Source organism: Dechloromonas sp. ARDL1 (assembly GCF_051122455.1).
Lineage (GTDB): Bacteria > Pseudomonadota > Gammaproteobacteria > Burkholderiales > Rhodocyclaceae > Azonexus.
This window is the reverse complement of sequence record NZ_CP168939.1, coordinates 4,050,221-4,163,309: the sequence shown is the minus strand read 5'-3', so window position 1 is coordinate 4,163,309 and position 113,089 is coordinate 4,050,221. Positions and strand designations below refer to the sequence as shown.

General features: G+C 62.2%; 107 protein-coding genes, 1 pseudogene and 1 riboswitch (2 of these 109 cut by a window edge). Of the genes and pseudogenes, 34 read left to right on the top strand and 74 right to left on the bottom strand.

The features are described from left to right. The 3 genes in view from pyrR to AB6Q56_RS20575 are tightly spaced (at most 4 nt apart) and all read right to left on the bottom strand, a layout consistent with a single transcriptional unit that may run on beyond the window. Window positions 1-85 carry the beginning of a bifunctional pyr operon transcriptional regulator/uracil phosphoribosyltransferase PyrR gene (pyrR, locus tag AB6Q56_RS20585; RefSeq protein ID WP_434514888.1) on the bottom strand. 425 nt of this gene lie to the left of the window's left edge, so only the first 85 of its 510 coding nucleotides appear in the window; it begins with the start codon at window positions 83-85; its stop codon lies off the left edge, out of view. Beyond that, entirely contained in the window at window positions 57-497 is a 441-nt protein-coding gene (gene ruvX / locus AB6Q56_RS20580; RefSeq protein WP_434514887.1) for a Holliday junction resolvase RuvX, read from the bottom strand. The genes pyrR and ruvX overlap by 29 nt, the downstream gene beginning before the upstream one ends. Window positions 498-501: 4 nt before the next feature. Beyond that, window positions 502-1,062 carry a YqgE/AlgH family protein gene (locus AB6Q56_RS20575; protein ID WP_434514886.1) on the bottom strand — a complete coding sequence of 187 codons (561 nt, stop codon included), beginning with the start codon at window positions 1,060-1,062 and terminating at the stop codon, window positions 502-504. A 38-nt stretch (window positions 1,063-1,100) separates the two neighbouring features. Here AB6Q56_RS20575 and AB6Q56_RS20570 point away from each other — a divergent pair, with 38 nt between their 5' ends. Beyond that, window positions 1,101-2,513: a cryptochrome/photolyase family protein gene (locus tag AB6Q56_RS20570; RefSeq protein WP_434514885.1), complete on the top strand. Its 1,413-nt coding sequence runs from the start codon at window positions 1,101-1,103 to the stop codon at window positions 2,511-2,513. Here AB6Q56_RS20570 and AB6Q56_RS20565 read toward each other — a convergent pair. Genes AB6Q56_RS20565 through AB6Q56_RS20545 form a run of 5 tightly spaced genes read right to left on the bottom strand, consistent with a single transcriptional unit; the run spans window position 2,510 to window position 11,504 of the window. Further along, the gene (locus tag AB6Q56_RS20565) at window positions 2,510-8,056 is read right to left on the bottom strand and encodes an Hpt domain-containing protein (RefSeq protein ID WP_434514884.1); all 5,547 of its coding nucleotides are present in this window, start codon (window positions 8,054-8,056) and stop codon (window positions 2,510-2,512) included. The two genes, AB6Q56_RS20570 and AB6Q56_RS20565, sit on opposite strands and share 4 nt — an antisense overlap. 22 nt (window positions 8,057-8,078) lie before the next feature. Next, entirely contained in the window at window positions 8,079-10,196 is a 2,118-nt protein-coding gene (locus tag AB6Q56_RS20560) for a methyl-accepting chemotaxis protein (protein ID WP_434514883.1), read from the bottom strand. Between the two features lie 37 nt (window positions 10,197-10,233). After that, the gene (locus AB6Q56_RS20555; protein WP_434514882.1) at window positions 10,234-10,707 is read right to left on the bottom strand and encodes a chemotaxis protein CheW; all 474 of its coding nucleotides are present in this window, start codon (window positions 10,705-10,707) and stop codon (window positions 10,234-10,236) included. Window positions 10,708-10,749: 42 nt separating this feature from the next. Next, a complete protein-coding gene (locus AB6Q56_RS20550; RefSeq protein ID WP_434514881.1) occupies window positions 10,750-11,115 on the bottom strand; it encodes a response regulator transcription factor in 366 nt (121 codons plus the stop codon). A gap of 14 nt (window positions 11,116-11,129) precedes the next feature. Next, entirely contained in the window at window positions 11,130-11,504 is a 375-nt protein-coding gene (locus tag AB6Q56_RS20545) for a response regulator (RefSeq protein ID WP_434517187.1), read from the bottom strand. A gap of 229 nt (window positions 11,505-11,733) precedes the next feature. Between AB6Q56_RS20545 and thiD the strand changes: the two genes are divergently transcribed. From thiD to sugE, 4 genes are read left to right on the top strand one after another with little or no spacing between them, the layout of a single operon-like run. Then, window positions 11,734-12,591 (top strand): bifunctional hydroxymethylpyrimidine kinase/phosphomethylpyrimidine kinase, encoded by an 858-nt coding sequence (gene thiD / locus AB6Q56_RS20540; protein WP_434514880.1) that lies wholly within the window; start codon window positions 11,734-11,736, stop codon window positions 12,589-12,591. Then, window positions 12,578-13,213, top strand: a complete 636-nt coding sequence (thiE, locus tag AB6Q56_RS20535; protein WP_434514879.1) for a thiamine phosphate synthase — start codon at window positions 12,578-12,580, stop codon at window positions 13,211-13,213. The genes thiD and thiE overlap by 14 nt, the downstream gene beginning before the upstream one ends. After that, a complete protein-coding gene (gene hemL / locus AB6Q56_RS20530) occupies window positions 13,210-14,505 on the top strand; it encodes a glutamate-1-semialdehyde 2,1-aminomutase (RefSeq protein ID WP_434514878.1) in 1,296 nt (431 codons plus the stop codon). Before thiE ends, hemL begins: the two co-directional genes overlap by 4 nt. Further along, window positions 14,502-14,840: a quaternary ammonium compound efflux SMR transporter SugE gene (sugE, locus tag AB6Q56_RS20525; protein WP_434514877.1), complete on the top strand. Its 339-nt coding sequence runs from the start codon at window positions 14,502-14,504 to the stop codon at window positions 14,838-14,840. The genes hemL and sugE overlap by 4 nt, the downstream gene beginning before the upstream one ends. Window positions 14,841-14,859: 19 nt before the next feature. Here the strand turns inward: sugE and mgtE are convergent, their stop codons facing one another. From mgtE to thiC, 10 genes are all read right to left on the bottom strand, one after another. Then, entirely contained in the window at window positions 14,860-16,302 is a 1,443-nt protein-coding gene (gene mgtE, locus AB6Q56_RS20520; RefSeq protein WP_434517186.1) for a magnesium transporter, read from the bottom strand. 94 nt (window positions 16,303-16,396) lie between these two features. Then, window positions 16,397-17,092 carry a monofunctional biosynthetic peptidoglycan transglycosylase gene (gene mtgA / locus AB6Q56_RS20515; protein ID WP_434514876.1) on the bottom strand — a complete coding sequence of 232 codons (696 nt, stop codon included), beginning with the start codon at window positions 17,090-17,092 and terminating at the stop codon, window positions 16,397-16,399. Further along, entirely contained in the window at window positions 17,089-17,913 is an 825-nt protein-coding gene (gene aroE / locus AB6Q56_RS20510) for a shikimate dehydrogenase (RefSeq protein WP_434514875.1), read from the bottom strand. Before aroE ends, mtgA begins: the two co-directional genes overlap by 4 nt. Window positions 17,914-17,985: 72 nt before the next feature. Then, window positions 17,986-18,876, bottom strand: coding sequence for an energy transducer TonB (locus AB6Q56_RS20505; RefSeq protein ID WP_434514874.1), 891 nt, complete (start codon window positions 18,874-18,876; stop codon window positions 17,986-17,988). Beyond that, window positions 18,873-20,774 carry a ribonuclease catalytic domain-containing protein gene (locus tag AB6Q56_RS20500; RefSeq protein WP_434514873.1) on the bottom strand — a complete coding sequence of 634 codons (1,902 nt, stop codon included), beginning with the start codon at window positions 20,772-20,774 and terminating at the stop codon, window positions 18,873-18,875. Before AB6Q56_RS20500 ends, AB6Q56_RS20505 begins: the two co-directional genes overlap by 4 nt. A 7-nt stretch (window positions 20,775-20,781) precedes the next feature. Continuing rightward, on the bottom strand, window positions 20,782-21,351 hold the full coding sequence (locus tag AB6Q56_RS20495) for a YqiA/YcfP family alpha/beta fold hydrolase (protein WP_434514872.1): 570 nt from the start codon (window positions 21,349-21,351) through the stop codon (window positions 20,782-20,784). Beyond that, window positions 21,336-22,160, bottom strand: a complete 825-nt coding sequence (locus tag AB6Q56_RS20490) for an undecaprenyl-diphosphate phosphatase (protein WP_434514871.1) — start codon at window positions 22,158-22,160, stop codon at window positions 21,336-21,338. The genes AB6Q56_RS20495 and AB6Q56_RS20490 overlap by 16 nt, the downstream gene beginning before the upstream one ends. A 33-nt stretch (window positions 22,161-22,193) precedes the next feature. Beyond that, window positions 22,194-22,433, bottom strand: a complete 240-nt coding sequence (locus AB6Q56_RS20485) for a YkgJ family cysteine cluster protein (protein WP_434514870.1) — start codon at window positions 22,431-22,433, stop codon at window positions 22,194-22,196. Window positions 22,434-22,438: 5 nt separating this feature from the next. Next, the gene (locus tag AB6Q56_RS20480) at window positions 22,439-23,074 is read right to left on the bottom strand and encodes a LysE family translocator (protein WP_434514869.1); all 636 of its coding nucleotides are present in this window, start codon (window positions 23,072-23,074) and stop codon (window positions 22,439-22,441) included. A 78-nt stretch (window positions 23,075-23,152) separates the two neighbouring features. Next, entirely contained in the window at window positions 23,153-25,069 is a 1,917-nt protein-coding gene (thiC, locus tag AB6Q56_RS20475; RefSeq protein WP_434514868.1) for a phosphomethylpyrimidine synthase ThiC, read from the bottom strand. Between the two features lie 55 nt (window positions 25,070-25,124). Then, window positions 25,125-25,220, bottom strand: a riboswitch (TPP riboswitch). 123 nt (window positions 25,221-25,343) lie between these two features. On the opposite strand from thiC, the gene AB6Q56_RS20470 reads away from it, so the two are divergent. The 5 genes from AB6Q56_RS20470 to AB6Q56_RS20450 are packed head-to-tail and all read left to right on the top strand — an operon-like array spanning window position 25,344 to window position 29,892. Continuing rightward, complete coding sequence (locus AB6Q56_RS20470; protein ID WP_434514867.1) at window positions 25,344-26,825, top strand: surface-adhesin E family protein; 1,482 nt, start codon at window positions 25,344-25,346, stop codon at window positions 26,823-26,825. Window positions 26,826-26,877: 52 nt separating this feature from the next. Then, window positions 26,878-27,522 (top strand): TetR/AcrR family transcriptional regulator, encoded by a 645-nt coding sequence (locus tag AB6Q56_RS20465; protein ID WP_434514866.1) that lies wholly within the window; start codon window positions 26,878-26,880, stop codon window positions 27,520-27,522. 60 nt (window positions 27,523-27,582) lie between these two features. Further along, entirely contained in the window at window positions 27,583-28,236 is a 654-nt protein-coding gene (locus tag AB6Q56_RS20460; protein ID WP_434514865.1) for a protein-L-isoaspartate O-methyltransferase family protein, read from the top strand. Further along, on the top strand, window positions 28,236-28,559 hold the full coding sequence (locus tag AB6Q56_RS20455) for a rhodanese-like domain-containing protein (protein WP_434514864.1): 324 nt from the start codon (window positions 28,236-28,238) through the stop codon (window positions 28,557-28,559). The genes AB6Q56_RS20460 and AB6Q56_RS20455 overlap by 1 nt, the downstream gene beginning before the upstream one ends. A 7-nt stretch (window positions 28,560-28,566) precedes the next feature. Next, on the top strand, window positions 28,567-29,892 hold the full coding sequence (locus tag AB6Q56_RS20450; RefSeq protein ID WP_434514863.1) for a TolC family outer membrane protein: 1,326 nt from the start codon (window positions 28,567-28,569) through the stop codon (window positions 29,890-29,892). Here the strand turns inward: AB6Q56_RS20450 and waaA are convergent. Both waaA and waaC read right to left on the bottom strand, forming a co-directional pair. Then, complete coding sequence (gene waaA / locus AB6Q56_RS20445; RefSeq protein ID WP_434517185.1) at window positions 29,858-31,120, bottom strand: lipid IV(A) 3-deoxy-D-manno-octulosonic acid transferase; 1,263 nt, start codon at window positions 31,118-31,120, stop codon at window positions 29,858-29,860. The two genes, AB6Q56_RS20450 and waaA, sit on opposite strands and share 35 nt — an antisense overlap. After that, window positions 31,117-32,055 (bottom strand): lipopolysaccharide heptosyltransferase I, encoded by a 939-nt coding sequence (gene waaC / locus AB6Q56_RS20440; RefSeq protein WP_434514862.1) that lies wholly within the window; start codon window positions 32,053-32,055, stop codon window positions 31,117-31,119. Before waaC ends, waaA begins: the two co-directional genes overlap by 4 nt. Before the next feature lie 54 nt (window positions 32,056-32,109). Between waaC and AB6Q56_RS20435 the strand changes: the two genes are divergently transcribed. From AB6Q56_RS20435 to AB6Q56_RS20420, 4 genes are read left to right on the top strand one after another with little or no spacing between them, the layout of a single operon-like run. Further along, window positions 32,110-32,880, top strand: coding sequence for a glycosyltransferase family 2 protein (locus AB6Q56_RS20435; protein WP_434514861.1), 771 nt, complete (start codon window positions 32,110-32,112; stop codon window positions 32,878-32,880). Window positions 32,881-32,911: 31 nt separating this feature from the next. Further along, window positions 32,912-33,919 (top strand): NAD-dependent epimerase, encoded by a 1,008-nt coding sequence (locus AB6Q56_RS20430; protein WP_434514860.1) that lies wholly within the window; start codon window positions 32,912-32,914, stop codon window positions 33,917-33,919. A 9-nt stretch (window positions 33,920-33,928) separates the two neighbouring features. Then, window positions 33,929-35,752 (top strand): glutamine--fructose-6-phosphate transaminase (isomerizing), encoded by a 1,824-nt coding sequence (glmS, locus tag AB6Q56_RS20425; RefSeq protein WP_434514859.1) that lies wholly within the window; start codon window positions 33,929-33,931, stop codon window positions 35,750-35,752. 32 nt (window positions 35,753-35,784) lie between these two features. After that, window positions 35,785-36,615, top strand: a complete 831-nt coding sequence (locus tag AB6Q56_RS20420; protein ID WP_434514858.1) for a symmetrical bis(5'-nucleosyl)-tetraphosphatase — start codon at window positions 35,785-35,787, stop codon at window positions 36,613-36,615. A 238-nt stretch (window positions 36,616-36,853) separates the two neighbouring features. On the opposite strand, the pseudogene AB6Q56_RS20415 reads toward AB6Q56_RS20420, so the two are convergent. From AB6Q56_RS20415 to AB6Q56_RS20375, 9 genes and pseudogenes are all read right to left on the bottom strand, one after another. Then, window positions 36,854-37,084: pseudogene (locus AB6Q56_RS20415) on the bottom strand (lysophospholipid acyltransferase family protein); the annotation flags it as partial. Between the two features lie 242 nt (window positions 37,085-37,326). After that, window positions 37,327-38,088 carry a GNAT family N-acetyltransferase gene (locus tag AB6Q56_RS20410; protein WP_434514857.1) on the bottom strand — a complete coding sequence of 254 codons (762 nt, stop codon included), beginning with the start codon at window positions 38,086-38,088 and terminating at the stop codon, window positions 37,327-37,329. Between the two features lie 93 nt (window positions 38,089-38,181). Then, entirely contained in the window at window positions 38,182-39,114 is a 933-nt protein-coding gene (locus AB6Q56_RS20405) for a carbohydrate kinase family protein (RefSeq protein WP_434514856.1), read from the bottom strand. A gap of 6 nt (window positions 39,115-39,120) precedes the next feature. Further along, window positions 39,121-40,305, bottom strand: coding sequence for a DUF3426 domain-containing protein (locus AB6Q56_RS20400; RefSeq protein ID WP_434514855.1), 1,185 nt, complete (start codon window positions 40,303-40,305; stop codon window positions 39,121-39,123). Further along, entirely contained in the window at window positions 40,281-41,171 is an 891-nt protein-coding gene (gene prmA / locus AB6Q56_RS20395; protein WP_434514854.1) for a 50S ribosomal protein L11 methyltransferase, read from the bottom strand. Before prmA ends, AB6Q56_RS20400 begins: the two co-directional genes overlap by 25 nt. 3 nt (window positions 41,172-41,174) lie before the next feature. Further along, a complete protein-coding gene (gene accC, locus AB6Q56_RS20390; protein WP_434514853.1) occupies window positions 41,175-42,533 on the bottom strand; it encodes an acetyl-CoA carboxylase biotin carboxylase subunit in 1,359 nt (452 codons plus the stop codon). A gap of 10 nt (window positions 42,534-42,543) precedes the next feature. Next, the gene (gene accB / locus AB6Q56_RS20385) at window positions 42,544-43,002 is read right to left on the bottom strand and encodes an acetyl-CoA carboxylase biotin carboxyl carrier protein (RefSeq protein ID WP_434514852.1); all 459 of its coding nucleotides are present in this window, start codon (window positions 43,000-43,002) and stop codon (window positions 42,544-42,546) included. A gap of 57 nt (window positions 43,003-43,059) precedes the next feature. After that, window positions 43,060-43,539: a type II 3-dehydroquinate dehydratase gene (aroQ, locus tag AB6Q56_RS20380; RefSeq protein WP_434514851.1), complete on the bottom strand. Its 480-nt coding sequence runs from the start codon at window positions 43,537-43,539 to the stop codon at window positions 43,060-43,062. A 39-nt stretch (window positions 43,540-43,578) separates the two neighbouring features. Continuing rightward, window positions 43,579-44,169: a hypothetical protein gene (locus tag AB6Q56_RS20375; RefSeq protein WP_434514850.1), complete on the bottom strand. Its 591-nt coding sequence runs from the start codon at window positions 44,167-44,169 to the stop codon at window positions 43,579-43,581. Between the two features lie 50 nt (window positions 44,170-44,219). On the opposite strand from AB6Q56_RS20375, the gene mpl reads away from it, so the two are divergent. Next, window positions 44,220-45,566, top strand: coding sequence for a UDP-N-acetylmuramate:L-alanyl-gamma-D-glutamyl-meso-diaminopimelate ligase (mpl, locus tag AB6Q56_RS20370; RefSeq protein ID WP_434514849.1), 1,347 nt, complete (start codon window positions 44,220-44,222; stop codon window positions 45,564-45,566). A gap of 72 nt (window positions 45,567-45,638) precedes the next feature. Here mpl and AB6Q56_RS20365 read toward each other — a convergent pair whose 3' ends face one another. The 5 genes from AB6Q56_RS20365 to nikR all read right to left on the bottom strand — a co-directional run bounded on the left by AB6Q56_RS20365 (window position 45,639) and on the right by nikR (window position 52,900). Further along, a complete protein-coding gene (locus tag AB6Q56_RS20365; protein ID WP_434514848.1) occupies window positions 45,639-47,915 on the bottom strand; it encodes an NADP-dependent malic enzyme in 2,277 nt (758 codons plus the stop codon). Between the two features lie 161 nt (window positions 47,916-48,076). Next, a complete protein-coding gene (locus AB6Q56_RS20360; RefSeq protein WP_434514847.1) occupies window positions 48,077-50,146 on the bottom strand; it encodes a TonB-dependent receptor in 2,070 nt (689 codons plus the stop codon). 43 nt (window positions 50,147-50,189) lie between these two features. Next, window positions 50,190-50,999 carry a nickel transporter gene (locus tag AB6Q56_RS20355; protein WP_434514846.1) on the bottom strand — a complete coding sequence of 270 codons (810 nt, stop codon included), beginning with the start codon at window positions 50,997-50,999 and terminating at the stop codon, window positions 50,190-50,192. A gap of 115 nt (window positions 51,000-51,114) precedes the next feature. After that, a complete protein-coding gene (locus AB6Q56_RS20350) occupies window positions 51,115-52,461 on the bottom strand; it encodes a PAS domain-containing sensor histidine kinase (protein ID WP_434514845.1) in 1,347 nt (448 codons plus the stop codon). Continuing rightward, window positions 52,436-52,900, bottom strand: a complete 465-nt coding sequence (nikR, locus tag AB6Q56_RS20345) for a nickel-responsive transcriptional regulator NikR (protein ID WP_434514844.1) — start codon at window positions 52,898-52,900, stop codon at window positions 52,436-52,438. Before nikR ends, AB6Q56_RS20350 begins: the two co-directional genes overlap by 26 nt. Window positions 52,901-52,981: 81 nt before the next feature. Here nikR and AB6Q56_RS20340 point away from each other — a divergent pair, with 81 nt between their 5' ends. From AB6Q56_RS20340 to AB6Q56_RS20330, 3 genes are read left to right on the top strand one after another with little or no spacing between them, the layout of a single operon-like run. Beyond that, a complete protein-coding gene (locus AB6Q56_RS20340; protein ID WP_434514843.1) occupies window positions 52,982-53,308 on the top strand; it encodes a metal-sulfur cluster assembly factor in 327 nt (108 codons plus the stop codon). After that, window positions 53,266-54,378 (top strand): hypothetical protein, encoded by a 1,113-nt coding sequence (locus AB6Q56_RS20335; RefSeq protein WP_434514842.1) that lies wholly within the window; start codon window positions 53,266-53,268, stop codon window positions 54,376-54,378. The genes AB6Q56_RS20340 and AB6Q56_RS20335 overlap by 43 nt, the downstream gene beginning before the upstream one ends. Beyond that, a complete protein-coding gene (locus tag AB6Q56_RS20330) occupies window positions 54,375-54,773 on the top strand; it encodes a hemerythrin domain-containing protein (protein ID WP_434514841.1) in 399 nt (132 codons plus the stop codon). The genes AB6Q56_RS20335 and AB6Q56_RS20330 overlap by 4 nt, the downstream gene beginning before the upstream one ends. A 17-nt stretch (window positions 54,774-54,790) precedes the next feature. Here the strand turns inward: AB6Q56_RS20330 and AB6Q56_RS20325 are convergent, their stop codons facing one another. Both AB6Q56_RS20325 and AB6Q56_RS20320 read right to left on the bottom strand, forming a co-directional pair. After that, complete coding sequence (locus AB6Q56_RS20325) at window positions 54,791-55,144, bottom strand: hypothetical protein (protein ID WP_434514840.1); 354 nt, start codon at window positions 55,142-55,144, stop codon at window positions 54,791-54,793. Window positions 55,145-55,155: 11 nt separating this feature from the next. Next, the gene (locus AB6Q56_RS20320; RefSeq protein WP_434514839.1) at window positions 55,156-55,932 is read right to left on the bottom strand and encodes a J domain-containing protein; all 777 of its coding nucleotides are present in this window, start codon (window positions 55,930-55,932) and stop codon (window positions 55,156-55,158) included. Between the two features lie 328 nt (window positions 55,933-56,260). Here AB6Q56_RS20320 and yjjJ point away from each other — a divergent pair, with 328 nt between their 5' ends. Beyond that, the gene (yjjJ, locus tag AB6Q56_RS20315) at window positions 56,261-57,601 is read left to right on the top strand and encodes a type II toxin-antitoxin system HipA family toxin YjjJ (RefSeq protein WP_434514838.1); all 1,341 of its coding nucleotides are present in this window, start codon (window positions 56,261-56,263) and stop codon (window positions 57,599-57,601) included. Window positions 57,602-57,828: 227 nt separating this feature from the next. On the opposite strand, the gene AB6Q56_RS20310 is transcribed toward yjjJ, so the two are convergent. Genes AB6Q56_RS20310 through AB6Q56_RS20295 form a run of 4 tightly spaced genes read right to left on the bottom strand, consistent with a single transcriptional unit; the run spans window position 57,829 to window position 63,414 of the window. Continuing rightward, a complete protein-coding gene (locus tag AB6Q56_RS20310; RefSeq protein ID WP_434514837.1) occupies window positions 57,829-59,247 on the bottom strand; it encodes a nickel-dependent hydrogenase large subunit in 1,419 nt (472 codons plus the stop codon). Further along, window positions 59,244-60,245: a HupU protein gene (locus AB6Q56_RS20305; protein ID WP_434514836.1), complete on the bottom strand. Its 1,002-nt coding sequence runs from the start codon at window positions 60,243-60,245 to the stop codon at window positions 59,244-59,246. The genes AB6Q56_RS20310 and AB6Q56_RS20305 overlap by 4 nt, the downstream gene beginning before the upstream one ends. Further along, window positions 60,242-61,741, bottom strand: coding sequence for a sigma-54-dependent transcriptional regulator (locus AB6Q56_RS20300; RefSeq protein ID WP_434514835.1), 1,500 nt, complete (start codon window positions 61,739-61,741; stop codon window positions 60,242-60,244). The genes AB6Q56_RS20305 and AB6Q56_RS20300 overlap by 4 nt, the downstream gene beginning before the upstream one ends. Continuing rightward, window positions 61,738-63,414 carry a hydrogenase maturation protein gene (locus tag AB6Q56_RS20295; protein WP_434514834.1) on the bottom strand — a complete coding sequence of 559 codons (1,677 nt, stop codon included), beginning with the start codon at window positions 63,412-63,414 and terminating at the stop codon, window positions 61,738-61,740. Before AB6Q56_RS20295 ends, AB6Q56_RS20300 begins: the two co-directional genes overlap by 4 nt. Between AB6Q56_RS20295 and AB6Q56_RS20290 the strand changes: the two genes are divergently transcribed. Then, a complete protein-coding gene (locus AB6Q56_RS20290; RefSeq protein WP_434514833.1) occupies window positions 63,395-63,784 on the top strand; it encodes a hypothetical protein in 390 nt (129 codons plus the stop codon). The genes AB6Q56_RS20295 and AB6Q56_RS20290 overlap by 20 nt on opposite strands. A gap of 4 nt (window positions 63,785-63,788) precedes the next feature. Here AB6Q56_RS20290 and hypE read toward each other — a convergent pair whose 3' ends face one another. The 27 genes from hypE to AB6Q56_RS20155 all read right to left on the bottom strand — a co-directional run bounded on the left by hypE (window position 63,789) and on the right by AB6Q56_RS20155 (window position 88,558). Next, the gene (gene hypE / locus AB6Q56_RS20285) at window positions 63,789-64,841 is read right to left on the bottom strand and encodes a hydrogenase expression/formation protein HypE (protein ID WP_434514832.1); all 1,053 of its coding nucleotides are present in this window, start codon (window positions 64,839-64,841) and stop codon (window positions 63,789-63,791) included. Window positions 64,842-65,477: 636 nt separating this feature from the next. Beyond that, on the bottom strand, window positions 65,478-66,605 hold the full coding sequence (gene hypD, locus AB6Q56_RS20280; RefSeq protein WP_434514831.1) for a hydrogenase formation protein HypD: 1,128 nt from the start codon (window positions 66,603-66,605) through the stop codon (window positions 65,478-65,480). A 3-nt stretch (window positions 66,606-66,608) separates the two neighbouring features. Continuing rightward, the gene (locus tag AB6Q56_RS20275) at window positions 66,609-66,857 is read right to left on the bottom strand and encodes a HypC/HybG/HupF family hydrogenase formation chaperone (RefSeq protein ID WP_434514830.1); all 249 of its coding nucleotides are present in this window, start codon (window positions 66,855-66,857) and stop codon (window positions 66,609-66,611) included. Window positions 66,858-66,910: 53 nt separating this feature from the next. Next, window positions 66,911-67,462, bottom strand: a complete 552-nt coding sequence (hybE, locus tag AB6Q56_RS20270; protein ID WP_434514829.1) for a [NiFe]-hydrogenase assembly chaperone HybE — start codon at window positions 67,460-67,462, stop codon at window positions 66,911-66,913. After that, the gene (locus AB6Q56_RS20265; protein WP_434514828.1) at window positions 67,455-67,745 is read right to left on the bottom strand and encodes a HypC/HybG/HupF family hydrogenase formation chaperone; all 291 of its coding nucleotides are present in this window, start codon (window positions 67,743-67,745) and stop codon (window positions 67,455-67,457) included. Before AB6Q56_RS20265 ends, hybE (AB6Q56_RS20270) begins: the two co-directional genes overlap by 8 nt. Next, window positions 67,745-68,224: a HyaD/HybD family hydrogenase maturation endopeptidase gene (locus AB6Q56_RS20260; RefSeq protein ID WP_434514827.1), complete on the bottom strand. Its 480-nt coding sequence runs from the start codon at window positions 68,222-68,224 to the stop codon at window positions 67,745-67,747. The genes AB6Q56_RS20265 and AB6Q56_RS20260 overlap by 1 nt, the downstream gene beginning before the upstream one ends. A 333-nt stretch (window positions 68,225-68,557) precedes the next feature. Then, a complete protein-coding gene (locus AB6Q56_RS20255; protein ID WP_434514826.1) occupies window positions 68,558-70,270 on the bottom strand; it encodes a nickel-dependent hydrogenase large subunit in 1,713 nt (570 codons plus the stop codon). Window positions 70,271-70,291: 21 nt separating this feature from the next. Continuing rightward, the gene (gene hybB / locus AB6Q56_RS20250) at window positions 70,292-71,452 is read right to left on the bottom strand and encodes a Ni/Fe-hydrogenase cytochrome b subunit (RefSeq protein ID WP_434514825.1); all 1,161 of its coding nucleotides are present in this window, start codon (window positions 71,450-71,452) and stop codon (window positions 70,292-70,294) included. Next, a complete protein-coding gene (hybA, locus tag AB6Q56_RS20245) occupies window positions 71,449-72,516 on the bottom strand; it encodes a hydrogenase 2 operon protein HybA (protein ID WP_434514824.1) in 1,068 nt (355 codons plus the stop codon). Before hybA ends, hybB begins: the two co-directional genes overlap by 4 nt. A gap of 1 nt (window position 72,517) precedes the next feature. Beyond that, a complete protein-coding gene (locus AB6Q56_RS20240; RefSeq protein WP_434514823.1) occupies window positions 72,518-73,741 on the bottom strand; it encodes a hydrogenase small subunit in 1,224 nt (407 codons plus the stop codon). A 301-nt stretch (window positions 73,742-74,042) separates the two neighbouring features. Further along, the gene (locus AB6Q56_RS20235) at window positions 74,043-75,569 is read right to left on the bottom strand and encodes a CHASE domain-containing protein (protein ID WP_434514822.1); all 1,527 of its coding nucleotides are present in this window, start codon (window positions 75,567-75,569) and stop codon (window positions 74,043-74,045) included. 29 nt (window positions 75,570-75,598) lie between these two features. Beyond that, window positions 75,599-75,988 (bottom strand): hypothetical protein, encoded by a 390-nt coding sequence (locus tag AB6Q56_RS20230; RefSeq protein ID WP_434514821.1) that lies wholly within the window; start codon window positions 75,986-75,988, stop codon window positions 75,599-75,601. 72 nt (window positions 75,989-76,060) lie between these two features. Beyond that, window positions 76,061-76,393, bottom strand: a complete 333-nt coding sequence (locus AB6Q56_RS20225; protein ID WP_434514820.1) for a hypothetical protein — start codon at window positions 76,391-76,393, stop codon at window positions 76,061-76,063. Between the two features lie 158 nt (window positions 76,394-76,551). Then, window positions 76,552-78,873 carry a carbamoyltransferase HypF gene (hypF, locus tag AB6Q56_RS20220; protein WP_434514819.1) on the bottom strand — a complete coding sequence of 774 codons (2,322 nt, stop codon included), beginning with the start codon at window positions 78,871-78,873 and terminating at the stop codon, window positions 76,552-76,554. Next, entirely contained in the window at window positions 78,870-79,073 is a 204-nt protein-coding gene (locus AB6Q56_RS20215) for a hypothetical protein (protein WP_434514818.1), read from the bottom strand. Before AB6Q56_RS20215 ends, hypF begins: the two co-directional genes overlap by 4 nt. 4 nt (window positions 79,074-79,077) lie before the next feature. Next, window positions 79,078-80,229, bottom strand: a complete 1,152-nt coding sequence (gene hypB / locus AB6Q56_RS20210; RefSeq protein WP_434514817.1) for a hydrogenase nickel incorporation protein HypB — start codon at window positions 80,227-80,229, stop codon at window positions 79,078-79,080. A 24-nt stretch (window positions 80,230-80,253) separates the two neighbouring features. Beyond that, window positions 80,254-80,595 (bottom strand): hydrogenase maturation nickel metallochaperone HypA, encoded by a 342-nt coding sequence (gene hypA, locus AB6Q56_RS20205; RefSeq protein WP_434514816.1) that lies wholly within the window; start codon window positions 80,593-80,595, stop codon window positions 80,254-80,256. After that, window positions 80,588-81,496: a hypothetical protein gene (locus AB6Q56_RS20200; protein ID WP_434514815.1), complete on the bottom strand. Its 909-nt coding sequence runs from the start codon at window positions 81,494-81,496 to the stop codon at window positions 80,588-80,590. Before AB6Q56_RS20200 ends, hypA begins: the two co-directional genes overlap by 8 nt. Next, a complete protein-coding gene (hybE, locus tag AB6Q56_RS20195; protein WP_434514814.1) occupies window positions 81,493-81,969 on the bottom strand; it encodes a [NiFe]-hydrogenase assembly chaperone HybE in 477 nt (158 codons plus the stop codon). Before hybE (AB6Q56_RS20195) ends, AB6Q56_RS20200 begins: the two co-directional genes overlap by 4 nt. 153 nt (window positions 81,970-82,122) lie before the next feature. Beyond that, a complete protein-coding gene (locus AB6Q56_RS20190) occupies window positions 82,123-82,320 on the bottom strand; it encodes a rubredoxin (protein ID WP_434514813.1) in 198 nt (65 codons plus the stop codon). Between the two features lie 166 nt (window positions 82,321-82,486). Continuing rightward, complete coding sequence (locus AB6Q56_RS20185; protein ID WP_434514812.1) at window positions 82,487-83,350, bottom strand: hydrogenase expression/formation protein; 864 nt, start codon at window positions 83,348-83,350, stop codon at window positions 82,487-82,489. Then, on the bottom strand, window positions 83,347-83,802 hold the full coding sequence (locus AB6Q56_RS20180) for a hypothetical protein (protein WP_434514811.1): 456 nt from the start codon (window positions 83,800-83,802) through the stop codon (window positions 83,347-83,349). The genes AB6Q56_RS20185 and AB6Q56_RS20180 overlap by 4 nt, the downstream gene beginning before the upstream one ends. Then, entirely contained in the window at window positions 83,799-84,101 is a 303-nt protein-coding gene (locus AB6Q56_RS20175) for a HypC/HybG/HupF family hydrogenase formation chaperone (protein WP_434514810.1), read from the bottom strand. The genes AB6Q56_RS20180 and AB6Q56_RS20175 overlap by 4 nt, the downstream gene beginning before the upstream one ends. Window positions 84,102-84,164: 63 nt before the next feature. After that, window positions 84,165-84,779: a HyaD/HybD family hydrogenase maturation endopeptidase gene (locus AB6Q56_RS20170; protein ID WP_434514809.1), complete on the bottom strand. Its 615-nt coding sequence runs from the start codon at window positions 84,777-84,779 to the stop codon at window positions 84,165-84,167. Window positions 84,780-84,929: 150 nt separating this feature from the next. Beyond that, window positions 84,930-85,634: a Ni/Fe-hydrogenase, b-type cytochrome subunit gene (gene cybH / locus AB6Q56_RS20165; protein WP_434514808.1), complete on the bottom strand. Its 705-nt coding sequence runs from the start codon at window positions 85,632-85,634 to the stop codon at window positions 84,930-84,932. Between the two features lie 22 nt (window positions 85,635-85,656). Continuing rightward, window positions 85,657-87,453, bottom strand: coding sequence for a nickel-dependent hydrogenase large subunit (locus AB6Q56_RS20160; RefSeq protein WP_434514807.1), 1,797 nt, complete (start codon window positions 87,451-87,453; stop codon window positions 85,657-85,659). Window positions 87,454-87,457: 4 nt separating this feature from the next. Beyond that, window positions 87,458-88,558, bottom strand: coding sequence for a hydrogenase small subunit (locus AB6Q56_RS20155; RefSeq protein WP_434514806.1), 1,101 nt, complete (start codon window positions 88,556-88,558; stop codon window positions 87,458-87,460). Window positions 88,559-88,828: 270 nt separating this feature from the next. Between AB6Q56_RS20155 and AB6Q56_RS20150 the strand changes: the two genes are divergently transcribed. Continuing rightward, window positions 88,829-93,838, top strand: coding sequence for an EAL domain-containing protein (locus tag AB6Q56_RS20150; RefSeq protein WP_434514805.1), 5,010 nt, complete (start codon window positions 88,829-88,831; stop codon window positions 93,836-93,838). Here the strand turns inward: AB6Q56_RS20150 and AB6Q56_RS20145 are convergent. Then, window positions 93,820-94,725 (bottom strand): LysR substrate-binding domain-containing protein, encoded by a 906-nt coding sequence (locus AB6Q56_RS20145; protein WP_434514804.1) that lies wholly within the window; start codon window positions 94,723-94,725, stop codon window positions 93,820-93,822. The two genes, AB6Q56_RS20150 and AB6Q56_RS20145, sit on opposite strands and share 19 nt — an antisense overlap. A 165-nt stretch (window positions 94,726-94,890) precedes the next feature. Between AB6Q56_RS20145 and AB6Q56_RS20140 the strand changes: the two genes are divergently transcribed. The 11 genes from AB6Q56_RS20140 (at window position 94,891) to napF (ending at window position 103,122) form a co-directional block, all read left to right on the top strand. After that, window positions 94,891-95,898 carry a cytochrome-c peroxidase gene (locus AB6Q56_RS20140; RefSeq protein ID WP_434514803.1) on the top strand — a complete coding sequence of 336 codons (1,008 nt, stop codon included), beginning with the start codon at window positions 94,891-94,893 and terminating at the stop codon, window positions 95,896-95,898. A 130-nt stretch (window positions 95,899-96,028) separates the two neighbouring features. Further along, window positions 96,029-96,643 (top strand): cytochrome c biogenesis heme-transporting ATPase CcmA, encoded by a 615-nt coding sequence (gene ccmA, locus AB6Q56_RS20135; RefSeq protein ID WP_434514802.1) that lies wholly within the window; start codon window positions 96,029-96,031, stop codon window positions 96,641-96,643. A 7-nt stretch (window positions 96,644-96,650) separates the two neighbouring features. Then, complete coding sequence (gene ccmB, locus AB6Q56_RS20130; RefSeq protein WP_434514801.1) at window positions 96,651-97,319, top strand: heme exporter protein CcmB; 669 nt, start codon at window positions 96,651-96,653, stop codon at window positions 97,317-97,319. Further along, entirely contained in the window at window positions 97,316-98,062 is a 747-nt protein-coding gene (ccmC, locus tag AB6Q56_RS20125) for a heme ABC transporter permease CcmC (RefSeq protein WP_434514800.1), read from the top strand. The genes ccmB and ccmC overlap by 4 nt, the downstream gene beginning before the upstream one ends. Continuing rightward, window positions 98,059-98,244 carry a heme exporter protein CcmD gene (gene ccmD / locus AB6Q56_RS20120; protein ID WP_434514799.1) on the top strand — a complete coding sequence of 62 codons (186 nt, stop codon included), beginning with the start codon at window positions 98,059-98,061 and terminating at the stop codon, window positions 98,242-98,244. The genes ccmC and ccmD overlap by 4 nt, the downstream gene beginning before the upstream one ends. After that, the gene (gene ccmE / locus AB6Q56_RS20115; RefSeq protein ID WP_434514798.1) at window positions 98,241-98,720 is read left to right on the top strand and encodes a cytochrome c maturation protein CcmE; all 480 of its coding nucleotides are present in this window, start codon (window positions 98,241-98,243) and stop codon (window positions 98,718-98,720) included. Before ccmD ends, ccmE begins: the two co-directional genes overlap by 4 nt. Further along, the gene (locus AB6Q56_RS20110; RefSeq protein ID WP_434514797.1) at window positions 98,721-100,709 is read left to right on the top strand and encodes a heme lyase CcmF/NrfE family subunit; all 1,989 of its coding nucleotides are present in this window, start codon (window positions 98,721-98,723) and stop codon (window positions 100,707-100,709) included. Further along, complete coding sequence (locus AB6Q56_RS20105) at window positions 100,706-101,290, top strand: DsbE family thiol:disulfide interchange protein (RefSeq protein WP_434514796.1); 585 nt, start codon at window positions 100,706-100,708, stop codon at window positions 101,288-101,290. The genes AB6Q56_RS20110 and AB6Q56_RS20105 overlap by 4 nt, the downstream gene beginning before the upstream one ends. Beyond that, a complete protein-coding gene (locus AB6Q56_RS20100; protein ID WP_434514795.1) occupies window positions 101,287-101,781 on the top strand; it encodes a cytochrome c-type biogenesis protein in 495 nt (164 codons plus the stop codon). The genes AB6Q56_RS20105 and AB6Q56_RS20100 overlap by 4 nt, the downstream gene beginning before the upstream one ends. Further along, window positions 101,778-102,617, top strand: coding sequence for a c-type cytochrome biogenesis protein CcmI (ccmI, locus tag AB6Q56_RS20095; protein WP_434514794.1), 840 nt, complete (start codon window positions 101,778-101,780; stop codon window positions 102,615-102,617). The genes AB6Q56_RS20100 and ccmI overlap by 4 nt, the downstream gene beginning before the upstream one ends. A 13-nt stretch (window positions 102,618-102,630) precedes the next feature. Then, window positions 102,631-103,122, top strand: a complete 492-nt coding sequence (gene napF / locus AB6Q56_RS20090) for a ferredoxin-type protein NapF (RefSeq protein WP_434514793.1) — start codon at window positions 102,631-102,633, stop codon at window positions 103,120-103,122. Here napF and AB6Q56_RS20085 read toward each other — a convergent pair. Further along, on the bottom strand, window positions 103,100-103,453 hold the full coding sequence (locus tag AB6Q56_RS20085) for a hypothetical protein (RefSeq protein ID WP_434514792.1): 354 nt from the start codon (window positions 103,451-103,453) through the stop codon (window positions 103,100-103,102). The two genes, napF and AB6Q56_RS20085, sit on opposite strands and share 23 nt — an antisense overlap. Between AB6Q56_RS20085 and AB6Q56_RS20080 the strand changes: the two genes are divergently transcribed. Beyond that, on the top strand, window positions 103,400-104,944 hold the full coding sequence (locus AB6Q56_RS20080; RefSeq protein ID WP_434514791.1) for a hypothetical protein: 1,545 nt from the start codon (window positions 103,400-103,402) through the stop codon (window positions 104,942-104,944). The genes AB6Q56_RS20085 and AB6Q56_RS20080 overlap by 54 nt on opposite strands. A gap of 67 nt (window positions 104,945-105,011) precedes the next feature. On the opposite strand, the gene AB6Q56_RS20075 is transcribed toward AB6Q56_RS20080, so the two are convergent. The 4 genes from AB6Q56_RS20075 to scpA are packed head-to-tail and all read right to left on the bottom strand — an operon-like array spanning window position 105,012 to window position 111,776. Further along, on the bottom strand, window positions 105,012-107,024 hold the full coding sequence (locus AB6Q56_RS20075; protein ID WP_434514790.1) for an acetyl-CoA carboxylase biotin carboxylase subunit: 2,013 nt from the start codon (window positions 107,022-107,024) through the stop codon (window positions 105,012-105,014). A gap of 21 nt (window positions 107,025-107,045) precedes the next feature. Further along, entirely contained in the window at window positions 107,046-108,581 is a 1,536-nt protein-coding gene (locus tag AB6Q56_RS20070; protein WP_434514789.1) for an acyl-CoA carboxylase subunit beta, read from the bottom strand. Between the two features lie 27 nt (window positions 108,582-108,608). Continuing rightward, window positions 108,609-109,619 (bottom strand): methylmalonyl Co-A mutase-associated GTPase MeaB, encoded by a 1,011-nt coding sequence (gene meaB / locus AB6Q56_RS20065; RefSeq protein WP_434514788.1) that lies wholly within the window; start codon window positions 109,617-109,619, stop codon window positions 108,609-108,611. A 6-nt stretch (window positions 109,620-109,625) separates the two neighbouring features. Beyond that, window positions 109,626-111,776: a methylmalonyl-CoA mutase gene (gene scpA / locus AB6Q56_RS20060; RefSeq protein ID WP_434514787.1), complete on the bottom strand. Its 2,151-nt coding sequence runs from the start codon at window positions 111,774-111,776 to the stop codon at window positions 109,626-109,628. A 157-nt stretch (window positions 111,777-111,933) separates the two neighbouring features. Here scpA and AB6Q56_RS20055 point away from each other — a divergent pair, with 157 nt between their 5' ends. Continuing rightward, complete coding sequence (locus tag AB6Q56_RS20055; RefSeq protein ID WP_434517184.1) at window positions 111,934-112,605, top strand: GntR family transcriptional regulator; 672 nt, start codon at window positions 111,934-111,936, stop codon at window positions 112,603-112,605. A 14-nt stretch (window positions 112,606-112,619) separates the two neighbouring features. Here the strand turns inward: AB6Q56_RS20055 and AB6Q56_RS20050 are convergent, their stop codons facing one another. Further along, window positions 112,620-113,089, bottom strand: the end of a protein-coding gene (locus AB6Q56_RS20050) for a methyl-accepting chemotaxis protein (RefSeq protein ID WP_434514786.1). The gene runs 817 nt beyond the window's last position; only the last 470 of its 1,287 coding nucleotides appear in the window; its start codon lies off the right edge, out of view; it ends in the stop codon at window positions 112,620-112,622.

The following is a 113,089-nucleotide window of genomic DNA, read 5'->3' as shown; positions in this document are numbered from 1 at the left end:
TCTTGGACAGTTGCGGACGAATCAGGTCGGCCAGCTGGCGACACTGGGCCTCGGCATCAGGCAGGGGGTTGGGTAGGGATGACATGCTGCGGGCTTTCGAACCAGGTTTGGAGAATGAGTTGCGCCGCCACGGCATCAAGCAGCGGCTTGGCGGTCTTGCTGTTGCGGCCGGTTTCGCGCAGGCGCGCCTCGGCATCGAGCGAGGTCAAGCGCTCGTCGGCATAGGAAACCGGCAAATTGAAGCGCCTGACCAAACGTTCGCCGAACTTGCCGGCGAGACGGGTCATTTCGTGCGGCGTGCCATCGGCGTGGGTAGGCAGGCCGACGACCAGGCACTCCGGCTGCCACTCGGCGATCAGTTTGCCGATGGCGGCAAAACGGTCATCGTTCGATTCGGCGTGGATCACGGTCAACGGGTGGGCGCTGCCCAGCAATGTTTCGCCCGTGGCGACGCCGATACGCTTTTCGCCGAAGTCGAAGGCGAGAACGGTGCCCACGGGGTCAGGCGTGTCCGGCCACGTCGGAAAGCTGGGTAAAGCTGATACCCAGTTTCTGCATGGCGGCCGGCAGGCGCTCCTCCGGCGGCAGATCGAACAGGATGCTGGCTTTGGCCGGCACCGTCAGCCAGGAGTTCTGCGCCAGTTCGTCTTCAAGTTGTCCGGCATCCCAACCCGCATAACCGAGCGAGATCAGGATTTCGCAAGGCAGGCCATCCTTGCCGACTGAACTAAGCACATCACGCGAACTGGTCAGCCCGACATCTCCGTTGACCGCCAGTGTCGATTGCCAATGCCCGACCGGGCGATGCAGCACGAAGCCGCGATCCAGCTGCACCGGCCCGCCAAAATAGACCGGCAGGTTGGCCAGGCTTTCAGCCTCCAGCTTGATGTCGATTTTTTCGAACAAGCCGGCCACGTTCATGTCGATCGGCCGATTGACGATGATGCCCAACGCTCCGTTCTCGTTATGTTCGCAAACATAGACCAGCGCGTTGGAAAAATAAGGATCCTCCAGCGCCGGCATGGCGATCAGGAAGTGGTCTGTCAGGTTGACGTTGTCCATAAGTGGAATTTTAATCGCCGGGGAGGTACAAACCAACCATGAACCACGAAAAAGCCCTGGTCTGGTTCCGCCGCGACCTGCGCGATCACGACCACGCCGCCCTCAGTGCAGCCTTGAGCAATGCCCGCCACATCTACTGCACCTTCGTCTTCGATACCGACATTCTTGATGCGCTACCATCCCGCCGGGACCGGCGCGTCCATTTCATCCACGCCTCGCTGATCGAACTCGACGCTGCACTGCGTTCCCGAGGCGGTGGATTAATCGTCCGCCATGGCCGGGCGGTCGAGGAAATCCCTGCTCTAGCTGCCCAGCTTGGCGTGGCGGCCGTTTTTGCCAATTGCGACTACGAGCCAGAGGCCAAGGCACGTGATGCGGCGGTCGCCGCATCGCTGCGACAACAGGGCATCGCCTTCCACACCAGCAAGGATCAGGCGATTTTCGACGGAGACGAGGTGCTGACCCAAGCCGGTAAGCCTTTTTCGGTTTTCACGCCCTACAAAAACGCCTGGCTGAAGCGGCTCACCCCTGCCGACCATGCCGAATGGCGCTGTACCGGCCAATACGCGGCAAGCGAAAAGATCGGCGTACCGGCACTGGAGCACATCGGTTTCGGCACAACTGATCTCGACACAATCGGCGTCCGGCCCGGCATGTCCGGCGCCCGTGCCTTGTGGGACGATTTCCGCAACGGGCGCCTCACGCGTTATGGGGCGCTGCGCGACTTCCCGGCAATCAAGGGTGTCTCCTATCTGTCCGTCCATCTGCGCTTCGGTACCGTGTCGATCCGCGAACTGGTCCGCACGACACTGGCCGAAGGGGCCGACACCTGGCTCAACGAACTGATCTGGCGGGACTTTTACTTCATGATCCTCGACCGTTTTCCGCATGTTGTCGGCCAGGCTTTCAAGCCGGAATACGGGGCAATTCGCTGGAAAGAGTGGCCCACCGGGCTGTCTGCCTGGCAGGAGGGGCGCACCGGCTATCCACTCGTCGATGCCGCCATGCGCCAGCTCAAGCACAGTGGATGGATGCACAACCGGCTGCGCATGATCGTCGCCTCCTTCCTGACCAAGGATCTCGGCATCGACTGGCGCTTGGGCGAACGCCATTTTGCCGAGCAACTCAACGACTTTGACCTGTCGGCGAACAACGGTGGGTGGCAATGGGCCGCCTCGACCGGCTGCGACGCCCAACCCTACTTCCGCATTTTCAACCCGGTCACGCAATCGGAAAATTTTGACCCGGAAGGAAAATTCATTCGCCGCTATGTTCCGGAACTGGCGGCCGTTCCCGACAAGTTCATTCACGCGCCGTGGCGGATGGGGCGACTCGAACAGGAGGCGATCGGGGTGATCATCGGCCGGGACTACCCGGCACCGATCGTCGATCACGCCCAGGCCAGGGAAGAAACCCTGGCCCGTTACGTGATAGTCAAAAAGCCGATTTAGTGTGGACGGCGCGCCTGGGTGTAGCCGGCGACCAGCTTGAGCAACTCGTCTTCGTCGTAGGGCTTGCCCAGATAATGGTTGGCGCCGATCTCCAATGCATAGTTGCGGTGCTTATCGGCCGTCCGTGAGGTGATCATGATGATCGGCAGCTTGCGCAAGCGTTCGTCGGCACGAACATTCCGCACCAGGTCGAAACCGTCCATACGCGGCATTTCGATATCGGACAGGATGACATCCGGCATCACATCGATCAATTGCTCCAGCGCGTCGACACCATCCTTGGCCAGGATGACCTGATAGCCTTCGCGCATCAGCAAGCGGCTGGTGATCTTGCGCACGGTCAGCGAGTCGTCGACCACCATCACCGTCGGCAGGTTTTCCAGCTCCGCCGCGGCCGGCTCCGGCGCGACGGGAATCGCCGCCTGCACGCTGACCACCGGCGTCCGGCTCGACAGCGCCACCGGATTCAGGATCAGCACGACCCGACCGTCGCCGAGCACGGTGGCTCCGGCAATACCCACCACGCGAGCCAGCTGGGCGCCGATATTCTTGACCACGACTTCCTGGTTGCCCTTGAGCTCATCGACCAGAACCGAGACCCGCTGCGTACCGGAACGTAACAGCAGCACCCAGTATTGCCGGTGAGCTTCGGGCATCGCCTCGGCGTTGCCCAACAGATGCGGCAAATAATGGAAGGGATAGCGATGCCCCTGCCAGTTGACCTCGCCCTGCTCGCGAATGCTGGTCAGGCCTTTTTCCTTCATTTCCATGACCTGCTCGATCATGGTCGACGGCACGGCATAGAGATGGCTGCCGGCGCGGATCAACAGGGTCTGCGTAACCGCCAGGGTGAGCGGCAGATAGAGGCGGAAGGTCGTTCCCTTGCCGGCCTCGGAAACGATTTCGATACGGCCACCAAGTTCCGACACTTCGGTCTTCACGACGTCCATACCGACGCCGCGACCGGCGAGCTGGGTCAGTTCGGCCGCCGTCGAAAACCCGGGCTGGAAGATGAAGTCGTACAAGACAGCCTCGTCGGCCACCTGTCCCGGCTGCAGCAGGCCCATGGCTTCGGCCCGGGCGCGGATACGTTCCGCATCCAGCCCCTTGCCATCGTCGGACATGGCGAGAATGATTTCATTGCCTTCCTGTGCCAGTTTGACAGTGATTTCACCCACTTCCGGCTTGCCGGCGGCGATACGCTGCTCCCTGTCCTCGATACCGTGCGCAACTGCGTTGCGCAGCATATGCTCAAGCGGTGCCAGCATCTTGTCGAGCACCGAACGGTCGATATCGACCTGCCCGCCCACAATATCGAGGTTGGCACGCTTGCCCATTTCCTTCGCAGTTTGGCGAACGATGCGGTAGAGACGCTCGGTCTGGCTGGCGAACGGCAACATGCGCACACCCATCAGCTCCTGCTGCAGACTGCGGTTCAGGCGCGACTGCGCAAGAATGGCAGCGTTGGCATCGTCGAGGTTCTTCAGCAGACTTTGCTGGACGGTTGCCACGTCGTTAACCGATTCGGCCATGAAGCGGGTCAGTTCCTGGAAACGGGTAAAGCGGTCCAGCTCCAGCGGATCGAACTCGAGCTCGCCACCTGGTGTATGCGCCACCTTGGCCTGAATTTGCGTTTCGGCCTGAATTTCGATTTCGCGCAACTGGCGGCGCAGACGAATCACGTTTTCCGTCAGTTCAAGCAGCGAGCCTTTCAGGCTACGCATCTCGCCTTCGATCCGCGCGCGGGCGATGGACAACTCGCCAGCTTCGTTAACCAGGCGATCGATCAGTTCCGGACGTACCCGCAGGCTGGCCCGCTGGCCGGTAGCGTCGGATTCAGCCTCGTGGTCACTCGGAGCGGCCTGTTTCGCCTCCGGCACAAGCACCTCGTCTTGCCCGGGGTCGCCGAGAACAGAGCTTTCGGCGACAGGTGCCGGTTCCTGCGGCCCTTCGCGCAAACGCTCGACGGCCTGTGCCAGCATGTCGCAGCCGGATTCGATATCCTCGATGAATGCGGGTGACGCCGGACCGGCACGCATGGCCTCCTCGACGCGCGTCTCCAGCATGTGCGTCGCTTCGCCCAGATTCATCGCACCGGCCATGCGTGCACTACCCTTGAAGGTGTGCAAGAGACGGGAAATACCATGGGCGGCGACGCCACTGGACGGGTCATTGCGCCAGGCGCGCAGTTGCGTGGTCAAGTCGCGCGTCAGGTCCACCGCTTCCTCGAGGAAGATCGGTAGCAATTGTTCGTCGAGTTCGTCGGTGAGCTGCGGTAGTGCAGCAACGGGAGCCGCAGAAATCTCCGGCTCACCCCCAGATTCCGGTTCGCTGGCCGGCATCGTGCTGAGCGTACCCGGCAGTTGAATGATTTCCGCGCTGACCGGTTCAGCAAGCTCTTCGGCAACCGGCGCGGGATGGAAAATGTCATTCAGCGCATCGATCAATTGCAATTGTTCGGCAGGCGACTCCTGGCGAGCAAGCCCGACAAACATTTCCTCAAGCGTGATGATGCTTTGCCGCACTGTTTCCAGGCCTTCGATACTGGCTGGCTGAGCCGAGCCGTCGCGACGCAGCAAGGCGTGCTCCAGCGCGATGGCCAGATGGTGAATCGGCATCAGACCAACCGTTGCCGCTATCCCGCCCAACGTATGGGCCGCCCTTGTCATCTCGAAGGTTGTGGGTGCGCCGGGGTTGCTCTCCAGTGCAGCATAGCTGTCGACCAGCATCTGCAAATGCCCTCGCGCCTCTTCGCGAAAAATGTCGTAAAGCGTCGGCGACGCCGTGACAACAGGCGGCAGTTCCTCGACGATTTCGTCGACGCCTGGCTCGCCCCCATCCATGACAGCATCAACCAAGGGAAGCGACTCTTCGGCAGGCGCCGACGGCAGCGGCGCCTCCTCTTCAAGCAATACCGGTTCATCGAAGAATGCCGGCAGCGAAAAGTCAATGTCCTCGATTTCTGGTGCTGGTGAAACGATTTCAATGACGTCGGCTAGCGCCTCCGGCTCGGTATCCACGACCTTAGCAGGTTCGGAAACAGCTTCCTCCGGTAATGTCGGCAAAGGCTCCAGGGCGGGCGCAACCACCGGCTCGACAACGGCCAGCGGCGCAAGCGGTTCAACACCCCGCAGTCGACCGGCGAGGGCAACCAGCACCGAGGGATTCGGTGCCTGCCCTTGCCCACTCGCCAAGTGCTCGACCCAGGCCGAGAACAAGGCGTGCTCTCCGCCGATCATCTCCATCAACTCGGGCGTAGCCCACTGGTCCTGGCGCAACCACAAATTGAGCGTCTGCTCGAGTTCCCAGGCGGTTTCGCCCAGATCGTTGAGACCGACCATGCGGCCGCTCCCCTTAAGCGTATGGGTATTGCGGCGGATTGTCGTCAGCGCCTCGACATTGTGCGGATCGGCCTGCAACAGTGCCAGCTGTTCGTCCATCGTCTGCAGGACTTCCTGCGCCTCTTCGAGGAAGATAGAGAGCAGTTCGGCGTCGATTTCCTCATGAGAGGAATCAGCCAATTGCTGCGTTTCCGCCGACGGTTCGAGCAGCTCCGGCTCCTGGGACTTGAGCGCTGCCAGCGCCGCATCGACGTCACTGCGCTCGAGATCGCCGGATTTCAGGGCCTCGAGCGCCGCCTTTGCGCTTTCGCCTAGTTCGTGATTGGCGACCAGATCGGCATCCTGCTGGATGGCCTTGAGATTCTGTTTGAGTTCGGCCTGCAGGCGCTCGTCCTGAGGCGCCTCCTTGAGCGCCTCAACCAGGGCATGGGTCTCGCGGGTCTGTTGCGCCAGTTCGGACTCGACGCTCACCGTCGGCTCCGGTACTGCGGATTCCTCGTCGTCGACCGATGCTTCCGTTTCTCCTCGCATGCGGGCCTCGAAGGCATCGAAATCGGTCTCACCGCTAGGCAGCGCATCGACAAAGAAGCCAAGGGTCGACAGCTGATGGGCGATATTTTCAAAATCTTCCGCAGCATGTGCGGCACCGGGCTGCGCCAGCGCATGAATCTGCTGGACGCACGCAGTCACATTTGAAGCGGCACTCAAATGCCCCAACATCGCCAATGCACCGGCGGTTTGTTTGAGCGGCCCATCAAGGAGAGCCAGATCATGCTCGCCCGTCGGGTCGCGGAAGAAGGCGTCGAGAGATTGTTCGACCTGGGCCAGGTTGTTCTGGATTTCCCGGGCAACTTGACTGATCAGAAGTTTTTCCTGCGCCCGCCGGGTCATTTCGTCGAGCAGCGGCAATGCGGAATCGGCCGCCGGCCTTCCGGCGATGCAGGCATACAAACGAGCGACCATGAGGTCGACCTGCTGGGCAAAGTCGGTCCCCAGACGCTTGAAGCTCTCCTGCGCGTTCTGCAGCAGCAAAATGGCGGTTGCCACTTCCATGGCGACTGTTTCGCCGAAGCGCGAGGCATCCTCGATCAACCAGTTGGCGATGGCACCCAACCCCTGTCCCAGACGCTTGAGATCGGTTTGCGCGATCTCTTCGGTTATCGTCGCGACCGAGCGGGCCTGATCGACAAATGCCGACAGGCCGGCCGTACTACCGGACGAACAGACCCGGTTCCAATGCTCTTCGGTACTGGAGAGGATTTCGCGCAAGCGGCGCAGGACGGCATCCTGTGGCTGGCTGCCGGCCGCTGCTCCAGGATCAGGCAATTGCGCGGGCAAATCGAACGCGGACTGGACCTGGGAGACGACGCCGCCGACGTCGCTGCCGGCCTGCGCAACGTGATAGAGGGCTTCGCGCATCAGGCGCTCGGCCAAGCTATTCGATCCTTCGAGCAGGCGACGGATCTGCTGATCGATCCGGGCACTGACCTGACGCACGGCGCCATCGGCGTTGACCGCCGGATCCTTCAGGGATTCGACAAAAGCCAGCGCGGTCCACCAGAAGGAGCGCGCCGACTGGGTTTCCTGAGTGGCTTCGATGTTGGCCAGCGCCGAAAGCATCAATTGACGCCCCGCCTCGGCCTGCTCCGGCTTGGTAAGCCAAGCGAGCAAGCCTTTCTGATAACGTGCCCGTTCGACCTTGAGCAATTGCCGCAGCGCATCCGGCGTCAATTTCTCTACGGCACCCACCCGCTTGGGAGGGCGCAACGAGAGGTCGGGGAAAAAAAGATCGCTGGCCCGCGCCGTCTTTATTCCTCGAACAGCCGCCAGTTCCAGATAAACGGGCAGTAAGCGAAGCGGCTGATTGGGCTCGCCGGCCATCAGTTCATCAAGGTAAGCGCGGATGCCTGCCATTGCCGAACGCGTAGCCTCAAAAACGGGCTCGCCGGCAGCAATGCGACCATCCTCGACAGCTTCGAGGAGGCTTTCCAGGGACTCGGTCACCTGCGTGACGCCATCCAGGCCAACCATGGACAAAGCCCCGTGCACCTGGTGCACATGAGTGCGGCAGAACTTGAGCTGGGTAACGTCCGCATTGGCAACGTAATGACCCAACGCCTCTTCCGCACGCTCGATAGCCAGGTCAATTTCACCCTTGACCCAGGTCAGGGGGCCCAAATCGAATTCAGTTGCCGCGTTCATAGTCTCTCGCGATCGATTTTCGTCAATCCACCTTGAAGCCGGCTACGGAACCCTTGAGTTCGGATGCCAGTGCGGTCAGTTCGTCAACGGCTTCGGCAGTACGCTGCGTACCGGCCGTGGTTTGCTCCGTAACGTTCAGGATATCCTGCATCAGGCGCGCCACCTGGCTGGCGGAGTCGGCCTGGCTCTGCGTCGAACTGGAAATGTCCTGAATCAGTTCGGCCAGATCGCGCGACACTTGGCCGATTTCGGACAGCGCCTGACCTGCCGCGTCGGAGAGCTTCGCCCCCTCGACCACACCGCGGGTCGATTGTTCCATGGCGGACACAGCATCCTGCGTGTCGGTCTGAATGGTTTTCACAATCGCCGCAATCTGTTTCGTTGCTTCGGCCGAACGTTCGGCCAGTCGCTGCACTTCCTCGGCAACCACCGTGAAGCCGCGCCCCGCGTCGCCGGCGGAAGCTGCCTGGATGGCAGCGTTCAGGGCCAGAACGTTGGTCTGTTCGGTAATATCGGAAATCAGTTCCACGATTTCACCGATCTCCTGCGAGCTTTCACCGAGGCGCTTGATTCGTTTCGAGGTTTCCTGGATCTGGTTGCGAATTTCGTTCATGCCCTTGATCGAGTCTTCCACGGCCTGCGTACCTTTTTCGGCGGCCATCAGCGACTGGCGGGCAACCTGAGCGGACTGCGTGGCGTTGCTCGACACTTCCGTCATCGAGCGGGCCATTTCCAGAGCCGACTGACCGGCTTCCTTGATCTCGATGGATTGGCGTTCGGCGGCGTCGAGCAGTTGTGCGGAGTTCAAGCGGGCGATTTCAGTGGCGGCTGTCACGCGGTTCGCCGCGTCATTGATACGGCCGACCAGCACGCGCAGTTCTTCAATCGTGTAGTTGATCGAGTCGGCGATAGCGCCGGTAATGTTCTCGCTCACGGTTGCGGTCACGGTCAGGTCGCCGTCGGCCAGATCGCCCAGTTCGTTCATCAGACGCAGAATGGCGTCCTGGTTGTCGCGGTTGGTCTGGTCCGAGGCCTGGCGCTGCTGTTCGGCCGCTGCCGCACGGCGCTCGGTATCGTCGAGGTAGACCTTGGCCAGCAGGGCCAGCGTGGCGACTGCGGCAACGATAAGCACGATCAGGAAGACGATGTACATGCCTCGGCCAGCCGAGCCTTCCTGATAGCCGAGCGCCAGATCGTCGGTGGCTTTGAGCAGCTCTTCACTCCCCCGGAAAATCTTCGAACCGGCCTGCTTGGACAACACCAACGGCTGCATATTGCCGAGAATGCTGGCAATCGCGCCCTGATAATCCTTGAACGCCGCATTCAGCTCATCCAGCTTGGCACGGGTATCGGCATCACTCCCCGTCTTGCCGAGGCCGGCTAGGATGTCACGGAAGGCGTTGGTATCCTTGCCAAGCAGGAAGGCCACCTCGGGGTTGATTTCGTCACCGACGAGCAGGGCCGAGGCATTCTTGGCGATCCGCTGGGTCAGCATCACCAACTGGTTGGCGTTGGCGATCTCACGGGCACTGGCGCCGGACTGGAGCTTGAGCGTCGCGACCTGTTCGGTCAGTTCCAACATCGCTGCGTTGTTGTTGTCGATGGTCGCCACGTTCTTGCCCAACTCAACCAGGTTTTTCTCCTGGCCGATCACGGTTTCGGCATTCTTGTCGTTCGGCATCCACAGGTTGGTCAGCGCCTCAAGTTGCGGCCGTACGGAGTCCGGAGAAGCCGGAACACTCACGGCACCGATTTCGCCGCCGCTGGTCAACTGAGTCAGCAGCTTGCCAAAAGTCTCCCGGGAATCCTTCAATTGGGCGAATGCGACAGCATTGCCCTGCAGGGCAAGCGAGGAGGCCTTCGCCAGACGCTGGGAGAGCATCCGCATTTCACCGGCCGCCGCGACATAAGCCGTGTTGTAAGCCGATTCGCGGTTATCGCGAAATACCAGAACGGCAATCAGCAACAGCAGCAGCACGAAAATACCGCCCAGCGTCTTCATCTGCTGGATAACCGGCTGGCCCGCCAGGAAGGACGGCAGAGGTATCTTGCTCGCCGGCGTCATGTCGGCGGAAACGGTCATCGGCGCGCCGGTATTGCCGGATGCACCAATCTTCGGAAATTTGAAGCCAAAAGCCATGGAACGCCTCCAATGGGGATGAGGCTACTACCCTCTATCAGACCCCGATATTCATGAAATCCTGATCGGCCAGCAGTTCGCGTACCGACAATTTGTGCCAGATTTTTCCGTGCGAATCGGCAAAACGCTGTCGCCCCCAGGCGGGCATCGAAGCGTCAGGCGCCTCGGGCGTAAAGTCTTCCGGTTTTTTCAGCCCCAGCATGCGCGACACCAGCAAGGCCGCATTGGTGCCATAGCGCGAACCGATCAACAACAAGCGGGCATTGGCGTTCTGGACAATCGGAGGACCGCCACGGAATACCGAAAAATCACTGACCGCATGGAGATTGCCGCGAATATTGGAAATCCCGACAAACCACGGACGGGTCAGCGGAACCGGTGTAACCTGTGACGCCTGAACGATTTCGCCGCCGTCGGACAAATCGACGAGCCAAGCCTCGCCGCCCGACTCCACGCCCAACCAGGAAGCAGCCCCCCTACCTTGGGCCGCCTGACTCAGGCGGGTCGCCAAGTACGCCTGAAAGTCCCGAAGACTTGTCTTCCGCGCCATCGCTTATGGCAAGGCCGCGATGCGTTGCAACAACTCTTCCGGATTCAGCGGTTTGACCAGATAGTCGATCGCCCCTTGCCGCAAGCCCCAGATTTTGTCGGTTTCCTGCCCCTTCGAGGTGCAGACGATGATGGGGATCGACTTGGTGTCTTCGTCACGAGTCAGAGTACGCGTGGCCTGGTAGCCGTTCAGTCCGGGCATCACGACATCCATGAGGATGAGGTCCGGCTTGTTGGCCTTGGCCTTGGCGATTCCCTCCTCGCCATTCTCCGCAGTACTGACCTGATAACCGGCCTTGGTCAGCACATCGACCGTAAAAAAGCGCTCGGTGGGCGAATCATCGACAACGAGAATATTCTTGACGGGCATTTCTTCTTCCTGAGCTACGAATTGGATGCAGTTTCGGCCGACAGCGCAAATGACGCCACTGTCTGCAACAGACTGTCTTTGGTAAATGGTTTGGTGAGGTATTGATCGGAGCCGACCATACGCCCCCGCGCCCGATCAAACAAACCATCCTTGGAGGAGAGCATGATGACTGGCGTTGCCTTGAAGCGTGCATTCTTCTTGATCAAGGAGCAGGTCTGGTAGCCATCGAGGCGCGGCATCATGATGTCGCAGAAGATCACACTGGGCTGGTGGTCGGCAATCTTGGCCAGCGCATCGAACCCATCCTCGGCGAGGACAACCTGACACCCGGCCTGGACGAGAAATATCTCGGCGCTGCGCCGTATTGTGTTGCTGTCGTCTATAACCATGACCTTGACGCCACGCAGTCTCGACAAATCAGTCAATTTACCTGTCCCCTCGGCCTCTTGATGAGGCACTTTCACTATCGCTGCATCATACTACGGAAGTAATGCCCGGGATCAAACGCGGCAACACTGTCACATCGGTCAGCTGGCGACTTCGGCAACGCCAAGATTCGGATAAAATCCGGACCATCTTACCCAATTCCCGTCGCACCCGCCAAGGGCGCGCGCTTCAATGACTCATACCCAAGCCCCCTGTCCGCCACTGGTCCTCGTCTTTGCGGCCAGCGACCCGTCATCCGGCGCCGGCATCCAGGCCGATCTCCTGACGCTGGCCAGCCTGGGCTGTCACCCGCTGACCGCCCTGACGGCCATCACCGTCCAGGATACCGTCGGCGTTCAGAGTGTTCAGGCGCTTTCCGCCGAAACGGTCGAACAACAGGCCCGAACCATTCTTGAGGACATGCCGGTCGCCGCTTTCAAGGTTGGTGTTCTCGGCAGCGTCGAGAACGTGCTGGCTGTCGCCGAAATCGTTTCCGACTATCCGGACATTCCGCTGATCCTTGATCCGGTACTTGCTTCCGGGCGCGGAGACGACTTGTCCGGCGAGGAAATCATCTCTGCCATGCGCGAGATGCTCCTGCCGCAAACGACCCTGATCACGCCCAACGCCCCTGAAGCGCGCCGCCTCGCGGAAAGCGACGAAGACGACAGCGAACCGTCGATTGATATCTGCGCCCAGCGCCTGATCGAGATGGGTGCCCAGTACGTGCTCATCACCGGGACGCACGAAAATACGCCACAGGTCGTCAACACGCTGTACGGCCCCGATGGTGTCATCCGCCGTGACCATTGGGAGCGCCTACCGGGCAGCTACCACGGCTCGGGCTGTACGCTCGCCTCGGCGATCACCGGCTGCATCGCCGGTGGTGCCAGCATCGAAGACGCCGTACGCGACGCTCAGGACTATACGTGGCAAACCCTGAAAAACGGCTTTCGCGCCGGCATGGGCCAATTCATTCCGGATCGATTCTTCTGGGCCCGGAATGACGACAATGACACCCCGGATGACAAGGCCGATGAGCCCAAGTAAGCTGCGCGGCCTGTATGCCGTCACGCCGGACATGGCCGACGGCGCCCTGCTACTTGCCCGGACCGAGGCGGTACTGAGCGGAGGGTGCCGCATCCTTCAATATCGCGACAAGATCAGCGACAAGCCGGAACAGCTTGCGCGCGCCAAGGCCTTGCGCGCGCTGACCCGGCGCTTCGGCGCCACGCTGCTGGTCAATGACGACATTGCCCTGGCCTCCCTGATTGACGCCGATGGCCTCCACCTGGGCAGGGACGACGGCAACCTGCGCGCCGCACGCGCCATTCTCGGCCCCGACAAAATTCTGGGTGCCTCGTGTTACGCCGATTTTCAGGCCGCTGCCGCAGCCAGTGCCGCCGGCGTCGACTACATTGCCTTTGGCGCCGCCTACCCATCCCCGACCAAGCCGGATGCGCCGCGCGCCGAGCCGGCACTGTTTAGCCGGGCCGCCGGTGAACTGCCCGTAGCGGTTTGCGCCATCGGTGGCATTACGCTCGACAACGCGCCGCCGCTGATCGAGGCCGGAACCGACCTGATCGCGGTCATCACCGACCTTTTCTCGGCGCCGGACATCGCCGCCCGCGCTGCCCAATTCCAGAAACTTTTCGAGAGAATCCGACCATGACCCTGCATGCAAACTCGCGCAACGAAACCCTCTTTGCCCGCGCCCAGAAACACATTCCCGGCGGCGTCAATTCGCCGGTGCGCGCCTTCCGCTCGGTCGGCGGCACGCCGCTGTTCTTCCAGAAGGGTGCCGGGGCCAAGGTGCAGGACGCCGATGGCAAGTGGTACACCGACTACGTCGGCTCCTGGGGTCCGATGATCCTCGGTCACGCTCACCCCGAGGTGATCGCCGCCGTGCAGGCCGCTGTCGTCGACGGCCTGTCCTTCGGCGCGCCGACCGAGAAGGAGGTCGAGATCGCCGACCTGCTCTGCGAGATGGTGCCGTCGATGGACATGGTCCGCCTCGTTTCTTCCGGCACCGAGGCGACGATGAGCGCCATCCGCCTGGCGCGCGGTTTCACCGGCCGCGACATTCTGGTCAAGTTCGAGGGCTGCTACCACGGCCACGCCGACCACTTGCTGGTCAAGGCCGGTTCCGGCCTGCTCACCTTCGGCAATCCGTCGTCGGGCGGCGTCCCGGCCGGCACCGCCGAAACGACCATGGTGCTCACCTACAACGATCCGCAGGGTCTGGCCGAAGCCTTCAAGGCGCATGGCGACAAGATCGCCGCCGTGATCGTCGAACCGGTGGTCGGCAACATGAATCTGATCGCGCCGACCGCCGAGTTCCTCAAGGCGATGCGCGACCTGACCGCACAGTACGGCGCCGTGCTGATTTTCGACGAAGTGATGACCGGCTTCCGCGTCGGCCTGAAGAGCGCGCAAGGCCTGTTCGGCATCACCCCGGACCTGTCCACCTTCGGCAAGGTCGTCGGTGGCGGCATGCCGATGGGTGCCTTTGGCGGCAAGCGCGAGATTATGGAAAAGATCGCCCCGCTCGGGCCGGTCTATCAGGCCGGCACCTTGTCGGGCAATCCGATCGCCACCGCAGCCGGTCTCGCCACCCTGAAGCTGATTCAGGCACCCGGCTTCTACGAATCGCTGACCGCGAAGACGAAGTCGCTGTGCGACGGGCTGGTTGCCGCAGCGAAGAAACATGGCGTCGCCTTCTCGGCACAGAACATCGGCGGCATGTTCGGGCTCTATTTCGCCGACACCTGCCCGGCCACCTACGATGCCGTACTGGCCTGCGACAAGGAAGCCTTCAATAGCTTCTTCCACGCCATGATAGCCGCCGGCCATTACTTCGCGCCGTCGGCCTTCGAAGCCGGTTTCGTCTCGGCCGCCCATACCGACGCCGACATTGCCGGCACGGTCGCCGCCGCCGACGCCTGGTTCGCGAGCCTGACATGAGTTCGCTGCAAGCCTGGCTGGTACTGCTGGTCGCCGGGCTCTGCGAGATCGGCTGGGCGGTCGGGCTCAAATACACCGAAGGATTCAGCCGTCTGTTGCCTTCGGTTGCAACGCTGGCAGCAATGGTGTTGAGCGTCGTGCTGCTTGGCTGGTCGTTGAAGGTACTGCCGCTGGGTACCGCCTATGCGGTATGGACCGGTGTTGGCGCGGTCGGCACGGCCATCCTCGGCATGATCCTGTTCGGCGAATCGCGCGAAGCCCTGCGCTTTGTCTGCATCGGCCTGATCGTGGCCGGCATTGTCGGGCTCAAGCTGGTCACCCCCGACAGTCATTGATCGGCAAGCCGCCGGCGGCTTACATCAGGAACAACGTCGCCAGGCCGAGAAAGATGAAGAAGCCCCCCGAGTCGGTCAGCGCGGTAATCATCACCGAGCCGCCGACCGCCGGGTCGGCGCCGAATTTCTGGCGCAGCAAGGGGATACCGACGCCGGCTGACGCGGCGAGCAGCAGATTGAGTGTCATCGCGGCCGTCATGACGACACCGAGCTTGACGCTACCGTAGAGCCACCACGCCGCGATACCCAGCAGCCCGCCCCAGATCAGACCATTGATGGTTGCCACGCCGAGTTCCTTGCGCAACAGGCGGCGCATGGCATCCGGTTGAACCTGGCCCATGGCGATGGCACGAACAATCATGGTGATCGTCTGGTTGCCCGAGTTGCCGCCGATTCCGGCGACGATGGGCATTAGCGCCGCCAGTGCCACCAGTTTCTCGATGGAATCCTCGAAGGCACCGATCACGCGCGACGCGACGAAGGCGGTCACCAGATTGATGGCCAGCCACGCCCAACGGTTTTTCACCGAGTCCCAGACCGAGGCGAAGATGTCTTCCTCTTCCTTCAGACCGGCAGCGGCCAGCTGCTCGTGTTCGGCTTCTTCGCGGATGTAGTCGACGACCTCGTTAACCGTTACCCGCCCAACCAACTTGCCTTCAGGGTCCACCACCGGGGCCGACACCAGATCGTAGCGCTCGAAGGCCTTGGCGGCCTCCTCGGCGAAATCGTCGGGCTCCAGCTCGACGAAGTCGGTCTGCATCAGCGTGCCGACCTCGACATCGACCTCATTGACCAGCAGGATATTGAGCGGCAGAACCCCCTTCAGGCGTTCATCGCGATCGACCACGAACAATTGGTCGGTGTGGTCAGGCAGTTCATCGAAGCGGCGCAGGTAACGCAATACCACTTCGAGGGTGACGTCCTCGCGCACGGTCACCATGTCGAAGTCCATGATCGAGCCGACCGAATCCTCGGGATAGGACATCGCGGCGCGCAATTGCTCGCGCTCCTCGACCGAGAGGCCGAGGAAAACGTCATCGATGACCCCCTGCGGCAGGTCGGGGGCAAGATCGGCCAGTTCGTCGGCATCGAGCGTTTCGGCGGCGGCGACCAGTTCGGTACGCTCCATCGACTCGATGAGGCTTTCTCGGACGGCGTCCGAGACTTCGAGCAGCACCTCGCCCTCGAGTTCCGGATTGACCAGCCCCCAGACGATCAGTCGTTCGTCGGTCGGCAATGCCTCGAGCACATAGGCGATATCCGCCGGATGCATCGGCTCCAGCCTGGCCTGTAATTCATGCAGATGCTGCTTGTGCACGACCTCCTCAACGAGGTCGTGGCGCGGCCCTTCCTGACGATGCACCAGCTCTTCGACCAGCTTGTGCCGGGCGAGCAGGGTCTGCACCTCGGCGAGGCGCTCCTGCAAGTCTTCGGTGTCGGTCAGCTGGGCTTCTTCGCTCATGGTGCGGTGCGGCAAAAGGTCTGCCATTTTAGCACCGGGCAGATGACCGGGTTCCTACAAAATCACGCTGGAAACCCCTTATCCGGGGAATATTTCACGGCACATCGGCACTTGCCATGCGCCCGAGGATGATCGTCATCTTGCGCCCCAATCCCGGTGCCGCCCGATTACGGTCGTAATAGCGGGGGTTGGGTACCATGCCGGCCAGCCGCGCCGCCTGTTCCGGCCCAAGCTGGGCTGCCCCGACGTTATAGTAGTGACGCGCCGCGGCCTCGGCGCCAAAGACGCCGTTACCCCACTCGATCACGTTCAGGTAGACCTCGAAGATGCGTCGCTTGCTCCACAGATTCTCGAGCATCAGCGTGATGATCGCCTCCTCGGCCTTACGGAAATACGACTTGTTCGGCGTCAGGAAGAGGTTCTTGGCCAATTGCTGGCTGATGGTCGAACCGCCAGCCACGAAGCGCCCCTTCTTCTGGTTCTTTTCCAGGGCTTTTTGCATCCCTTCCCAGTCGAAGCCCTCGTGATCGACGAACTTGGCATCCTCCGCCGCGATGATCGCCCGCTTCAGATGGATCGAAATCCGGTCATAGGGCACCCATTGCTGCTTCAACTGCGCCTGCGGATTCTTCACCCGCAATTCGGCCAGGCGAATTTCCATGAATTTGGTTTCGCCCGGATTGATCCAGCCCCACAGCAAAACCCAGCCAAGCAGCCATAACTGCCATAACAGGAAAATAACAACCAAGCCGAGCAGGCACCATTTAAGCCAACGGCCCAGGGTTTTCATCCGGCCAGCCCGCTGCGCAGGTCGGCCAGCACGGCAGCTGTCTGGGGACGGACACCGCGCCAGACAAAAAAGGCCTCGGCCGCCTGTTCAACCAGCATGCCCAGACCATCGGCACAGCGCCCGGCGCCCTGCTCGCGCGCCAGGCGCAGAAAGGGCGTTTCGCCCTTGCCGTACATCATGTCGTAAGCCAGGCTACCCGGCGCGAAAACGCCGGTCGGCAGGGGCAGGCCTTCACCCGACAGGCTGGCGGAGGTGGCATTGATCACCACGTCGAAACGGCGCCCGGCATAGCGACCGAAATCCCCGCCCTCGACCGGGGCGAGATCGGCGAATCCGGCAGCCAGTGTTGCTGCCTTGGTGGCAGTGCGATTGGCAATGGCCAGCGCAGCCGGCCCTTCGGCGAGCAGCGGGGCGATCACGCCACGCGAAGCGCCTCCGGCACCGAGCAACAGGATGCGCTTGCCAGCCAGCGCACAACCGACGTTATGGGTTATATCGCGAACCAGCCCGGCACCATCGGTGTTATCGCCGAACACCTCGTTGCCGGCGAAGCCCAGCGTATTCACCGCGCCGGCCCGCGCCGCCCGTTCGGAGAGGCGAGTAGCCAGCCGGAAGGCATCCTCCTTGAAGGGCACAGTCACATTGGCTCCCTTGCCACCGGCAGCGACGAATTCGGCGACCGCTGACGCAAAGCCGTCAACCGGCGCCAGCCTTGCCTCGTAACGCATATCCTGCCCGAGGGCCGCGGCGAAAGCGGCGTGGATGAGCGGCGACTTGGAGTGGGCAATCGGATTGCCAAAAACGGCGTAGAGGTCAGACATGGTTCAGCAGGAAGAGAGGGAACGGAAAAGTGGCTGAAGGCTACCACGGCCCCCGGTATTCGCCACAGCAGCCTATTTGCTGGCCGTATTCAGGGAATCACCCTGCGTGAAATACCAGGTCCGCGCGAAAGACAAGATGGTCGCACCGCCCAAGCCCTGAGCTGGGATGGCACCAAAAGGCGCCGACATGCGCAGGATGCGCAAGGCAGCCTGATCGAGCACCTTATGGCCGGAAGATCTGGAAATTTCCGCGTTGTACAGGCTGCCGTCCTCAGCGCGCAGTTCGACGAAGATCACCACCGCACCGTACAGCTTGCCACGCGCCTCGGGCGGATAGTTCAGGGTGCCGATACGCTCGATCTTCTGTTTCCACGCATCGAGGTAGGCGGCCAGTGCATATTCCTCAGTACGCGCTCCGACGAATTTCTTGCGCGGCTTCTTGCTGTACTCGTCCGCCGTCTTGGCTATTTCCCCCTCCAGGCGAGCCATCGCCCGCGCCGACTCGGCCAGGTCGAGTCCGCTGACACTGGGAACCGGAGCCGGCTGCTCGCTGACCATCTTCTCGGTGGCCACCGTGCGCAGGCTCTTCGCCTGGGTCAGCAGCTTCTGCTGCGCCGTTTCCAGCTCCTGCACGCGCCGCTGCATCTGCTGGAGGTCGTTGCCCTCGGTTTGCTTCTGGGTCGACGGCAAGGGCGTCTTGGCCCGGCGATTCTCGTCGGTGTTGCCGCCGCCGTCGAGATTCGCCTGCGCCAGTGCCTGGGCATCGGAGGGCTTGCGTGCCGACCTGGCATTGACCAGGATGATGTCCATGGCCTTTTCCTGCATGGCCTTCGACGCTTCGGGAAACTTGAAATGCAGAGTCAGCAGCAGGCCATGCACGACCAGCGAGATGGCGAGCGCGATCCACAGCCGCCGATCCTGTTCGGCAACGCGCGCGCGGCGAGGGCTGACTGCCGGCTTCACGCCTCTTCTTCCTCCACGGCTTCTGCGGCATCGCTGTCGCCCAGGAGATTCAGGAAGCGGCAAGTCAGCTCCGGAGCCAGCAGGTCTATGCTCTCGACCGCCAGATGTACGCGCTGGCCGGGCAGAAGGTCAGCCGGCAGGGACGGCACACGCAACATCAAGGGCAGGTGATCGAGCTTGACCAGTTGCTCGCGGCGCACGGTGGCGTCAATCTCGGCCACCCCATGCTGCTGCAACCAGCGCAAGCACCAGTAACGTTCCATCTGGCGCTGGAAATCGGCATACGCACCGTAAGTCACCTCGAAATCGCGCATCGCACCGAACAACTCCGCCGATTTCTGCGCAAATGCCGGTGTTTCGCCCTTGATGCAGGCGATCAGCTGCCATTGGTTAACCAGATCGCAATAACGACGCAGCGGCGAGGTCATCCACGCGTATTGCGGCACGCCGAGGCCTTCGTGCGGCAGCGGCGAGGTGGTCATGCGCACCTTGCCCTGCGTCTGCGCCCGGTACATGCAGGCCACGTTCTTGTCGGCCAGCAGCCCACCCCAAGTCGAATTGGCGACGATCATCAACTCGGCAACCAGCTTGTCGAGCGGACTGCCACGCTTGCGCTCGGAAATTTCGACAGTGCACGCATCCGGATCGGCCAGATCGCCGACGATGGCGAAGTTGTAGTCGTTGATGCCCTGCACGGCGGACGGCTTGCCGCGCCGGCCTTCGCAGGCATTGGCGAAGTGCCACAGATGGAGCAGTTCCTGAGCGAAAGGCTCGTCCGCCAACGGGCCGCCGACCGTCTCGGCATTGAACCAGGGCTCGACTTCGTGGTGACGCAGGTTGGCCGCGATGTGGACCATCTCCAGCCGCGATTCGTGGCTGAGGATTTCCAGCGATTCATTGACCGTCAGGTAGAGCGATACCGCCGGGCAGTCGACACCGCCGGCCAGCGTGTAGTTCTGGACCACGGCATCGGGCAGCATGGTGATCTTGTTGCCCGGCATGTAGACCGTCGACAGACGGGCACGCGCCACGCCGTCGAGCGGCGAGCCATGGGCGATGGCCAGCCCTGGCGCAGCGATATGAATACCGATGCGCGAACCGATGCCGGGCAATTTGACGACGGAGAGCGCATCGTCGATCTCGGTGGTATTGGCATCGTCGATCGAGAAGGCCCGCACATCGGCCTTCGGCAGGTCGGCCGGCAGACCGGGCGCCTCCAGTGCCGGAAAGGCGATGCCTTTCGGGAACTGCTCATGCAGGAAACGCTTGTAGTGCAGATGGTAGGCCGACTTGATCGCACCGCACTTGAACAGCAGTTGCGCCGCTGTCAGGCCGGTTTCGGCACAAGCCGTCTCGAAAGCCTTGGTTTCCGGCTTGTTGCGATCCGGCGCGTAAAGCAGCGTATCGGTCAGCGCGCCGATTTCCGGCGGCAGGCGGAATGCCTTGAGTTCGTTTATCCAGCCTTCGATGGCGAGCGCTTGCTGACGCTTTTTTTCAAGACTGGCCAGAGCAGCTGCGAGAATGTCGGGAGGCGCCTTGCGGAAGCGGCCCTTGCCTTTGCGGTGGAAATAGACGGGCGCGGCGTGCAGGGCAAGCAGCACCGCCGTCGCTTCGACCGGGGCGGGGTCGTGCCCGTAGTAATCACGGGCAAAATCCAGAAACGAAAATTCGCCATCGCTGACGCACTCCCACAGGAAATCTGCTTCGACCGCTTCGGCCAACGGCGTCGCCTGCTCCAGCAGGGCGCCCGCCGAGGGCTTATCGAAACGCAGCAGCACGGTTGCTGCCTTGATCTTGCTCCGCTTGCCGGTAGGCATTTCGACCTGCAACGAGCTGTCGTTGTCGGCCATGATACCGCCGGCCTTGAAGCCGCCATCTTCTTCAAACAATACGTTCATCGGCGGATTATAGCCCAGCGAATTCAATGATTTGCGATACGAAATCGGGAAACTTGGTGAAGCTGTGATCGCCCCCCGGCAGGATGGTTTGCCGACAGCCGGCGTAGAAGGCTTCCGCCAGCCTCACGTCGAGCACCTCGTCGTCCGTTTCGGCCAGCAACCAATAGCGGCCCGGACTGGGAACACGAACCTGCGACCGCAGTTGCGCAGCATGCGCCGCGGTGAAGGCAAAGGCCTCGCCAGAATGGAAATTGGTGTGATCGCCAACGAAAAGACCGAGATCAAGCCGATCGATCACCGCCGGATTGATCAACACGGCCCGGAGATCGTGCTTTTCAGCCAGATGGTTGGCGTAGTGGCCGCCCAGCGACGATCCCACCAGCACGACCTCGCCGCCCGACTGCTCGATCAATGTTTCAGCGCAGACAACCGCCTCGTCCGGCACCGGCGACAGTTGCGGACAGGCAAAATGCTCCGCCAGCCCGCGGCGCGCCATCTCCTCGCCGAGCAGCCGCGATTTCCACGAAGCCGGCGACGAGCAGAAGCCGTGTAAATAGAGGATCAGTGGGCGGTCCATTGCACCCAGCCGAAATGGGCCGTGGTCAGCACGACGATGCCGAAGACGATGCGATACCAGGCAAAGGGCACGAAATCATGGCTGGAAATGAAGCGCAGCAGCCAGCGAACGCACAGGAAGGCCGAAATGAAGGCGGAAATGAAGCCCACCACCCACATGCCGATATCGTCGGCGCTGAGCAGGGCCCGCTCCTTGTACAACTGGTAGACCGTCGCCACGCCCAGCGTAGGAATGGCGAGAAAGAATGAAAATTCGGTCGCCGCCTTGCGCGAAAGGCCGAACAGCAGACCGCCGATGATCGTCGCCCCGGAACGCGAGGTGCCGGGAATCAGCGCAAAGGCCTGAGCGATGCCAAGCTTCAACGCATCGACCAGCGTCATATCCTCGACTCTTTCGACACGGATCTTGTGCTCTCGCTTTTCAGCCCACAGGATAACGAAGGCGCCCAGGATGAAGGTCGTCGCCACGGCAATCGGGTTGAACAGATTGGCCTTGATCGCCTTGCCGAAAGCCAGCCCGAGGATGGCCAGCGGCAGGAAGGCGACGAACAGGTTGAGGATGAATTTCTGCGCTGCCTTGTCGCTGAACGCACCGCGCGCCACCACCAGCAGGCGCTCGCGATATTCCCAGACGACGGCAAGAATCGCCCCGGACTGAATCACAATTTCGAACAATTTGCCGCGATCGTCGTTGAAATTCAACAAATCGCCAGCCAGAATCAGATGCCCGGTCGACGAAATGGGGAGAAATTCGGTCAGCCCCTCGACAATGCCGAGAATGAGCGCCTTGAGCAGGAGGATCGGGTCCATGGAATACAGCCTGATAGAGGAGGCCGCATTCTACTATCCCGGCCGGGTAGCCGCTTCCAGATTCGCCAGCCAGATCAGCGCCTGCTCGCGTGTCGCGCCGCACATTTCCGGCGACGGCTGCAGGCCGCCGCAGCAATCCGGCCGTTCGGGACGACCGAAAATGGTGCACCGATACTGATCATCGAGATGCGCGCAAGGCTGCCCCGCCGGTTTGTCCAGCGAAGAAATCGACGGCGCAACGCAGCAGGCGCCACAGCCAGGACGACACTCCATCGCGATCAACGCCCGCTCAGGAGACGCAGGCCCAGCAACAGGAACAGCCCGCCGGCGAGACGATCCAGCCATGCCGTGACGGCGGGATGCCGTGCCAGCCGCTCGCCCAAGGCGCCGGCAAAGAAACCGATCAGCGCGAACACCACGGCCGCCTGCACCGTAAAGATCACACCCAACTGCACGATCTGCCACGCCGCGGCACCCAGTTCCGCTTGCACGAATTGAGGAAGGAAGGCGAGAAAGAACAGCACCACCTTGGGATTGATGGCATTGGCCAGCAACCCGCGCCGAAACAAGCTTGCACAACTGTCGGTGGGAATGACCAGGCGTCGCGCGTCGGTCGGTGCCGCATGACGTAGCGCCTGAATGCCGAGCCAGATCAGGTACACGCCCCCCGCCACGCGCAAGGCGCCGAATGCCAGTTCGGAAGCGACGATCAGCGCCCCAACCCCGAGCGCGGCCAGCGCGGTGTGATTCAGGCACCCCGCCGCACACCCCAGGCCAAACGCCACGCCTTGCCGGCGACCGCGCGCCATGCCCAAGGCCAGCACGAGCAGATTGTCAGGCCCCGGTGCCAGCGTCAGCAATACCGACGCGGCAACAAAGGGAAGCAGCTGGGAAGAAGAGAGAAAGACATCCATGGCGCAAGGTTAAATGAAAAACGGCGGGAACCCTCCCGCCGTTTTTCGTTACGGATTAGCCGAAATCAATCGCCGGCTTTACACCTTGCGGTAGACCTCGGCGCCACTCTTCACGAACTCGACCGCCTTGGCCGCCATTCCCTTCTCCAGCGCCTCACCTTCGTTCAAGCCCTGCGCTGCCGCGAAGTCGCGTACGTCCTGGGTGATCTTCATCGAGCAGAAGTGCGGGCCGCACATCGAGCAGAAATGAGCGACCTTGGCCGATTCCTTGGGCAGGGTCTCGTCGTGGAATTCGCGCGCCTTGTCCGGGTCGAGGCCGAGGTTGAACTGGTCTTCCCAGCGGAACTCGTAGCGCGCCTTGGACAACGCGTTGTCGCGGATCTGCGCGCCGGGATGGCCCTTAGCGAGGTCGGCGGCGTGCGCGGCGAGCTTGTAGGTGATGATGCCTTCCTTGACGTCATCCTTGTCCGGCAGGCCCAGGTGCTCCTTGGGCGTGACGTAGCAGAGCATGGCCGTGCCGTACCAGCCGATCATCGCGGCGCCGATGCCGCTGGTGATGTGGTCGTAGCCCGGGGCGATGTCGGTGGTCAGCGGACCAAGGGTGTAGAACGGGGCTTCCTTGCAGTATTCGAGCTGCAGATCCATGTTCTCCTTGATCAGGTGCATCGGCACATGGCCCGGGCCTTCGATGATGGTCTGCACGTCGTGCTTCCAGGCGATCTCGGTCAGCTCGCCCAGCGTCTTCAGTTCGCCGAGCTGCGCTTCGTCGTTGGCGTCGTAGATCGAGCCTGGACGCAGGCCGTCGCCGAGGCTGAAGGCGACGTCGTAGGCCTTCATGATTTCGCAGATTTCCTCGAAATGCGTGTAGAGGAAGCTCTCCTTGTGGTGCGCCAGGCACCACTTGGCCATGATCGAGCCGCCGCGCGAAACGATGCCGGTCATCCGGTTGGCGGTCATCGGGATGTAGCGCAGCAGCACGCCGGCGTGGATGGTGAAGTAGTCGACGCCCTGCTCGGCCTGTTCGATCAGCGTGTCGCGGAAGATTTCCCAGGTCAGGTCTTCGGCCTTGCCATTGACCTTTTCCAGCGCCTGGTAGATCGGCACGGTGCCGATCGGCACCGGGCTGTTGCGGATGATCCACTCGCGGGTTTCGTGGATGTTCTTGCCGGTGGACAGATCCATCACCGTGTCGCCGCCCCAGCGGATCGACCAGGTCATTTTCTCGACTTCTTCCTGAATGGATGAGCCGAGCGCCGAGTTGCCGATGTTGGCGTTGATCTTGGTGAGGAAGTTGCGGCCGATGATCATCGGCTCGCTTTCCGGGTGGTTGATGTTGTTCGGGATGATGGCGCGGCCACGGGCGACTTCGCTGCGCACGAACTCCGGAGTGATTTCTTCCGGAATGCTGGCGCCGAAATTCTGGCCGGGATGCTGGCGACCGAGCAGCTTGGCCATCTTGTCGCCCATCGGGCCGGTGGCCTTTAGCGAGTCGATGTAGGCACGGCGGTTCAGGTTCTCGCGAATCGCGACGTATTCCATTTCCGGCGTGACGATGCCCTTACGCGCATAGTGCATCTGCGACACGTTGGCGCCGGCCTTGGCACGGCGCGGCTTGCGATGCAGGCCGGGAAAACGCAGTTCTTCGAGCGCCTTGTCGGCGGCCCGCTGGCGACCGTAGTCGGAGGTCAGGTCCGGCAGTTCCTCGGTGTCGCCACGTTCGGCAATCCACTGGGCGCGCAGCGCCGGCAGGCCGGAACGGATATCGATCTTGGCGGCCGGATCGGAATAGCCGCCGGAGCAGTCGTAGACAAAAATCGGCGGATTTTTTTCCCCGCCCATGCCGGTCGGCGTGTCAGCCTGCGAAATTTCCCGCATCGGCACCTGGATATCCGGGCGCGAACCCTCGACGTAGATCTTGCGCGAGTTCGGCAGCGGCTGGATGGCGGCCTCGTCGACATGGGCATTGGCGGCGAGGAAGGTGTCTTTGGCGTTCATGGAAGCTCCGTGCGTGAATACAGCCTGGTAAGACGCGCAAGGAGCGGGCTGGGTTCCACCACAGCGTTCGTTTCCCTACGACGGCATGACCCGGTCAGGTTCGAAGGGTATTTCTCAGCCTGCTTATCCGCCGGCACCCCTAACGAGTGGGCTGCAAGTTACTGGAAATACAGGCAAAATGCAAGGAACGACAAATTCCGCTCAAGATTTTCAGAAATCAGCCGAAATATCTTCGACAAGATGCGGAATTCAAAGAAAAACCAAGGGAAACAAGATGCGCTACCTGATCATTGCCAGCCTACTGGCCCCCCTGCCCTGGAGCGTGTCGGCTGCGCCGACATGGCAAGTGATTTCGTCCGAACCCGGGAAGCGCATCGAACTTGACCGGACCAGCCTGAAGCGCGACGGCAACACGGTACAAGCCCAGGGCCGCGTTGTTCTCGAAAAGGAACTCACTGACTCAAAATCCGGCGCCGGCTACCGCGTCATCGAAGCCGTCACCCGCTACGATTGCAGCACGCGCAATGCCAACACCATCAAGCGCATCTTCAAGAAAAACGAATCCGAGGTCATCCGCGAGGAGGACATCAAGGGCGCAGAGCTCCCCGTCCGCTCCGGTACGCTGGATGACAAGGTACTGCGCGAAGTATGCCGCCCGCCGAAAGACACGCCCGCCGAACTCGCCAAGAAGGCAAATGAGGCTGGCACCGAACTAAAAGCAGCCAACGAGGCCGTACTCAAGACGGAAATGGCCAAGGCCGAAAAGCCCGCCCCCATCAAGGCGGCCGACACCACCGCCAAGGAAGCCGAGCATTCGGCCATTCCATCGATTCGCCCAAATCTGAAAGCGGCGCTAGAAGCCTCTCGCGAGCCTACGAAGGAGGCCGCCAAGGAACCCGTGCCAACAGCCAGCGCACCGGTCGCCAAGCCCTCCCCCAAGCCCCCGGCCGTCGCGGCGCCCAAGGCGCAAACCGTTATCGTCCACACCTCACCGACGCCTGCGGCCAGGCCTAAGAAAACAATCAAACCCGAAGGCTACATGCTGGAACTCGCCCACACCGAAGCGGTTGTCCAACATGCCAATATCCACTGGGACTACGAAGGTCCGGGCGGCCCGGACAACTGGAGCAGGCTGGACCCACGCAACAAACTGTGCGCCACCGGCGAACGCCAGTCGCCTATCGACATCAAGGATGGCATCAAGGTCGACGTCGAGCCGATTGCGTTCAAGTACCAATCCTCCACCTTCCGCATCGTCGACAACGGCCACACCGTACAGGTGCAGGTTGGCGAGGGCTCGATCTCGCTGACCGGCAAGACCTACGAGCTGGTCCAGTTCCACTTCCATCGTCCGTCGGAAGAAAAGATCAATGGCCAGCGCTTCGACATGGTCGCCCACCTGGTGCACAGGGCCGACGATGGTCAACTGGCTGTAGTTGCGGTACTCCTCGAACGCGGCACCGAAAACCCGTTCATCCAGACCCTGTGGAACCATATGCCGCTCGAGCGGAACATGCCGGTCGCCCCGCCGAGCGCCAGCGTTGACTTGAACGCCCTCCTCCCGACCTCGCGCAACTACTACACCTACATGGGGTCACTGACCACACCTCCTTGTTCCGAAGGCGTGCTTTGGCTGGTCATGAAGCAACCGGTGCAAGTCTCCCAGGAGCAGATCAATATCTTCAGCCGCCTGTATCGCAACAACGCCCGCCCCATTCAATCCACCAGCGGCCGTCTGATCAAGGAAGGCCGTTGACCTGAGGTAAAACGCGATGGTAATTTAATGACCAAAGAGTCATTAAATTACCATGTCGTTGCCCCCTCCTCCCCGCAAACGCCGCAAGGAAGCCCGCCCATCAGAGTTGCTTGCGGCCGCTCTCGACCTCTTCGTGGAGAAAGGTTACGCCGCCACGCGCCTGGAAGACGTCGCCTCCCGTGCCGGTGTTTCGAAGGGTACGCTCTACCTGTACTACGAAAACAAGGAAGCGCTGTTCAAGGCCGTCATTCAAGAAGGCATCATTCCGGTGATTGCCGAAAACGAGGCCATCGCGGCCCAGCACACGGGCAGCAGCTTCGACCTGATGGAAAAGCTGCTCGCCAACTGGTGGGTCAAAATCGGTCTGACAGCCTTCGCCGGGATACCAAAACTGATGGTAGCCGAAGCCCGGAACTTCCCGGAACTTGGATGTTATTACGTCGAGAATGTCATCAACCGTGGCCGCGCTCTGGTTGGTAGCGCGCTGAAACGCGGCATGGCGAGCGGTGAATTCCGGGAGATGGATGTCGAAACGACCATTGATGTGGTGATCGCGCCCATCCTGATGCTGCTGATATGGCACCATTCGATGAGTTGCTGCGTCGAAAGCGAAGGTAATCCGCAGCAATATCTGCAGATTCACATGGATCTCTTGCGCCACGGTTTGTGCCGGATGGAAAAGGAGAGTCGGGTATAATTTCGATTTGTCGGAATCAATATATTAGCCTGTGCTAATATTATGCCTGCGGAGACCCCAATGAACATCGAGCAAGCGCGCTTCAACATGATCGAACAGCAGATCCGTCCCTGGGATGTTCTGGATCCGCAAGTTCTCGACCTTCTTTTCGTCGTCAAGCGCGAGGACTTCGCGCCGGCCGCCTATCGCAACCTGGCATTCGCCGATATGGAAATCCCGATCGGTGATGGCCAGACCATGCTGGCTCCGAAGATCGAAGCCAAGATGCTGCAGGAACTCGGCATCAAGAAAACCGACAAGGTACTCGAAATCGGCACCGGCAGCGGCTACATGGCTGCCTTACTCGCTGCGCGCGCCGAACACGTGGTAACGGTTGAGATCCGCCCGGAAATCGCTGCCGCCGCCAAGGAAAACCTGGCGCGCGCCGGCGTCGGCAACGTTTCGATCGAAGTAGGCAACGGTGTTGACGGCTGGTCGCAGCGCGGCCCCTACGATGCCATCGTCGTTTCCGGCTCGGTTCCCAGCGTCTCTCCCTCCCTGCTCAAGCAACTGCGCGTCGGTGGCCGTCTCGCCGTCATCACCGGCGAAGCGCCGGTGATGGAAGCTCAGCTGATCACCTGCACGGCCGAGGGAACCTATAACACCGTCAATCTCTTCGAAACCGTCGTTCCGGTGCTCGATGGAACTGGCGCCAAGGATCAATTCTCCTTCTGATGCAACAACTACGCGTACAACAACTGGCCGAATGGCTGGCCGACGCAAATCGGCCCGACCCTGTCCTGCTTGATGTACGCGAGCCGTGGGAAACTGAACTCTGCCGGTTGGCGGGCTCTTTGCACATCCCGATGCATCTTGTTCCGATTCGTTGCGGGGAAATCGATACCGGCCGCGATGTCGTGGTGATCTGCCACCACGGCAGTCGCAGCTTGCAGGTTGCCATGTTCCTCGAACGGAAGGGCTTCGGCTCGGTGCTCAACCTGATGGGCGGCGTCGATGCATGGGCTGGAGAGATTGATCCGAATATGCGTCGCTACTGAGGATGTCATGAAAAAACTAGTCTGGCTTTTCCTCTCTCCTCTGATCGCCACACCGCTCTGCGCCGCTGACCTGATGCAGGTCTATCGCCAGGCAAAAACCAACGACCCGACTTTCGCAGCAGCCCGCGCCACGCTCGACGCCGGGCAGGAAAAACAGCCGCAAGCGCGCGCCGGCCTGCTGCCGAGCCTCTCGCTTTCAGGCAATACGACGTGGAATGAAAACGAGCTGTCGACCCACAACGGCCCGACGATCGCCAAGCCGAAATACAACGCCAACGGTTACCAACTCACCCTCTCGCAGCCCTTGTTCCGCTGGCAGAACTGGATTGCCTACGACCAGTCCAAGATGCAGGTTGCGCAGGCCGAAGCCAATTTCGGTCTGGCCCGCCAGGACCTGATCCTGCGCGTGGCCCAGGCTTACTTCGACGTGCTTTACGCCCAGGAAAGCCTGGCAGCCGTCAAAGCCAACAAGCAGGCCATTGCCCAACAACTGGAACTCGCCAAGAAGAGCTTTGAGGTCGGCACGGCGACAATCACCGACACACACGAGGCACAAGCCCGTTACGACTTGGCCAGCGCCCAGGAAATCGCTGCCGACAGCGACCTCGAAGTCAAGCTGCGCGCCCTGCAGGCCATCATCGGCCAGGAACCTGGACCCCTCGCCCAACTGCGCAAGGCGGCGGAACTGACGGCTCCGCAACCGGGCAACATGGCGGAATGGGTCAATGCCGCCGAAAGCGGCAGCCTGAACGTACAGGTCCAGCAGTACAACGCGAACATTGCCGCCCGCGAGGTCGACAAGCAGCGCGCAGGACATTATCCAACCCTCGACGCGGTCGCCAACGTCGGCCATTCCAAAAGCTATACGCCTGCCTTCGGCACTTACGACACGGATTACCAGAACGTTGGCATTCAGCTCACGATCCCACTCTTCCAGGGCGGTTTTGTCTCGTCCCGCCAGCGCGAAGCCAGCGCCAACCGTGCCGCATCCGAATCGGCGCTGGAAGCGGCCAAGCGCGGCGCGGCACTGGGTGCCAGACAATCCTATCTCGGCGTCGTCAATGGCCTGGCCCAGGTCAAGGCCTTGAAGGCAGCACTCGTCTCGTCGCAGTCGGCGCTGGAATCGAACAAGCTGGGCTACGAAGTCGGCGTACGCATCAACATCGATGTCCTGAATGCCGAGAATCAGGTCTACGTCACCCGCCGCGACTTGGCCAAGGCCACGCTCGACACGCTGATGGCGCAACTGCGCCTTAAATCGACCACTGGTGCGCTAGGCGATGACGACATCGCCCAGATCAACGCACTGCTCGACCCGTCCACCGCGCAATAAACCCCAGCATGCGCTCCGCCGCGCCCTGATGGGCGCGGGCGAAATCGCTCGAAGCCAGACGCATCGCCGCAAGGCGTTCAGCATCGCACAACAGGCCGACAACACACGCCCCCAATCCATCGGCATCGGCGACGCGCTGCGCCGCACCAGCGGCGATGGCATCCTCGGTCGCTTGCAGAAAATTGAAGGTATGCGGACCAACCAACACCGGACACCCGCAAGCGGCTGCCTCGATCAGGTTCTGCCCACCCAGAGGCAAAAGACTGCCACCCACGAAAGCCAGGTCGGCGAGGCTGAAATAGGCGGCCATTTCACCCATGCTGTCGCCCAGCCAAACCTCGGTGTTGCCGTTCGGCAACGCCTCGCTGCGGCGCACCGCATGCCAGCCCTGTTGCCGTAGGAGCGCGGCCACCTCGTCGAAACGCTGCGGATGTCGTGGCACCAGGACCAGCAAGGCACCAGCCAGCGCCACCCGACGCCATGCCTCAAGCACCAGAGCTTCCTCACCTTCACGGGTGCTCGCCGCCAACCACACTGGGCGCGAACCAATCGCCTGTCGCCACTGTCTCCCCAATGCGATCTTGTCTGCCGGCGGGAGGACATCGAACTTAAGGTTGCCGGAAACCTTGATCGTCCTTGCGCCCAAAGCATGCAGGCGCTCCGCATCCCCCTGGGTCTGGGCCGCCACCCCGGCAAGCGTCGCAAAGGCGGGCTCCACCAAGCGCCGGAAACGGCCGTAGCCGCGTGCCGAACGCGCCGACAGGCGGGCATTGGCGAGCACCACCGGCACCCCGGCACCCCGGGCGGCACGCAGCAGGTTCGGCCAGATCTCGGTTTCCATCAAAATGCCGAAAGCTGGCGAAAAATGGCGGAAGAAGCGCGCAACTGCACCAGGATAGTCATAGGGCAGGTAAGCCTGAATGACACGGTCGCCATAGAGCTCGCGGCCGGCAGCCCGCCCGGTCGGTGTCATGCCAGTAAGCAGGATGCGGTGATCGGGCCAGCGCGCCAGTAGCCCCTCGATGAGCGGCTGCGCGGCACGCGTCTCGCCGACCGAAACGGCATGCACCCAGATCAGCTTCGTCGGCGCCGAACCCGGATAAAAGCCATAGCGCTCGCCGAGATGGCTCAGGTATTCCGGCTGTTTGCGGCTGCGCCACGCCAAGCGCAGCCAGATCAATGGCGCGCCAACATACAACAGCAACGAATAGGCCAGACGCGCCATCAGGCGAGTACCGCCTGCAGCTCGCCAAGCACAGCGTCGGGAGAAGGCGTTTGCGCCTTGCCCCCAAGATTGCGGTGGAATCCCGTCCCCAGAACGCCGGTCAGGCCAGGATCGGTGGCAGTGTATATCGCCACGGTCGGCGTTTTCAGGGCAACGGCCAAGTGCGTCAGGCCGGTATCGACGCCAATCGCCGCGCGAGCGCCGGACAGTAGCGATGCCAGCGCCGGAATGTCCATTGGAGGCGCCGCCAGCGCACCCGGAATGCCGGCTGCCAGACGTGCTGCCCTCCCACGCTCGATAGCGCTGCCGCCGGGAAGGATGGCGCTGATCCCTTGGCTGTTGAGCGTGCGTCCGAGGGTCAGCCAGTTGGCCTCCGGCCACAGCTTGTCGTCACGGCTGGTCGCCGTCAGAAAAACGACGTAGGGACGATGCGGCAACCATGAAAAACCGGCGGGGGGTGCTTCGATGCCGTAATCCGGCCCGCACTCGGCCTGATAGCCGAGTGCTGCAGCCGCCAGACGGCGATTGCGGACGACCGCATGCAAATCGCGCGACACATGAAAATGCCGGTCGTACCAGCGGGCCGCCGTCGGCTCGCGTGCCGAATCGGCTGCGTAGCCGAAACACGGACCCTGTGCCCGGCTTGCGATCAGTGCACTTTTCAGCAGGCCCTGCGTATCGATGATCGCATCGTAGGTCTCGCTTGAAATCTGCCGGCGGAATGCGGCCATTTCCTTCCAGGTCGCAGACTGCAGCAGCTTCTTGCGCCAGCGGCGAACGGCTACGGGAATCACCTTGCCGACCCCGGGATGCAAGCGCGGAATAGCCGAGAAGCTTTCCTCCACACACCAATCGATCAGCGCCTGCGGAAAATGCCGACGGATGTCGCCGATCACCGGGAGGTTGTGGATGACATCGCCGAGCGAGGAAGTTTTCACGATCAAGATGCGCATCGGCGGATAAAATCACGGCTTTCGAAGCCGCAATTATAAATGCCAGCCACGCGTCAGCCGCTCTCCGTTGCGATCATCACACTCAATGCCGCCTCCCAATTGGAAGACTGCCTGAAAAGCGCCTGCTTTGCCGACGACATCGTGGTTGTCGACTCCGGCAGCACCGACGGCACGCAGGCGCTGGCCATGCGCTACGGCGCCCGGCTCATCGACCAGACCTGGCTTGGCTTCGGCCCCCAGAAACAGTTTGCGGTCGACGCCGCCCGCCACGACTGGGTGCTCTGTCTGGATGCCGACGAACGTGTTTCACCGGAGTTGCGGAAAGCAATCGAACAGACCCTGCAAGAGCCCGCTGACGGTGCCTATCGCTTTGCCCGCTGCAACCGCTTTCTCGGCCGCTACCTGAAGCATGGCGAAGGCTATCCCGACTGGTCCCTGCGCCTGTTCGACCGCCGCCGAGCGCACTGGTCCGACGACGCCGTGCACGAAAAGGTTGTCACCGATACCGCCATCGGCACCCTGAAGGGCGACCTGCTGCACGACTCGGCAGAGTCGCTGGCCGCCTACCTGACCAAGCAGAATCGCTACACCTCACTGGCCGCCGACATGGCGCTGCAGGCAGGCAAGCGGGCGACTTTCGGGCGAATCGCCTTCAGCCCCATCGTCCGCTTCATCAAGTTCTACCTGATCCGCCAGGGCTTCCGCGACGGCCTGCCCGGACTGGTTCATATTGCCATTGGTTGTTCGAACAGCTTCTTCAAATATGCCAAGATGCTCGAGCGACAGAAATCCGATGCTGCGCTACGGTAAAATCGCATGATCATTTCCTCGAGGTAATTTCGTGAAAGTTCTCGTTACCGGCGCCGCCGGATTCATCGGCATGACTACCTCCCTGCGCCTGCTGGCGCGCGGCGACGAAGTCGTCGGCCTCGACAATCTCAACGACTATTACGAGGTCTCGCTCAAGGAAAATCGCCTGAAGCGCCTGACCGCGCTACCCGGCTTCCGCTTCGTCAAGCTCGACGTCGGCGACCGCGCCGGTATGGAAAAGCTGTTCGCCGAGGAAAAATTCGACAAGGTCATCCACCTGGCCGCCCAGGCCGGGGTGCGCTACTCGATACAGAACCCACACGCCTATGTCGACAGCAATCTGGTCGGCTTCATCAACGTCCTTGAGGGCTGCCGCCACCACCAGGTCCAGCACCTGGTCTACGCCTCCAGTTCCAGTGTCTACGGCGGCAACACCAAGATGCCCTTCTCGGAACACGACAGCGTCGACCACCCGGTCAGCCTGTACGCCGCGACCAAGAAGGCCAACGAGCTGATGGCGCACACCTACAGTCACCTGTATGGCCTGCCGACCACCGGCCTGCGCTTCTTCACGGTGTATGGCCCGTGGGGCCGCCCGGACATGGCGCTCTTCCTGTTCACCAAGGCCATCCTCGAAGGCCGGCCGATCGACGTATTCAACCACGGCAACATGAAGCGCGACTTCACCTACGTGGACGATATCGTCGAAGGCGTAATTCGCGTGCTCGACCGCAACGCTGCCGCCAACCCGGACTACGATCCGATTGCCGCCGACCCGGCAACCAGCAACGTGCCCTATCGCGTGTTCAACATCGGCAACAACAACCCGGTGCAACTGCTCGATTTCATCGGTGCCATCGAAGAAGCCCTCGGCCAGAAGGCCGAGAAACGCCTGCTCCCCCTGCAGGATGGCGACGTACCGGCCACCTACGCCAACACCGATCAACTCAACGACTGGGTCGGCTTCGTGCCGGACACCACCGTCCAGGAAGGCGTCGGCCGCTTCGTCGCCTGGTATCGCGATTACTACAAGGTTTAAGGAACAATCATGTGTGGCATCGTTGCGGCAGCAGCCGGCAAGAACATCGTCCCCGTCCTGATCGAGGGCCTGAAGAAACTCGAATACCGTGGTTATGACTCCGCCGGCATCGCGGTGATCGGCGATAGCGCCATCGAGCGCGTCCGTGCCGTCGGTCGTGTTGCCGAACTCGAAGCCGCGTCGGCCAGCACCGCTTCGGTGACCGGTATCGCCCACACACGCTGGGCCACGCACGGCGTTCCGGCCGAGCGCAATGCGCACCCGCACGTCTCCGGCGATATCGCCGTGGTGCATAACGGCATCATCGAGAACTACGAAAGCCTGCGCGGCGAACTCAGCGCCAAGGGCTATGTATTTACATCGGACACCGATACCGAGAGCATTGCCCACCTGATCCAGGACACCCTGAAGTCCGAATCCGACCTGTTCACCGCCGTCCGCCTCGCCTGCCAACGCCTCGTCGGTGCTTACGCCATTGCCGTCATCGACCGCAAGCAGGCAGGCAGGATCATCGTCTCCCGCGAAGGCTCACCGCTGCTGCTCGGCCTGTCGGATACCGGCAACTACGCCGCCTCCGACGCGTCGGCACTGCTGCAGGTAACGCGCAACATGGTCTATCTTGAAAACGGCGACATCGCCGAGCTGACCGCGGATACCGTCCGTATCGCCCGCCTTGACGGCACGCCGGTCGACCGCCCGGTCAACGTCTCGCAGCTTTCCGCCGCCGCCGTCGAACTCGGCCATTTCAAGCACTACATGCAGAAGGAAATCTTCGAGCAACCGGATGCCCTCGCCAACACCCTGGAGATCGTCGGCGGCAGCAAGACCATCCAGCCAGGCATTTTTGGCGCCGAAGCCGCCCAGCTACTGGAAGACGTCGACACCATCCTCATCCTCGCCTGTGGCACCAGCGCCCACTCAGGCTATACGGCCCGTTACTGGCTGGAGGCCATTGCCGGGGTTCCATGCACGGTCGAAATCGCCAGCGAATACCGCTATCGCGCCTCGGTCGCCAACCCGCGCCAATTGATCGTCGCCATTTCGCAGTCCGGCGAAACGGCGGATACGCTCGCCGCCCTGCGTCACGCCAAAAGCCTCGGCCAGAACAAAACCCTGGCCATCTGCAACGTGCCCGAGTCGGCCATTGTCCGCGAATCCGCGCTGCGCTTCATCACCCGGGCCGGCCCGGAAATCGGTGTCGCCTCGACCAAGGCCTTCACCACCCAGTTGGCGGCCCTCTTCCTGCTCACGCTGGTCATGGCCAAGGTTCGCCATCGCCTGAGTGCCGATCAGGAAACTGCCTACATCGACCAACTCCGCCACCTGCCGGTCGCCGTACACAAGGTTCTGGAACTGGAAAGCGACATCGAAACCTGGGCCAAGCGCTTTGCCGACAAGCACCATGCCCTTTTCCTCGGACGTGGCCGCCACTATCCGATTGCCCTCGAAGGTGCACTCAAGCTCAAGGAAATCTCCTACATTCACGCTGAGGCATACCCGGCTGGCGAATTGAAGCATGGCCCGCTGGCGCTCGTTGATGCCAACATGCCGGTGATCTCCGTCGCACCCAACGACCAGTTGCTTGACAAGCTGAAGTCCAACCTCAAGGAAGTCCAGGCCCGGGGCGGCGAGCTGTACGTATTCGCCGATGCCGACTCGGAGATCCCGGAATCGGAGGGCGTGCATATCCTGCGCCTGCCGGAACATTACGGTGAGTTGTCGCCCATCCTGCACGTCATTCCGTTGCAACTACTGTCGTATCACGCCGCCCTGGTCAAGGGTACCGACGTCGACAAGCCGCGCAATCTGGCCAAGTCGGTCACGGTCGAATGACGCAAGCACCGCGCTAACCGTCTGCTACCGCGATGTCCACCTACGCGATCGGCGACATTCAGGGTTGTTACGACTCGCTGCAGCGCCTGCTGGCGCTGTGCGACTTCGACCCGGCCCACGATCGCCTATGGCTGGTTGGGGACCTGGTCAACCGCGGCCCGAAGTCGCTGGAAACGCTACGCCTGATCAAATCGCTCGGCAATTCAGCCACGACGGTGCTGGGCAACCACGACCTCTACCTGCTGATGGTTGCCGAAGGGGGGGCCAAGTTCCGCGGCAAGGACGATACGCTGCAGGAAATTTTCGACGCGCCGGATTGCGCCGAACTGCTCAACTGGCTGCGCCATCAACCGCTGTGCCATACCGAGGGCACCTACTGCCTGGTGCATGCCGGGCTGCTGCCGCAGTGGACTGCTGCCCGTGCCCGCGAACTTTCGAAAGAAGTCGAGGCCGCGCTGCAAGGCCCGGACTTCCGCGAATTCATCCTGAACTTGTGGGGCAGCGAACCGGCTGCTTGGTCGGATGACCTGAGCGGCTGGGCTCGCTTGCGGGTGATCGTCAACGCCATGACCCGCATGCGTTTCTGTACCCCCGAGGGGGTCATGGAATTCAAGGCCAAGGGCAAGCTGAGCAATGCGCCGGCCAACCACATCCCCTGGTTCGACCTGCCCAATCGCCAGCACGCCGATACGGTACTGGTAACCGGCCACTGGTCGGCACTCGGTCTGAAGGTTACGCCAAACCTGCTGGCGCTCGACTCGGGCTGCCTGTGGGGCGGTCATCTGACCGCGGTTCGCCTGGAAGATCGCCGGGTGTTTCAGGTGGATTGTTCACCATCGGAAGCCCTGCCCCTAAAGCAATAGCGTCGCGGGCTTGAGCGGCCACCAGCTTCCTGTCTTCGCCATTCAGCCCACGCAAAGGTGTCGTCACGAGCCGGGCGATCAGGCGCTTGCGGCCCAGAATGCTCCGCGTGCATTGTCCCAGGGAAATATCACCATCGTAGCGGGGAGCCAGACTGCGCTGGCCATCCAGTTCCCAGTAGGAAATGGCCAGCGGCAGAACCGGGTGTCCGGCGCTCAGCGCCGGCTGCAACAAGGCGGCGTGGAAGTGCAACAGACTCCGCCCATCGGTCGTCGTGCCTTCGGGGAAAACGGCCACGTGACGCCCCTTGTCAAGCAGTCCGGCAATCTCCTGATTGACGATCTTGGCGTGCCCGCGGCTGCCACGCCGCAAAAAAACGGTATCGTTCCTCGCAGCCAGCCAACCGATCAGCGGCCAGTTCCGAACCTCCGCCTTGGAGACGAAGGCGGACGGCAAGGCGGAATTGATCACATAAATGTCGATCCACGAAATGTGGTTGGCCACGATCAGTGCGCCCGGAACCGCATGCGTCAGATCAGCCTCGACCTCGACGCCGAGCGCATCAAGCAGCGCGCCAGCCCAACTTGCTTTCAGTCGCAGCCGAGCAGCATCGCCGCAGACAGGAAAAACCAGCCACGTGACGATCACACCGCTGAAAACCAGCAGGATCAGGCGAATAATCCGGAAGGCGCGAAGCGCAAAATTGGTTTCGTTCAGTCTGCTTGTCCGAGATAGTGCTTGGCGTAACGTCCGGCCACCTTGGCCATCGGCATCAGGATAGGGAGGTCGGCTGTGTTGAAATCGGGGTCCCAGGCCGGTTCACCACAAATCCAGGCACCGGCACGCAAGTAGCCCTTGATCAGTGGCGGCACTTCGGCCGGACGATCCTGCTGCAAGGCGGCCAAGGGCAGCGGGCAGCGCGGGAAAACGCGATACTCCTGCGGCCCCAAGTGATCCGCAGCCAGCCGATTATACAAGCTGGCTGCGGCATGACCGCCATCGGCCATGCTGATCGAAGCACACCCCATCAGGTAGTCGTGGCCGCGCTCGACCATGTACTGGGCCAAACCGGACCACAGCAAGGTAATGGTGGCACCGGTCCGGTAATCCGGATGGACGCAGGAGCGGCCGATTTCGACCAGGCGCGAACGCAGGTGTTGCAGACGGGTCAGGTCGAATTCGTTCTCGGAGTAATAACCGACCTGGCGCGCGTTGTCCGGCGACAGGATGCGATAAGTACCGACGATCTCGCCGGATTGCGTGTCGCGCACGACGAGATGCTCGCAATACGGATCGTAGATGTCGTGATCGACACCCGGCGTCCGGCTAGGCAGGTTGGCGCCCATTTCACCAGCAAACACACGATGGCGCAGGCGCTGTGCATCGAGGATGTCACTCGCGCTGCGCGCGAATCCGACCGCCAGGCTTCTTTTTCCGGGGCGAGAACGCCCGGCATGCTTCTGGATATTTTCCATTTTGTTCTCCTTTATTCCTGGAGAACAAGTCTGGATGACGCTTGTTACACGCGCGTTGCCCGAAAATGACGCCCCTGTTTCACCCTTTGGGGATTACCAGGGCAGCGCACCGAAAGCTTTGCGATAGCGTTCGCCGATCTCCTCGCGGCTGGGTTGGTGGTTCTGACCACCACGATGGGCGATCTTGATCGCGCCCATGACCGCTGCCAGGCGGCCGGTGGTCGGCCAATCAAAACCGTTGGCGATGCCGTAGAGCAGACCGGAACGATAGGCGTCACCACAACCGGTCGGATCAACGATCTGATCAGCTGCAACACACGGAATGTCGTGGCGCTGACCATCGGCATAAATTTCCGATCCCTCTCCGCCACGCGTCACGATCAATGCCCTGACCTCGCCGGCCAATTGCTCTAGGCTGCGTCCGGTACGGTCGCACAGCAGCTTGGCTTCGTAGTCGTTGAAACAGGCGTAGTCGGCCAGGCGCATGAAATCGAGCAGTTCGTCGCCATTAAACATCGGCATGCCCTGGCCCGGATCAAAAATGAACGGCACACCGGCGGCCGAGAAATCGCGGGCATGCTGCATCATGCCTTCGCGACCGTCGGGAGCCACAATGCCAAGCTGGGCATTGGCTTTCTCAACCTTGTTCAGGTGCGAAAAGCTCATCGCTCCGGGGTGGAATGCCGTGATCTGGTTGTCGTCGAGATCGGTGGTAATGAAGGCCTGGGCCGTGAAGCTGCCGGGAATCTGGCGCACGTGCGCACGCGGCAAGCCGAGTTTGTCCAGACGGTCGAGATAGGGCACGGCATCATCGCCGACGGTCGCCATGATGGTCGGATCACCGCCCAGCAACATCAGGTTGTAGGCGATATTGCCGGCGCAGCCCCCGAATTCGCGGCGCATTTCCGGCACCAGGAAAGCGACGTTGAGAATGTGGATCTGCTCGGGCAGGATGTGATTCTTGAAACGGTCCGGGAAGACCATGATGTTGTCGAAAGCCAGCGAACCGCAAATCAGTGTCGTCATGATGTATCAGGGATAGAAGATGTAAAGGCGGTAGCCGGAGGCACCCACGTCCTTCGCTTCGATCCACAGCCGGACGGCAACATCGCCATTGGCCGGGAAAGCATCGGAAGTCGTACCCGGCGGAAGGTATTCGGCGGCGTACATGACGCGCCGGGCAACGACAGCGTCGTTGGTATCGGTCAGACTCAATTCGAGGGCAGGCCATGCTTGCGGATGAGTTGCACGGTTCTTCAGTGTGGCCTGCAGCACGAATAGTCCGCGCGCGTTGTCCGACTGCAGGTCGGAGGTTTCAATCGAAACCAGGCCCGGATTCCTGGGCAGCGGAATATCGACTCCCAGCGATGCATAAAGTGGCTGAAGCGACGGCAGGCGCAGCACAACGTCGGTGCGGTAGTGATACGCCAACTGGCCGAGCAAGGCGACCAGCAGCAGTAAAAAACCCACGACGAACGGCCAGTTGGCCCTGGCCGGTGGCTCGCTATCGAAGGCACCTCGACCATCGCTGGTCAAGGTCCCAGCCGACCAGCGATTGTAGGAACCGGTTTCGACCAGCTCACGCGCCGCAACAAGCCCCGCTTCACGGGCCGCCAGTGTCGACTGCTCGGGCGTTTCTTCACGATCTGCGGGCGTGGCAACCAGGGTTTCGGCTGCATCGAAGCGAACCGCCTCCAGCACGTCCACCTCCGTCGCAAGCTCAGGCGCCGCTGGCGCTTCGCGGTCATCGGGCCGCGGAGGGATGGCAACTGCGAGCGGCTTAAGCTGAGGAAGCGGTTCGTCAGGCATGACCAGAGGCTCAATGGACTCGTTCTCCATCCACTCGGGTCCTGCCACGATCGTTGCTGCCGGATCGAATACCGCCGGCTCTGGCTCGGCTGCGGGAGGGGACTGCGGTTGCACTTCTGCTGACAGGTCCGGCGCGGATTCGTCAGCCATTTCGACCACAGTGTCTGCCGTTATTGTCAATTCGGCGGGCGCTTCATCGGTCGAATGCGGTAGCGATGCATCAACCGGCGAGCCGATCTTGAGCTCATCGGTGTCAGACTGCCATTGATCGAAGGCGTTGAATACCACTTGGCAATGCCCGCAACGTACCTTGCCGGCCTTGCGCCGCAACTGCTCGGAGGTGACACGGAAGACCGTGCCACACTCCGGACAGCGGGTGCGCATCAGGGTTTGGTTCCCGCCAGACATACCCAATCCTCGCGTACATCGGCCACCTGCATCGGAATCCACTGCGCATAGATGGCCACGATTTCGTCCGCCTGCTCACGAAGAATGCCCGACAACGCCAGCCGCCCGCCAGAGCGGACATGGGCGCAGATCGCCGGCGCCAGCACGCGCAAGGGATTGGAGAGGATGTTGGCAACGACCACATCGTACTCGCCAGCCACCGGGGCGGCCGAATCAACGAAAAGGGCAGTGACGCCATTGCGTTCGGCATTGGCCTTGGCCGCATCGACAGCCTGCGGGTCGATATCGACGCCAGCGACATGCCCGGCACCGAGGCGCGCTGCCGCAATGGCCAGAATTCCGGAGCCGCAGCCGTAGTCGAGCACGGTATTGCCCGCCGATACATTGCGCTCAAGCCACTCGAGGCAGAGTCGCGTCGTCGGATGCGAGCCGGTCCCGAACGCCATCCCCGGATCGAGAATCAGGTTGATCGCCGCCGGATCGGGCGACTCATGCCAGGAGGGAACGATCCACAAGCGTTCCGAGACCCGGATCGGATCAAACTGCGACTGGGTCAGCTGCACCCAGTTCTGCTCGGCCACCGGTTCGACGGAAAAAGCCGGAACTTCCGCCAGACCAATCGCCCTGGCTGCCTCGCCAAGTATGGTCGCCGCATCGGCATCCGGCTCGAGCAACACGACGACCTTGGAATGATTCCAGCCCGGCGTATTGACCGACCCGGGCTCGCCGAACTGCGGCTGTTCGTCCGGTGTGCCGGCATCCGCATCCTCGATGCTGGCTGACAAGGCGCCCGCCTCGAGCAGGGCGTCGCACATCGGCTCGGCGTGCGACGCGTCGGTCAGGAAGCTGACATTTTGCCAGGACATCGCTTACGCCTTAACCTCGCTCTTATCCGCCAGCTTGTGCTCCAGATAGTGGATGCTGGTGCCGCCCTCGACGAAGCGGGCATCGAGCATCAGCTCTTGGTGCAGCGGAATGTTGGTCTTGATGCCCTGAATGCTCATTTCCGATAGCGCGATACGCATGCGGCGGATGGCCTGTTCGCGAGTGTCGCCGTAGGAAATCACCTTGGCGACCATCGAATCATAGTGCGGCGGGACGCGGTAGCCCTGATAGATGTGCGAATCGACGCGGATACCCGGACCGCCCGGCGGATGATAGAACTCGATATTGCCGGGAGACGGCACGAACGTGAAGGGATCTTCGGCGTTGATGCGGCATTCGATGGCGTGACCACGGAACGCGATGTCCTTCTGCTTGTAGCGCAGCTTTTCGCCGGCCGCGACGCGAATCTGCTCCTGCACGATATCAACACCGGTGATCATTTCGGTCACCGGGTGCTCAACCTGGACGCGGGTGTTCATTTCAATGAAGTAGAACTCACCGTTCTCGTACAGGAACTCGAAAGTACCGGCACCGCGGTAGCCGATCTTGCGGCAGGCCTCGGCACAACGCTCGCCGATGCGGGTGATCAGGCGGGCCGGGATGTGCGGCGCCGGCGCTTCCTCGATCACCTTCTGGTGGCGGCGCTGCATGGAGCAATCGCGCTCGCCAAGGTAGATGGCGTTCTTGAATTCGTCGGCCAGCACCTGGATTTCCACGTGACGCGGATTTTCCAGATACTTTTCCATGTACACCGCCGGGTTACCGAAGAAGCTGTTGGCTTCCTGACGGGTCAGCTGAACGGCATTGACCAGCGCCGCTTCGGTATGCACGACGCGCATGCCGCGACCGCCGCCACCACCGGCGGCCTTGATGATCACCGGGTAGCCGACGGCACGGGCGATCTTGACGATCTCCTTGGGATCTTCCGGCAAGGCACCGTCGGAGCCTGGCACGCAGGGCACGCCGGCCGCCTTCATGGCATCCTTGGCCGACACCTTGTCGCCCATCAGGCGGATGGTTTCCGCTTTCGGTCCGATGAAGACGAAGCCGGAGGTTTCGACACGCTCGGCAAAATCGGCGTTTTCGGACAGGAATCCGTAGCCCGGGTGAATAGCCTGGGCGTCAGTCACTTCGGCCGCCGAAATGATCGCCGGCACGTTCAGGTAGCTCAGCGACGAGGCGGCCGGGCCGATACAGACCGATTCGTCGGCCAGCTTGACGTACTTGGCTTCGCGGTCAGCCTCGGAATGCACGACGACGGTCTTGATACCCAGCTCGCGGCAAGCGCGCTGGATGCGGAGGGCAATCTCCCCCCGGTTGGCGATAAGAACTTTCTCGAACATGATGGCTATCTCAGCCGATCACGAACAGCGGTTCGCCGAACTCGACCGGTTCGCCATTATCGACGAGGATGGCCTTGATGACGCCGGAAGCATCGGCTTCGATTTCGTTGAGCAGCTTCATGGCCTCGATGATGCACAGGGTTTCGCCCTGCTTGACGGTCTGGCCGACCTGCACGAACGCATCGGCGCCCGGCGACGGGGAACGGTAGAAGGTGCCGACCATCGGCGACTTGACGACGTGGCCTTCCGGCAGTTCGTCTTCATCGTCCAGATTGACTGCCGAGGCGGCAGGCGCCGAACCGGCAACCGGCATGGCGGCCGGCATCATGTATTGCTGTACCGGGGCGGCGGAAACAGCACCGTAGTGCTTGGCGATACGCACTTTCTCTTCGCCTTCGGTGACTTCCAGTTCCGAGATGCCGGATTCCTGAACGAGGTCGATGAGTTTTTTGAGTTTGCGCAGATCCATGAAGTACTCCTTTTGTTGCGTTCACAGAACGCAAAAATGCAGCCGGCCGAAGCCAGGCTATTCGATATGAAGCTTGTTGAGCAGGTATTCGAGGGCGAGCAGGTAGCCCTCATGACCCAGGCCGCAGATGACGCCGATGGCCAGGTCGGAAAAATACGAGTGATGCCGGAAAGGCTCGCGGGCATGCACGTTGGACAAATGCACTTCGACAAAGGGAATGGCAACGGCGGAAAGTGCGTCGCGCAGCGCCACGCTGGTGTGCGTGTAGGCCGCCGGATTGATGATGATCGCCCGCACGCCCTGTTCACGGGCGGCATGAATGCGTTCGATCAACGCACCTTCATGGTTGCTTTGAAATGTTTCCAGATCGACACTTGCCCCCTCGGCCATCCGGGCAAGCGCCATGTTGATGTCGGAGAGGGTGACACGACCGTAATGCTCCGGCTCGCGGGTACCCAGCAGGTTCAGATTGGGTCCGTGAATGACCAGGATGCGAATCTTGTCAGCTGACTTGGAAGATGCTTTTCGCTTCGTCATGGCAGCAAGTTTGCCGCAAATCGCAGCATTTTGTCCAGTTTACTCGGAAATCAAGACCCTGAGGGCATCGGCGCGAATACGCTCGCGCGACCTTCCATCGCGATACTTCAAGCTCACCCGCTCAAGATGCGGCGGCATAATAACAAGATTGGCGTCGACTGTGTCCGTTTCCATCACCAGAACGGCTTCGACACGCTCATTTCGCGGCTCGACATGATCGACATCGATACCACGATTGAGCAGGAAGATTTCGACTTCTTTTGCGCTGTCGGCAAACAACAGGATATCGATGCGCGAATGTTCGCCGGCCGTCCCTTCGAGAACGGAGCCGGCCAGATAGGGATTGAACGGGGCCAGCAGTTCGAGCAACTCGAGCGCCGATTGGCGCATCGCCTTTAGCATCGCGGCATGCCCGTCACCCTGATAAAGACTGCGATAGGCGCGTAGCTCGGCCTCGACTTCGGCGTTATCGGGGAACCGCGTATGCTCGGGCAGCCCTAGCTGGCGGGCAGCCTTCTTCTTGGCGAGATGAAAGTCGGTAATGCCATCCTCAGCCATCAGGCGGGCTGCGGCACTGGCGATACTGGCCCGGGTGGCGTGACTCGGGCGTTGCCGTTCATGACGGGTCATGGGGACTCGATCAAGGTAAAATCGCCCCCATTCTAACGGGTCTCTGTGACATGCACATTCATATTCTGGGTATCTGCGGCACTTTCATGGGCGGCATCGCACAACTGGCCGTCGACGCGGGACACAAGGTCACCGGCTGCGACGCCAACGTCTATCCGCCGATGAGCGACCTGCTGCGGGACGCAGGCATTGAGCTGATCGAGGGGTTCGCTGCGGACCAACTGGCTCTCAAGCCGGACATTTTCGTCATCGGCAACGCCGTATCGCGCGGCAACCCACTGCTCGAGGCCATTCTCGACAAGGGCTTGCCCTATGTTTCCGGTCCGCAATGGCTGGCCGAGAACGTGCTGCAGGGCCGCTGGGTGCTCGGCGTCGCCGGCACGCACGGCAAGACGACCACCAGCTCGATGCTGGCCTGGATACTCGAAGACGCCAACATGGCACCGGGTTTCCTGATCGGTGGCGTACCGCTCAATTTCGGTGTCTCGGCCCGCCTCGGCAGCACGCCGTTCTTTGTCATTGAGGCCGACGAATACGACACGGCTTTCTGCGACAAGCGATCGAAATTCGTTCATTACCGCCCGCGGACGGCCATCCTGAACAACCTGGAATTCGATCATGCCGACATTTTCAGCGATCTTGCGGCTATCGAAACGCAGTTCCACCACCTTGTCCGCACCCTTCCCCAGTCCGGGTTGATCGTCTCGAACGCTGCCGAAGCCAGCCTGGAGCGCGTACTGCAACGCGGCTGCTGGACGCCGGTCGAACGCTTCAACGATCCGAACGGCTACCGTGTGAGCGGCGACGATGCGCGCGGCGAGCTGGTCTTGCATGGCCCGGACGGCCTGATCGGCCGCTCGCGCTGGGAGCTATCGGGCGACCACAATCGCGCCAATGCCTGTGCCGCCCTGCTGGCTGCCCGCCACGTCGGCGTGACGCCGGCACAAGGCCTGGATGCCTTGTCGCGCTTCGAGAACGTCAAACGACGCATGGAGGTCAGGGGCGTCGTACGGGGCATCACGGTTTACGACGATTTCGCCCACCATCCGACCGCCATTGCCACCACCGTTGCCGGCCTGCGCCGCAAGATCGGGCGCGGCCGCATTCTTGCCGTGCTCGAGCCGCGTTCGAACACGATGAAGCTGGGCACGATGAAATCGCAGCTCCCGGATAGCCTGAGCGAAGCCGACGCCACCTTCTGCTACGGCGCCAACCTGGGCTGGAATGCCCGTGAAGCGCTGGCCCCAATGGGAGCGCAGGCCGTTGTCGAGGACGATATCGACCGCTTGGTCGACCAGGTCTGCCTGGCCGCACAACCCGGCGACCACATCCTGGTCATGAGCAACGGGGGATTTGGCGGCATACACGGCAAGCTGCTGAACGCCCTGGCCGACTGAGTAGCGCCACCACACAATGAAAAAAGCCGCCGGACAGCTGCCCGGCGGCTTTTTTGTGTACCGACAGCGAAATCAGCGCTCGGTCGATTCGACGACCGCCAAGGCAGTCATGTTGACCAGGCGACGCACCGTCGTCGTCGAGGTCAGGACATGTACCGGTTTTTCAACGCCTAGCAGGATGGGACCGATGGTCACACCTTCGCCGCCGGTCATCTTGATCAGGTTGTAGGAGATGTTGGCCGCGTCGATGTTCGGCATGATCAGCAGATTGGCTTCGCCCTTGAGCGGAGAATCCGGATTGGCCTCGCGACGAATGGCTTCGCTCAAAGCGGAGTCGCCATGCATTTCGCCGTCGACTTCCAGCTCGCCCGCCGACATGGCACTGATCAGGCCGGCCGCAACGCCCATCTTGCGGGCCGACTCCGAGGTCGACGAACCGAAGTTGGAGTGGGAAAGCAGGGCCACCTTCGGCTGGCTGCCGAAGCGCTTGACCTGTTCCGCCGCCAGCAGGGTCATTTCGGCGATTTCCTGTGCGTTCGGGTTTTCGTTGACGTGGGTATCGCAAATGAACAGCGAACGCCCCGGCAGCATCAGGTAGTTCATGGCTGCCATGGTATTGACGCCGTTGCGCTTGCCGATGATCTGGCTGATCACGCCGAGGTGATGACTGTACTGGCCGGTCGTGCCGCAGATCATACCGTCGGCGTAGCCGAGCTTGAGCAGCATGGCACCGATGACCGTCGGTTTGCGACGCATCGCTTCCTTGGCGATGGCCGGCGTCACGCCACGGCGCGACATCAGCTTGTGATAGGCCTGCCAGCACTCGCGATAGCGCTCGTCGGACTCCGGATTGACGACATCGAAATCGACACCCGGCTTGATCCGCAGGTTGGCCTTTTGCAGACGATGAGCAATCACCTCCGGGCGTCCGATCAGGATCGGACGGGCGAAACGTTCTTCAATGACGACCTGCGCGGCACGCAGGACGCGCTCTTCCTCGCCCTCGGCGTAGATGATGCGCTTGCCCTTGGCCTGGCGGGCGGCCTGGAAGATGGCGCGCATGCCAACGCCGGTGTGATAGACGAACTCGGACAGTTTGTTCCGGTAGGCCGCCCAGTCGGTGATCGGGCGCGTCGCGACACCGGAGTCGATGGCGGCTTGGGCCACGGCCGGCGCAATCTTGACGATCAGGCGCGGGTCGAACGGCTTGGGAATCAGGTATTCCGGGCCAAAGTTCAGGTCATGGCCGGGATAGGCCATGGCCACTTCGTCGGTGACTTCGGCTTCGGCCAGTTCGGCGATGGCGCGCACCGAGGCCATCTTCATTTCTTCGGTGATGCGGGTGGCGCCGACGTCGAGCGCACCGCGGAAGATGAAGGGGAAGCACAGCACGTTGTTGACCTGGTTCACGTAGTCGGAACGGCCGGTCGCGATGATGGCGTCCGGACAGACTTCCTTGACCAGTTCCGGCATGATTTCCGGGGTCGGGTTGGCCAGCGCGAAGACCATCGGACGCTTGGCCATCGACTTAATCATGTCCTGGCTGACGACGCCGGCGGTGGACAGACCGAGGAAGATGTCGGCGCCGACCATGGCATCGGCCAGGGTACGCTGCTCGGTATTCTGAGCGTAGCGCGCCTTGGTTTCGTCCATGCCGCCCGGACGGCCGACATAGATGACGCCCTTGGAGTCGCAGACGGTGATGTTCTGGCGCTGGACGCCGAGATCGCACCACAGGTTCAGGCAGGAAATGGCGGCGGCGCCGGCGCCGGAGCAAACGACCTTGATTTCATCGATTTTCTTGCCGACGATCTTCAGGCCATTGAGCATGGCGGCGGCGGAAATGATCGCGGTGCCGTGCTGGTCGTCGTGGAAGACCGGAATATTCATCCGCTCCTTCAGCTTCTGCTCGATGTAGAAGCACTCCGGCGCCTTGATGTCTTCCAGGTTGATACCGCCGAGCGTTGGCTCCATGGCGGCGATCATGTCGATCAGCTTGTCCGGATCGTTCTCAGCCAGTTCGATATCGAAAACGTCGATGCCGGCGAATTTCTTGAACAGGCAGCCCTTGCCTTCCATAACCGGCTTGGCGGCGAGCGGGCCGATGTTGCCGAGGCCGAGGACGGCAGTACCGTTGGTGATGACGCCAACAAGGTTGGCGCGCGAAGTCATCTCGGCAGCCGTGGCCGGATCTTCGACGATCAGGTCACAGGCGGCGGCAACACCCGGAGAGTAGGCCAGCGCCAGGTCGCGCTGGTTGGTCAGGCCCTTGGTCGGGCGGACAGAAATCTTGCCGGGCGTGGGCCAGCGATGGTATTCGAGTGCTGCTTCGCGCAAATCCTTTTCCACGAAATCTCCTTGGCGTTCGAGTATAGGGAAAACCCTAAAGATTACTCCAAAGGGAAACGATTCGGAAGCGTAATTATGAATTACAGAAAACTCTACGTGTAATCCGCAAGCACCCCAAGCAACAAGACGCCCTGGTGGCGCCTTGTCACAGATACGGCCATTCAGAAGCGATGGGAAATGCTAAGACGCAGGCTACGCGGCTCGGTCGGGTGGATATGGCGGTCGCCGGTCGATGTCGCCTCGCCTCGCAACTGCGAGTCGTACCAGTATTCAATATCATTCACCTTGCGATCAAGCAGGTTGTAGACGTCTAGCGCCAACTGCGTGCGCTTGTCGAATTTATAGCCGACACGAAGATTGGTCAGGGCCGAAGCGCTGGAACGGACCGAGTTGTCTTCGATCAACGGACGCGGCCCAAAATAGCGCAGCCGCAGGGCACCAAACCAGGGGCCGAGGTGATCGAGCGTCAGGCCGATATTGGCGGTCGTCGCCACCGCCCCGGGAATGTAGTCGCCCGCGCCCGGATCGCGATCGCGGAAGCGGGCATGCGACCAGGCGAGATCGGCATCGAAGGCCAGCCAGTCGGACAGCACGTAGAGGTTGTTCCATTCGACACCGTAGCGGCGCGACGGGCGTGACGCTTCGGTGGTGCCGGCATCGCCGACGAAGAGCAATTCCGACGCGATATCAAGATTCCACAAGGAGAGTGTCGATTGCCAGCCGGGCAGCACCTCGGAACGCACGCCGAACTCGTAGCCCTTGGTGCGCACCAAGGGCTTGACACGCTGGACCGGCGTGACGCCGTCGTTCGGATCGACCGTGATGGTGGTGCCGCGCGCGTCGTTGGAATGAAAACCGTGGCCGTAGTTCAGGTACAGCTCGGTTTTCTTCCACGGCCCGAAAATCAGGGCCAGCTTGGGCGTTACCATCTGGTCGCCGGCCTTGCCGGAATTGGCCATCAGGCAGGCATCGACGTTGAAATCGTATGCATCGGCACGCAGGCCTTGCACCGAGCGGAACCAGTCGGTCCACCGCGTTTCGTTCTGCGCCCACAGCGACAGGCTGCGCTGGGTAACCTTGTCCTGGCGCACTGTCGATTGCGTTTGGCGTGCCTTGGACGTGTACAAGCCGACGGGATTCAATTGATCGATTCGGCCCTGCACGCCAATGCTGTTCTCGACTTCGAAGCCGCCCCAGCGGTCAAAGACCGCATGCGATGCCGCGAAACCGCCTGCCTGCCGGCGCTCGTCCTGTTTGAACTGGTCTCCGTTGGCGCATGTTCCGCTGTTGGCGTAATCGTTGAGGCAATACTGGAAATTCGACCACAGGTCGAGACTCGACTGGAGCCACCAGATATTGGCCCTGCTTTGCGCGTTGTCCCAGCGCCTGGCCCATTCGCCAGACAGGCTGTAACGACTGGTTTCGCCACCGGTGGTCGGGTCCAGCGTACCGAAGCGACCAACCAGGCCGCTGTCGATTGCGCGTTGGGCAACCTGGTCAGTGGAGGTCCACTTTCCGCGGTAGGCCATGCCGGTCAGCGAAAAGCCGTCGTTTCGGCTGCCCTGGCTGTAACGCAACACCCCGTTGAACTTGCGGTAGTTTTCCGCGACTTCCCACGGACCGTCGTTATGAAACAACTCCAGGCCGTAGAGCAGATTGCCTCCCCCCAGTTGAGGCGACCCGACCAACAAGCTGCGTGCATAGCCGTTTCGCCCCAGGGTCAATTGCGCCAACGACTGGTCAAGCTTGCGGAAATATTCAATACGGGCCGACCCGGCCGACGAGAAATCACCCTCCTCGGCATAGTACGGTCCCTTGCGAAAACGGATTTGGTCGACCAGTTCGGGAATCAGGAAGTTGAGGTCGGTATAACCCTGCCCATGGGCATGCGTCGGCATATTGACCGGCACGCCGCCGACGTAGGTGGCGAAATCGGTGCCGTGATCGAGGTTGAAGCCGCGCATGAAATACTGGTTGGCTTTGCCGTCACCGGCATGCTGCGTGACGATCAGCCCGGGCACCATTTCCAGCGCTTCGGCAGGGCGCAGGATGGGCACGGCGGCCAAGCGCTGACTGGAAACCACGCCCTCGCTGCCGGATGCGGCGATCCCCTCGAGGTTCTCCGCCCTGGCCCGCACCTCGACAGGGGACAACTCGGCCGATTCGTGCGCCCCGACGCCGCTCATTGCCAGCAACAGATATGAACTAATAAGTTTTTTTCTTACACTCATCGCTGAAAAAAGCCGGTTGCCCGGCTCTCCTCCACAGTTGTGGTTAGACCATGACAGGCCGCCGCGTCAGACGCACGGCGACGACGAAACTGATGGCGATGATCGCCACCAGCGTGAATCCGAATACCAGTTCCTTCCCCTCGCTCCACGCGTCGACGGCCGGCGACAGCATCTTGGCGGCGCCGAAGGCGGCAACCAGCAGGCTGATGCCTGAGACGACCAGGCCCATGACGCGCGAGGCGACCAAGGCCACCTGGTCGGCACGGGCGATCAGCCGGGCGATCCACAGGCCATTGATGCCGTCGGTGAGCAGCATGCCGAACATGAACAGCACGGCAAGCAGCAGGGCATGCTGCCAGCCACCGAACTGCGTGGCGGTCAGCGCGAAAAAGGCGGCTTGCGACAAGGTGTCGAAGGACAACGCGAACAACGCGCCGACCAGTGCCACCAGGCCAGGATGCGAGACATGGCGCAGGCTGCCGAGCAGGCGGCCCTTGACGCCGACCGGCTGGACGATTTCGTGCGGCTCGGCGCGCAGCACGGCAGCAAGATTCATGCTGCCCAGCGCGACGAGAAAAGCGATGGAAATGACGGCACCCAGCGTGCCGAACCACGCCGGCACATCCCACTCGCCGGCCAGCGCCGACACGCCGAGAGCGATGGCCATGACCACGGCACCATGCCCGAGCGAAAACAGCGTGCCGCAATAACGCGCCAGCCCCGGCCGGGTGCGGGCGTTGTAACGGGTAAGGCCGTCGATGGTCGCCAGGTGATCGGCATCAAAGCCGTGCTTCATACCGAGCACGAAGGTCAGAATCAGCAACGACAACCAGTCAGTGGGCAGCGTGTCCATGAGCACCTCGTAAGAAGGATTTATCAATCTTCATACAAGGAGCGTGCCAGATCAATAAGTCATTGTTCGTATTGACCTCATGCTGTCCAGCACCGCATGCAGAGCCACCAAGTGGTTAGCGATTATCCACCGGAAGTGCAAGGATGAATTCCGCCCCGCCGCCTGCGATGTTGCTGGCGCTGAGCTTGCCGCCATGACGGTCGACGATGCCGTAGCTGATCGACAGGCCCAGCCCGGTCCCCTGCCCCACCGGTTTGGTGGTGAAGAACGGTTCGAACAGGCAGTTGAGGTGCTCGGCCGGGATGCCCGGGCCGTTGTCGATGAAGCGCAGCACGGCCATCCCCTGCTCAAGGCAGCCGCAAATCCTCAGGGAGGGTTCCGGCTGCCGGGCGGTGGCGTCGCAGGCGTTCTGGACGAGGTTCATGACCACCTGCTGCAACTGGCCGGACGATCCGGAACACACCAGATCGGGTGGCAAATCGATATCGACGGCGAACTTGGCCGAGGCGCTCTGCACCACCCAGCGCACCGAGCGCTCGACCACGTCGTTGAGATTGACCTGTTCGGGTGTCGCCTTGTCCACCGCCGAAAAGCGCTTGAGGGCGTCGACAATGTCGCGCGTGCGCTCGGCGCCTTCGATCATGCCGTCGATCAGGTGCGGCATGTCGGCGAGAATGCGGTCGATGCGCAGCTCCTGGCGCATGGCCTGCAGGGCACCATCCTCGGCGGCATCGCTGGCATGCACAGACGCCAGGTAGCTTTCCAGCCGACTGGCGTAGCGTTTGAGCGACAACACGTTGCCAAGCACGAAGCTGATCGGGTTGTTCAGTTCGTGTGCCACACCGGCCACCAGCCGACCGAGCGAGACCATCTTCTCGGCATGCAGCAGTTGGCCCTGCGTGCGCTTCAGGTCGTCGTGCGCCTGGCGCAGCGCCGAATAGGCCTTGCGCAGTTCGCCGACCGGGCGACCGGTAACCACCATGCCCATCAGCTTGCCGGTCTGCGACACGCGCGGGGTGCAGTTCATCGATACCGGCACGGTCGAACCGTCGCCGGCACGCAGGAAGAATTCGCAGTCATGCACCCCTTCCCGGGCGTATCGGGTGAACACGTCGCGCGCCTTGGCCTTTTCGCCGTCGTCGGCAAAAAGCTCGAAGAGCGGGGTATGCACCAGTTCCTCCGCCGTCTTGCCCGAAATGTGGCGCAGCGAGGGATTCACTTCCTCGATGCTGCCGTTGCGGTCGCAGACGATCAGGATGTCCGACATCGAGGCCAGGACGCTTTCGATGAACTGGTGCGACTCTTCGAGCGCGGCGTTTTTTTCTTCGAGGGCGACCTCGTACTGCAGGAGGTCGTTATAGACCTCGTCCATCTTCTGGATGACTTCGATCCACGCCGTTTCACCGCCCGGCGGCAGCGGCGACTCAGGAACGGGGTCAGCGGGCGGGACGGTAATGGACATGGGCTTCGCCGTGTTCGTCGTGGGCGTGGTGATGCTCGGCTTCGAGTGCGATCACGTTGAGCTTGCCGTGACGGACGCCGCGCTCGGCCATCAGCGCGTCGGCAAATTGCCGGACATCGGCGGTCGCCCCCTTCAGGATGACGCTTTCCAGGCAATTGTCGTGATCGAGATGGCTGTGCATGGCGGCCACGGTCAGGTCGTGATGGTCGTGCTGCAGCCCGGTCAGGCGCTCGGCCAGTTCGCGCTCGTGGTGGTTGTAGACGTAGGACAGGTTGGCGACGCAATGACCAGCCGGGGTTGCGCGCTGGCGATCGCTCTCGATGGCGCCGCGAATCAGGTCGCGCACGGCTTCCGAACGGTTGCTGTAGCCGCGCTCGGCGATCAGTTGGTCGAACTGGCTGGCCAGCGACTCGTCGAGCGAAATGGTGAAACGTTCCATGGAAATTTGCTCCCTGCTAAATACCCGCAGCTTTGCCGCTGCTAGGATGGCCTTCACCGCATTCTAACGTTTCCCACCCCGATGACCGCCGCCCCCGATACCGAAGTAATCCGCGATGCCCTGCGCAAGGTGGCCGATCCCGAAATCGGCGCCAATATCGTCGACCTCGGCCTGGTCTACCGCATCGCTTTCGAGGAAGGGAAGCTGTGGGTGGACATGACCATGACCTCGCCGGCCTGCCCGATGGGCGGCATGATCGTCGACGATGCCTATGCCGAGCTGGAACGCGTGCTGCCTGCGGGCCTGGAAGCTGAAATCCGCGTCGTCTGGGAGCCGCCCTGGACGCCGGAGATGATGAGCGAGCAGTGCCGGCTGCGCCTCGGCTGGCACGACACCGGCCCCGACTAGGCATGTCCGACCTGACGCCGCGCCACCGCCTGCCATTGCTGTTCTTCGGCATGCTCTCGCTGCTGGGCGGCGTGCTTGCCGGCCTCGCCCGCCTCGGCTGGGACGTGCCGGCACCGGCTGCCCATGCGGCCGGGCTGCACGGCCCGCTGATGATCGCTGCCTTTTTCGGCACCGTGATCAGCCTTGAACGCGCCGTTGCCATCGGGCAACGCTGGGCCTACTTGGCGCCGCTCGCGGCCGGCTCGGGCGGCATTGCGCTGCTCGCCGGCGCCCCCCTGGGCATCGGCCAGGCTCTCGGCACACTGGCGGCGCTCGGATTGATCGCCGCCAGCAGCGTCGCCTGGCGCCGCCAGAAAGCCGTATACACCGTCGTCCTCGGCCTGGGCGCCGCATGCTGGCTGATCGGCAACCTGCTCTGGGTCGGCACCGGCGCCATCGGACCCGCCGTCCCCTGGTGGCTGCTTTTCCTGATCCTCACCATTGCCGGAGAGCGCCTCGAACTGACCCGCTTCCTGCCGACACCGCCCATGGCCCGCCGGTTGTTCATCGCCATCGTCGGTTGCCTGCTCGTGGCGGCTGCACTCGGCAGCGACCGGCTGTTTGCCGGCGGGCTCCTCGCCCTCGCCGGATGGCTGTTGCGCTACGACATCGCCCGGCGCAATGTCCGCACCGAGGGGCTCCCCCGCTTCATCGCCAGTTGCCTGCTCTCCGGCTACGCCTGGCTGGCCATATCGGGCCTGCTCGGTCTCGCCGGCGCCTTCGCGCCCGGCCACCCATGGCGCGACGCCGGCCTCCACACCATCAGTCTCGGCTTCGTCTTCGCGATGGTCTTCGGCCACGCACCGATCATTTTCCCGGCCGTCACCCGGATCAAGATTCCCTACCATCCGGCGCTCTACCTGCCGCTGGCACTGCTGCACCTGACGCTCGCCGTGCGCCTCGTCGGCGGCCTGGGTGACATTTTCGCGCTCCGGCAGTACGCTGCGCTGACGAACGGGCTGGTGCTGCTCGTCTTCATCGCTACGATGGTGACATTGGTACGCCGCAAAGCCCCGAGAGGTACGCCATGAAACGCCACGCCGCCCTGATCCAACATTCACGCGACCATCACCACGCCCTCAAGCTGGCCCGGTTGGCGCGCTTCGCCGCCGATTCAGGCTCCCCGGAAGCTATTGGGCAGGCCGCCCGAACCATTGCCGAACAATTCCCGCGCGCACTGGAGCCGCACTTTCAAGACGAAGAAGCAGGCCTGCTCCCGCAGTTGGCAGCGGTCGGGCAGAACGCGCTCGTCCTGCGCACGCTCGACGAGCATGCCCGCCTTCGCGAGTTGAACCGCAAGCTGGCAACCGAGCCGACCGATGCGGCTACGCTATCGGCGTTTTCCACCTTGTTGCACGACCATGTCCGCTTCGAGGAACGGGAACTGTTCGAAATCGCCCAAACCCTGCTCTATCCGGAACACTGAAACGCGGATGCCGCCATTCAAGGCAGGCGTTCGAACACGGTTGTCGCACCGTCCCGCTCGCGAATGCTGAACCTGGCGGCTTCGACCGAGAGCACGACAGTCGGATCATCGATGACGCGATCGCCCTGCTTGAAGCTCCAGATCAGCTTTTTGTCTTCATAGTGCCAGATGCCGTACTGGAGGACTGCACCGTCGTCCTTGCGGATTTCCCATTCGCCGTTCACCGCAAGATGTATCGGGGTCAGCGTGCGTGACGACCGCCATTTGCCAACGAAATCACGCTCGCTATAGCGCTTGCACCCCACTAGACCGACCAACAAGGCGCTGGCAACCAGCGTTCCGAAAAAACCGGCAAAAAGCCGGCGCAGCATCCCATCGCGACTCACTCGCCGCCCACGCCCGAGCGAGAACGGAAACGGGCGATCTCCGCCTCGCGCTTCATGCGCTCCGCTTCCTGCTGGGCCTTCTCCTGTGCTTCCTTGCGTCGCTCCTCATCCTCCCGGACACGACGCGCCTCCTCTTCGGCGCGCAGATTGTCGGCCGTCACCTGCGCACCCAGACGCCGGGAATCTTCCTCGAAACGCCGCTGCGCGCGCTCCTGCTCCTCCTGCTGGCGTTCCTGCATACGCTTCTCGCCCTCGGCAGCCTCCTTGCGCCGCATGTCGGCCAACAGTAGATCCGCCTCCTCGCGGCTTGCCGCCCGGATACCGTAGGTTTGATAAAAATCTTGCAGATAGGCCTTTTCGGCAGCCGGCGAGGCGACATTGGGCGCTGCGACTTCGTTAACTCGCTTGTACGTACTGAACATCACCCCGACCTGAATCACCAGACCGACAATCATCAGCGTCGCAATAATGGTCAGCAGGACGCGCACCGGGTTGCGCTTCGTTCCGCCAAGCGCGACATTAAGTGGAAGTGGCGATTCCCCACGAAAACTCAAGGTGCTCTGGCCGTTCAGCCCTGCATCGTAGGCGGCCCGGCGCACCGGATCGGACAGAACGTCGAAGGCCTGCTTGAGCACCTTCTGGCGCAGCTCGACATCATCGTCCTCGCGCTCCGCCAATTCCCGCGACAACCGTAGATAGGCCGCGCCGATCCGCTCCAGATCAGCCTCCGGGGCAAGCCCCAGCAAATCGTAATACGTCGTCCTCTGCGTCATACCGGTAATGCTTCCGACCGAAACAGCTACCGAGGATAGCAAAGTCGTAGCCAGACGGAAAAGCCTGCCGGTCAATTCATCGATATCCGGCGCACATCATGCGTCGCCGGAGCATTCAATCTTAGCTATTCACGCTCAACAACTTTTGAACACCACCGACACGCCCCAAGCTGCCGGAATATGCCATTTCGGCAACGTAAAATCAGATAGTTACATCGCAATTTTGTAAACACACCGCTGTACGTTTACCTACACAAACAACGCCTGTTGCTCTAAAATGTGATTCACACATCTATTCAAATTACTATTCAAAGCACTATTCACGATCATGTCTACCCATGCCGATGCGATCCGCCTTCAGCTAGGCCGAGGCCCCCAGCCAGTCCGCCAACTCGTTGGCAGCCTTGGCTTAAGCCAGCCGACAATCTCCCGGGCGATCAATGCGCTAGGGGATGAAATCGTACGCATCGAGACCGGTCGAACCATTCAATACGCCCTGCGAGACACCAGGCGAGGCATTGGCGATATACCGATCTACCGCGTCACCCCGGAAGCCACCATCAAGCCACTTGGCACCCTGATTCCGGTGCGCCCCGATGGCTTTGTGATGCAGCAAAGCGGCGGAAAGACACTGCACAGCGACTCGCTCCCGTGGTGGCTGTTCGACATGCGGCCGCAAGGCTACCTTGGCCGGGCATACGCATCGTGCCATGCCGCCTCTCTCGGACTGCCCAGCCAACTCAACGATTGGGATGACACCCATGCCCTGCGTGCCTTGCTCGTACAAGGCCACGATGCCGTAGGAAACCTGCTGCTCGGCGACGCCGCGCGCGAACGCTTCCTGTCGACCAACCATCGCCCAATCGATGAAGCCGACAAGGCAAGCGCCTATATCCAGCTGGCCGGAGAATCCGCTCGAGGGGAAATCCCCGGCTCGTCGGCCGGCGGCGAACAACCCAAGTTCGTTACCTACGCCCATACCCCGAACGGCCCACGCCATCTCATCGTCAAGTTCAGCCTTCCTGAAAGCAACCCGGTGACACAGCGCTGGAGCGACCTGCTGCTGGCCGAGCATCTAGCCCTCGATACCCTCGATAGCGAAGGCATTGCCGCCGTGCATACGCACATCAAGGATTTCGGCAACCAGCGCTTCCTTGAAGTCGAACGCTTCGACCGCGAAGGCGAGCTTGGCCGGCATGCCCTCATCAGCATGAAGGCACTCGATGCGGAATTTGTCGGCGCCGGTTCAGCTGGCTGGCCGCTGATCGCCAACGCGCTGGCCAAGGATGGCCAGATCACCCGTGAAGCCGTTGCCGGCACCTCACTGCTGCAAGCCTTTGGGGCATTGATTGGCAATACCGACATGCACACCGGGAACCTGTCCTTCATCTCCGACCAAGGCCGACCCTATAGCCTCGCCCCTGCCTACGACATGCTGCCCATGGGATTTGCTCCCAGGTCGGGGGGCGCCCTGCCGTCAGAACTCAACGACATCACCCCGCACGCCGACATCCCGCCGGAGATATGGCAACGTGCCAGCCGGGTCGCCCTGCTCTATCTCGACCGTCTGCGCAACGATTCCAGATTCTCGGCAGCATTTCAGCCCTGCATCGCTGCACTGGCTTGCCACATCGACACCTTGGTCGGAAAAATTGCCAGGCTGGGGTAGCCAGCAACAAGACAAGAGGCGCATCATCCACGGCGGCTTGATGGATAAGACCGTGCAGCGTTCGTAACGGTCCAGCAGAGAATGTTTTTCTAGCCGAGGAATTAGCGTAGTTGAGTCGACTTGCTTTAGCTACTCGTCCGAATCGTTCGAAGTCCCTCCAAAAAAGCCAACCATTTGGAGAGTTCCGGGTGAAGCACCTGAGCCACCCTCAAATGGGACTTTCTAGATCAATGGACAGTACACACCATGCACGGATCGAACGAGCGCACGACGTGCTGTACGGTGGGCAAGGCGCCGTCGCCGGCAGGCAGGCCGACCAGTGCTTGCTCCAGCGGGCCGGGCTGTTCGTTGCTATCACGGGGGGAGAAATTCCAGGTGGTTGGGGCGATGATCTGGTAGCGTTCGATACGACCACGACGAATGCTCAGCCAATGCCCGAGGCTGCCGCGAGCGGCTTCGACGAGGCCGGCACCGCTGGCTTCGTCGGGCATGTCGCCATGGGTACAGAAGGCTTCTCCGGGCTGCAACGCGTGCACCCAGCGCTCCATTTCCGGCACGATCAGCGCCAGTTCAAGCAACCGGGCGACAACACGGGCCATGACGCTGCCGCCGTCACGTGCCACAAAATCGAGCAACAAAGGGTGTCCGGCAACGATCTGCCGCGCCAGCGCGCCGACTTCGTAGACTTGGCCGGCATAGCGCGGCGCCTTGCACCAGGTGTAGGCAGCGGCCTTGTTCGCATCGACAATGGTTTCGCCTTGCGCGGGATGGCGAGGGTTACCCTGGGCCAGCCAGGCGCGGGAGGTGTCCTCGTCGATCGCGACAGGATCGAATGCGGCCGATTTACCAGCCTGCCAGCTACCAGCAGGAAGGATTCCGTAGGCGCCATGCGACAAGAAGGCATCGCTCGCCCTTCCTAGCTTGTCCAGCCCGAGATCGCTGGCCGCCGCCAGGAAGGCAGGGAAGTCCGCCGATCGTCCGTCGGCCCAAGCAAGCAGTTGCGCCTTGCTGGCCAATTGCGCCACATTGGCCAGTGTGTCGCCGAACAGATGCTTTTCCAGAAAGCCACGAAACTCCCGCAATTGAGCCAGCAGGCGGATACGCTCGCCGGCCGTGATGGCGCGGGTGCTGCCACCGGGCTGGATGGTCAGGGTATGCGGCCAGCGCCCGGCCAGGAAGCCCATCAGTTTGAGAAAGCCAGCGCGGGCCGGCAGCATGTCGGCTGATGCCTCGCCCCGCACTGCCGCGAAACGGTGCGCCACGGCTTCGTGCCAGGGCCGCCCGGCATAGGCAGAGCGGGCGAAGTCGGGCATGAAAAAGAGGTAGAAGTGCGTCAGGTGATCGGCCAGGTTTTCGGTAGCCTGGATCAGATGGCGCGCCAGCACACCGTTCGGGGTTGGCACGATGCCCATGGCGTCGGCCAGCGCCGAGGCCGCCGCCGCCGACTGGGCGACCGAGCAAATGCCGCAGATGCGCGGCACGATGGCCAACGCATCGAGCGGCGCACGGCCGATCATGATCTGCTCGAACCCCCGGAATAGCGGTGAATTGACATAAGCAGCCTGCACCCGGCCGTCGGCCAGATCGAGGCTGACCTCGAGATCGCCCTCGACACGGTTGAACGGCCCGACGACGATGCGCGTCACTTGCCGCCCCCCTTCTTGCGGATGGCCGGCAGGATGACCGGATGGTCGGCCACCGCGTTGTTGCGCACGCGCTTGGGCGTTGCCGACTTGGACAAGGCGGCGAGCGCAACGAACCAGGCTTTCGGCATGTCGGTCGGCAAGCCGATGGGAATACCGGCCAGCTTGGGCGTTTCCTGGAAGGCATGGCCGGGCGATTCGAAGCCCGGTTCGGTACAGGCGATGCAGGCAAAACCGCCGCGCAGGCAGGAGCCGTTGCCGTTCCACGGCCGGATGTTGCAATCGGCGTGGGCCTGCGTGCCCTTGCAACCGAGGTTTTCCATCAGGCAGCCGAGGTCGGACTGCTTTTCGGCACTGGCCTTGAATTCGTAATACTCGTTGCGGGCGCAGCCGTGATGGACCAGCCCGCCGGCGTAAAGCAGCGGCCGCCCGAATTCGTCGAGATCCTCCGGCTTCAGGCCTTCGAGGGCAGCCTTTTCCAGCGTATCGACCACCCAGCCCGGATGCGTCGGGCAGCCGGCGATGTTGACCACCGGCAAGCCTTCCGGCGAACGGAATTCGGCGCCGAGCAGGCCTCCCGGCGTCTGTTCGTCGAACTGCAGGCCGCAGGCTTCCAGCGGATTGCCCGGCGTGTTGGCAGAGAAACCGCCGTAGGCCGTGCACGAGCCAATGGCGAAGACCCATTTCGCCCGCTTCGCCAGGCGTTCGACCCATTCTGTCAGCGGCCGGCCGCTGCCGGCCATCAGGTGGAACTTGCCGGTGCCGTTCGGGCCGCGCAGCATGGCCCCTTCGACGCACAGGGCATCGAAGGTCAGGCGCCCTTCGGCACAGTCTTCCAAAACGGCCAGCGCCTCTTCGCCGCTTTCCAGCGACAGGGCCGGGTGCCAGAGAAACGTGATGCCGGCATCGCGCAGTTCGTCAAACAGCGGGCGCGGGTCGGAACAGAGCATGGACTGCGTACATCCGCCACAGCCGCCGCTTTGCAGCCACAGCACTTTCATTCGGCCTGCTCCAGCCCGTAGCGCACCAGCTTGGCACGCAGCCCGACGCGCGACAGGCCGAGTTCGCGGGCTACCCGCGACTTGTTCCAGCGCAGACGGATCATCGCCTCCTTGAGAACATGCTTTTCCAGTTGATCCATACGCTCCTTGAGGCCGCCGGTGAGGCCGGCCGCCCAAACCAGATCGTCGCTGGGCCGGGCCTCGTCGAATTCGCCGACCGGCGTGCGCAGTACCCGGGGCGACAGCAGGTCGGCACCGAGCTGCGGGCCTGTCGCCAGAGCCACCATGCGCAGGATTTCGTTTTGCAGCTCGCGGACGTTCCCCGGCCAGCGATAGGCGGCGATGCAAGCCAAGGCTTCCTTGGTGAAACCCTCGACCGGCTTGTCCAATGCCTTGCTGCTCGATTCGAGCAGCCGCCGGGCAAGCAGCGGCAGATCCATCGGCCGTTCGCGAAGCGGCGGCACGTGCAGCGAGATCGTCGCCAAGCGGTAGTAGAGATCCTCGCGGAAACGGCCGGTGCGCACGTCCTCTTCGAGATCGCGATTGGTCGCGGCGATGACCCGCACGTCAACATGAACCGCGCGGTTGCTGCCCAAGGGCCTGAACTCGCCCTCCTGCAACACGCGCAGCAGCTTAACCTGGAAGGCCGGGCTGGTTTCGCCGATTTCATCGAGGAACAGCGTGCCGCCATCGGCCTGCTGGAAAAGGCCGACCCGATCCTCGACGGCACCGGTAAAGGCGCCGCGCTTGTAGCCGAACAGCTCCGATTCGAGCAGGGTATCGGGCAAGGCGCCGCAGTTCTCGGTGATAAAGGCCTTGCTGGCCCGGCGGCTTTCATAGTGGATGGCCCGGGCGATCATTTCCTTGCCGGTGCCGGATTCGCCGGTGACCATCACCGACAGGTCGTAGGGAGCAACCCGCTCGACCAGTTCGCACACCGCATTGATCGGGCTGCCCGGAGCACGGATCAGCGCTGCCAAACCGAAACTGTTCTTCGCCTTTTCCTGCTTCGTCTCGACATGGCGCTTGAGAACCGGTTCGGCGGTGCGCAAGTCGACCGAGAGACGCTGGTTTTCCTGCTGCAGGCGCCACACCTCGGCTGCCCGCTGCAGGGTCAGCAACAGCTGCTCCGGCTGCCAGGGCTTGAGCAGGTATTGCCAGATGCCCGCTTCGTTGACGCCGGTAATGATGTCTTCTGCATCGGTGTAGCCGGAGAGGATGATGCGCACGATATCCGGCCAGCGGCTGCGTACTTCCTTCAGGAACTGAACCCCGGTGGTGCCCGGCATGCGCTGGTCGCAGAGCACGATGCGAATGCCGGTAATCGCCTGCTCACGCTCGAGTATCTCCATGCCCTCGTCGGCATCGGCGGCGCACAGCACGTCGAAATCTTCCTCCAGCGTCCGGCGTAGCGCCTCCTGCGAACGCACCTCGTCGTCGACAACGAGAATGGCGGGCAATCGGCGCAGGCTGCTGCTCGAAGCAGTGTGGTTCATTCGGGAATCTTCCAGTCGATGTCACGGTGCCGGGCCAGATGGCGCGGCGTCCACGAGTGCGGCGAACGGGAGACGAAATGATAGCGCGCGACGTGGTATGACGGATCGAACCCGTAGAAATTGCGGCGCATCTCCTTCAATTCCTCGGCACGATAGGCCGCCAGCGGCTTGACGGCTTCGTCGGCCTGGCGCTTGTTTCGCTTGGCGGCCAGGCGTTCGTCGATATCCGCCGCCGCGGCCAGTTCGGCCGCCCGGCGCGCCACATCGACGGCAAACCCCGGCCCGGGCAGGCAGGCATCGTAGAAGCCCAGCTGGACGGACTCCCGGGCTGTCATCGGCAAACGATGGCGCATGATCGCCTTCGCCCCCGCCTCGCCCACCCGTGGCGGCAGCAGATAGGTCCAGAATTCCGAACCGAACAGGTTGCCCATGTTCTTGTAATGCGGGTTGAGCATCGCACCTTCGCGTGCCCACACGAAATCGGCAGCACGCGCCAGGAAACAGCCGCCAGCCCCGGCATTGCCGGCCAGCGCCGCCACCGTCACTTGCGTGTCGCAGCACAGGATCGCCTCGGCGAGGTCATCGATGGCATTGATGTTGGCCCACGACTCGTCGGCCGGACTTTCGGCGGCTTCGATGGTATTCAGGTGGATGCCGTTCGACCAGAAATCGCGCCCGCCGCGCAGCACGATGACTTTCGTCGGACGCCGAGCCGCCCACAGGAAGGCCTCCTTCAGTCGCTGGCACTGCCCGGTGCTCATGGCACCGTTATAGAACTCGAAGCCGAGAAAGCCGACACCACCGGCCTCTTCGTAGGCGATGTCCTGCCAGGTCGAGGCCGGGGCTTTCCACACATCAGCGAGGGGAAGTTCCGGTAGCGCCAGGGCTTCGGGAAAAGCCATCGTTGCCGGCAACTTGATGCCGCCGGCCCGCCTGACGTGCCCTATCCATACCGCACCATCGACGGTGGCCCGGCAGACGGCCGTCTCGCGCCGTCCGATCAGCTCGCCCGGCGCCCCTCTAAGGCTGGCTTCCGGGCAGGCATCGAAGAGATGGCAAGGCTCGCCGAACAAGGCATCCGCAACGCCCGGAAAACCATCGGCTGCATTCAGTTTCGCCAGCACGTAGTGGGTGCTGTCCGCCTGCCAGTCAATTGCACGGTCGACCTGCCTCATCAAGGCATGGGCCGCCCCCGGAACCCGCTGCGGCACGAAATCGCCGGCCACGAATCGCTCTACAGCCTGTAACACTGCCAGAACGGCCGCCTCGGTTACCTGGTTGCGGTATAGCGAAGCCTTGCGCTCGATCCCCACCGGAAAGACGACCGAGGCCCATACCGGCCCGGCATCCATCTCCGACTCGGCTTGCAGAACGGTCACGCCCCATGTATCCAGCCCGCGCTGGATCGCCCAATCAAGCGCGGAGGGACCGCGATCGCCGGGAATTCCGGGATGAACCACGAAGCAAGGCAAGCGCGACCAGACCGATTCCGGGATGGCACGCTTCAGAAAGGGGGCAATGACCAGATCCGGCTTGAACAGGGCGACGGCCTCCTCGGTCACCGAATCGGAAATATCGAACTCGATACTGACGAAGTGACCGCGAGCCGTCAGCTCGCAATAGAGACGCTGAGCAAGACTGTTGAAGCTATGCGTGACGAATAAAATTCTCATCTTTACATTTCTTTACAAAACATGCCAAACGCATCCACCAAGCAAATTAGCGGCTTCCAAGGCACTGATTTTTCGAGAAGCATATCGCTATAACTTTGGCGATATTTGTTCTGTAACACACGCTGGCTACGATGGCTGCCACAAAAAAACCAAGGGAAGAGCCATGCAAGCACAACGCAAACCGGTCAAAACACGCGCACCTCAGCGCATTCGTGCGCCGCGCCCGGAGTACATCGCAGCTGTCCGCTACCTCGATGGACGCCATGAGAAATTTCATGTCCGCAATGCCGACAATCTTGCCGACGCGCGCGAACTGGTCATTTCTGAAGTAGGCGATTTCCGCTCGATCATGATTGCCCTGCGTAACTGAATTATCAGCAGATTCGCGGCAACTGTTCGCCGCTCAGCCAGTCCACAATGCGCCTGCCACCAAAGGCAGTAGTCATCTGGACGAAATGATGGGGATCTTCATGGACGCTGCCGACAATGGCGGCGTCCGCCCCGAGCGGATGACGCCGCATCGCCACCAGCAGCTTCTCCGCATCCCGTTCGGCGCAGATCGCCACCAGTTTCCCTTCGTTGGCGACATATAGCGGGTCCAGCCCGAGAAATTCGCAGGCGGCATTGACTGCTGGCGTCACCGGCAAATCCTTCTCCAGCAACATCATGCCAACGCCCGACTGCTTGGCGATCTCGTTCAAGGTCGTCGCCAGCCCGCCTCGTGTCGGGTCGCGCAACACATGAATATCAGCACCGCTCGCCCGCATCGCTTCGATCAGTCCATGCAGGGCCGCCGTATCGGACACGATGGGCGACTCGAACCCCAGGCTCTCGCGCTCGGCCATGATCGCCATGCCGTGATCGCCCAGCGTGCCGGACACCAGGATCGCATCACCCGGTTTCGCATGGCGGCCGGACAACTCCCGACCCGGCGCCACGACACCGACGCCGGTCGTCGTGATGAACACCCCGTCGCCCTTGCCATGCTCGACCACCTTGGTATCGCCGGTAACGACCGGCACGCCGGCCTCCTTGGCCGCAGCCGCCATGCTTTGCACGATGCGCGCCAGATCGGCGAGCTTGAAGCCCTCTTCAAGGATGAAGCCGGCTGATAAATACAGCGGCTTCGCACCCATGACCGCCACGTCGTTGATCGTGCCATGCACCGACAGGCAGCCGATATCACCACCCGGGAAAAACAGCGGCGACACGACGTGCGAGTCGGTCGCCATGACCAGCCGACCCTCGCCGGGATGCGGCAGCAAGGCGCCGTCGTCGCCCTGGGCCAGGTATTCGTTGCCGAGGTGCTTGGCGAACAGCTCCTCGATCAGCTGTGCCATCGCCCGGCCGCCTGAGCCGTGGGCCATGTCGACCTGGCCGTGCTTGATGTCGAGGGGACGGACGTAGTTTTTGCGGGTTTGGGTCATGGGTGGTGTAGTGAAGATTTGGGCAGATTCAGACTATGCCGACATTGGTTTCGCTTAGCAGCCGCTGCTTTCCGCCTTGAGGGCGGGCGTACTTTCTTTTGTTTGCCCAAAAGAAAGTAGCCAAAGAAAAGGTCACCCCTGGGTCGGTGCCCGCTGCGCGGGTTCCCTGTGCTACTCGAAACGCCGGGAGGCTTGCCTGAACTCGCCTGCGGCTCAAACAAGGCAAGCCGAAGGCCCCCGGCATTTCTGCGTTGCTCGGCACCTCTCAAGGGGCCCGGAAAAACGTCCAGGTTCGACCGGTAGTGCCTGGAATTTGAGTTTTTCAGTAATCGACGAGAGCATTCATGTTGGCGGACGATGCCCGTTCCCGCGACGCCTTTCGGGTCCCCATCTGCAGCGCCGAGCAACGCAGCTGCCGGCGGGAAAAGGGCGAGGACTGTCTGAGGGCGCAGCCCGAGTTCCGCAGCCCCCGCCGGCAGCGAGTAGCACAGGGAAGTCGGCGTAAGCCGACCGCGTAAGCTGGGGTCGCCTTTTCTTTGGCTACTTTCTTTTGGCGAAGCAAAAGAAAGTACGCCCGCCCTCAAGGCGGAAAACTGCAGTTGAAACCCCGCCCACGCATCAAGCGAGAGAACCACCTCAGGCCACATCCTTATACCGCCCATAGGTATAGTGCGCCGCACACGCCCCTTCCGACGACACCATGCACGACCCCACCGGATTCTCCGGCGTACACACCGTCCCAAAGATCTTGCAGTCTTGCGGCCGCTTGACGCCGCGCAGGATCGCCCCACACTCGCAAGCCTTGTGGTCCGGAACCGAGGCATAAGCGAGCGGAAAACGCTTTTCGGCGTCAAATTCGGCGAACTGGCTGCGAATGCGCAGCGCGGAATAGGGAAGCACGTTCAAACCGCGCCACTCGAAATGCTTGCGCATTTCGAACACCTCGGCAACCAGTTGCTGCGCCTTGAGGTTGCCGTCGCGGCTGACGGCGCGGGCGAATTCGTTCTCGACCTCGGCCCGGCCTTCGTTGACCTGACGGATCAGCATCTTGATCGCCTGCATCACGTCGAGCGGCTCGAAACCGGCAATGACCACCGGCTTGCGATATTCCTCGGCGAAGAACTCGTAGGGACGGCTGCCGATGATCGTCGACACGTGGGCCGGGCCGATGAAGCCGTCGAGCGGCACTGTGCCCCACTGGCGCACTTCCGGCGACTCGAGAATGCTGGAGATGGCCGATGGCGTCAGTACGTGACAACACAGCACCGAGAAATTCTTGAGCCCCAGCGCGGCAGCCTGCTTGATCGCAACCGCCGTCGGCGGCGTCGTCGTCTCGAAGCCGATAGCGAAGAAGACGACCTGCTTGTCCGGGTTCTTTTGCGCCAGCGCCACCGCATCGGCGCTCGAATAGACCATGCGGATGTCGCCGCCCTTCGCCTTGGCCTTCATCAGCGACAGGGCATCGGATGCCGGCACGCGCAGGCAGTCGCCATAGGTGCACAAGGTGACGCCCTGCTCCAGCGCCAGGCGAATCGCCTGGTCGACACGGCCGATGGGCAGCACGCAGACCGGGCAGCCGGGACCATGGATCATCTTGACGTTGGCCGGCAGCAAATCGGAGACGCCATAACGCGAAATGGCGTGGGTATGGCCACCACAGAATTCCATGAAGTGGTAGCTGCGCGCCGGGTCGGCCTCGGCGCGAATGGCGGCCGCCAGCGTCTGCGCAACCTCGCCGTCGCGGTATTCGTCGATGTACTTCATGGCTCAGTGGACCGTGAAGCCGTCGCCATCAGGCGTCAACGTGCCCATTTCGGCGAACAGCTTAAGCGTCCTGGCGGCCTCATCGGGGTCCAGCTTGTTCAGCGCATAGCCGACATGGACGATCACGTAGTCGCCCACCGCCACACCTTCGAGCAAGGCCAGCGAGATTTCCTTCTTGACCCCGGCCAGATCGACCAGGGCATTGTCGTCGGGGCGCAGTTCGACCACCTGCGCGGGGATCGCGAGACACATCCGCGTTGCTCCTCGATATCGTTTTTATTAAGGCAGAGTCTAACCTGCCGCGTTCAATTTCGCTTGCCGGCGAGACGACGGAAAAAGCCGCGGCGGGAGACTTCGGTTTTTTCGACTACAGGCGCTTGCGGCACGGCTTCCGGCACAGTCGCCGGAACCGAAAAAACGGTCTTGATCGCATCGACCGCAACATGGCGCGCCGTTGCCATGTCCGGCAGATTGCTGACCGGCGCAATCAGCGGGCAATACTGGTAAGGCCCGATGTCGGGATCGTCGTCGGCGATGAACTGCATCGTTCCGCAGGGCAGGCTCAGATAGCGCCGCTCGCCGGCTGGAATATCGCCCCATAGTTCGCCACCTCCGGAAACCAGCAGCAGGTTGAGAAACCAGGGCGTGATGACCACGCCCAGCCAATCACCGTCCAAGCGTTGAAAGCCGATCGCTTCGACGGACAGGGCCGTATTCACGAAGGGCAAATCGTGCATGCGCGTTTCCCACACGTGCCGATAGTGGGCTTCGAGAAAAGCCGTCGGGTCGTCTTCGCGCGGGACGGCCGGGCGAATGGGAGGTGGCTTCAGCGCGGGCTGGCGAATGCGTTCAGTCATGCGGTCGGTTCAAATCCTGAAAGTGCTGGCTCGGGTCGAAATCGCCGTCGAGCGACGCCGCCAGGGCCGAGAGCGCATCCTCGATCAACAGCCGCTGCTCGTCCTCGACCACCTCCTTGGCCAGGCCGAGCGAAGTCAGCACCCAGCTACCAACCGGCTGCGGCCCGATCAGCATCATGTTGATGCGCTCGCGCTGGCCATCGCGCTCGACCCAGGCGAAATCACCGGCATTGTCGCCGCTGCCTTCCCATTCGACAACGCGCTTCGGAATCGACAGGCACATCAGTCGCGTGCCTCCGCTGCGATGCCCAGGGCAGCCAGTTCGGACACCGTCATCGCCACCAACTCCGGAACCCGGGCTTCGACTTCCGGTGACAACTCCATCCCGAGCGACATCGACACCGGCTGCATGCCGACGATGGCGATTGATTTCGGTGCCCGACCAGTGAATTCCAGGCTGGCCAGCACGTCGGAGAGGCTGACCTGGTGCGGCGACAGCTTGGTCTTGAAGAAGACCGGCACATCCTCGCCCTTGAGCAGGATCGGCGTCGCCGGCGGCTGCTTGGCGCGCACGCAATCGACGACGATCAGGCCGTCGAGGTTTTCCAGCTGCTCCAGCATTTCCATGCCGCAGGTGCCGCCGTCGATGACCTCGACTTCGGGCGGCAGCACGTAGTCACGTTCCAGCGCTTCGATGGTCCGTACGCCGACACCTTCGTCGGTGAGAAGAATGTTGCCGATACCGAGTACGACGATGCGCATGTTGCTATCCAAAAAAGAGGGCGCGAGCATTGTCGCGCCACGGGGTATGTTCGCGGTAAGCGACGGGCTGCGCAAGGCTCTGGCGGGGAGGCAGGGCAAGGCACCGGTTGCGCGGTGCAGTCATCTGCACAAGCGACCGGCAACGCAGCAATGCGCCCTGCCAGAACCTTGCCCTTCGGGTTTGTCGGGGCGTGCAGTCGCCAGCGTTGCTCGGCTGGGGAATGGAGCAACCATTCCCTGCGCCTCGTGCCTTGCCGCCCCTCCCGCCCCGACAAACGCAGTCCCGCCGATTACCGCGAACATACCCTGACCGCAGAGTTGGTTTGTTGTCGATCAAGCCGCCTTCACGGTGACGACCGGGTTGTTCTCCTGATCGACCACATGCACGGCGCAGGCCAGGCAGGGATCGAAGGAATGCACGGTGCGCAGCACCTCCAGCGGCTTCTCGGGATCGGCCACCGGGTTGTCGAGCAGGCAGGCCTCGTACGCACCCGGCTGATCCTTCTCGTTGCGCGGCGCGGCATTCCAGGTCGTCGGCACGACGCACTGGTAGTTCTTGATCTTGCCGGATTCGATGACGATCCAGTGCGACAGCACGCCGCGCGGCGCCTCGTGGAAGCCGACGCCCATCTGCTCGCCCTTGGGGAAGACCGGCCTGTTGAAGGTCTTCAGGTCGCCCTTGGCCATGTTGGCGAGCAGCAGATCCCACTGGTTGATCAGCTCGTCGACCTGTACCGCGCAGCCGACGGCACGGGCCGCATGACGGCCGATGGTCGAATGCAGCGCCTCGACGCCCACCTTGGCGCCGGCCACCTTGGAGACGAGGTCGAGTGCTGCCGTGGCGTACTTCTTGGTCGGCTCGTGGCCGGCGGCCAGCATGTTGAGCACGCGCGGCAGCGGCCCGACCTGCATCGGCTTGCCGTAGAAGGTCGGCGACTTCAGCCAGCTGTACTTTCCGTCGTCCTGGAAATCGGTGTAGTTCGGCGTCGTTTCCCCCTTGTACGGATGCAGCGACTTGTCGTTGCCGCCGCTGTAGTCGTACCAGGAGTGCTTGATCGCCTCGGACACGCCGTCAGTGAAATACTTGTCGTTGAAGCTGGAGATCGGCTTGTAGCTTTCCAGCTTGCCACCTTCGATATAGCCGCCGGGCAGGGCAAACTGCGTACCCTTGCCGTCCAGGGGAATGTCCGGCACGCACAGGTAATCGGTGATGCCGCGGCCATGCTTGGTCCAGTCGGCATAGAACCCGCCGATGGCGCCGACGTCGATCAGGTAGACATTCTTGACGAAGTCTTCCAGCTTGAGCATCCATTCCTTGATCGCCAGCAGACGCTCGATGGTCAGCACCGACTGCGAATCGACCGACAGCGGATTGGCCACGCCGCCGACCGCGACGTTCTGGATGTGCGGCGACTTGGAGCCGAGCACGGAAACGATCTTGCTCGCATAGCGCTGTACTTCCAGCGCCTGCAGGTAGTGCGAAACGGCGAGCAGGTTCACTTCCGGCGTCAGCTTCATGGCCGGGTGGCCCCAGTAGCCGTTGGTGAAGATGCCGAGCTGGCCGGTACCGACGAAGCCCTTCAGGCGCTCCTGCACCTTAACGAACTCGGCCTTGGAATTGCCGCTCCAGTTGGACAGGCTTTCGGCCAGGCTTGCCGTCTTGGCTGGGTCCGCCTTCAGCGCACTGACCACGTCGACCCAGTCGAGTGCCGACAGGTGGTAGAAATGGACGATATGGTCATGCACGGCATGGGCCAGCATGATCATGTTGCGGATGTACTGGGCGTTGACCGGAATTTCCAGCTGCAGCGCGTTCTCGACGGCGCGTACCGAAGCCATGGCATGCACGGTGGTGCACACGCCGCAGATGCGCTGGGTGATCGCCCAGGCGTCACGCGGGTCGCGGCCGATCAGGATGTTCTCGACGCCCCGCCACATCTGTCCAGACGCCCAGGCCTTCTTGACGCGGCCGCCGTCCACTTCGACGTCGACGCGCAGGTGGCCCTCGATGCGGGTAACCGGGTCGATGGTGACACGTTTGTTCATATTGTTCTCCTATCCCTGAATTCAGTGTGCCGCGCTTTCCCGGGGCAGAACCGGGAAGCGGCGGGTGATGATGATGTAACCGAGCACTTCGAGCGCGAACATGCCGATGGTGACCAGCATTTCGGCGATGCTCGGGAAATAGTTCCAGCCGTGGTCCACGCCCAGGCCGGTGTCGTAGCCGATCAGGAAGCCATTCACGCGCAGCAGGATGCCACCCATCATGATGGCGCAGCCGGCCAGGAACAGCCGGGCCGGGTTACGGCGTGCGCCGTGGGTACCAACCAGCAGGTAAGGCAGCGAGAAGCAGCCGATTTCCAGCCAGAAGAAGAAGGCTTCGAGGCTCGGCTTCAGTGCGTGCCCCAGCGCCCCGCGAACGACCAGATCGCCGAAGCGGACAACCAGGAAAACCGACAACAGGCCGAGCATGATCTTGGCCATGGGCTGCAGCAGGTGCAGCTCGATTTCACGACGGTAGGCCGACGATGCCACGCAGGACTCGAAGAGCACGATGCCGTAGCCGATGGTCACCGCCGACAGCAGGTAGAGCAGCGGCACGGCCGGCGTCTGCCACAATGGATTGACCTGCGGCCCCATGACCACGAGCAGCGTGCCGAGCGAAGACTGGTGCATCATCGGCAGCAAGGTGCCGAGGGCGATGAAGAAGAACAACACCTTTTCCAGTTTCTTCTTCTGCACCTTCAAGCCCCACTGCTCCATGAAGACCGGTGAGAACTCGATCCACATCACGGTGATATAGGCCGAGATGCAGACCGCCACCTCGAACATCACCGAATTGGGATTGGCGTAGCCCGGCCACAGGATGTGCCAGAAATTCCACCAGCGGCCGAGGTCGAACAGCACGCCGACGCCGGCCAGCGTATAGCCGAACAGCGAGGCCAGCAGTGCCGGACGCACCATCGGGTGATACTGGCCACGATTGAAGATGTAGACCAGCATGGCCACCGAAAAGCCGCCGCAGGCGAAGGCTGAACCGATGACCACGTCGAACACCACCCAGATGCCCCACGGGTAGCCGTCATTGAGGTTGGTGACTGCCCCCAGCCCGAAAATGAACCGGACGAAAAGCACGGCGATCATCGCGGCGATCAGCAGGCTGCAGATCATCACCGGCAAGTTGAACAACTTGCCGCCGACCGGGGCGGCAGGATGATGGGCGCTCATGATTGCCCTCCCTTCTGGCTTTCCTTGGCCGGCTCGTCTTCCGGCACCACATTGCGCTTGGCGACCCAGGTCAGACCGGCGAGCACGGCGATCGGCATCATCAGGCCGCCGTACAGCGTGTGCTGGATGGTTTCCGACGTGGCGGCCGAGGATTTCGGCGGCAGGTCAGGCATGCCGACCTTCTGGAAATTCACTGCCGACAGCTTGAGCACCTGCGTGCCACCATATTCCTGCTCGCCATAGACGTGCTGCAGGTAGTGGCCGACCTGTGCCTGGTAACTCTGGTCCGGCTCGTCGCGCCAGCCATGGCGATGCTTCCGCCCCTTGCCGTCTTCGCCGCCGGCCAGCACTTTTTCCTCGGCATGGCGCAGGCGGCCGCGCGGAATGCTCGTCCATTCGCCCGGCTTCAGCGCCAGGCGGCGCTTGGCTTCTGCCAGCAGATCCTCGGTACGGCCGAACAGCGTGGCGCCCGTCGGGCAAACCTCGGCACAGGCCGAATAATGGCCGTCCTTGTGGCGATGCCGGCACAGTTCGCACTTGCCGATCTTGCCGGTCGGCGAGTCGTACTGGTACTTGGGAATGCCGAACGGGCAGGCGGCGACGCAGTAGCGGCAGCCGATGCAGGCATCCGGGTCGTAGCCGACGACGCCGGTGACCGGATCCTTGATCATCGCCGACACCGGGCAGGCCGACACGCAGGATGGGTCGGCGCAATGCATGCACGAGGTCTTCATGAAGGAAAAGCCATTCAGCTCGCTATCCTTCTTTTCCATCGTACCGTTGCGGTACATCTTGATCAGGTTGAAGGTGTGGCCGCTGGTGTCGAGCGGCGTATCCCACAACTTGTCCACGGCGGTAAATTCAGCCGGGTTTTCGTTGACCTGCTTGCAGGCTGCCACACAAGCCTGGCAGCCGACGCACAGGGTGGCGTCGTAGAGCAGCCCCAAAGCCTCGGGCGGGCGCTGCAGCGTATCGCGGGCACAGGCCGTCTCGGGCAGCACGGCAGTCGCCGCAGCCGCGCCGCCGGCCAGGCAGCCGCGCAGAAAATCGCGTCTCGTGGTCATCTCAGACCTCCGTCGATTCGGTGGCTTTGCTGCCGTCCCGGTTGGCCTGCTCCTGCTTTTTCGCTGCTTCCAGCTCTTCCGCCTTGTGCGACAGACCGAGGTTCCTGGCCAGCATGGCGCCTGCCCCGGCGGCGGCACCGGCCACGGCGGCCAGCACGGCGGCCGACCCGAGCGAGGCGCCGACACCCTTTTCCTCGACGATACGGGGCAGGAAAGCCGACGGCTCGATGTTTTTCAGCTTGGCCACGGTATGGATGGGCTTGGCGAAGCCGACACCCTGCTCGGTGCAGCCGATGCAGGGGTGACCGCAGGCCACCGGCCAAGTGCCGGCGCCGGCATCGCCGAACATGATGACCGAGCAGTTGGCGTAGGTTTCCGGTCCCTTGCAGCCGAGCTTGTACAGGCAGTAGCCCTTGCGGTGGCCGTCATCGCCGAAATCCATGGCGAAGCGACCGGCATCGAAGTGGGCGCGACGCTCGCAGTTTTCATGGATCAGGCGGGAGTAGGCGAATTTCGGGCGGCCGAGGTGATCGACTTCCGGCAACTTGCCGAAGGTCAGGAAATGCACGACCGTCGACAGGAAGTTGTACGGATTGGGCGGGCAACCGGGAATGGTCACCACCGGCTTGCCGAGCACCTCGGCCACGCCGCTGGACCCGGTGGGGCTGGAGGTCGCTCCGGGAATCGAGGGGATCGTCGACGGCATGCCGCCCCACGAGGCGCACGAGCCGATGGCGATGACCGCCGCCGCGTCGGCCGCACATTCCTTGGTCAGCTCGATGGCCGTCTTGCCGCCGATCTTGCAGTAAACGCCGCCATCCTTGGTCGGAATCGCCCCTTCGATGACCAGGATGTACTTGCCCTTGTTCTCGGCCATCGCCGTCTTCCGAGCTGCTTCGACCTGATGACCGGCTGCAGCGAACAGGGTCTCGTGGTAGTCAAGCGAGATGACGTCGAGAATCAGCTTCTCCAGCGTCGGATGCTCGGCGCGCAGCATGGACTCGGTACAGCCGGTGCATTCCTGGAAATGCAGCCAGATGACGCTTGGCCGCTTTTTCGCGGCGACTGCTTCGGCAACAGCGGCATCCGCCCCTTGCGGAAGACCGAGCGTGGTCGCCATGGCGGCGCAGAACTGCAGGAACTCGCGGCGCGTCATCGACAGCCGCCTGGCTGCCGCCTCGATACGCTCATCCTGTTCCAGCGAAATCAGATTTTGATTGGCCATTTTTCTCCCCTTGTTGTTTCATCGCGGTCACCGCTGACCGACGATCTTTCTCTGCTGGGAGGGCCTGATTGATATTTAGTGAATGCTTTTATTGATACTCAACATAGCAACAGGTAGGCCAGATTTCAAAAGCCATACAATTCAGCAAGTTGCCAGATCGAAAGTTTGCCAAAAGCTGAAAAACAAGGGAAAAACGTCCACTTCTGGAAACAATGTGATCAGTGGCTTATCAGACCTTTGTACTACGCCCTTTGAGAGGGACACGCAAACAGCTTGCAAAACAGGCTGTCCCACGCACACCTCAGCTTGCCAGCCAAACCCTGTCCCTGCCGCTTTGCTTGGCCTGATACATCGCCTCGTCGGCGCTCTTGGCGAGTGTTATTTCATCGGTGCCATCATCGGGATAGAGCGCCACCCCCAGGCTGCATGAAACGGTCAGTTCGCGACCATCCAGAACGAACGGCTGGGCAATCGCATGGCGTAACTTTTCGGCCAGCAAGCGCGCTGCCTCGACATCGGCCAGCATGGGCATGAGCACCACGAATTCATCGCCCCCAATACGACCGACCGTATCGGAGGCGCGTACCGTTTCCTTCATCCTCTGTGCGACCTGGCGCAGCAGGAGATCGCCAGTCGCATGACCGAAATTGTCATTTATCGGCTTGAAGTAATCCAGATCGACGAAAATCAATCCAAAATTTCCGCCATTCCGCTTTGCCCTGGCAAGCTCATTACCCAGGCGGTCACTGAACAATGCCCGATTTGGCAATCCGGTCAGCGGGTCGTGCTGGGCCATATGGCGCAACTCTTCGGTCATCCCGGCAGCCAGCCGCAGGGCGCGCTCACGCCCGTTGACCATGAACCACGAAAGGAGCGCCAGGGAAAGACTCAGGCCGAATCCGGTTGCTGCAATGAGGCTCGCCACATCGCGACCATAACGCACATCGAATTCGCGAAGACTGCTGAGCGACAGCGTCCAGGCGCGACCGGCCACCACCATGTATTCATTGGCGTGCAGCCCGTCATACCCGTCGGGTTCGGAAGGCTTGCCAACGCTGTACATCAGCGAATTGGCCGTCGGCTCCACGCCATCGTAGATTTCGAGGACGATACCGGGCAAGCGGTTGCCGTACAGGCTGGCCATGAAGTCTTCGATGTAGAAAGCCGCGTAAATCCAGCCGATCAGATGCTCGCGCCGCTGGGCAACCGTATCGCGTGGCTGGCCGTAAGCATAGACGGGCAGGTACATGATGAATCCCGGTTGTGCCTCCGGTTTCTTGTCGACAGCCAGGCGAACCTTGGCGGTAATCGCGGCTCTACCCGAATCGCGCGCGCTCTCCATCGCCAGGCGTCGAGCCGGATCTGCCCAGGTATCGAGCCCCGGAGGCAACCGATTGCGTCCCACCTGCGGCTCGCGCTGGATGATCGGCGTATAGAGTTCGCGCTCACCCTCCGGATAAACCGCATAATTCGCCACACCCAGTCCGCGCATGACCTCCTCGTGAGCTTTTTTCTGATTGCCCGGAACAAGATCGACCACCCCGACAATCTGTATTCCCGAGAAATTGGCATCAAGTTGCAAGGTCTCGACATAGTCGCGAAAGGCCGCACGGTTTTTCAGGCCGGTAGTCGCAAACAAGCCCTGCAATCCACGCAGCATCTGTTCATGCGCGGCCAGCCGCTGCTCGACCCGACTCACCGTGTCGCGCAAGGCAAAATCGAATTGCGCCCGAACCTCCTTGCGGCTGGTCTGCGATTCGTGCCGCCAGAGCAACCAGGTGAGCGTGAGGGTAACGCTCAGGATCATCCAGGGCAGCAAATGCGACAATCTGGAGATCCGGAAGGAGTGGCCGATCGTCACTGCCCCCCCTTAATATTGACCATACCGGCCGCCATCTCCGGCTTGAAGTATTTTTCGAAGATACGTCGTATGGTTCCATCCCTCCGCATCTCGCTCAACAGCGCCCGCCATTTTTCCTGCTCGCCGGGCGAGAGCGCGGCCTTCGACATGATCAGCCCGTGCAGCACTGGCGGATCGTTGAATTCGATGACATTGGTCGCTTCGCGAATCTTTTTTTCATCCAGCGCCGGGTAATCGAAGGGCTCGATGATCATCCCCTGGATGTGATTCAGCATCAGGGTCTGGTAGAGCGGTTCGAGACCACCGGCCTGGCTGACCCGATTAGCCAGGAGCAGGCGGTCGACCAGCCGGTTGGCGGATTCGCTGTAGCGAAAGCTGCGAATCACGCCAAGTTGCAACCGGGGATTGCGCTCGAAGTCAGCATGCGTAGCAGCGCCACTATCCCTGCGGACCAACAACTAGTACTTATTGGAAAAATACCAGGCAAACGAAGCGAAGCGCTCCCGCTCGGCGTTGGTGATGCCGGAGAGGCTGAAATCCAGCGCCCCGGACTCGATCAGTTGCCAGATCCGCGCCCTTGGCATCACGCTGACGACAACCTTGCAGCCCGAACGGCGGAGCAACTCGTCAGCCACATCCTTGTCGATGCCGGTATCGGTCGCCACCGTATAGAGCAGGCCGTGCTCGTGCAAAGCCAGGCTGTAGGGACGCGTGCAGTCGAAACCGACCGCCCCGGCGGGGGAGACGAGTATGCAGGCCAGCAACGATGCGATCAGACTGCGACGGATCATCCATCCCCCCATGGAACGGCGGCAACATTGTGTCGTGTTGATCATACCGATTCGTTCCGAATTCAGTATCAGGGTAAACCAGACGGGATAGCGGCGAACGTGGCTTACATCACGCTCGGCACAAAGAGTGCAGCGGACACTCCGGCGCAGCCGGACGGCTATCGGTATCCGGCCTCGCCCAGGCGTCGCGCCACCCAGGCCTGGCCCAGGGCCAGCCCGCCATCGTTGGGGGGCGCCAGGCGGGCCTCCAGCAAGTCGACACCGATGGCCCGCAAGTGACCACGCAAGCCCGCCATCAATACGGCATTCATGGCGCAGCCGCCGCCCACGGCGACACGTGCACCACCCACACGCCCGAGCGCGGCAGCGACGAAGGCGGCGAGGCCGGCGGCCAGGGTGGCATGGAACAGCGCGGCCCCATAAGCTGCATCGTTCTTGCACCCCATCAAGGCCGGCAACAGGGGAGAGAAATCAAGAACACAGCCATTGTCGCGCAGCACATAGCCGCCGGACAACGGTGCAACGGGACCATGCCGGGCCGCCAAGCCTTCGAGTTCCATGGCCGCCTGGCCCTCGAACTGCATCAGGTCGCGCAGGCCGAGCAGGCCGGCCGCCACATCGAACCAGCGGCCGAGACTGGTCGTTGGCGGACTGCGCAGCTTGCGATCGAGCATGGTCAACAGCGGACCGGGGTCGCGCCCCGGATAGTATTGGTGAATCCAGCCGCCGACCCGATACCCCAGGCCGGCTCCGTGCAGGGCGGAAACGGCCATCCGCCACGGCTCCCTGGCCGCCCGGTCGCCGCCCGGCATGGCCAGGGGGTGCAGATGGCCGATACGCTCGCAGCTGGCGCCGTCGAGACGCAACAATTCCCCGCCCCAGGCCGTACCATCCGGGCCAAGGCCGACACCGTCGATGGCCAGACCGAGAACCGGCCCGTTGTCATCCTGTTCGGCGCAAATCGCCGCAATATGCGCATGATGATGCCCAACCGCCTGTGCCGGGACATTGAATTCCTCCGCCAGTCGCAGGGCGAGATGCGTGGACGGAAAATCCGGATGCAGATCGTGGGCAACGATGTCCGGCCGAACATCGAGAATGCCCAGCAGGTGGTCGACGCTCTCTTCCAGGAAAGCAATGGCCGCCGCATTGTCGAGCCCGCCGATGTGCTGCGACAGGAAGGCTTCGCGTCCCTTCATCACGCAAATCGTGTTCTTCAGGTAGCCGCCCAGCGCCAGTACCGTCGGCCCGTCGTCGGCCCGGGACGAATTTAACGCGATGGGCACCGGCACGTAACCGCGCGACCGGCGGATGAAAGCGGGCCCTTGCGGCGCGGCGCGGACGACCGAATCGTCGCAGCGCGTCACGATTTCCCGGTCATGCAGCAGGACGGCGTCGGCGATGCCGTTCAGGCGCTCCAGCGCTTCATCGTTGCCGATGACCAGCGGTTCGCCATGCGGATTGGCACTGGTCATCACCAGCAACAGCTCGGCACGCTCCTGCAGCCAGGCCGTGCCAGCCGGCCGGCCGGCCGCTTCGTGCCAGAGCAGCAAATGCAGCGGCGTGGCTGGCAACATGGCGCCGAGCCAGGCCAGGCCGGGCGCAACGCCCGGCAACTCCTCCGCCCCCTTCGGACACAGCACGATGGGCGCGGCAAGGCTGCGCAACAGCTCGCATTCGTCCTCGCCCACCAGCGCGACACTGGTCAGCGAAGCCGGATTGAGCCCCATCACGGCGAAAGGCTTGGCCTCGCGTTGCTTGCGCTGGCGCAACTCGGCCACCGCCACGGGGTTGCGTGCGTCGCAGGCGAGGTGAAAGCCGCCCAGGCCCTTGATCGCGACGATATGCCCGGCTTGCAGACGGCGCAGTGTTTCGCCCAGCGGGTCGCCGGCCAGCGGCGGCCCGGCGGCATCGAGCAGCCACAATTGCGGCCCGCAATCGGGGCAGCAGGTAGTTTCGGCGTGGAAGCGGCGATCCGCCGGATCGACATATTCGGCGGCGCAGGGCGCGCACAACGGAAAACCGCTCAGGCTGGTCTGCGCCCGGTCGTAAGGAATGCGCCGGCTGACCGTGTAACGCGGCCCGCAATGCGTGCAGGTGGTAAAGGCGTAGCGCCAGCGCCGGCTGGCCGGATCGCAGATGTCGGCCAAGCACGCCGTGCAGATCGCCGCATCGGGACCGATGGCAGTCCTAATCTTGCCTGCAACGCTGTCGAGAATAACGAAACCCGTTTCCGGCAGATCGCCGGAGACGGCTTCGACCGTAACAGTATCGATACGCGCCAGCCTGGGCGCGTCGTCACGCAAGCGTCGTTCGAATTCCATCCAACTCGGGCCACAGACAAATACTGTGACACCGTTGCCGTCGTTACGAACCCAACCGGCCAGGCCAAGTTCATTGGCAATACGCCAGACGTGGGGCCGAAAACCGACCCCCTGAACAATCCCGCCGATACGGAACAGGTACCCAAGGCATCTCATTGCGATGCTTCGTTAGCTGTTTTTTTCCCTATCAACCGCAAAATACCCCAGACAGCCAAGCCAGGCAGCAATCCGAACAGAAATACGCTTGCTCGACCAAAGCCAAATACCCAAAAGCCGAGCACGGCAAGGAGCAAGAGCAGCACTGAAAGCACAACGGCTCCAGCGACATCAAGTGGGGCAAAACCACCGACTCGCATTGGTCTATTTTGCTGCCAACCGGCGTTCCAGTTCGGCAATCCGCGCCTTCAACGCATCCACGCTGTCACCGTGCCTGGCGCGCTGCGTTTCCAGCCCGGCCTCGATCCAGTCCAGCCAGGCACCCATGCCGTCGCCGCTGGTGGCCGACACACGGAAGATGGTCAGGTTCGGATTGACGCGACGGGCGTTGGCTTCGGCGAGATCGGCATCGAAGCTCAGGTAGGGCAGCAAGTCGCACTTGTTGAGCAGCATCACGTCGGCAGCGGCAAACATATCCGGGTACTTGAGTGGCTTGTCCTCGCCTTCGGTGACCGACAGGATCGCCACCTTGTGGTGCTCGCCGAGGTCGAAAGCCGCCGGACAGACGAGGTTGCCGACATTTTCGATCAGGAACAACGATTCATCCTTGGGCTGCAGGCGCTGCATGGCATGGCCAACCATGTGTCCATCCAGGTGGCAGCCCTTGCCGGTGTTGATCTGCAGCGCCGGCACGCCGGTGGCGCGGATGCGCTCGGCGTCGTTGGCGGTCTGCTGGTCGCCCTCGACAACGTTGATGGCAACCTTGTCCTTCAACAGTTCGATGGTCTTGCAGAGCAGCGTGGTCTTGCCCGAACCGGGGCTGGACACAAGGTTGAGCGCGAAGATGCCGCGCTCGTCGAACCAACTGCGGTTGGCGGCGGCGTAGGTGTTGTTCTTGGAAAGGATGTCCTGCTCGATCTGCACCATGCGCGCTTGGCTCATGCCCGGCACGTGGGCGCGCGCGGGGCCGGTGCCGTAGTCGAGATCGCCGCCGATGGCGTGTTCGTGATGGTGGTGCGGGTGATCGTGGTCGCCGCCATGCACATGGCCGTGAGCATGGTCATGCGCATGGCTGTGCGTCGTACCGTCGGCATGCACGTGGTCGTGCGTGTGGCCATGCACGTGGGCGTGCTCGCCCTGGTGCACATGCTCGTGAACATGCATCGTGCCGTCGACGTGCGTATGCGAATGGGCATGCACCCCGGCCGGCATTGCCTCGGCGTGATCGTGCGCGTGATCGTGCGCATGGTCATGGCTATGCGTATGCACCGTGCCGTCGGCGTGCACGTGGGTATGTTCATGCGCCCCGCCCTCGATCTTCACTTCACCCGCCCCGCAACCGCAAACCGTACACATCCTTGTCTCCTTTTTCGACCTCGATCACTCGATCTCAATTTCCTTGACCCGCATTTCGGTGCCGCCTGTCGCCTGCACCTGATGACTGCCGCAAGTCGGGCAGGCACCGTAAAGCGCTTCCATCGGCACGGTCGCCGCGCATTTCATGCACCATCCGCTGCCCGGCACGTCGACGATCTCCAGCGCCGCGCCGTCGGCGATGCTGCCCCGGGTGACTGCATCGAAGCAAAAACGCAGGGCATCGGGCTGCACCGACGACATGCGGCCGATTTCCAGCACCACCAGTTTCACGCGCAGGGCCCGCTCGCGCAGCGCGGTGTCTTCAACGAGTTGGAGCACGCCTTCGGCGAGCGACATTTCATGCATCTTGCAGTTCCACGACGTAGGGCAGACAGGGATCGGCGGCAAGTATCGCCTGATCCAGCCCCTGGCGGGCTTGATCCAGGGTAATAAAACGACGATTGGCAAGCAGGGCGGTCAGTGCCCGCGCATCGCCAAACAAGCTGTCGGTTGGCGCCTGGACGCGATAGCGGACGACCTTGCCGTCCTCGACATGGACGGCGTGCGTTAGTACGCCACGTGCGGTCAGCGTCTGGCCTACCCCCCACCCCGCCCCGCCGGCGGAGGCGATCGGGAAGGGGCGGCCGGTTTCCAGCGCGTTCAGGGCGGCATCGACTTCGCGCAGCCGGGCACTGTAGATGGCCGATACCGACTCCGGCAAGGGCTGCGCGGGCATCTGCGCCTGCATGCCTTGCCAATAATCCAGCCAGGCATCGGGCGCCAGCGCTGGTAAGGCATGCTGCTCATGGGATGCATCGCCACCCGCTGCCGCCAGACGCTCCAGGCAGGTCTCGGCCAGGGGCTTGAGGACAGTATCGCGCAGCTCTGCCGTCGATGCGACGACCGCATCGCCATTGCGTCCGGAACGCCACGCGATGAATGCCTCCTTGGCCGGCAGCAGGCCGACGGCGACCGGCCAGTCCAGCAGCAGCCGCCACAGGTTCTCGTGCAGCGTTTCGATCCACAGTTCGGCGTGCTCCGGTGTGCGCGGCGTCTCGCCCAGCGCCACATTGACCGCCGCCTGCGCCGCCACGCGCTGGGCGTGGGCGCAGAGCGTGAACAGGTAAGGCACGGTCTTGATCACGACATCGGGCAACTGGCCTATGAACAGGCGGGTCACCGATGGCCGCTGGAGATCGACGGCGATATCGCGCAATACCTCTCCATCGTGAGTGGCGCGCACGACCAGCTGGCCGGCCGAAGTCATTGGCTCAACCCGAGAAAGGCCCGTCGCCCGGAAGCCGGCCTGGCCGGCGCAGCTTCCGGCGCCGCCATCGGTCCGGCATGCAAGGCATGGCTCACCGCCAACGCGGTCAGCCGGGCCTGTTCCTGCGTCGGAAACTCGAAGGCGGGCGAGAACAGCGAGCAGAGGTGATAGACACCGATGCGCGCCTCCTCGGCGACAGTAAATTCGTAATCTCCGGACGGAAAGCGCCAGTCGTGCTTGCTGCAGGCGGCCAGGACAGGCCAATCCGCTTCCTGGCCGGGCAGGCACAGCAGGTTGATGGCCCAAGGGGTGATCATCACGCCCGCCCAATGGCCTTGTAGCGTACGCGCGAAACCGACCGCCTCGACGCTCAGCGCTGCATTGCAGATCGGCAGGTCGGCCATCCGGGTGCGCGCGATGTCCGTGAACACCGACACCAGTTCGGCCGACGGATCGTTCGCCCAGACTTTCACGCGGCCAACCCTCGGCTCATTCCGCCCTCCAAAAACACAGAACAAGCGACACCCCAAGTGAACCCGCTGCCGACCCCAGCTGCCTAGGGAGGGCTCGGACCTCATTCGCGGTCGGTCGCATTCCAAGGCAAGCCTTGGAACCTTGCTCCCTGCTCATTCGGTCACCATGAACTTGTGCTTGGGCGCATCGCAGCCCGGGCAGCACCAGTCGTCCGGCAGGTCGGCGAACGGCACGCCGGGGGGAATACCGCGCACGTCGTCGCCCTGCTCGGGGTCGTAGACCCACCAGCAGATACCGCATTCCAGTTTGTCTTCCGGCTTGACGCCGTGATGTGAACCTTCGAATCGCATGGTCAGTGATCAGCTTCGTGATTGGCGAAAGGACGTGCACGCCTCGATTGCATTTCGCCCCCAATTGCATGCCGGGGCACGCCCATGCTAACGCGAGTACGAGCGACTGCGCCAGCGGCGCGAACGCTCGCTTTCGGTTTCGACGCAACTATTCCGCGATGCCGTATCAGACGGGTTCGACCATCATGTCGAGGTATTCACGCAGGCGCTCAACCGAATCGCCGAAGTCTTCGTCCGCCGCCAGCGCCACGTCGGGCATGCCGACGATTTCGATGGAGTTCAGGATCAGGGTGTCCATGCTGTTGAAGTACTGCACCCACCAGACGTTCCGCAGCCGCGTGCTGGTGATGCGGCAATTGCCGTAGCCACGCGACAGCAGCGATACCTCTCGGTGCCCCAGCCAACCGTAAAGGGTATCGAGATCGGCGTCGGAAACCGGCAACAGGGTCAGGTTGATGATGTGCGCCGGCTGGCCCGGTTTGAACGCGGCGGCCTGCATGCGGATTTCCTCGACCAAGGCCTGGGCGTTCATGCAGCCGACCGGATAGTCGGGAGGCGGAAGCGTCGCCTCGGCCGCCCTCAGCATGGCATCGGTGAGAACTTCTGGAATGGCGCCCGTTTCCAGTCTGTCGACCAGCATCGCGCCATCGTCGGCCATTTTGAGTACGCGCCAGATGCCGGCGAAAGCCGTCTCCTGCACGCGCCAATGCTCCGGCGCGGTGGTAAAGGCACTGACCTCGCCAAAACCCATCGACTGGTTGATCACATCGCGCACCCCGGCCTCCAACCCGAGCAGGTCGAGTTTCGCTCCTCCGGCCATACCCGCATGCGTCGCCCCCTCAAGGAAGACCCCGAGCAGGCGGGCCGCCTGGTCGACGGATTCCGGCGAGGCGTTGTCAGGCAGTCGCGGCTGATGGAAGGTTTCCATCCCCTTGGGCATGGGCAGGTAGTCCGGCGCTTCCTCGCCCTGGGACCCCGGCCCCATGGCAACGACGGAAATCGGGAAGGGACGCATCGTCGACGGATTCATACGCAACCTCCTTGCGCGGCAACACGAACAGGAATACCGATCGGCTTCGGCTGGGCCGGACCGCTGAGCAGGCGGGTAACTTCGGACTGGTATTCGCCCCAGTCACGAATGCCGTTCAGGGAACCGACGAACTCGCCATCGCGCAGGAAAACGACGGCAGGCGCGCGCGCGATGCCGAATTGCTGCATCAGGGCAGGCGCCGTATCGGGCCCCGCGACATGGCGGGAAACCTGGTCGCCCAGCGGCTTGAGGGCCTCGGGCAAAATGACGCAGGCGTCGAGCACCTCGAGATTGCGCTGCGGGTCATCGGTGATCAGTACAGCCGCGAGGCCGGCCGGGAACTCGGGGCTGTCACCTTCGAGGCGGCGGAAGGCGTGCTTGCTCTGCATGCGGGCAATCGCCGACTGCAACCGGTCGAGCGAGGTCGGGCCGGGAGAAAGCTGGAGGCTCATGATTGTTGTGTCCTCAGAAAATCGGGTAGTTGGGGTTCGCGGTCGAGATCTGCGAAAAACGCGGAAAAATCGGTAGCGCCGGACTGGGCGGCTGCCAGCGCATCGAGTGCCGCATCGATGGCCGCAGCCCGCTCGGCCGGTATGATCTCGCGCGCGGCATCGAGAAAGGTGAGCAGCCAGGTTCCCGGCGGCTGCGCGCCAACCAGGCTGAGATCGACCCGCAGTTCGCCGTTACGGCTGCGGCAGCGGGCGAAGTGCTCACCGGACTCGATCACCTGTGCGGGAATGCCAAGGCACATGTCAGGCCGCTCCTGCAACCCGGCAGCGCGACAAGGGGCGAGCGAGCCAGGAGTGCCCGGCGATCATGCCGCCCCCATGTTCAGGAAACGGGCATCGCCCAGGCGATAGGCCTGGTCGGCCGGCGGGCGCTCGCCCTCGTAGACGTCGATCGCCAGGGCCGTATCGGTAATCGGTTCGGCAACCTCGTCACGAGTGCCCCCCGGCGCACCCCAACGCGCAAGCCAGTCGAGCGCCTTGGCGAGCGCCGGCGCCATCTGCGCCTTGACCACATCGCGCAAGCTACCGCCATAGTCCTCGAGCTCCTCGGGCTGCACGCCGATCAGCACCAGTTCTTTCGGCAGTTTGCCGGTCAGCTCGGCGGCCATCAGAACTTCCTGGAAACCGGTCTGGTGCAGGCTCATCTTTTTCGCGCCCATGAAGCGCGGCACCTGATCGCCGATCACTTCGCGCATCGTCCCCGGCGCGTCGCCGTAATCGACGGCATCGAAGACCAGCAGACAATCCGCTTCCTGCACATAGGGCAACAGGTAGAGACCCTGCGTGCCGCCATCCATCAGCGTCACCTGCGGCGGAAACGTCCAGCCGGCATTGATTGCTTCGACGCAACGCACGCCGAAGCCTTCATCGGCCCACAGCAGGTTGCCGATACCGAGAACCAGAATGCGTTTGGAATCCATCGTCATCTTCCGAAAAAAACGCCCCGGTCGCGTGAGGGTGCGAGCCGGGGCAAACGCAAGGTAAACCTTAAACCTGAGCGCTGGCGAGACTGCGCCGGCAGCAGCGCTGCGCGGTACGCACCGACCACGCGGCCTCAGCCGACACGGGCATCAGTCCTTGAACATCCGCCAGCCGCTGATCATCGTGGAGATCAACGATTGGCGACTCATGATGTCTTCGCGGATGGCTGCATAGACATGCACCAGCACGAAGGTCATCATGATCCACATGCCCAGGCGATGCAGGCTGTGCACCTGCATCGAACCGCCGAACAGCGGAATGAGCCAGCCGAACAGCACGTCGCTCCAATGGCCGAGCCCGGCGCCTTCGCTGTACAGCGCGAAGCCGGTAAACACCATGCCGACCGCCAGTACGGTGAAGAAGAAGAACATCATCAGCTGGGCCATCGGGTTGTGACCGACGTATTTCTTGGGCGTCTTTTCGAGGAACATGTACCAGCGCAACTCGAAAAACACTTCGCTCCACCACTGCGGATTGGTGATCGGCAGCTTGAAAATCTGCTTGGCGTGGTGGTTGCCGACAATGGCCCAGTAAATGCGGCCGAGCAGGCCAATGGCAAAGATGTAAGCCGCGGCGAAATGGGCGAAGCGGATATAGCCCATCAGGAAATTCTCCGCGGCTTCGCCGGGCACGGTCGGCAAGGGTTTGCCGATGAAGTAGCCGGTCACCGCGAGAATCACCATGCACAAGGCATTGATCCAGTGCCAGAGCCGCACCGGCGCTTCGTAGACGTAGATCGAACGAACCTGTTTACCGTGCCGTTCGGCCTCCAGCATGTCCTGTTGAGAGAGCATGATTGCCTCCTTTCCGGACCGCTCAGCGGACCTTGACCGACGTCATTTCCTGGCCGTCCGGACTCATCACGTGCGTCGAGCAGGCCAGGCAGGGATCGAAGGAATGCAGCGTGCGCAGGATTTCGAGCGGCTCGTCCGCCTTGGCTACCGGGGTATCCATCAGCGAGGCCTCGAAGGCACCGATCTGGCCCTTGTGGTCGCGCGGACCGCCGTTCCAGGTAGTCGGCACGACGCACTGGTAGTTGTCGATCTTGGTGTCCTTGATCTTGATCCAGTGGCCGAGCGCACCACGCGGGGCTTCGGTGAAGCCGGCGCCCATGGCTTCCTTCGGCCAGGTGCTCGGTTCCCATTTCTCGATATTGGCGGTATTCAGATCGCCCGCCTTCAGGTTGGCCATCAGCTTGTCGAATTGCTGGCTCTGCAGCTTGACGCAATACGCCGTTTCCAGACCGCGCGCCGCAGTGCGGCCGAGCGTCGAGAACAGCGCGGTAACCGGTACGTCGAGCTTCTTCAGCGCACCTTCGACCAGACCGTGGATTTCCGGATACTGCTTGGGCTGCAGGTAGCCGAGCACCATGCGCGGCAGGCAGCCGACTTCCATGGCGTGACCGCGCCAGCGCGGTGCCTTGATCCACGAATACTTGCCGCCTTCATCCAGTTCCTTGATGTTGGTCTTGGTGCCCTTGGTGTTGGGGCCGAGCACGAAACTGGGCTCGGTAACGCCGTCGAACGGGTGCAGGCCCTTGGTCTCGTCCGGGTACTTGTACCAGGAGTGGGCGACGAATTCCTGCACCTGCTCCGGGTCCTTCAGGTCGACCGGGTGGATTTCGTCCAGCTTGCCGTTGATGATCGCGCCGCGCGGCAGCAGCAGGTTACCCGAGGTGTAGTCGTTGGCCTTCTGCGGAATGTCGCCGTAGGACAGCAGGTTCTTGGACGACAAACCGCCGCCGTACAGCCAGCCCTTGTAGAAGGAGCCGATGGCCAGCAGGTCGGGAATGTACACCTGCTCGACGAATTCGGTAGCGCGGTCGATGATGCTCTTGACCAGGTTCAGGCGCTCCATGTTCACCGCCCCGACGGCACCGACGCCTTCGAGGTTGATGGCGCAGGGCACGCCGCCGACCAGCCAGTTCGGGTGCGGGTTCTTGCCGCCGAAAATGGTGTGGACCTTGACCAGGTCCTTCTGGAAGTCGAGGGCTTCGAGATAGTGCGCCACGGCCATCAGGTTGGCTTCCGGCGGCAGCTTGTAGGCCGGGTTGCCCCAGTAGCCGTTCATGAAGGGGCCGAGCTGGCCCGATTCGACGAATTTCTTCAGGCGGTTCTGGATGTCGCGGAAATAGCCCGGCGACGACAGCGGCCACGACGAAATGCTCTGTGCCAGCGTCGAGGTCGCCTTCGGATCGGCCTTCAGCGCCGACACGACATCGACCCAGTCCAGCGCATGCAGATGGTAGAAGTGCACCAGATGATCGTGAATGTACAAATTCAGCTGCATCAGATTGCGGATAGTGTTGGCGTTTTCCGGAATCTGGATCTTCAGCGCGTCCTCGACGGCGCGCACCGAGGTCAGCGCGTGGGTGCCGGTACACACGCCGCAGATACGTTCGGTGAAGGCCCAGGCGTCGCGCGGGTCGCGGCCCTTGAGGATGACTTCCAGACCGCGCCACATGGTACCGGTGGAGACGGCGTTGCGGATGACGTTCTTGTCGTCGAGGTTCACTTCCACGCGCAGGTGGCCCTCGATACGGCAGACCGGGTCGACGACGACGCGCTTGCCGGAGTTGTCGAGCTTGAAGCCTTGGGTTTCGTAGGCAGCCATCTAATTATTCCCCCTTCTGTTCTTCACTGGTGCTGGCAGATTCGCCGGCCTTCTGGCGGGCGCGGGCCAGTGCCGTCACGGCGGCATGGGCGGCAATCGCGGCGCCGACGGTACCGGCGGCAGCCTTGCCGATAGAGTCGGCATTCGCTTCGGCGCCGAACGGCGTGATCGAGGTCACGCGGTCGTAGAAGCTGCCCTTGTCCCAGAAGCCTTCTTCCGAGCAGCCGATACAGCCGTGGCCGGATTGCACCGGCCAGCTGACGCCGCCGTTCCAGCGCATGGACGAACAGGCGTTGTAGGTGGTCGGGCCCTTGCAGCCCATCTTGTACAGGCAGTAACCCTTGCGCGCCCCCTCGTCATCCCAGGCTTCGGCGAACTGGCCGGCGTCGAAATGGCCACGGCGGTAGCACTTGTCATGGATGCGCTGGCCGTAGAACATCTTCGGGCGGCCCTGGCGATCCAGCTCGGGAATGCGGTCGAAGGTCAGCATGTAGGTGACGACGCCGGTCATGACTTCCGCAATCGGCGGGCACCCCGGCACGTTGATGATCGGCTTGCCGGAAATGACCTTGTGCACCGGCGTGGCGCGCGTCGGATTCGGCTTGGCGGCCTGCACGCAACCGTAGGAGGCGCAGGCGCCCCAGCTGATGATCGCCTTGGCGTCGGCACAGGTTTCCTTCAGTACTTCGACGAAGGGGCGACCGCCATGGATGCAGAACATGCCGTCTTCGTTGAGCGGCGGATTGCCTTCCACCGCCACGATGTAGTTGCCCTTGTACTTCTTCTTGACCTCCTCGATGATCGCCTCGGCCTGGTGGCCGGCAGCGGCCATCAGGGTGTCGTCGTAGTCGAGGGAGAGCATGGAGAGCACGACATCCTTGGTCAGCGGGTGCGCCGAGCGGATGAAGGATTCGGAACAGCAGGTGCACTCCAGGCCGTGCAGCCAGATCACCGGCGTACGCGGCTTGGTTTCCAGCGCATGGGCAATGCGCGGTGCTGCCGCGGAACCCAAGCCGAGCGAAGTCGCGGTCAGGCTGCAGAATTTCAGGAAACTGCGCCGGGTGATGCCCTGGCGGCGCAGCACTTCATAGAATGTTTCTGTCACTTGGCAATCCCCCGTTGGTTGTTTTGTCTCCGGAGCAACCAACGCAAGGCGTGTGCCACGCTCGAACAAGACGCGTTTTCTTGATGAAAATCAAGGCATTTACCAACAAGCAATCAAACACCCAACACCACTCGCTGCGAGACAACTGAAAAACAAGTATCCAAAGTGGAAGAATTAATTCCACATCAAATATGAAGCTGTTCGTCACAATTGATCAGCATCAGCACGGGCTCGGTGGACTCGTTCTAAAATTCGCGAAAGGAGGAACGCGTGCCCACAATTATCGAGCTGGTTAAGGATCACAGCGACCGCATGTCACCGGAGACCAGCTTGCGTGAGCTTGCTGCGCGGATGCTCTCGCGCGGCGTCTCGTCGGTCATCATCACCGACAACGGAGCTGCCGTCGGCATCGTGACCGAAAGCGACCTGTTGCGCATCATGCGTCGTGGAGGATCGCCGGACCAGCCCGCCCGGGAAGCGATGAGCAGCCCGGTTCACACTGTTACGGCTAACACGGATTTCCGCGAAGCTTATCGGGAGGCAGCGAATCTCGGCATTCGTCGCATTGTCGTGACCGACCAGGCCGGACTCCCGGTCGGTACGGTCACCGAATCCGATTTCCGCAAGCACCTCGGCCCCGATTTCTTCATGCATTTGAACAGCGTCGATACATTGATGGAGACGCGCTTTCCACGCCTGCCGCCGGATGCCGCGCTCGGCGATGCGCTGACTGCCATGGAAGCGGTTCGCTGCAGCTGCGCCATCGTCGCCGACGGGCGCAAGCCGCTAGGCATCTTGACCGAACGTGATGTGGTCCGGCTTTTCCTGCGCGGCGAAGGCGCGGCGCCATTGGGTACCGTCATGACCAGCCCGACGATCACCATCGACAGCGACCGACCGCTGGCCGAGGCAGCCCAACGCATGCTCGATCACGACATTCGCCACCTGGCCGTCGTCGATCGCGGCGGCCATCTGGTCGGCCTGCTCTCGGAGCACGCGCTGATGACCCCGCTCAAGCACGAGTTGCTGGACCATGCCATTTGCGAGCGACAGGCCTTGGAGCAGGCCCGCGATAAACTGCTGGAAGACACCACACGCAAGGAGCGCTGTCAGCGCGCACTGCTCGACAACTTTCCTTTCCCGGTCTGGCTCAAGGATACCGAGTCGCGCTTCCTGAGCGTCAATCGCGCGTTCTCCGAAGCTGCGGAATGCGACCAGACAGATAGCCTGATCGGCAAAAAAGACCTCGATCTCTGGCCGCCAGCGCTAGCCGAACACTATCGCGCCGACGATCGCTCGGTCATGGCATCGCGACAAAAGAAGGTCTTCGTCGAACCCATCATGGTCGGCCATGCCGCTGTCTGGCACGAGACCTACAAGGCGCCCGTGGTCGACGACGACGGCACCTTGCTGGGCACCGTCGGATTCGCCCAGGACATTTCGGCGTGCAAACGCGCCGCAGAGGCGATGCACCTGCGCAATACGGCCTTGTCGGCGCTGATCGGCGGCGACAGCCTGGAAAAGGTTCTCGAACTCATCGCCCGCTCGTTCGAAGCTGAAATTCCCGGGTGGAGGTGCTCGGTGATGCTCGCCGACAACCAAGGCACATCCCTGCACATCGGCGCCGCACCCAGCATGCCGGCGGCGTATCACCAGGCAATCGACGGACTGATTATTGCCCCCGATTCAGGCTCGTCCGGCGCCGCCGCCGCACTGCGCCAGCGGGTCATCGTGGACAATGTATTCGAACATCCGAACTGGGTCAGGTACCGCGACCTTGCCAAAGCAGGGGATTTCTCGGCTTGCTGGTCCGAACCGGTCATTGGCTCTCGCGGGCAGTTGCTCGGCACGTTCACCGCTTACTACCGCACACCGACGAATCCCGCAGAGGTCCATCTCGGCCTGATTGCCCAGGCGGCACAAATGACCGCACTGGTCATCGAGCACGGGCGTAATGCCCAAGGCCTCAGCAGCAGCCTGAATACCTTTCGCGGTATTTTCGACAGCATTGGCGAGGCCCTGTTCATCCAGGCGGACGACCGATGCTTTCTCGACGCCAACAGCAGCGCCGAGCAGCTCTTCGGCTTTCCGCGCAGCGAACTGCTCGGACAGACTCACGAATTTCTGGTCCTGCCCGGCCTGTGCGACCTGCCGGCCATCGATAACAAAATTAATGCCGCCTTGGCCGGCATGCCGCAAGTATTCGAAACGCTGGCCCGTAACGCCCGGGACCAGGTCTTTCCGATTGAGGTACGTCTGCGCACGGCCAGCTATTTTGGCCGGACCGTCGTGATCGCTTCCGCCGTCGACATCTCGGAACGAAAAAATGCCGCCTTGCGCCTGGAGATCGAACATGATCTGGCGCAAAGCCTTGCCACCGAGCCGAGCCGCGATGTCGTCATGGCCTCCGTGCTCAAGGCCATGTTGCGCTTCCCCGAATTGAGCGTCGGCAGCGCCTACCTCCTCCATCCGGACGATAGCTACCAACTTCTCGCTCATGAAGGACTCTCCCTCGAGTTCCTCGGAAATACACTCAGCTTCCCGGCCAGCACTCCCTTTGCTCGCCAGGCCGCCGGGGGCAAGCCGGTCTGCATGCGGGAAGCCGACTTCGATGACCAGCCCGGAATCAATCCACTGGAACCAGCGATCCTGCGCGCCGAAGGATTGCGCAGCCTGGTACAACTGCCGATCCTGATCGACGAGCGCACCATTGCCTGCCTGGTTCTCGGGGGAAAGCTGAGTTCGTGCATTTCCCAGGCCACGCTGCACTCGCTGGAAATCCTCTGCCAGACCGTTGGCCAGACCCTGCAGCGCCTGAATGCCCTGGATGAATCCCGGCGCCTGCAGCAGAACCTGAGCGGCATTTTCGATGCGTTGAGCGACTTCATATTCGTTCTCGACGGCGAGGGTGCCATCCTGCATCACAACCGGGCGGTAACCGAAACCCTCGGCTACGACCAGAATCAACTCAAAGGCAAGCCGGTTCTGACCGTACACCCAGCCAACCTGCGGGAGCAGGCCGAAGAGCGCATGGCCGACATCGTTGCCGGCCGTACCTGCAGTTGCCCACTGCCGATTCTGTGCGCCAACGGTACTGAAATCCAGATCGAAACCCGGGTAACCCGCGGTTACTGGGATGGGAAGCCAGCCTTGATCGCCGTCTCTCAGGACATCAGCGAACGTTTGCGCGCAGAGGAACGACAGCGCCTGGCTGCCAGCGTATTCGACAATGCCCACGAAGGCATCATGATCACCAACGAAAAAGGCAGAATCGTCGAGGTCAACAGTACCTTTACCGAGCTGACCGGTTACAGCCGTGCCGAAGCCATCGGCCAGACACCGGACCTGCTCAAGTCCGGCCACCACGATGCCGCCTTTTACAGCGACATGTGGAACACCATCGCACAGGATGGCTACTGGCAGGGAGAAATCTGGAACAGGAAGAAATCCGGTGAAATTTTTGTCGAACAACTGACCGTTTCCGCCGTACGTGATCGGAGCGGCGTGATCTCCCACTACGTCGCCATCTTCTCGGACATCACGGTCATCAAGCAGCACCAGCAACGCCTCGAACACCTTGCTCATTTCGATGCCCTGACCCAGTTACCCAACCGCATGCTGCTCGGCGACCGCATGCAACTGGCCATGGCCCAGACCGAACGCAGCAGCAAGATGCTGGCCGTCTGCTACCTCGACCTCGACAACTTCAAACCGATCAACGACGAGTTCGGCCATTCGGTCGGTGACTACCTCTTGATCGATGTCGCCCAGCGCCTGAAGACCTGCGTCCGGGCCGGGGATACCGTCGCCCGCCTGGGCGGCGACGAATTCGTGCTGCTCATCGCCAACCTCGAAGACCTGCACGAATGCGAACTTGCCATGGGGCGCATCATCAATGCACTGGCGCAGCCTTTCCGCGTCTCGCAACGCCAAGTCTCCATTGCCGCCAGTATCGGCGTGACACTCTATCCGCATGACGGCGCCGACTCCGACACCCTGCTCCGTCATGCCGATCAGGCGATGTACGCCGCCAAGCAGGCGGGTCGCAACCGCTATCACCTGTTCGATCCCGAAAATGACCGTCGCGCCCGGATTCGCCGGGAGGAAATCGGCCGCATACGCGAAGCCCTGGCCAACAATGAATTCCGGCTGTACTTTCAACCCAAGGTTGACATGCGTCAGGGAACGGTCGTCGGGGCCGAAGCGCTGATTCGCTGGCAGCACCCCGAGCGCGGCATTCTCCTGCCGGCCAGTTTCCTGCCCGTTGTCGAAGGAACCGAAACCGCCATCGAAATCGGCGACTGGGTAATCAACGAAACCCTGAAGCAGCTCGATATATGGCTAAGCGAATCGGGCCTCCGGGTTTCGGTCAGCATCAACATCGCCGGCAATCACCTGCAGAACCCGGGCTTCTCGCAGCGCCTAGGCGAATTGCTGACCTGCTATCCTGCAGTCTTTCCCTCCCAGATCGAACTCGAAATCCTCGAAACGGCAGCCCTTGCCGACGTCGGCACCACGGCCGCCCTGTTTACCGAGTGCCGCAACCTCGGCGTCAGCTTCGCGCTGGACGACTTCGGCACCGGCTATTCCTCACTGACTTATTTCCGGCGCCTGCCCGCCGACATCCTGAAAATCGACCAATCCTTCGTCCGTGACATGCTCGACAATCCGGACGATCTCGCCATCGTCGAAGGCGTCATCGGTCTGACCCAGGCCTTCCGCCGCTCGGTCATTGCCGAAGGGGTCGAAACCGTCGAGCACGGCCTGGTGCTCCTCTTGCTTGGCTGCGACATGGCCCAAGGCTTCGGCATCGCCCGCCCGATGCCCGCCGAGGAGTTGCCAACGTGGATCGCCAGGTTCCAGCCGGATGAATTGTGGAATCTGGGCAATGCCTTCAACTGGTCGCGCGAAGACCTGCCCATGCTGATCGCCGAAGTGGACCACAAGCGCTGGACCCGCTCCCTCCACGCCTACCTGGACGACACCACGGGAAACGCCCCACCTCCGGCCACGGAGCATACGACTTGCCGCTTTGCACGCTGGTACAACAGTGCGGGAAGTCAGCGCTACGCTGCGATCGAAGCCTTCAGGGCGATCCCCGAGATCCACGCCCGCGTCCATGCCATCGGGCGTCAACTGATCAACCTGCACCAAGCCGACGATATCCCGGCACGCGACGCGCTGCGTCAGGAATTCTGCGCCAGCTCGGCGGAATTGAACGAACGCATTCAGCAAACCCAGGCCGAGGTTCTGATTTCCGCTCAATCCAGAAGACGATAAGCCGACGATTCAAGCTGACGGAAAGCAGCCAACAAGGCATCGATAGCGCGCGGTCGGACAAAACCAGCACGCCAGGCAAGCGCGACACGACGCGACGGCGCAGGCGGCGCAAACGGAATCACGCTGATCAAATCGTTGCTATACGGGTATTGCAAAGCGCTGTCGGGGAGCACGGAAACCCCCAGGCCCGAGGCAACCATGCAACGTATGGTTCCGATCGAGTGCCCGAGACGAACCCCGGTTTCCGGGCTGCTGACCTGAGGACAAGCCCCCAACACCTGATCACGGAAACAGTTGCCGGCCTTGAGCAACAAGACTTCGTCACCTGCGACCTCCTCCGGCAGGATCACTTGCTTGCGCTCCCAGGCGTGACCGCGCGGCACGATGACCTTGAAGGCTTCGTCGTACACCGCACGGGTGACAACGCCGGGCATGTCGAACGGAAGCGCCAGGATGGCGACATCGATTTCGTTGTCGCGCAACATCTCGGCCAGGCTGGCGGTCATGTTCTCCTCGATGGCCAGCGGCATCTCGGGAGCCAGGCGGCGCAACGACTGAATCAACAAGGGGAGCAGGTAGGGTCCGATCGTATGGATGACCCCGAGGCGCAGCGGCCCCTGCAACTGGTTGCGCCCCCACATCGCAATCTGGCGCACCTGCTCCGCTTCCTCGAGCGTCCGCTGCGCCTGCTCGACCACTCTGATACCCACCGCGCTCGGGCTGACAAAACCCTTGCCGCGCTCGAACAACTGCACGCCCAATTCATCCTCAAGGCGCGCAATGGCGACACTCAAGGTCGGCTGGCTGACGGAACAACGTTCTGCCGCCCGACTGAAGTTTCCATCCTGTGCCAGGGCCACGATGTAGCGCAATTCGGTCAGTGTCATGCGGTTCTCCAAAAGTGCGGACTTTGCAAAATCCACTTTTACTATAGGGTTAAACTATAGCCTCTATTATAAATACATATAAAAATCATTGACTTATGTCAACTTGATCATAACTCACAAGGGGAGAATCCGGACATCAAGTTTTCAAACAAGGGAGAACAAGCCATGAAACATCGCGTCAAATGCAGCGTCCTGATCGTGCTGGCCGGACTCAGCCTGCACCTTTCCGCCCAGGCTGCCAACCAGGAACCGATCCAGCCAATCCAGCCGGCCAAGGTGACCAACCCGGCCTTGGTCGAACTGGGAAAGAAACTCTATTTCGATCCGCGCCTGTCCAAATCCGGCTTCATTTCGTGTAACTCCTGCCACAACCTGTCGATGGGCGGCACCGACAACATCAAGACATCGATCGGTCACAACTGGCAGGAAGGCCCGATCAACGCCCCGACCGTACTCAATTCCAGCCTCAACCTTGCCCAGTTCTGGGATGGCCGTGCCGCCGACCTCAAGGCACAGGCCGGTGGCCCCATCGCCAATCCGGGCGAAATGGCATTTACCCACACGCTGGCAATCAACGTACTGCAATCCATCCCGGCTTATGTCACCGACTTCGACAAGGCCTTCGGCAAGAAACAGATCGACATCGACATGGTCACCAAGGCCATCGCCGCCTTCGAGGAAACGCTGGTCACCCCGAACTCCCGTTTCGACAAATGGCTCAAGGGCGACAAGAAAGCCCTGAGCAAGAACGAACTGGAAGGCTACAAGCTATTCAAGGAGACGGGCTGCGTCGCCTGTCACAACGGCCCGGCCGTCGGCGGCAACTCCTTCCAGAAGATGGGTCAGGTCGAACCGTACAAGGCCTCCAGCCCGGCCGAGGGACGCTCGGCGGTTACCGGCAAGGACGCCGACCGCTTCAACTTCAAGGTACCGACCTTGCGCAATGTCGAAATGACCTATCCGTACTTCCATGACGGTGCCGCCAACACCCTGCCGGAAGCTGTCGACACCATGGCCCGCATCCAACTCGGCAAGAAGTTCACGGCGGAAGAAAACGCCAAGGTCGTTGCCTTCCTGAAAACGCTGACCGGCGACCAGCCGAGCTTCAAGTTGCCCATCTTGCCGCCGTCCTCCGACGCCACGCCGCGCCCGACGCCGTTCGAGAAAAAGTGATCCGCATCCACACCAGGAAACGGGGGCCATGCCCCCGTTTTTTCCGTCCGTTTTTGTTTGATGATCATCAATCTGCCGCTACACTTGCGCGTTCATAATTTGGGCCTGATTTCTTTCGGTTTTTCCCCTGATGCTTGAAGCTGACAATCTGGAATGCGTGCGCGGCGAGCGCCGCCTGTTCGCAGGCCTTGGCTTCAAACTGGAAGCAGGGGAACTGCTCTATCTGCAAGGCAAGAATGGGGCCGGCAAGACCAGCTTGCTGCGCATGATCATCGGCCTTTTGCCACCCGAAACCGGTGAAATTCGCTGGAAAGGGAAATCCATCCGCCGCAATGGTGACGAATTCCGTGCCGATCTCTGCTATCTCGGCCACCTGAATGCCATCAAGGAAGAGCTGACCCCGCTCGAAAATCTGCTCGCCTCGGCCCATCTGGCCGATGAAGCGCTATCCGAGGACGACGCCCTCGATGCGCTGGAACAGGTCGGACTCGCCGGCCGCGAGGATCTCGCCTGCAAATACCTGTCGCAGGGCCAGAAGCGCCGTGTCGCGCTGGCCCGCCTGGTCAAGGAGCGTCGTCCGCTATGGGTGCTCGACGAACCCTTCGTCGCCCTCGACGTCGCCGCCGTCGACTGGCTGGCCGGCATCATCTCCGCCCACCTGCAACGCGGCGGCCTTGCGGTGATGACGACGCACCAGCTGGTCGCCATCCCGGCCGGCACCGTACGCGAACTGAAACTGAGCTGATACCGCGATGCTGAAAATCATCCTCGCCGTCGTCGGCCGAGACCTCAAGCTGGCCATGCGCCGCCAGGCGGACATCGTCTCCGCGCTCTTCTTCTTCGTCATTGTGGTCAGCCTCTTCCCGCTCGGCATCGGCCCGGAACCCGACCTGCTGCGCAAATTGGCACCCGGCGTCCTGTGGGTTGCCGCCCTTCTCGCCACCATGCTGTCGCTCCCCCGCCTGTTCGCCGACGATCACCGCGACGGTACGCTCGAACAATTGGCCCTTGCTCCGCACCCGCTCGGCCTGGTCGTTACCGGCAAAGTGATTGCTCACTGGCTGGTTTCCGGCCTGCCGCTGGCGCTGATCGCCCCCGTGCTCGGTATCCAGTTCGACTTGTCGACCGACGCACTCCTCGTCCTCACCGGCGCCATCCTGCTCGGCACGCCGGCACTCTCCGGCATCGGCGCCATCGGCGCGGCACTGACCCTCGGCCTGCGCGGCGGCGGCGTCCTGCTGTCGCTACTGGTTCTACCGCTCTACATACCGGTGTTAATATTCGGCGCTGGTGCGGTTGACGCGACGGTGTCCGGGCTCGGGGGAGAAGGACACCTGTCATTGCTCGCCGCCATGACCTTTGCCTCACTCGGCTTCGCCCCCTGGGCCTCGGCCGCCGCCCTGAAGATCGCCCTCGAATGAAAGATCGCTTCAATCTCTACCGCTTTGCCTCGCCGGTCACGTTCTACCCGCTGGCCGGCAAGGCGATCCCGTGGTTCATCGCCGCCTCGGTGCTGTTCGGACTGGCCGGGCTCTACCTCGGCATGCTCGTTGCCCCCACCGACTTCCAGCAGGGCGAGGGCTACCGCATCATCTTCATCCACGTCCCGGCCTCCTGGATGTCGATGTTCATCTATCTCGTCATGGCCTTCTGGGCTGCCATCGGGCTGGCCTTCAACACCCGCCTGTCGGGCATGATGGCCCAGGCCCTGGCCCCGACCGGCGCCCTGATGGCCTTCCTGTCCCTGTGGACCGGCGCCCTGTGGGGCAAACCGATGTGGGGCACGTGGTGGGTGTGGGATGCCCGCCTGACCTCCGAACTGATCCTCCTCTTCCTCTACATCGGCTACATGGCGCTCACCGCCGCCATCGACGACCCGCGCCGCGCCGACAAGGCCGGCGGCCTGCTGCTGCTCGTCGGCGTCGTCAACGTGCCGATCATCTACTTCTCGGTCAAATGGTGGAACACCCTGCACCAAGGCTCCAGCGTCAATCTCACCAAGTCGTCGATGGCCACCACCATGCTCTACGGCATGCTGCTCATGGCCCTGTGCTTCTGGATGTATTCGATCGCCGTCGCCCTGATGCGGGCGCGCACCATCATGCTCGAACGCGAGCGGCACACCGACTGGGTCAAGGCCGAACTGGAAGGGGCAGGCCAATGATCTACTGGAACAGTTTTTCCGATTTCCTGGCCATGGGCGGCTATGGCCTCTACGTCTGGGGTTCCTTCGGCGTCACCGTGTTGATCATGGCGGTTGAACCGATCGTCGTCGCCCGCAATCAAAAGGCCACCAAATCCCGTCTGAAGCGCCAGATCCGCGCAGAAAGCAGAAGCACAGAATGAAGACCCGTCACAAGAAACTCGCGCTGATCGGCGGCGCCCTGGCCATTCTCGGCATCATCGCCGCCCTGGTCCTCAATGCCCTGAACAGCAACATCGCCCTGTACATCTCGCCAACCGATGTCGCCGCCGGCAAAGCGCCCGTCGGCAAGCCCTTCCGCATCGGCGGACTGGTCAAGGAGGGCAGCGTGGCCCGCGAGGCCGACGGCGTGACCGTTCGCTTCATCGTCACCGATACTGCCAAGGACATCACGGTCAATTACAAGGGCATCCTGCCGGACCTGTTCAAGGAAGGCAAAGGCGTCGTTGCCCAGGGCAAGATGACCGATGCCGGCACCTTCAGCGCCAGCGAAGTGCTCGCCAAGCACGACGAGAACTACATGCCGCCGGAAGCCGCCAAGGCGGTCGACGACGCCCAGAAGGCGGCGAACAAGCATGTTTCGCCGTCATCGCTCGGCCAGCCGAAAGCGAGCTACTGAATGATCCCTGAACTCGGCCATTTCGCCCTCATTCTTTCCGCACTGGTTGCCCTGATCCTCGGCACCCTGCCGTTGATCGGCGCCCACACCAACCGCATGGCCTGGGTCGCCGTTGCCCGCCCGGCTGCCACGGCCATGGCATTGCTGGTCACCTTTTCCTTTGCCTGCCTGACCCAAGCCTTCGTCGCCAACGATTTCTCGGTGGTCTACGTCGCCCAGCACTCCAACTCGCTGCTCCCCATTCAATACCGCATCGCCGGCGTCTGGGGCGGCCACGAAGGCTCACTGCTGCTGTGGATTCTGATGCTCACCTGGTGGGCCTTCCTGGTCGCCATGCTGTCGCGCCAGCTGCCGGAAGCCATGGTCGCCCGCGTCCTCGGTACGCTCGGCCTGGTCGGCTTCGGCTTCCTGCTCTTCATCCTGCTCACCTCCAATCCGTTCGAACGCTTGCTGCCTGCGGCCGCCGAAGGGCGCGACCTGAACCCCCTGCTGCAGGACCCCGGCCTGGTCATTCATCCGCCCTTGCTGTACATGGGCTACGTCGGTTTCTCGGTGGCCTTTGCCTTCGCCATCGCCGCGCTGCTCTCCGGCAAGCTTGACGCCGCCTGGGCGCGCTGGTCGCGCCCGTGGACCATGGCCGCCTGGATCTTCCTGACCCTGGGCATTGCCATGGGTTCATGGTGGGCCTATTACGAACTGGGTTGGGGCGGCTGGTGGTTCTGGGATCCGGTCGAAAACGCCTCATTCATGCCTTGGCTGATCGGTACGGCGCTGATCCATTCGCTCGCTGTCACTGAAAAACGCGGCAGCTTCAAGAACTGGACCGTGCTGCTCGCCATCTCCGCCTTTTCGCTGTCGCTGCTCGGCACCTTTCTGGTTCGCTCCGGCGTACTCACCTCCGTGCACGCCTTCGCGACCGATCCGCGCCGCGGCATCTTCATCCTGATATTTCTGGTGGCCGTGATCGGCTCGTCGCTCGCGCTGTTCGCCGCCCGTGCGCCCAAGGTCGGCCTCGGCGGACGTTTCGGGCTGGTTTCGCGCGAATCGCTGCTGCTCACCAACAACGTGCTGCTCGTCGTCGCCTGCGCCACGGTGCTGCTCGGCACGCTGTATCCGCTGCTCATCGACGCGCTCGGGGTCGGCAAGATTTCGGTCGGCCCGCCGTATTTCAACGCGGTTTTCGTACCGGTCATGACGCCGATCCTGTTCCTGATGGGGGTCGGCCCCTTTGCCCGCTGGAAGGAAGCCTCCATTCCCGAGATCGCCAAGACCGTCAAATGGGCGCTGGTCGTCGGCGCGCTCGTCGCCATCGTGCTGCCGCTCCTTTACGGCCAGTGGCATGCGATGACCGCCCTCGGCCTGTTGCTGGCCGCCTGGATCGTCGCCACCGCCATCCTCAATTTCGTCGAACGCGTTCGCCACACGCGCGCCGGCCGCAGTTTCGTCGCCACAGCACTGAGCCAACCGCGCACCTTCGTCGGCATGCACCTCGCCCACATCGGCATCGCCGTCTTCGTCGTCGGCGTCACCATGGTCGGCAGCTACCAGGACGAAAAGGACATCAAGTTGGCACCCGGCCAATCGGTCGACGTCGCTGGCTACCACTTCACCTTCAATGGCGTGAAGGCCGTCGAAGGTCCGAATTACGTGGCAGCTCAGGGCGATTTCGATCTGGCGGTGGACGGCAAGTTCGTCCGCAAGATGAATCCGGAAAAACGCAACTATCACTCGTCGGCCATGCCGATGACCGAAGCCTCGATTGACGCCGGCTTCCTGCGTGACGTCTACGTCTCGCTCGGCGAACCGATCGACCGCGACAAGCCGGAAGGCGAGTGGGCCGTCCGCGTCTATTACAAACCTTTTGTCGACTGGATCTGGGGCGGCTGCGTTCTGATGTCGCTCGGCGGCTTGATCGCCATGCTCGACCGTCGCTATCGCGTCAGGGCTCGCGCCGCAGCCCCCGTTTCTGCCGGAACCCAACAAGCATGAACCGTTACTACTGGATTCTCGGCGGCTTTGCCGCCCTCGTCGCCCTGCTCGCCGTCGGACTCAACCTGAATCCGCGCGACGTACCGTCGCCACTGGTCGGCAAACCAGCGCCCGCCTTTACGCTGTTCCAGCTCGCCGAGCCGGAAAAGACCTTGTCGCCCAAGGACATGCAAGGCAAGGCCTGGCTGTTCAACGTCTGGGCATCGTGGTGTGTCTCCTGCCGCCAGGAACACCCGATCCTCGTCGAGTTCTCGAAGAAGGTCGACGTGCCGTTGATCGGCCTGAATTACAAGGAAGTGCGCGGCGATGGCGGTTTCGACATGAGCAAGATGCCGGCCGACGAGGAAAAGAAGCTGGCCTGGCAGCGCGCCAACCAGTGGCTGTCGCAGCACGGCAATCCCTACACGCTGACAGTGATGGACCTTGATGGCCGCGTTGGCATTGATTACGGCGTCTATGGCGTGCCGGAAACCTACGTCATCGACAAGGCCGGCGTCATCCGCATGAAGCATACCGGTCCGATCACGCCGGAAATTCTGGCCAAGAAGATCATGCCGCTACTTGCCGAGCTGAACAAATGAAGCGCCTGTTCGCCATACTGGCCACCATCCTGGCCTTCAGCCTGCATTTGAACGCCACGCCCGCGCTGGCCTCCAGCGCGACGGAAGCCGCCCTGGCTGACGACCCGGTGGCAGAAAAGCGCCTGACCAAGCTGTCTGAGGAATTGCGCTGTCTGGTCTGCCAGAACCAGAACATTGCTGATTCGAACGCCGAGCTCGCCCAGGACTTGCGCCGTGAGATTCGCGGCATGATCAAGGAAGGCAAGAGCGACAAGGAAATCATCGATTTCATGGTTGCCCGCTACGGCGACTTTGTCCTCTACCGCCCGCCGGTGCAGGGCAACACCCTGCTCCTCTGGATCGGCCCGATCGCCCTGCTCGTCTTCGGTCTGGCCGCCCTGATCGCCTACCAGCGCCGCCGCGCCGAACGCGTCGCCGCCGAAGACAAACCGCTCTCAGCCGATGAAGCCAGCCGCGCCGAAGCGCTGCTCAAGGAACTCGACAACAAATGACTCAGTTCGCCCTGTTTGCCACCCTGCTCATCGTGGTGGTTGCCGCCTTCATCCTGCCGCCGCTGTGGCTTGGCCTGCGCGCCCCCAAAGCCAGGGCCGATCGCAAGACAGCCAACCTCGCCATCTTCCGCGACCAGCTGGCGGAACTCGAACGAGAGAAGGCCGAAGGCTCGCTGGCCGACGGCGATTTCGAGCAGGCCCGGCAAGAGCTGCAGCGCCGCTTGCTCGACGAAGTCGAGCCCGCCGCCAGCGAAAGCGCCACGGCTTCGCATGCACCCAGTCGCAAGACCGCTATTGCCCTTCTCCTGCTGCTGCCCATCCTGGGCCTGACCGGCTATTCCATCCTCGGCAACCCGCAAGCCCTCGACCCCGAACAGACCGCGCCCAAGCCGCAAATGACGCAGGAACAGATCGAAGGCATGGTCGCCAAGCTGGCCGAGCGCCTGAAGGCCAATCCGGACGATCCGAAGGGTTGGCTGATGCTGGCCCGCTCGTACAAGTCCATGGGCCGCTACGCTGAAGCCGTGGAAGCCTTCGACAAAGCCGAAGCCGTGGTGAACGAGGAGCCCGACCTGCTGGCTGCCTACGCCGAAACCATCGCCATGGCGGCAGGCAAGGGACTCAAAGGCAAGCCGACCCAGTTGGTCGAAAAGGCACTCAAGCTTGACCCCAAGCACGCGCACAGCCTATTCCTGGCGGGTGCCGCGGCCATGGAGCGGGGCGATAGCAAGCAAGGCATTGCCTACTGGGAAGCCTTGTTGCCGCAAGTCGAACCGGGCTCCGACATCGACCAGATGCTGCGTAGCGGCATCGACAAGATGAAGGCCGGCAAGTAGGGAGGCCACGGGCGTGGTCGACCTGTCCCGCCGGGCTTTTTTCCGCGGCCGGCCGCGCCCTAAATCCGAACTGCGTCCGCCCTGGGCTTTGGCCGAGGGCGATTTCATCGATGCCTGCACCCGCTGCAACGACTGCGTCGCGGCTTGCCCGACGCACATCCTGATTGCCGGCGACGGCGGCTACCCGAGCGTCGAATTCCGCGAAGGCGAATGCACCTTCTGCGGCGATTGCGTCGCCGTCTGCCAGCCCAATGCCCTGCATCGTACCGAGGATCAGCCGGCCTGGCCTTACAAGGCCATTGTCAGCGAAGACTGTCTGCCGAGGCAGGGTGTCGAATGCCGGGTCTGCGGCGACTTCTGCGATGCCCGCGCCATTCGCTTCCCGCCACGACTGGGCGGTAGCCCGCTCCCCGAGATCACCAGCGAAAGATGCACTGGCTGCGGCGCCTGCGTCGCGCCCTGCCCGACGCTTGCCATGACGGTCAAGCTTCCTCCTGCGGGTTGATTCCGGGCGTTTGAACCAGCGGCGGGGGGGAAAACCCCAGCTCGATCATTTCGGTTTCCAGCTTGATGCGCAGGATCAGAAGACCTTGCAGGCTTTCCCGCGCCTTGTCCGCGGCCCAGTCATCGTGATGCTGCTTGAGGCAAGCCTCGATTTCATGGTGCTTGCTCAAATCCACACGACATAGTGCGGCATAGCGCCGAATTTCGTTGTCCAGATCGCGCAATTCGCGATCATAATGTTCAAATCCGCTCATTTTTCCGCTTTCCGGAGAATATCCATGACCTGGTTCAAGCTGCCCGAGCCCCGCGCCGACCTCAAGCTGGCCTTTCATGACCTGCCTTCCGCCAAGACCTGGCTGGCCAATCAACCCCAGGCCCAGCCAGCCCACATACTGAATGCCATCGGTGAACAGATCAATGCCATCGAAGCATCGACCCTGTCCCCCGCCTTGGCCGTCGACTTGCTCAATCTGCTCCGCTCGGCGGCCGTCCCGGGGCAGGATACCATCGAGGTGCGCTTTGTCCGCAAACCCCTGCCGATGGCCGCTGAAGACGAACGCTCATTCGAGCTGGCGCAAAAATTGTGGCTCAATCTTGGCATCGCCTATCTGCGCCTGGCCCCACACTTCCCTCCGAACGGCAAGTGCCTGCCACTGCTCCGTGCCGCCTGCGCGTTCAGGATGGCGCAATACTGTTATTTCCAGGCGGCGCGACAATGTCCGCAACTGATTGACCGCCTGCTGTTCGCCGTCCTCGATCAAGCCGAAAGCAGCGGTGTTCTGCTCCACCCGCTGCCCGATCCCGATTTTCGTCACCTCGGCGAATCCCATATTGGCGGACACCTGGCCTGGGCCTTCATGCTGCGCCTGATCGATCCCTATCGCCTATCGGCTGCGCAACTTGTCGTTGCCAACCGAGCCATCAGCCGATGGCGCGAACTGGTGGTTTTTCAACGGACGCCCGATGACGACCCGAAGGCCCATTCGGTCGACCTGGCGTCGTTATTTGGTGGCCCGCTTCCAGAAAGCGTGCCGCGCTGGATGGAGGTACGCAAGGTCGAGCGAAAGATCGCGCAACGCATTGTCGCGCTCCAGGCCGGCGAGAACCCGGAATCGCTGAAACTGGGGCGTGAATTGTCGGGGAGCGCTTGCATACGGCTGCTCCATGAACTCGAATCCAGCCTCGAAAGCACCATCAGGACAGCATCAACGGAAATCGGCGAAATCGAACTGGCTTTCGGCCCTGAAAATGCCTTCTCCATCCTGACCGGAGAATCCCTCAATCCCAGCGGCTCGCTGGAAAGCGGCGGTGCCAACCTGGCCCATCAGCGCGTGGCCATGTTTGGCTTTGATCGCGCATCGACACTGCCTACCACCGTCAAAAAGCTGAATGTACCGAGCGAAAAGTGGACCTTGGTGGACGGCAAGGCGGTTCGTGCCCAGGACGTCGAAGGCGGACGTCGCCTGGCACCGTGCCTCGTTGCCGCAGTACGCGCCGAAAAACCCTGCCTCGGTGTCCTTTACGCGCTTCAGGCCCTGTCCAGCGGAGCGCTGAGTGCCGAGCTAAGCTGGTTTCCCGAACCGATCGAAGCCGGCAGACTCGTCCGTTCGAGCGCCCAGGAACGAACCCAGGCACTGACACCGGCCTTCCTGATGCACGATGGCGAGTGCTACTCCTTGCTCGCTCCCGCCAACGCAGCCGTACGCCTGAATATCGGACTCGGTTTTCAGAGTACCGCCGGAACGCCGCCAAGCCGCCTGCTCCCCACCGAGGTACTGGAACGCGGTATCGACTTCGTTCGCTACGCAGTCAATTGGCAATAAAAAGCCCGCCGGTTGGCGGGCTTGCGCGGTGAAACCCTGGCAGCTGGCAGCGCCCCGGACCGGACGATCACTCGAACTCGATGATGACCTGATCCACCGACAGGCTTTCGCCGACGGCAGCGGAAATTTTCTTCACCTTGCAGTCCTGCTCGGCCTTGAGGATGTTTTCCATCTTCATGGCTTCGATGACGGCCAGCTTCTCGCCAGCCTTCACTTCCTGACCGACCTTGACCGCGACTTCGCGCAGCAGGCCCGGCATCGGAGAAAGCAGGAACTTGGAGAGGTCGGGGGCCGGCTTCTCGGGCATCAGGGCCAGCAGTTCGGCTGCACGGGCGCTCATGATCATGAAGTCGGCACGATTACCCCAGTGGAACAGGCTGTACTTGGTCTTGTGCCGCTCGACCTGCAGGGTGAACGGAACCCCGTTGCAGGTACCGTTGAACAGCGATTCGCCCAGTTTCCAGTCAGACAGCAGTTCGTAGGACTTGCCGTCGTACTCGACATGGTAGCCGCCCGGAACCGGGCGTGCCGTCACAGGGTGATTCTCCTTCTTGTCGCCATTGAGACGAACCACCATCCACTGGTCGCCCACGATACGCTCATGGCCCTGCATCTGGCCGGTAATCGAAGCCGAGCGGTCGGTGTAGGCACGATAGACATAGGCAGCGACGGAGACCAGCAGCGCCGGATCATCATGCGGCACCATCGAGGCATCGAAGCCCGTCGGGTAGTGCTTGGGAATGAAGCCGGTGTCGAAAATGCCCGAATGGAAAACCGGGTGCTGCATCAGCGCGGCCTGGAACGGGATATTCGACGAAATACCGCGGATGACGAAGGCGTTCAGCGCGTCGCGCATGCGAGCGATGGCGGTCGCGCGGTCCTTGCCGTGCACGATCAGCTTGGCGATCATCGAGTCGTAGAACATCGAAATTTCGCCACCGTCGTAAACACCGGTATCGACGCGCGTCGTGCCGTTGGCGTCGCTGGTTTCCTTCGGCGGCTGGAACTTCACCAGACGGCCGGTGGACGGCAGGAAGCCGCGGAACGGGTCTTCGGCGTTGATCCGGCACTCCATCGACCAGCCGTTGATCGTCACATCAGCCTGGGTCAGCGGCAGCTTTTCGCCGTAGGCGACGCGGATCATCTGCTCGACGAGATCGAGGCCGGTGATCAGTTCGGTGACCGGGTGCTCGACCTGCAGACGTGTGTTCATTTCCAGGAAGTAGAACTCCTTGGTCGCACCGGACACGACGAACTCGACCGTGCCGGCCGATTCGTAATTCACGGCACGGGCCAGCGCCACGGCCTGTTCGCCCATCGCCTTGCGCATCTCGGGATCGACGAAGGGGCTCGGCGCCTCCTCGATGACCTTCTGGTGGCGACGCTGGATCGAGCAGTCGCGCTCGTTCAGGTACACGTAGTTGCCGTGCGAATCGCCCAGCACCTGAATTTCGATGTGACGCGGCTCGAGCACGTACTTTTCGATGAAGACGCGGTCGTCCCCGAAGGAGTTGCGGGCTTCGTTGACGCAGGAGGAGAAGCCTTCGTGGGCTTCGGCATCGTTGTAGGCAACGCGCAGACCCTTGCCGCCGCCGCCGGCGGAAGCCTTGATCATCACCGGATAGCCGATGCTCTGGGCGATCTTGACGGCTTCGTCCGGACCGGCGATGGCATCGTTGTAACCCGGGATGGTGTTGACCTTGGCTTCGATGGCCAGCTTCTTGGACTCGATCTTGTCGCCCATCTTGGCGACGGAGTAGTGCTTCGGACCGATGAACTTGATGCCTTCCTCTTCCAGACGACGGGAGAAGGTGGCGTTCTCGGACAGGAAGCCGTAACCCGGGTGGACAGCCTGAGCACCGGTCTGCTTGCAGGCAGCGATGATCTTGTCCATGACCAGATAGGACTCTTTCGAGGCGGCCGGGCCGATACAGACGGCTTCGTCAGCCAGGTCGACGTGCAGCGCATCCTTGTCGGCTTCCGAATAGACGGCAACCGTCTTGATACCCATCTTGCGGGCGGTCTTGATGACGCGACAGGCGATTTCGCCGCGGTTTGCGATCAGAATCTTGGTGAACATTTTCCTTTTTCTCCCTGACGCTTACAGAGGAATGTTGCCGTGCTTGCGCCACGGATTGTCGAGTTTCTTGTCGCGCAACATGGCCAGCGAGCGGGCAATGCGCTTGCGGGTGGCGTGCGGCATGATGACGTCGTCGATGAAGCCACGAGCGCCGGCGACGAACGGGTTGGCGAACTTTTCCTTGTACTCGGCTTCGCGCTGGGCCAGCTTTTCCGGATCGTTCTTTTCCTCGCGGAAGATGATCTCCACCGCCCCCTTCGGGCCCATGACGGCGATTTCGGCCGACGGCCAAGCGAGGTTAACGTCGCCGCGCAGGTGCTTGGACGACATCACGTCATAAGCACCGCCGTAGGCCTTGCGGGTGATCACGGTCACTTTCGGCACGGTGCATTCGGCGTAGGCGTAGAGCAGCTTGGCGCCGTGCTTGATGATGCCGCCGTATTCCTGCGTGGTACCCGGCATGAAGCCCGGGACGTCGACGAAGGTAACGACCGGAATGTTGAAGGCGTCGCAGAAGCGGACAAAGCGGGCAGCCTTGATCGAGGACTTGATATCCAGGCAGCCAGCCAGCACCAGCGGCTGGTTGGCGACGATGCCGACCGGATGGCCGTCGATGCGGCCGAAACCGATGATGATGTTCTTGGCGTAATCCGGCTGCAGCTCGAAGAAGTCGCTGTCATCGACCACCTTGATAATCAGTTCCTTCATGTCGTACGGCTTGTTCGCGTTGTCCGGCACCAAGGTGTCGAGCGAATGGTCCATGCGGTCGGCCGGATCGTTGGTCGGCGTGACCGGCGGCTTCTCGCGGTTGTTGGCCGGCACGAAGTTCATGAAGCGGCGCAGCATCGACAGCGCTTCGACGTCGTTCTCGAAAGCCAGGTCGGCGACGCCTGACTTGCTGGTGTGGGTCACGGCACCGCCCAGCTCCTCGGCGGTCACGTCTTCGTGGGTCACGGTCTTGACGACTTCCGGACCGGTCACGAACATGTAGGACGAATCCTTGACCATGAAGATGAAGTCGGTCATCGACGGCGAATACACCGCGCCGCCGGCACAGGGGCCCATGATCATCGAGATCTGCGGCACGACGCCGGAGGCCATCACGTTGCGCTGGAACACGTCGGCGTAGCCGCCCAGGGAGGCAACACCTTCCTGGATACGCGCACCACCCGAATCGTTCAGGCCGATCACCGGGGCACCGACCTTCATCGCCTGGTCCATGACCTTGCAGATCTTCTCGGCATGGGTTTCCGACAGCGAGCCGCCGAACACCGTGAAGTCTTGCGAGAAAACGAAGACCAGACGGCCGTTGATGGTGCCATAGCCGATCACGACGCCGTCGCCCGGAGTCTTTTCGGCCTGATCCATGCCGAAATCGACGCAGCGATGCTCCTTGAACATGTCCCATTCTTCGAAAGAACCCGGATCGAGCAACAGCTCGAGGCGTTCGCGGGCCGTCAGCTTGCCCTTCTTGTGCTGGCTGTCGATACGCTTCTGGCCACCGCCGAGGCGGGCCAGTTCACGCTTTTTTTCCAGCTGGCGGATGATGTCGTGCATAAAAAACTCCCTCTGAGTTACGACTAATTAGTGTTTCAGGTAGTCGAGCAGCGCATACGCGGCAGCAGCCGGGGTCGTATGGCCCTCCTCGACGGATCGGGTGAAAGCGGGCAGGTTTTCCTGCACGCGCGGGTGATGACGGAAATGCTGGCGCAGGCCGGAGTCGATCAATTGCCACATCCAGCTCAGCGCCTGATGCTGGCGCTTGGTGGCGAACTCGCCGGTCGGTTTCAGCGCACTCTGGTATTTCTCGACCTGCTCCCAGAAATCGACGATACCTTCCTTGTGCAGGGCAGACAGCGCGATGACCGGCGGCGCCCAGTTCGGCGAGGCCGGCCGCAGCATGTGCAGCGCATTGCGCCACTGGGCGCGAACGACGGCCGTCGCCTGCTTGTCGATGTCGGCCTTGTTGATGACCACCAGATCGGCGATCTCGACGATGCCTTTCTTGATGGCCTGCAGGTCGTCGCCGGCATTCGGCAACTGCAGCAGGCAGAACATGTCGACCATGCCGGCAACCGTCGTTTCCGACTGACCGACGCCGACTGTCTCGATGATGATCACGTCGTAGCCGGCCGCTTCGCAGAGCAGCATGGCTTCGCGCGTCTTTTCGGCAACACCGCCGAGGGAGCCGGCCGACGGGCTGGGACGGATGAAGGCTTCCTCGCGCTGGCTCAGCAACTCCATGCGCGTCTTGTCGCCGAGGATGGAACCGCCGGTGACCGACGACGAGGGATCGATGGCCAGCACGGCCAGTTTCTTGCCCTGCTCGATCAGCCAGACACCGAGCGCCTCGATGAAGGTGGACTTGCCCGCCCCCGGCACGCCGGAGATGCCGATGCGGATCGCATTGCCGGTTTTCGGCAACAGCGCGGTCAATACCTGCTGCGCCCGCTGCTGGTGATCGGCACGGGTCGATTCGATCAGCGTGATGGCCTTGGCCAGCGAGCGACGCTGACCCGCCAGCACGCCATCGACCAGCGACTGGTCAGGCGCAGACAGGAGATTGGCACGCACCGGCGCTTCGTCCAGCTTCATCCGGGCTTAGGCGCGGGCCTTGCGGATTTCTTCGAGCACGCGCTTGGCGGAATCCTCGATGCGGGTACCCGGGCCGAAGATGGCCTTGGCACCAGCGGCATAGAGCGCATCGTAATCCTGGGCGGGGATGACGCCGCCGGCAAAGACGATGATGTCGTCGGCGCCTTGGGCCTTCAGCGACTGGATAATCTGTGGCACCAGGGTCTTGTGGCCGGCCGCCAACGACGAGCAGCCGATGGCATGCACGTCGTTTTCGATGGCCTGGCGGGCGGCTTCTTCCGGAGTCTGGAAGAGTGGGCCCATGTCGATGTCGAAGCCGAGGTCGGCGTAGGCGGTCGCGACCACCTTGGCGCCCCGGTCATGGCCGTCCTGGCCAAGCTTGGCGATCATGATGCGCGGGCGACGGCCTTCTTCTTCGGCGAACTTGGCGACATCGGCCTTGATTTGTTCCCAGCTTTCCTGACCTTCCACAACGCCTCCGTAAACCCCCGAAATGGTCTGGTTGTTGGCGCGGAAGCGACCGAAGATCTTTTCCAGCGCGTCGGACACTTCGCCGACCGTGGCGCGCAGGCGGATCGCCTTGACGGTCAGGTCGAGCAGGTTGCCTTCGCCGCTCTCGGCGGCCTTGGTCAGCGCATCCAGTGCGGCATTGACGGCGGCGCTGTCGCGCGTGGCGCGAATCTGCTTGAGGCGGGCCACCTGGGCTTCACGCACGGCGTGGTTGTCGATATCGAGGATGTCGATCGCGTCTTCCTTGGCCAGCTTGTATTTGTTGACGCCGACGATGACGTCCTTGCCCGAGTCGATGCGCGCCTGCTTGTCGGCCGCGCAGGTTTCGACCTGCATCTTGGCCCAGCCGGATTCGACGGCCTTGGTCATGCCGCCCATGGCTTCGATTTCCTGGATGATGCCCCAAGCCTTGTCGGCCATGTCCTGGGTCAGCTTTTCCATCATGTAGGAACCGGCCCACGGGTCGATCACGTTGGTGATGTGGGTTTCTTCCTGGATGATCAGCTGGGTGTTGCGGGCGATACGCGCCGAGAACTCGGTCGGCAGCGCGATGGCTTCATCCAGCGCATTGGTGTGCAGCGACTGGGTACCGCCGAAAACCGCGGCCATCGCTTCGATGGTGGTACGCACGACGTTGTTGTACGGGTCCTGCTCGGTCAGCGACCAGCCGGAGGTCTGGCTGTGCGTGCGCAGCATCATCGACTTCGGGCTCTTGGCATTGAAGCCGGACATGATGCGGTGCCACAGCAGGCGCGCAGCGCGCATCTTGGCGATTTCAAGATAGAAGTTCATGCCCACCGCCCAGAAAAAGGACAGGCGGCCGGCGAAGGTATCGACGTCCATGCCGGAAGCGATACCGGTGCGCACATATTCCATGCCGTCGGCCAGCGTGAAGGCCAGCTCGATGGCCTGGTTGGCCCCGGCTTCCTGGATGTGGTAACCCGAAATCGAGATCGAGTTGAATTTCGGCATGTTCTGCGCCGTGTAGCTGAAGATGTCGGCAATGATCTTCATCGACGGCTTGGGCGGATAAATATAGGTATTCCGCACCATGAATTCCTTGAGGATATCGTTCTGGATCGTGCCAGACAACTGCTCCTGCTTCACGCCCTGCTCTTCGGCAGCCACGATGTAGCCGGCCAGGATCGGCAGCACGGCGCCGTTCATGGTCATCGAGACGGAAATCTTGTCGAGCGGTATGCCATCGAACAGGATCTTCATGTCTTCCACGGAGTCAATCGCCACGCCGGCCTTGCCGACGTCGCCGGTGACGCGGGCGTTATCGGAATCGTAGCCACGGTGAGTTGCCAGGTCGAAGGCGACCGAAACCCCCTGCCCACCGGCAGCCAGCGCCTTGCGGTAGAAAGCGTTGGACGCTTCGGCGGTGGAGAAGCCGGCGTACTGCCGGATGGTCCACGGCTTGACTGCGTACATGGTCGGTTGCGGGCCACGCAGGAAAGGAGCGACCCCCGGCAGGGTGTCGGCAAACTCGAGGTTCTCGGTGTCCTTCTTCGTATACAGCGCCTTGACGGCCAAGCCTTCCGGCGTATTCCAAACCAGATTGTTAACGTCACCGCCGGGCGACTGCTTCGCTGCAGCCTTTTCCCAAACGTCCAGGTTATTGGAATCAAAGAACTTTTCGGACATGAAACACCCCTCGTCGAGTCGATTTTTTTCGGCCGATCATGCAGAATTCAAAATTCTACGCTTTTGGGCCAAGCTTGACATACCAAGCCCTACATAATACTGTATCCATAATTATGAAATCAAGTCGGCAAAGTACCGAATTGTCCACCGAGACCACATCACAATGACCCGCATCGCACCCACCGCACTGTACCAGGAAGTCGCTGAACGTCTCCGCCAGCGCATATTTGCCCATGAACTCACCCCGGGCACCTGGATCGACGAACAGAAACTGGCCGAACAGTACGGCATTTCGCGCACGCCGTTGCGCGAGGCGCTCAAGGTTCTCGCCTCAGAGGGCCTCGTCGAGTTGCGCCCCCGCCGTGGTTGCTATGTCACCGAAATTTCCCGGCAGGATCTGGACGATATCTTCCCACTGATGGCAATGCTTGAAGGGCGTTGCGCCGCCGAGGCGGTCCGCAATGCCAAATCGGGCGATATTGCGGCCTTGCAGGATATCCATGGCCGCCTCGAAAGCGCAGCCCGCGATGGGCGCATCGATGCCTTTTTCGAGGCAAATCAGGAATTCCACAAAAAAATTCAGGAATTGTCCGGAAATCGCTGGCTGCTATCGGTCATCCAGGATCTGCGTAAAGTCCTGAAGCTTTCCCGCCTCCATTCGCTATCGCTCGAAGGGCGCTTGCAGCAATCGCTCGACGAGCATCGCCTGATCATGGCAGCCCTGGCTGCCAGCGATGCGCCGAAGGCGGAGAAGCTGATGCACGATCACTTGCTATCCGGTCGCGAAGCACTGGCAAAGATGGATGCAAAAACACCCAAGGCCGCCTAAGTAGGCCCTGTCGATCAGCGCATCCGACTTTCGATGCCAGCAAACAACCTGTCGTAGATTGCCACCAGCGCCTCGCGATCGTTGCTGCCCTTGACCCAACGGCGTGAGCGGGCAATCTTGACAGCCTCCCGCTCCATCTCCGACAGCGAGGTGATATTTACATCCTGACCGTGCAGAATCGACGCGGCGTCGGCCCTGGCCCTTTGCGCAGTGGCCACGAGCCCCATTGAGGACTCCATGGCGCTGGCGCCCGCCTCGATTGTTGTCACCAATTCACAGACCTTATCGGCTGACGACGCCGAATCGGCCAACTCGTTGCTGAACTCGAACGCGGTCTGCCGCGCTTCGGATACCGAGGCCTTCAGCACGCCGATTTGCGTTGTTGCCGACTGCATCGACAGCATGATCGCCGCAATGGCGGCCGATATCTCCTCCGCCGAGTGCTGGGCCTGATCTGCGAGCTTACGCACCTCATCGGCGACCA

Excerpts from the sequence above, each read along its gene's own strand:
- AB6Q56_RS20575 (WP_434514886.1), bottom strand. The coding sequence starts at position 1,062 with ATGGACAACGTCAACCTGACAGACCACTTCCTGATCGCCATGCCGGCG.
- AB6Q56_RS20570 (WP_434514885.1), top strand. The coding sequence starts at position 1,101 with ATGAACCACGAAAAAGCCCTGGTCTGGTTCCGCCGCGACCTGCGCGAT.
- AB6Q56_RS20565 (WP_434514884.1), bottom strand. The coding sequence starts at position 8,056 with ATGAACGCGGCAACTGAATTCGATTTGGGCCCCCTGACCTGGGTCAAG.
- AB6Q56_RS20560 (WP_434514883.1), bottom strand. The coding sequence starts at position 10,196 with ATGGCTTTTGGCTTCAAATTTCCGAAGATTGGTGCATCCGGCAATACC.
- AB6Q56_RS20550 (WP_434514881.1), bottom strand. The coding sequence starts at position 11,115 with ATGCCCGTCAAGAATATTCTCGTTGTCGATGATTCGCCCACCGAGCGC.
- AB6Q56_RS20545 (WP_434517187.1), bottom strand. The coding sequence starts at position 11,504 with ATGGTTATAGACGACAGCAACACAATACGGCGCAGCGCCGAGATATTT.
- thiD (WP_434514880.1), top strand. The coding sequence starts at position 11,734 with ATGACTCATACCCAAGCCCCCTGTCCGCCACTGGTCCTCGTCTTTGCG.
- thiE (WP_434514879.1), top strand. The coding sequence starts at position 12,578 with ATGAGCCCAAGTAAGCTGCGCGGCCTGTATGCCGTCACGCCGGACATG.
- hemL (WP_434514878.1), top strand. The coding sequence starts at position 13,210 with ATGACCCTGCATGCAAACTCGCGCAACGAAACCCTCTTTGCCCGCGCC.
- sugE (WP_434514877.1), top strand. The coding sequence starts at position 14,502 with ATGAGTTCGCTGCAAGCCTGGCTGGTACTGCTGGTCGCCGGGCTCTGC.
- mgtE (WP_434517186.1), bottom strand. The coding sequence starts at position 16,302 with ATGAGCGAAGAAGCCCAGCTGACCGACACCGAAGACTTGCAGGAGCGC.
- mtgA (WP_434514876.1), bottom strand. The coding sequence starts at position 17,092 with ATGAAAACCCTGGGCCGTTGGCTTAAATGGTGCCTGCTCGGCTTGGTT.
- aroE (WP_434514875.1), bottom strand. The coding sequence starts at position 17,913 with ATGTCTGACCTCTACGCCGTTTTTGGCAATCCGATTGCCCACTCCAAG.
- AB6Q56_RS20500 (WP_434514873.1), bottom strand. The coding sequence starts at position 20,774 with ATGAACGTATTGTTTGAAGAAGATGGCGGCTTCAAGGCCGGCGGTATC.
- AB6Q56_RS20495 (WP_434514872.1), bottom strand. The coding sequence starts at position 21,351 with ATGGACCGCCCACTGATCCTCTATTTACACGGCTTCTGCTCGTCGCCG.
- AB6Q56_RS20490 (WP_434514871.1), bottom strand. The coding sequence starts at position 22,160 with ATGGACCCGATCCTCCTGCTCAAGGCGCTCATTCTCGGCATTGTCGAG.
- AB6Q56_RS20485 (WP_434514870.1), bottom strand. The coding sequence starts at position 22,433 with ATGGAGTGTCGTCCTGGCTGTGGCGCCTGCTGCGTTGCGCCGTCGATT.
- AB6Q56_RS20480 (WP_434514869.1), bottom strand. The coding sequence starts at position 23,074 with ATGGATGTCTTTCTCTCTTCTTCCCAGCTGCTTCCCTTTGTTGCCGCG.
- thiC (WP_434514868.1), bottom strand. The coding sequence starts at position 25,069 with ATGAACGCCAAAGACACCTTCCTCGCCGCCAATGCCCATGTCGACGAG.
- AB6Q56_RS20470 (WP_434514867.1), top strand. The coding sequence starts at position 25,344 with ATGCGCTACCTGATCATTGCCAGCCTACTGGCCCCCCTGCCCTGGAGC.
- AB6Q56_RS20465 (WP_434514866.1), top strand. The coding sequence starts at position 26,878 with ATGTCGTTGCCCCCTCCTCCCCGCAAACGCCGCAAGGAAGCCCGCCCA.
- AB6Q56_RS20460 (WP_434514865.1), top strand. The coding sequence starts at position 27,583 with ATGAACATCGAGCAAGCGCGCTTCAACATGATCGAACAGCAGATCCGT.
- AB6Q56_RS20455 (WP_434514864.1), top strand. The coding sequence starts at position 28,236 with ATGCAACAACTACGCGTACAACAACTGGCCGAATGGCTGGCCGACGCA.
- AB6Q56_RS20450 (WP_434514863.1), top strand. The coding sequence starts at position 28,567 with ATGAAAAAACTAGTCTGGCTTTTCCTCTCTCCTCTGATCGCCACACCG.
- AB6Q56_RS20435 (WP_434514861.1), top strand. The coding sequence starts at position 32,110 with ATGCCAGCCACGCGTCAGCCGCTCTCCGTTGCGATCATCACACTCAAT.
- glmS (WP_434514859.1), top strand. The coding sequence starts at position 33,929 with ATGTGTGGCATCGTTGCGGCAGCAGCCGGCAAGAACATCGTCCCCGTC.
- AB6Q56_RS20420 (WP_434514858.1), top strand. The coding sequence starts at position 35,785 with ATGTCCACCTACGCGATCGGCGACATTCAGGGTTGTTACGACTCGCTG.
- AB6Q56_RS20410 (WP_434514857.1), bottom strand. The coding sequence starts at position 38,088 with ATGGAAAATATCCAGAAGCATGCCGGGCGTTCTCGCCCCGGAAAAAGA.
- AB6Q56_RS20405 (WP_434514856.1), bottom strand. The coding sequence starts at position 39,114 with ATGACGACACTGATTTGCGGTTCGCTGGCTTTCGACAACATCATGGTC.
- AB6Q56_RS20400 (WP_434514855.1), bottom strand. The coding sequence starts at position 40,305 with ATGTCTGGCGGGAACCAAACCCTGATGCGCACCCGCTGTCCGGAGTGT.
- prmA (WP_434514854.1), bottom strand. The coding sequence starts at position 41,171 with ATGTCCTGGCAAAATGTCAGCTTCCTGACCGACGCGTCGCACGCCGAG.
- accC (WP_434514853.1), bottom strand. The coding sequence starts at position 42,533 with ATGTTCGAGAAAGTTCTTATCGCCAACCGGGGGGAGATTGCCCTCCGC.
- accB (WP_434514852.1), bottom strand. The coding sequence starts at position 43,002 with ATGGATCTGCGCAAACTCAAAAAACTCATCGACCTCGTTCAGGAATCC.
- aroQ (WP_434514851.1), bottom strand. The coding sequence starts at position 43,539 with ATGACGAAGCGAAAAGCATCTTCCAAGTCAGCTGACAAGATTCGCATC.
- AB6Q56_RS20375 (WP_434514850.1), bottom strand. The coding sequence starts at position 44,169 with ATGACCCGTCATGAACGGCAACGCCCGAGTCACGCCACCCGGGCCAGT.
- mpl (WP_434514849.1), top strand. The coding sequence starts at position 44,220 with ATGCACATTCATATTCTGGGTATCTGCGGCACTTTCATGGGCGGCATC.
- AB6Q56_RS20360 (WP_434514847.1), bottom strand. The coding sequence starts at position 50,146 with ATGAGTGTAAGAAAAAAACTTATTAGTTCATATCTGTTGCTGGCAATG.
- AB6Q56_RS20355 (WP_434514846.1), bottom strand. The coding sequence starts at position 50,999 with ATGGACACGCTGCCCACTGACTGGTTGTCGTTGCTGATTCTGACCTTC.
- AB6Q56_RS20350 (WP_434514845.1), bottom strand. The coding sequence starts at position 52,461 with ATGTCCATTACCGTCCCGCCCGCTGACCCCGTTCCTGAGTCGCCGCTG.
- nikR (WP_434514844.1), bottom strand. The coding sequence starts at position 52,900 with ATGGAACGTTTCACCATTTCGCTCGACGAGTCGCTGGCCAGCCAGTTC.
- AB6Q56_RS20340 (WP_434514843.1), top strand. The coding sequence starts at position 52,982 with ATGACCGCCGCCCCCGATACCGAAGTAATCCGCGATGCCCTGCGCAAG.
- AB6Q56_RS20330 (WP_434514841.1), top strand. The coding sequence starts at position 54,375 with ATGAAACGCCACGCCGCCCTGATCCAACATTCACGCGACCATCACCAC.
- AB6Q56_RS20325 (WP_434514840.1), bottom strand. The coding sequence starts at position 55,144 with ATGCTGCGCCGGCTTTTTGCCGGTTTTTTCGGAACGCTGGTTGCCAGC.
- AB6Q56_RS20320 (WP_434514839.1), bottom strand. The coding sequence starts at position 55,932 with ATGACGCAGAGGACGACGTATTACGATTTGCTGGGGCTTGCCCCGGAG.
- yjjJ (WP_434514838.1), top strand. The coding sequence starts at position 56,261 with ATGTCTACCCATGCCGATGCGATCCGCCTTCAGCTAGGCCGAGGCCCC.
- AB6Q56_RS20305 (WP_434514836.1), bottom strand. The coding sequence starts at position 60,245 with ATGAAAGTGCTGTGGCTGCAAAGCGGCGGCTGTGGCGGATGTACGCAG.
- AB6Q56_RS20300 (WP_434514835.1), bottom strand. The coding sequence starts at position 61,741 with ATGAACCACACTGCTTCGAGCAGCAGCCTGCGCCGATTGCCCGCCATT.
- AB6Q56_RS20295 (WP_434514834.1), bottom strand. The coding sequence starts at position 63,414 with ATGAGAATTTTATTCGTCACGCATAGCTTCAACAGTCTTGCTCAGCGT.
- hypE (WP_434514832.1), bottom strand. The coding sequence starts at position 64,841 with ATGACCCAAACCCGCAAAAACTACGTCCGTCCCCTCGACATCAAGCAC.
- hypD (WP_434514831.1), bottom strand. The coding sequence starts at position 66,605 with ATGAAGTACATCGACGAATACCGCGACGGCGAGGTTGCGCAGACGCTG.
- AB6Q56_RS20275 (WP_434514830.1), bottom strand. The coding sequence starts at position 66,857 with ATGTGTCTCGCGATCCCCGCGCAGGTGGTCGAACTGCGCCCCGACGAC.
- hybE (WP_434514829.1), bottom strand. The coding sequence starts at position 67,462 with ATGACTGAACGCATTCGCCAGCCCGCGCTGAAGCCACCTCCCATTCGC.
- AB6Q56_RS20265 (WP_434514828.1), bottom strand. The coding sequence starts at position 67,745 with ATGTGCCTGTCGATTCCGAAGCGCGTTGTCGAATGGGAAGGCAGCGGC.
- AB6Q56_RS20260 (WP_434514827.1), bottom strand. The coding sequence starts at position 68,224 with ATGCGCATCGTCGTACTCGGTATCGGCAACATTCTTCTCACCGACGAA.
- AB6Q56_RS20255 (WP_434514826.1), bottom strand. The coding sequence starts at position 70,270 with ATGAACAAACGTGTCACCATCGACCCGGTTACCCGCATCGAGGGCCAC.
- hybB (WP_434514825.1), bottom strand. The coding sequence starts at position 71,452 with ATGAGCGCCCATCATCCTGCCGCCCCGGTCGGCGGCAAGTTGTTCAAC.
- hybA (WP_434514824.1), bottom strand. The coding sequence starts at position 72,516 with ATGACCACGAGACGCGATTTTCTGCGCGGCTGCCTGGCCGGCGGCGCG.
- AB6Q56_RS20240 (WP_434514823.1), bottom strand. The coding sequence starts at position 73,741 with ATGGCCAATCAAAATCTGATTTCGCTGGAACAGGATGAGCGTATCGAG.
- AB6Q56_RS20225 (WP_434514820.1), bottom strand. The coding sequence starts at position 76,393 with ATGATCCGTCGCAGTCTGATCGCATCGTTGCTGGCCTGCATACTCGTC.
- hypF (WP_434514819.1), bottom strand. The coding sequence starts at position 78,873 with ATGAGATGCCTTGGGTACCTGTTCCGTATCGGCGGGATTGTTCAGGGG.
- AB6Q56_RS20215 (WP_434514818.1), bottom strand. The coding sequence starts at position 79,073 with ATGCGAGTCGGTGGTTTTGCCCCACTTGATGTCGCTGGAGCCGTTGTG.
- hypB (WP_434514817.1), bottom strand. The coding sequence starts at position 80,229 with ATGTGTACGGTTTGCGGTTGCGGGGCGGGTGAAGTGAAGATCGAGGGC.
- hypA (WP_434514816.1), bottom strand. The coding sequence starts at position 80,595 with ATGCATGAAATGTCGCTCGCCGAAGGCGTGCTCCAACTCGTTGAAGAC.
- AB6Q56_RS20200 (WP_434514815.1), bottom strand. The coding sequence starts at position 81,496 with ATGACTTCGGCCGGCCAGCTGGTCGTGCGCGCCACTCACGATGGAGAG.
- AB6Q56_RS20190 (WP_434514813.1), bottom strand. The coding sequence starts at position 82,320 with ATGCGATTCGAAGGTTCACATCACGGCGTCAAGCCGGAAGACAAACTG.
- AB6Q56_RS20185 (WP_434514812.1), bottom strand. The coding sequence starts at position 83,350 with ATGAATCCGTCGACGATGCGTCCCTTCCCGATTTCCGTCGTTGCCATG.
- AB6Q56_RS20180 (WP_434514811.1), bottom strand. The coding sequence starts at position 83,802 with ATGAGCCTCCAGCTTTCTCCCGGCCCGACCTCGCTCGACCGGTTGCAG.
- AB6Q56_RS20175 (WP_434514810.1), bottom strand. The coding sequence starts at position 84,101 with ATGTGCCTTGGCATTCCCGCACAGGTGATCGAGTCCGGTGAGCACTTC.
- AB6Q56_RS20170 (WP_434514809.1), bottom strand. The coding sequence starts at position 84,779 with ATGGATTCCAAACGCATTCTGGTTCTCGGTATCGGCAACCTGCTGTGG.
- cybH (WP_434514808.1), bottom strand. The coding sequence starts at position 85,634 with ATGCTCTCTCAACAGGACATGCTGGAGGCCGAACGGCACGGTAAACAG.
- AB6Q56_RS20160 (WP_434514807.1), bottom strand. The coding sequence starts at position 87,453 with ATGGCTGCCTACGAAACCCAAGGCTTCAAGCTCGACAACTCCGGCAAG.
- AB6Q56_RS20145 (WP_434514804.1), bottom strand. The coding sequence starts at position 94,725 with ATGACACTGACCGAATTGCGCTACATCGTGGCCCTGGCACAGGATGGA.
- AB6Q56_RS20140 (WP_434514803.1), top strand. The coding sequence starts at position 94,891 with ATGAAACATCGCGTCAAATGCAGCGTCCTGATCGTGCTGGCCGGACTC.
- ccmA (WP_434514802.1), top strand. The coding sequence starts at position 96,029 with ATGCTTGAAGCTGACAATCTGGAATGCGTGCGCGGCGAGCGCCGCCTG.
- ccmB (WP_434514801.1), top strand. The coding sequence starts at position 96,651 with ATGCTGAAAATCATCCTCGCCGTCGTCGGCCGAGACCTCAAGCTGGCC.
- ccmC (WP_434514800.1), top strand. The coding sequence starts at position 97,316 with ATGAAAGATCGCTTCAATCTCTACCGCTTTGCCTCGCCGGTCACGTTC.
- ccmD (WP_434514799.1), top strand. The coding sequence starts at position 98,059 with ATGATCTACTGGAACAGTTTTTCCGATTTCCTGGCCATGGGCGGCTAT.
- ccmE (WP_434514798.1), top strand. The coding sequence starts at position 98,241 with ATGAAGACCCGTCACAAGAAACTCGCGCTGATCGGCGGCGCCCTGGCC.
- AB6Q56_RS20110 (WP_434514797.1), top strand. The coding sequence starts at position 98,721 with ATGATCCCTGAACTCGGCCATTTCGCCCTCATTCTTTCCGCACTGGTT.
- AB6Q56_RS20105 (WP_434514796.1), top strand. The coding sequence starts at position 100,706 with ATGAACCGTTACTACTGGATTCTCGGCGGCTTTGCCGCCCTCGTCGCC.
- AB6Q56_RS20100 (WP_434514795.1), top strand. The coding sequence starts at position 101,287 with ATGAAGCGCCTGTTCGCCATACTGGCCACCATCCTGGCCTTCAGCCTG.
- ccmI (WP_434514794.1), top strand. The coding sequence starts at position 101,778 with ATGACTCAGTTCGCCCTGTTTGCCACCCTGCTCATCGTGGTGGTTGCC.
- AB6Q56_RS20080 (WP_434514791.1), top strand. The coding sequence starts at position 103,400 with ATGACCTGGTTCAAGCTGCCCGAGCCCCGCGCCGACCTCAAGCTGGCC.
- AB6Q56_RS20085 (WP_434514792.1), bottom strand. The coding sequence starts at position 103,453 with ATGAAAGGCCAGCTTGAGGTCGGCGCGGGGCTCGGGCAGCTTGAACCA.
- AB6Q56_RS20075 (WP_434514790.1), bottom strand. The coding sequence starts at position 107,024 with ATGTTCACCAAGATTCTGATCGCAAACCGCGGCGAAATCGCCTGTCGC.
- AB6Q56_RS20070 (WP_434514789.1), bottom strand. The coding sequence starts at position 108,581 with ATGCACGACATCATCCGCCAGCTGGAAAAAAAGCGTGAACTGGCCCGC.
- meaB (WP_434514788.1), bottom strand. The coding sequence starts at position 109,619 with ATGAAGCTGGACGAAGCGCCGGTGCGTGCCAATCTCCTGTCTGCGCCT.
- scpA (WP_434514787.1), bottom strand. The coding sequence starts at position 111,776 with ATGTCCGAAAAGTTCTTTGATTCCAATAACCTGGACGTTTGGGAAAAG.